Raw genomic sequence first — 115,343 nt, 5'->3', positions numbered from 1 at the left:
ACAAGGATGATTAGGAGTTTGAGATTTTCAAGTATTGTACTATGATAAATTTAAATTATTTGACTTTGGAAGGGTATGGTACAGTGACCTTACTCTTACAGAATTATCTAAGGAGTGGTAAAATGGCACGTGTTTTATTTATTAATGGCGGATCAGAAGGACATATCAATCCAACTATTGGAGTTGTGCAAGAGCTTATTTCGCGTGGAGAAGAGGTAGTGTACTTTACAATAGAAGCTTTTCGAGAACGTATCGAGAAGACGGGAGCTACTGTACGAACAATTGACGGTGAAAAATTTATAAAAGCTTTTCTCTCAGGTGGAAGAAATTATTTACTCGAAAGAATCAACGGTCTTTTACGTACGGTAGATATCGTCATACCTAGCGTTCTTGAACAGATCAAAGGAGAGCATTTTGATTACATCATCCATGATTCCATGTTTGGTTGTGGACGTTTACTTGCCCAAATCCTTAAGCTTCCCGCAATCAATTCTTGTACTTCTTTTGCGCAGACAAAAGCATCATTCGATAAAATGCTGGAACAGCTTTCTAAAGAAATACCTACAGAAATAGTTAAACCTATATACGATGAATTTCAAAGACTGACGGTAATGGTGAAGGAAAAATATGATGTCGAGATCCATTGTTCTTACGAAGTTTTTTGTAATCCTGCACCACTTACAATCGTTTATACAACAAGGGAGTTTCAACCTATTGAAGAAGCATTCGACCAAACTTACAAATTTGTAGGTCCATCCATCTCTTCACGGTTAAAACAGGATAACTTTGACCTTGATGCTATCAAAGGAAAAAGTCCCATTTACATTTCTCTCGGGACAGTTTTTAACCGTTCTGTTGATTTTTATAAGCTTTGTTTAGAAGCATTTGGAAATAGCAATCACACGGTTGTCATGTCGACCGGTCAACAAACCCCACTAATTGATTTAGGAGAGATCCCCCAAAACTTCATTGTAAAAAAATATGTTCCACAAACGGAAGTGCTAAAATTCACTAAATTATTTATCACACATGGTGGAATGAATAGTACCAATGAGGGTCTCTACTACGGGGTTCCGCTAATTGTAATCCCACAAAGCGCGGATCAGCCCATTATTGCAGGGCAAGTTGCCAATATCGGAGCCGGTATTAAATTACAAATGCAAAGCTTGACTGCAAATCAACTACGTGAGGCCGCAGATCATGTGTTAAACGACCCATCTTTCCATAAAACTGTTTCAAATATAAGGGAATCCTTTCAAAAGTCTGGTGGATATCACCAAGCTGTTGATGAGATTTTAGAATTTAAAAGTCAATACCATATCTAAAAATAAAATATCGGTGGCATTTCCTTAGTGGCAATTCTTTTTTTTATTGTAAATGAAGGAATGAATCAAATTGTATTTTTGAAAGATGGAAAAGTGGTCTGCTATTTATAAATAATGGATATGGTATATTTTATGAATCTGAGAATTATAAAGATGCTGGCTATATGCTTAATATTAAGGGTGATTTAAAATTTCGAGTAGATAGAAACGACAGTGTCGTATATTTGAGAAAATAGGCAAGGATTTAAATGAGGGTTGCTGTGGCAGCCTTTTTTTGTGGAGCTAAAGGGGCAATTTAGCTGAAGAGTAGTGACATATAGAGGTATTGTCCTATTTACATAGAATATTTTAAGAGAATAGCATGTGAATAAATGGAGGACATATATGGATATTTGTTTTATTGGTGGCGGAAATCACACGGATAATGAATTAGGTGAAGTGTTCCTGGAACTTTCAAAAATGATTAAACGTGATGCTAAGCTTTTAATAATTCCTTTTGCAACCGACAATTCCAGGTATGAAAGTTGGATGGCAAGTATCAAACAAGCCTTTTCAATCATGGAGAATGTAAGTATTGAATTATTAAACGAAGACCTTTCAGACAAAGAAATGAAAAAGTCTATAAAAGAACATGATATTCTTTACTTTATTGGTGGAAAGCCAGAAAGGTTAATCCATGTTATAGAAGAAAAAGGACTTGTCCCAATTATCAAAGACTTTCAAGGTTTAATCATTGGATATAGTGCGGGTTCATTAGCTTTCTGTAATGATTGCATAATAACAAAAGATAAAGACTATCCAGAAACTGTAGTGATCAAGGGCTTAGGATTAGTTGGGTTTAGCGTTGAGGTCCATTACGATGATAATATAGATGGAGAATTAATTCCCCTATCAAATGAACGAAAGATATATGCAATACCAAATGGAAGTGCGATTTTCTCCAAGAACGGGGAACTATTTAAAGTTGCAAATGATATCTATTCTTTTCAAAATATGAAAAAGGAAATAGTGAATTCCAAAGTCATAAAGAACTAGCAGACGCTTTATCCCAATAAGCTGCGGCAGCATTTTTCTAATGCAGGAGCAAGGGCGCCAGGCGCTAAAGGATAGAGAAGAGGAGACTGCAATGAAAATAAATTTAATGATTTTCATTACATCAATAAAAGAACAAGAAAATGGTATATCAATGATGAAAACATTTGAATCTGATATTCGTCCTGTTAAAGGGGATATAATGGATGATCCAGGATTCGATTCAGGATTTCATAATGGATATGAAGTTGTAAAGGTTTCGATTAATTATGCCTCAAATGAATGTTTTGTTTCGCTGCACCCGCTTGCGATTGAGATTGAGGAAATCAGGATGGAAACCTATATAGAGAAACTGGAAGCAAACGGTTGGCGTGCTGTCTCAAAAGAAGAATTGAAAAGTATGTAAAAATGAATTAAGGAGTATGTAAATGGAAAAATACTCAACAACCACTTTAAAGATGACAAGAAATTTTGATGTAGTGCCTGCAATGGTTTTTGATGCATGGTTGAACCCTGAGATGATGAGAAAATGGTTTTTTACATTGGAAGGGACAAATAAGGTGGCACAAAATGATCCTCAAGTGGGAGGTATTTGGGAAATTATTGATCATCGCGATGGAAAAGATTATCGGGCGATAGGGGAGTATCTTGAAATGGACCCTCCCAATAAAATAGTGTTCACTTTTAAAATGCCGCAATTCAGTGAATCAGTAGATACAATTACAGTTGAGCTGAAAGAACTTCAAAAGGGCTGTGAAATGACATTTTCACAAAAAATCATTGTTCCTCATGAAGAAAATTGGACAGAATCCGATATCGAAAAAGCTCTTGGAGAGTATCACGATGGATCTGAACATGGCTGGAATTTAATGTTTATGGGACTGAAGGAATTAGTTGAAACTGGACAAGTTAGCTATAAAGGCTAATAGTCGTTAGCCGCAGTTTATAGACAAAAGGGAGTTCGGAATGGGCTCATAAAGAAGACTTGGTTATACTACATGATTTTTTTACTGTTTTATATAAGATGAAACCCTGAATAGATTGAAGAAATTTGCGACACTCCTGCCGAATAACTGGCTAGTCAAGACCCCACAGACGCCTGAGTCGAGGAGGCTTGGCAGACAGTCGGCGGAAAGGGAGCTGATTTTTGAAATCAACTGCAAAGTTTTTCAAAACTGTAGTCAAACTTAATTATTACCGAGTTTGTCTACAGTCTGAGGTTAATAGTCGTTAGCCAATGATAAGCTCTCCAAATTAACTGGAGGGCTTTTTCGGTATTTATATATATTGACAATTCTCTTTGGATTGGTAATATTTACTTTATTATTACATATGTGATTTTTAATATAAGGCGGTTAAATTATGGATGGGAAAGTCATTTACGACGAGTTTAATAAACTGATAGAAAGTGGGCAATATCGCAAATTGGTCATTTTATTATGACTAACTTTATGTACATATTTTGTTTATTAGTATGGGGACTTAATTTTATTGCTGTTAAGATTCAAGGTACACCTGTGAGTTTAGAATTATCTTTAACATATCGTTTAGGTTTGACGGCAATCCTATTTTTCATTTTATTGTGCATTCTTAGACCTACAGGAAAACCCAAGAAAAAGGATGTTCCATTTATTATTGTGTTTGGAATTTTTAATTTTGCTTTAAGCTATTTATGCCTTTATTACGCCACTATCTTAAGTTCAGCGGCAATGGTTACTTTAATATTTTCATTGAAAGTCATCTTAACACCCATTGCCCTTCGTGTTTTTTTGAAAGAACCATTACATTCACGTATCTTAATTGGTGGGATAATTGGTGTGCTGGCTGTTTGTATTGTTATTTATCCGAGTTTAAATAATATTCATGGATTCAATGATATAAAGGGTATCATGATGGCTGTTCTTGGTACCATCCTTACTGCATTGGGCGATGCAAGTTCAGCTAGAAATGCCAGGAAGAAAGTGAACCCAATCTATGCTAATGTACTTGGATTTACAGCAGGAGGAATTCTTTTAGCGGCAATTGTGTTCATTCAAGGACAAGCAGTCACTTTACCGACATCTATTACATATTTATCTGCTTTGTTCTATTTAACTATATTCGCTTCCTTTGGAGCTTGGCTATTCTACCTCAAGCTTGTAGAAAAAATAGGTGGGGCGAAAAGTGGATACATGGTCGCCCTTTTTCCGGCAATTGGAGGTATAGCTTCAGTGATGATTGGCGAATCAGATCCATCCATTTTCTTGGGAGTTGGCTGTCTTTTCAGTTGTTTAGGTGCCGCTATTGCATTAGGTTTTGGCATGAATATTGGTAAAAGTAATTTGAAAGAAGAAATTTAATTCGATTTACAGAGAGGGATGGGACAATGGAAAGTAAATGGCCAAATGATATGAAAGTAGCGCAAATGCGGGTTGCACGTCCTACTAATCAACTAAAAAAGGTTGTAAAATTCTATTGTGAAGGATTAGGTTTGAAAAAAATCGGTTCTTTTGAAGGGCACGAGGGATATGACGGTATCATGATCGGGCTTCCTGATTCCAGCTATCATCTGGAGTTTACCCAACATAAGGATGGCAGTCCTTGTCCTGCCCCAACAAAAGATAATCTGCTTGTCTTTTATATTCCTGAACGTAAAACCATTGAAGAAATCACGAATAGGTTGAAAGGTATGGGCTATGAACCGGTTACTCCGGAAAATCCATATTGGGAAAAGTCAGGTGTTACTATTGAAGATCCGGATGGTTGGAGAATTGTATTGATGAATACTCCCGGCATTGGAAATTAAATTTCGAAATGAAAACGACCGAAAAGCATCATGCTTTTCGGTCGTTTCGGGTTTATGAGGACATCGTGATCCCGCCATTGATGTGAATGCACTGTCCTGTAATATAAGCACCTTCATCAGATGCTAGCAGCACGTAGGCACCTGCATGATCTGCCGGCTGCCCAGGGCGGCCAAGTGGTGCTTCGGTACCGAATTCGGCAACGGATTGTTCGTCGAACGTCGCCGGGATGAGTGGAGTCCAAATCGGTCCTGGTGCAACCATATTGACCCGGATACCTTTTTTAGCCACATTCTGTGCAAGGCTGCGTGTGAATCCGACGATTGCTCCTTTTGTCGCTGTATAATCCATTAAAGTTGCATGTCCTCTGTAAGGATTGATCGATGTTGTGTTGATGACCGAGTTGCCTTGTTTCATATGAGGAACCGCGTGCTTGCTCATGTAAAATACTGAATAAATATTGGTGCGGAACGTTTTGTCCCATTGCTCGTCCGTGATATCCTCAATGTTTTCCGTCGGGAGTTGCACCGCAGCATTATTGACGAGGATGTCCAGCTTTCCGAACTCGTCCAGCGTCTTTGTAATCAATTCCTTACAATTCGCCTCCACGGAAACGTCACTTGGAAGTAGGAGGCAGCGAACGCCTTCCGCTTCAATCAGCTGCTTTGTTTCTTCGGCATCACCGTGCTCATCTAAATAATTCACAACTACATGGGCGCCTTCCTTTGCATAAGCAATGGCAACCGCACGTCCGATGCCGCTATCTCCGCCTGTAATCAAGGCAACGCGGTCCTTAAGCTTACCGCTTCCTATGTAATCCTTTGGCTGAATCGGAAGTGGATTCATCTCTGATTCAATGCCAGGCTGTCTGTCCTGTGTTTGTCCTGGCTGTCCATTTTTTTGCTGTTCATATATATTCAAAGAAATCTCCTCCTCTTAAACTATTGATCTAGTCATACTTTAGCCGTTAAAAAGTACGGTTAAACATCGTCATTCCCACCGATTCCATCTGAAAACGATTACAAAAATATAGTGAAGAAGGTCTTACGGTATTCAAAGTTGAATTACATTTAAATAAAACTTTCAGGGGTGTTAATGTGAATTCGATAGAAACAATACAAGAATTAACAAATAAAGAACAATGGTTAGAAGCCTTTCCAATCATGAATCAGTTGCGTACTGACTTAACTCAAAAGACATATTTGGAGTTACTTGAAGAAATGAGGAAGGACGGGTATTGTCTGTATGCATTATATAAGGATAACCGGATTGTATCTCTTGCAGGTTTAAGCTGGAGAGTGAACTTTTATAATAAACGTCACGTGTTTATTTATGACCTGGTAACAGATTCTGAACATCGCTCATTTGGATATGGAGAGAAGTTATTGAGTTATATACATAACTGGGCAAAAGAAAACGGAGCTGCATATGTGGCATTGGAATCTGGGATCCAGCGAAACGAAGCCCACCGTTTCTATGAAGAGAAATTAGATTATGATAAATGGTGCTACTCATTTAGAAAAACGCTGTGAGTAGGAATAGCGACGTAAAAGAGCTGAGTATTCAGTTTTTTTTGGTGCCATTAATGGAGTAAATGTAAGACACACTGTCCACTATGTGTATTTGTTTATAAATAAACATTTTTAGTAAGAAGAGATCAATTTAAGATAAATTCACGAGTAAAAGCGTGAATTTCACGAGTAAATTGCTAAAACTCACGAGTAAATCGGCTAAATTCACGAGTAAATCACTAAAACTCACGAGTAAACGCCGATTCGCAAGTAAAAGTTCGAAATTCACGAGTAAATCACCGAAACTCACGAGAATAAGCCCCAATTCACGTATAAAAGCCCCAAACTCACAGCAAATGCTCCAAAACCCACGAAATTCAACAACTTATAGAAATTGGCACGTTTATTGCAAGTATAATATCGAATCCAATTCCTTTGAAAAAATATATTGAACTACTCATCTTACTAACGAGAATATCCTTCTGCTGCAGAGTTTGAACAAAAGTCCTTATTTTGATGTTGAATGCCTAAAAAATTTGATGATACGAAAGTGGAGGGAAACGATGATTGCAGGAGTAAAAGTCGGGGATATTATTTTTCAATTATTTTCCATTGGAGTGCCGGTATTTTTTTAAATAATTCTATTGGTATTTTGGCGTTCAGCCAAAATTAAAAAAGAACAATTTAACCGCATTGAGGAAAAGTTCAGCTCGATTCAAAAAAGGGAGTACTAATTGATGGGCTAGTGTGTAGATTCGAGGGATGGGTTCGCCCCAATGAAAGATGGCGAAGGTTCCAAGGGACACAATGAATAATTTTCTACGTAAAAGCCAGCCAGATATTTAATTAAGCTTCAGGTTGCTGCGGCAGCCTTTTTTCATATGGAACATCGTACATACTAAAAATTACGTCAGGATGAAAAGTGAGGAGTTCGATGAAGTGTGGAAATGCTAGTTTGTTTTTTTGTTTTTATAACGGGAGTCGTATTTCTATATTTTGGTTTGTTTCAATACAATTGGCTGTATAAAGGTGTAAAGGAGATTGAAGAAGACAATAATTTTCCTTTCATAAGCAGTTATTGGTTCTGGCGGATTTTGTTTATCGTAATCAGTTTATTCATCATTTTTGCGACTGTAAATTCATTCTTTCGCTGAAAAACCCAAATTTTTGTAATGATTTATTTAGCCTTGGACATACTTAATTAAGATATCAATAAGTAACATTTAATTAAGGAGGAAACCCAATGGCTAACGAAAATATACAAATGAAAATGGAACATATTTGGCAGGATACATGTGGATCATGGGAAAATTGTACGGAAACCACAATTCAGTCATTCTTGGCAAAATCCGAAGAAAGCAATATAGATCCGCAATATTGCATGAGCTGGGTGGAACAGCATAAAGCCCAAATACCTGAGTGGGATGCCGTTTCAAAAGTGTCGCTCGACTGGGTTAATCAACATACATCAACGGGTTCACCTTCAATCAAGGAAGATTATTAAAAGTTATACTTTTGCTGCTTATGAATGGTTCGAACTCCACTATGTTTAGGGGGTGAAGAGAGTTGTCAAATAATGAGGAACAAAACGGTAAATCAAATCGTCGGGATCCAGATTACAAAGTTAATGCTTGGGATGAAATGAATGGTGAAGATAAATTTGTACAATCAGCCATCCAAGAGGAATTCAATAATCCAATCATCGAAGAAACTATCTTGAAGTTCAATAAAATAGCGAATGAAGAAGATAAGGAAACTTGATTTTTGGACGCGCCCTATAGGGCGTTTTTTTTTTTTGAAAAGGTAGAAGGAGCCGCTAATAACTTAATATGCAAAAGCTTTACCTTTAAATTTATAAAAAACAATAATATACAAATAAAGGGAAAAGGCATCTTGGTATCGTATAAAGCATAGTATAAATCGTTTTTATTAATAAGTTAGCAATATCAATATTGGGAGTGAGAATCATGGAAGCAGCGGTAGAGCGGATTTTTTCTAATGAATTGGTGAAATTGGCTGGAGATTTTTTTCAAGTGAATACGGGGAATCCGGTTAAACTTGGAGATGCAGAGAACTACGTATTTGAGGTTTACAGGGATGGAACGCCATACATCTTAAGAATGACACATCAATCACATCGTACAAAAGTTCAAGTGCTTGCTGAGTTAAAGTGGATTGAGCATTTACAGAATAATGGTAGTGAAATTCCTAAAGTTCTCTTTTCGAAAGATAATAACTTAGTTGAAATTGTAAAGGGCTCGGATGGTACGGAATTTTATTGTTGCCTGTTTGAAAAAGCTCCTGGTGTAAGAATGAAAGTCACCGATGAAAATTTCAACGAACCTTTATTTTTTGAATGGGGAAGAACCATTGGCCAAATGCATAAACAAACTAAAAGTTATAAGCCAGAAGCGGAATATAAAAGGCTGGATTGGCATGAAGAAGAATTATTGAATGTCCAGCTCTATCAATCCGGTGTACCGGAGCAAGTGATGCGCCAACAAGAATTAATCACGAAGAAGTTAAATGCCCTTCCAGTTCATCAAGATAATTTTGGATTGATTCATTCTGATATACATAACGGCAATTTCCATTTTCATGAGGGGAAGATTCATGTTTTTGACTTTGATGATTGTTCTTATCATTGGTTTGCCAGCGATTTAGCGATACCTCTGTACTATCTGATGTGGAGCTTGGAACGTGAAGGAATAAAAGGGCTCGATGAATATGCTGCCAAGTTCATGAGGGAATTCATAAAAGGCTATGAGACGGAAAATATCCTTGCACCTGTAGAATATGAAACGATTCCTCTATTCTTAAAGTTAAGGGATCTCACATTATATAATTTTTTCCATAAAAAGTACGATTTGAAGAATGCGGATAGTCCATTATACAAAACCGTTCAAAAAATCGAACATAGAATCATCGAAGGCCGAACTATTGTTCACTTCAATCCGAATGTGGTTCATTGAGGGGGATTGGAATGTCAGATATAAAAAATAATAGGCTTGTATATAGAATTCGGACTGGTGAATTGGAAGATGCGGAAGCCGTTTTGGATGTACAGAATTCCGTCATTTCCGAAGGAGAGTATTTTATTACGGTATCAGAGGAGTTCAATAAAACACCAGAACAACAAAGAGATTGGATACGAAGGTTATTGGAAAATGAACGGGAAACCATCATCGTGGCCGAAATTAATGGTGAAGTGGTTGGATGGATAGTATTTCAAGCGGAAAATAGGAAGAGAATGTCTCACAAGGGCTCATTTGGGGTGATGATTAGAAAAAATTTCAGAGGGATGGGAATTGGAAAAGAGCTTATTGAAGCGTTATTGGATTGGGCAGAAGCTAATCCGTTGATTGAAAAGGTGAGTTTGGGAGTTTTTTCTACAAATCATCGGGCAATATCACTGTATAAAAGGATGGGGTTTATTGAAGAGGGCCGTAAAATAAAGGAATTCAAGATGAGTGAAAATGAATACGTTGATGATATTATCATGTACAAAATGGTTTGAACAGAACGAAAGAGCATGAATGGATTCAATACATGCTCTTTCGGTTTGGTTATGTATCTATTTTTATAGTAAAACGATATTTATGTCATGCATTATTTAATTACTCTTACCTTCACTTGCTTTCTTCCCCACGTTAAAGCATCCGCTTCTTTTGCGATGAAGACATCGATTCTGTTTCCTTTGATCGCACCGCCCGTGTCTGCAGCGATGGCTTGTCCATAGCCTTCGACTTCAACGATGGAGCCTAGCGGAATTACGTTCGGATCGACTGCAATCAGTTTGGCATCATCATATTTTTCTAGATCGACACCCATTCTTGTAGTGCCTGAACATCCCTCACAGCTCGCTGTATAAGCCGTACTTGTTACCGTCAGTTCTTTAACGGCTGAGCTTGCTGAACTGGCTCTTTCTTCTAATTTACTGAAGGTTCGTGCACCGGCTATACCGTCAGCGGATAATCCCTTTTGCTTTTGAAAGTTCATGACTGCTTGTTTTGTACCTGTTCCATAAATGCCATCGACGGTTGATGAGTAAACATCCCAGGCTTTCAATAGCCTTTGCAGTTCAGCTACAGGTCTTCCCATATCCCCGCTTTTCAGTACCTGTATTTTCTGATTCGTTTGTGTTCCTGATATTCCATCGACTTTCAGCCCTGATTTTTCCTGAAACTTCTTTACGGATTCCTTTGTAATCGGTCCGTAGTAACCTGTTGCTTCATGATAGGGAAAAACCCCTTTTGTCAGTAATAATTCTTGTAATTGTTTAACATCACTATTACTCATTCCAAATGAAAGTGTGCGATCCAAAGCAGCGGCTTCGCCTTTAGTTGGCATGCAAACTCCTAGAATGAATACAGAAGCCGTTAGGATCGTTAATAATATTTTCTTCATGTTTATCCTCCTCGTTGTTTCCTGCATTAAACCATTCGTTAAACTATCACCCTTTTAGGCGCAGTTAAGGAAAAACACCGCGAAGGCACTAAGTAATTGTTAAAACATGTAACATAAAGAAAAGAAATGAGGCGGAGATCGGGTTACCATATCCTTATTAATTAACGAATTTTGGAAAAAAATAGCTTCATATGGAAACGGACCGGAACCGTTTGGTTGAACAAGGGTATTCATTCATGTACGTTTAAGTTAATAGAAATAGCTATGAAGCATATGCTGCTCAGCCATGTGTTTTTAAGGGATAAATTAGAAGGAAAAAATCATTTTGATTAAAGCAGTTATTTTCGACTTTGATGGTTTAATTCTAGACACGGAAACGGCTTGGTATGAGGCTTATAAGGAAACGATGGCTTTTTATGAATCTTATTTGCCCCTCGAACATTTTGTTAAATGTATCGGAACCGATAATACTGAACTTAATCAGTACTTTAAAGATCAGCTGGGGGAAAGGTGTAATATTGAAGAATTGAATCCAGAGCAAAAAGCCTCCATGAAATAAAAATGAAAACATCACAGGCACGTGAAGGTGTAAAGGATTATTTAGAAGAAGCAAAAAGAAATGGTTATAAAATCGCCCTCGCTTCAAGCTCGACAAAAGAGTGGGTCACTCATCATTTGGGGGAACTCGGACTGTTACACTATTTTGAAGTTATTATCACAGGGGATGAAGTTGAAAAAGTAAAACCAGCGCCTGATTTGTATTTAAAGGCAATTGAAGTTCTGGCCATTCAGCCGACAGAAGCCGTAGCATTTGAAGATTCGTTAAATGGGCTTCAAGCGGCCCTGACTGCTGGTTTAAAATGTGTGATCGTTCCTAATCCCGTGACGGAAGCTTTAGCTTTTGAAAATCATCATTTACGCCTCCGTTCCATGGTGGATAAGAGCTTGTCTGACGTCATAAAACATATTGAGCAATAAGCGTTCGAAGGAAAGTATAGTATGATAAAGGAATGAAACCGCGCCGAAGATGGCAGAGTCTTCGGTTTTTCTGGTTTTAATGAAACTTATATTTTGGTGGGGAAGGTGAGTTTATGGGATTGCATATCAATGACGAAGGAGTCCGGCTGCGGGAGGTCAATGAGAGTGATCTTCCTATCTTTTTCGAGCAGCAATTGGATCCTGCCGCAAACTATATGGCTGCTTTCACATCTAAAGATCCAACAGACAAGGCGGCTTTTTTGACACACTGGAAGAACATCTTATCGAATCGGGATATTCAAAAAATGACCATAATCCACAACGGATGTGTTGCGGGCAGCATTCTCAAGTTTGAACAGTTTGGTAACCCGGAAGTGAGTTATTGGATCGGGAAGCAATATTGGGGGAAAGGAATCGCTACAGGTGCACTTCTCCATTTTTTGCCGAAAATAAAAGTCCGCCCTCTTTATGCCCGCGCAGCCAAGGATAATCTTGGTTCCATCAGGGTGCTGGAGAAATGCGGATTTGAAAGATTCGATGAAGACAAAGGATATTCCCATGCAAGAGGCAAAGAGGTTGAAGAATTCATTTTGAAACTTGAAAGTTAAGATAATAATAACAATATCGTTTAGCCTATGAGGAAACGGGTGACATACAATGGGATATAAGATTTTTTCCATCATTTTTATTTTATGCGGTCTTTTTGTAATGTGGTTCGCCATTTTTGGCAAAAAGAAAGAGATCAAAGAGATCGGTATACCAACGAATTTCATCGATGTAATTTTAATGATGATATATAAGCTTTTACCTTCCATTATTAGAAAAATCCTTCTTTTTGCATTGGGTCTGGCCATTTCTATCGGATTTACCTATATATTGTTTAAGTTGTGAAAAATTTTCCTTATTAGATAAAATAATCCTGAAACTTTATTCTTGCGGAATCGTATTAAATGGTAACGATATATAGGAGTTGTTGCTATTTCGAAGGAAAAAAGTGATGGCAGAGTTTATGATAATGGGAATTATGGGGGCGGGAAGTTGACGCCGACGGAAGACTTAATGTTATTTCACAATAAGTTCACGGACGGGAAACCATAAAATTCAAATCTATTGATTGCAGCTGATTCAAGGGGTGTTTATATCCAAATAGAAGAATATCAGTATAGTTATAATATGCATAATATGGTAATGTTGAATTTGTGTTATTTTGGAAAATATTGAAAAAGGAAGGTATTATATGTCTGAATCGGTTCTTAAGGTTCAATCCTTAACTAAAAAAATTGGAAAAGTAACCATCGTAGACAATGTTAGCTTTGAAATAAAAAGCAATGAAATATTTGGTTTGCTTGGTCCGAATGGAGCTGGTAAGACCACGATCATCCGTATGATCACAGGTCTCATCAATCGTACGGGCGGTAATGTCATGATCAATGACAGTGATCTCGATAATGATTTCGAAGGTGCGATGAATCAATTGGGGGCCATTGTTGAAAACCCGGAGTTTTATAAGTACATGACAGGCAGAAAGAATATCCTGCATTATGCCCGAATGTCATCCAATGACATATCCAATGAGAGAATAGAAGAGGTCATTAAGCTTGTCAAACTGGATCATGCCATCGATAAGAAGGTTAAAACATATTCATTAGGAATGCGTCAGCGCCTTGGCGTGGCACAGGCCATTTTACATAAACCGTCGTTATTGATTTTTGATGAACCGACGAATGGATTGGATCCGCAAGGGATTCGCGAGTTTCGTGATTATTTGAAAGTACTGGCAAGTGAAGGCGTCGGGATATTGATTTCATCACATTTACTATCGGAAATGCAATTGATGTGTGATAGTTTTGCGGTTATCGAAAAGGGAAAACTGATACATACGAAAGAACATATTGTTGATGAAAAAACCGAAACGATCAATGAAGTTTCATTCACTGTCAGTGATGGGAAGCTAGCTAAAAAAATCCTTCAAGAACAGTTTGCGGATATTACGATTCTCAAATATGATGCGAAGACAATCTCCGTATCGGCCACTCGAGAACAAACGGCCGATATAAACAGGAGCCTCAATGGAAATCAACTGGATGTATATGAAATTGGCATTACGAGAAAGTCACTAGAAGATAAATTCTTTGAAATCACTGAGCAGGAAATGAGGGAGTCTGTATGATGTCCTTAGTAAAAAATGAATGGATGAAAATCTTTTCAAAAGTATCAACTTATATATTCATCGCTTTTCTTTTATTGGCAGCATTAGGGGCTGCAGTCATCGATTATAAACTAAGTCCCGAAGAAACGAGTAAAGATTGGAAGCAAGAATTAAAGGCAGATATACAAGAACAGCAAAAGGCTTTGGAAGCTAAGGAAATCAGTGAAGATGAAAAAGCCGTGATCATGGAAGAGATTAATCACAACAAGCAACTGTTGGCTGATAATATAAACCCTGACTTAAACACGAATTGGACCTATATGGCGGAATGGACTACATCATTAACGTCATTTGTCACTTTATTCGTTGTCATTGTTTGCAGCTCGCTCGTTTCCTCGGAGTTTTCGGATGGTACCATTAAACAACTGTTGATCAGGCCTTATAAACGTTGGAAGATCCTACTTTCCAAATATATTACTTCCCTGTTATTTGCAGCGTTACTACTTGCGAGCCTTCTTATATTCAGTTATCTAATCGGAATCATATTCTTTGGTAATGGCTCGTATTCAGACAAAATTCTAGATCCTGCATCTTTCGGTGAATTCAGTCCGGTAGTTGTCGGCGACTATTTCGTAGACATGATCGTTTACTGGATACCAGGATTCCTAGTCATCACGACCATCGCTTTCATGTTAAGCACATTATTTAAAAACCAAGCACTTGCAGTAGGTATATCCATTTTCATCCTATTTGCCTCTTCGACATTAAATATGGTCATTCAATCATTCATCGGTAAATACGAGTGGTTAAAATTCGTCTTATTCCCCCATCTTGATTTAAGGGGCTATATTTCAGGAACCATAGAAATGTTCGATGGAGCTACACTTGGATTTTCAATGGGTGTACTCGGCATCTATTATCTTATCTTTTTAGCGCTAACTTTCTTCTTCTTCCAGAAAAAAGATATCACTAATTAAATAGAGCGAAAAACCGAAATCAGTGGCTGATTTCGGTTTTTCTTATGCAACAGGAAAGTTGCTACTTTGAATCTGGCATAAAGTGAAACCTTTATCCAAATTTATCCGTATAAGATAATATGAGGATATTCAGTAGGGTATAGGGGTGGAAAATGAATAAAAATAAGGTCCTATTAATTGGACTTATAGGATTTTCTTTATTTCTAATGGGCATGATGATATCACACTGGACAGTTGCTGGCGTAGTGATCGGGATAGGCGGAGGGTTCGTAATGGGGATCAATTCCTACCTGTTTGCTAGTCAGTAGCTCCATGTACATATGTACAATACACTATTTAATTGCGGACTTCGTGGAAATAATCTGATAGAGATGGAGCAGATTTAAAGATGGGGAAAATGCATTATAAACGAAAGTTAGTCATTGTATTTATAATTATTGGAACAGCATTAGGGCTCTATGTGTACTCGGCATTCTCTGAAAAATTGACAAAATCAACAGATTTGTCTGATGAATCTATCGGGGGATTTAAAGTGTTGGATAACATTTCGAGTCCAGAATTTATTAGGGAATATGGAGAACCCATCGATCAGGATAATAATAATGCTTATGATTATTATTATTGGAAGGGCGGGTTAAAAACGGCCTCTATCAATACAGACGAGGATAAAGGGAAAATCATGCGGTTGATCATTTCAAGTACGGACGACGCCCAATTTGAAAACTCCCTTCAAACAAGCAAAGGTATTAAATTAGGAAGTAAGAAAGCGGACGTTCTTTCGAAGTACGGAGATCATTATTATAAAAGTTATGAACAGGGAGCCGATATTATCGGATACATTGACCATAAACGAAATATTACTTTAGAATTCTGGTGTGTTCCAGGTGGAAGGGTCGCAGAAATACGATTGGATGATGCAGATGTCATTTAATGTTTTTTTACCAGTGTCCCAGATTCAGGGTTTTGGCTGTTTAAGTGAATAAGAAAGCGATGCGATAAAGAATATCTTCATTAAAGATTTCAGCTATCATTACATCAATTATCGAATCATATTTGTTGGGGTATATGCATTATTTGCTATTTTTAAGCTTGATGATACCCCCGTTCCTATAAGTGATGCTCTGCATATGATTTTACTCTATTATTTTGCAATAAGTGTGTATAATGCTTTGCCTACTAAAAAGGCTAAGGGGAAATAGAAAAGTAATTTCCATTTTTTTATAAGCTCTGAAACCATTTATTACTTTATCCGTAAATCTAAGTTTGTACGGTGCTGAGGATCACCGGTATTTATCGGCATTTATTTTTATTGATTGGGAGATGAAGAGTGAATATTGCAATATTGTTATTACAAATTCTTATAGTGTCTCCAGCAAGAACTTACTATAAAAGCAATGATGATGGTGTGCAATCTATTAAAAATGAGTATTTCCCATCAAATGCTATATAATGGTTTGAAGGATTAGTAGTTAATGTCGGGGGGTAAAAAAATATCAATGTGGATTCCTTTGGGAATCTTCCCTATAATAATAGTATAAATGTCATAGTCTGCTTCATGGGTGGAAGCTTCTTGTATTACCCCTTACAGAAAGGGGGTGATTACATGAGCGTATATGAAGCTTTATCTTTGTGCATAGCATTTTCGATGTTAATTCTTGTTATAACAGATAAAAGCGACAAAAAATAACCACCCCATGCCAGCAAGCAGAAAGGGTGGTTATTTGCTTTGTAACACCTGAGTAAGCTTTCCCCCTTGAAGGGAATGCTATGATGTTTTGGGCAGGGTGTTAGAGCACCTTGCCTTTTTTTTATTTTATTCTTTTCTTGCCTTTATTATACTATATTATTTTCTGAAATTCATGTGTTTCGCGTTATTCACCCTTAACTATCTCCACTGATTTTTGCATTTTCGCCAGTTTATCAAATTCATTTAAACGTTCTCTAAGTTGCCTACCTTAAGGGGATAATATCAACAAATCTTTTTCACAGCCCGATTGTGAGCGTCAAATTTGCACAACTTGGGAGAGGTAATCTCATTAGAGGCTAGTTATTGGATGAGGTGTATGTATTTTTCATTGTAGGCTGAAACTTTTTTCCATTTTATCCGTATATTTTAACATCTGGAAAGGGGGAGGTTTCTCATGGACGGTTTTGGCGGAAGCGGGGATTGGGTATTCACAGGTGCTCCAGGCTTTATCGGAATTATGTTTGTTATCATTTTTATAGTCATCATCGTTCAATTATTCAGCGGGCTTAGTCAATGGAAGAAAAACGAGGAATCCCCTCTCTTGGAGGGTGAAAAGTAAACGGACAAAAGTCACGGGAAATGTTCACACAAACGATCAAAATGTCTCCTCGCAAAGTACCTCTACGACCTATTTTAGTATATTTGAATTTGAGAGTGGAGATCGGTTCGAATTCCGTCTTTCAGGCAGGGAGTTTGGTATTCTTGCAGAAGGGGATAGCGGCACTTTAACCTTCCAAGGAACAAGGTATATTGGTTTTGCCAGGAAGGATCATGGAGTCTCATAATCGAGGAGCCCTGTAAATAAATTAAATTTGGGAGATGAAGGATCATGAGCGAAAAGGGTTGTATGAAGTGCGGAAGCAATGATGCTGCTAAGAAGGATGTAGCCATGACAGGAACAGGCTTGTCAAAAATGTTCGATGTCCAGAATAATCAATTTACGGTTGTGTATTGCAAGCAGTGCGGTTATTCGGAGTTTTATAATAGGCAATCATCTTCAGGCAGTAATCTGCTGGATCTATTCTTGGGATGATCATTGGCACGACAAGAATCCCCTTTTTCATGAAAAGGGGATTCTTGTTTTTTCTTCATCATGTCAGCTCATTACCCGATGAAATGGCCTTGAACGACTTTTGTAAATTCCTTGGCGACGGGTGAAAGGTGTTTAGATGATTTCATGACCAATCCTATCTCCCGGGAAAGTTCCGGGTTCAAGGGCAGGCTTTTGATGCGTTCGGGTTTTTCCGGTAAAGCCAGGTCGGGCATAATCGTGATGCCTAATTTTCCTGCTACCATTGAGAGCACGGTTTGATTGTCTTTTATGTCGTATGAAATGTTTGGTTTTATTTTGGCTTCCAGGAATCTATCTTCTATGAGTGTTTCGCAGCCAGATCGCAGCATGATGAATGGTTGATCAACGAAATCTTCTAGGTTCAATACGGTTTTCCCTGAAAGTGGATGGCCTTCGTATACGACAGCTGATAAAGGATCATTTAGCAGAGGTATGAATTCCACATTCTTCACTGGTTTTGCTGCAAAGCCGATGTCCACTGTTCCTTCTTCGATCCATGTTAAGATTTCCTCATATCCACCTTCATGAATCAGCAAATCGATATTAGGGTATTTTTCTTTAAAGATAGAGAATAGCTTTGGTATGAATCTGGCAGTGAAGCTTGGAAAACTGCCGATCGTTATTTTACCGATTTCCATTCCATTAACAGCTGCAATCTTTTGTTCGATATGTGCAAGGTTGGCAGCGATGGCCCGCATATGTGGAATAACTTGTTCTCCCGCAGTCGTGAGTGTTACACCTTTTCGGTCACGCTTCAATAAAGTCACACCAAGTTCCGTTTCAAGTGCTGTAATGTTATGGCTCACGCCTGATTGAGTCAGTCCGATCCGGTCTCCCGCTTTCGTAAAACTTCCGTGTTCAACAACATGTAAAAAGACTTCCAGTTGAAAAAAATTCAAATGCCCCACACCCTTCTTCTAACTAATGAATTATACATGAGAAACTCTAATCTAAGTAATGAAAAACATTCATTTTACTTATCGATTGGTCGAGAATACAATAAAATTACAAAAATAAAATACGAATGGGTGATGGAAAATGATGAAACGGAAATACGAGCAAATTTTTTCACCGTACACGCTTTCTAATGGAACGGTTCTTAAAAACAGGATTGTAGTTGCGCCAATGACCACTTATTCAGCTCAAGAGGATGGCTTGGTTTCTGACGAGGAATTAGCCTACTATAATAGAAGGGCAGATGGACCTGCCATGTTCATTACTGCCGCTGCCGCCATTTCCCCTGTTGCGACAAGCTTTCCCCGGCAAATGAAAGTATATGATGAACAAAGCATCGCTGGACTCACAGAGCTTGCAAAAACCATTAAATCCAAAGGTGCAAAAGCCATTCTCCAGCTTCATCATGGCGGAAGCGAGAGCCTTCCAAGCTGTACAGACGGAGAACAAATGGTTAGTCCGAGTGGGATCATTGCAAGCGTTTATAAAGGAATGGGCGAAGAGTACATTCCAAGGTCAATGAGCCACACTGAGATTCTATCCACTATTCAAGACTTTGGAAGAGCCACCCGCCATGCCATTCGTTCAGGATTCGACGGTGTGGAAATCCATGGAGCGAATGGATATCTCCTTCAGCAGTTTTTCTCACCCCACTCTAACAGACGGAGAGATCATTGGGGAGGGAGTTTGGAGAATAGAATGCATTTTCCACTTGCCGTCATCGCGGAAGTGAAGCGGATCCGTGATCTATACGCAGACAAGGAATTCGTTATTGGGTATCGCTTCTCCCCCGAAGAACCGGAAGAAGGCGGATTGAAAATGGATGATACATCTGCATGGGTAGATAAATTGGCAACTCAGGGGCTTTCCTATTTACATCTTTCTGTTAAAAAACCCGTCTGGTCCATGCCTAGAAGCGGATTGAACAGGGGATTGACAAGGACCGAAATTTTCCGCGATATCATCGCTGGCAGGACCAGTTTCATATCACTTGGATCGATTCATACTCCAGAGGAAGCAAATGCTGTGCTTGAGAAAAATATACCGCTTTTTGCATTAGGAAGGGAATTACTGATGGAACCGGACTGGGCCGCCAAAATAAAGGAAGACAGGGAAGATGAGATCCTGACAGCCTTGCCGCGCGATAGCAGGTGTAAATTAAGTATTCCGGATCAAATGTGGGCGAATATCATTACTCGTGACGGCATGCCCGAGAAATGATAGTGTGAATGTAAAAAATGGAAATTTAATGAGGGGAAATTAAATGAATAAAATAGCACTTCTTCAACTGTCTCTAGCCATGACAATCTTCGGTTCTGTCGGTTTTTTTTCGGAACTATCAGGACTTCCTGCATTGGAATTGGTTTTTGTTCGCTGTATTTGTGCTGCCGTGTTCTTATGTGCAGCCTGGATGATTACCGGACATTTCAAGAACGAAATATGGAATGGTAGAGAGGTAATGCTCATCATCTTCTGCGCAGTGGCCAACTTGTTAAACTGGATATTCCTCTTTAAATCTTTTGAGCTGATATCGGTGACAATCGCCATTTCGCTTTATCATTTAGCGCCGATCATTGTACTCATTATAGGGAGCTTCATCTTTAGGGAGAAAATGAATTTATTCTCCATCTTGGCCATTTCCCTTTGCTTCATTGGCACATTACTCATTATGGGAACAGATGGATTTCGATCATCGTCTCCTGAATGGGAAGGGATCATGTATGGAATCATTGCTGCCTTTTTCTATGCGGCAACCATGCTTTTAGGAAAGAGCATTACAAAGACCAGTGTATATGCGACCACATTTCTGCAAATGTTCATTGGATTTCTATTACTGATTCCTTTTGTCGATTATTCCGTATATACAACTTTAAAATCTTCCGAATGGTTTTATACGGTGCTTACCGGCATCATCCATACAGGCGTCGTGTATTTGCTGTTTTTTAATAGTATTCGCCATTTGCCTACAAATGTAGTATCTTTCATGATTTTTGTCGATCCGGCAGTTGCCATCCTTTTGGATATTCTGCTTTCAGGATTTCAACCGGACGGTATTCAAATTCTGGGTATTTCCTTGATATTTATTGGGGTGGTCTATTCTCTTAAAACGACTAGACCGACTGAAAATGATGTCATGCAGAAAAGGCCGCACACAATGTGAGGCCTTTTCCCTTTATGCATTTACCTATTGATTAAAATGATAGACATCCCAAATGTCAGGGGTTTCTGATCCAATGTACCAAGCAGCTGCACCGCCTAGATGATTTTGTATAACCAGGTCAATACGGAGCTTCATCGATTTTTTATCTTCTATCCAAATTTGATGCTTCTTCCCTTTGGAAGTATACACCACGTAATTTTGTTGAGTCTTTTTATCCCATACCTTTTTAAGTTTTTGAGTTGAAATGATTTTGTTGACCTCAGCCATGGTACGGTCATGACTTTTCACTTTTTTTGTCGACAAATCGGTTACCCATTCTCTCGTATAAAATGGTACAGCCAATATGATCTTATGAGCAGGTACTTCTTTCATTAAAAGCTTGGTTCCTTCTTTGATCCAAGGTAACGAGGAAACGGACCCGGCTACTGGGCTCCCTCCCCAATGCTCGTCATAACCCATTATGATTATATAGTCCGCTATTTTGCCAAGTGCTTTCCTATCTAGGCTTTTTGACCAATAAGGGTCGTCATTTTCTCGGGTGACATCCACAGACACTTTAATTCCATGAGGTTTTAGTGCCTTTTTTAGTTCGCCTATGAAAAGTACAAAGTCCTTCTTATTTTTTGGGTCGATGTTTTCGAAATCTACATTTATTCCATCACTTTTCGTTTTAACAAGTGAATCGCGTAAAGCTGAAACTAATTTCTGGCGTTTTTTTGTACTGCCTAGTACAGAACCAGTTAAAACAGGGTCAAATTTATTCCCGATAAGCTGCCAAACTTGTTTTCCTTGTTTATGGGCAGCTTGGATGTATTTTGTATCTACAGAAACGGAAACGTAATTACCGGTATCCGTCAGAGTATAAGAACGGGGAGATACTACATTCAAATTGGGGTGTTTAATTTGCTGCGTATAGTTTTCTTTCGATCCATTATGCTTCCAGCCCATGACGATACGGTTTTGTGCCTTTTTTTGAAGCTGGGATTTCTTTATCCAGCCCTTTTTTCCGCCAAGCAATTGAACCTGGTAGTAATAATCCGGAACCTTCAATTTTTGGCCAACTTTAAGGGTAACGGTATGTAAGTTATTTAATTTCGTCAAATCACTTGTGGTTACCTTGTATTTAGTAGAAATCTTCCACAATGTATCTCCTGATACAACCTTATGGATCTTATACTTTTGGGGAATCTTCAGTTTTTGGCCGAGAGTTATTTCGGAAGAAGTTAATTTATTTTCTTTTTGTAGCGCACTTACTGTAACACCATATTGATTTGCTATTTTCCATAATGTGTTTCCAGTCTTTACTTTATGAATAATAGGCCCCGCGGAATCCCCAACGGAAGAAGAAATGATGGGATACGCATCGCCCTTTTTTAAGGTCTTTAATAGAGTAGAACCTAATTTAGGAGAACTAAAAACTTTTGTATTGTCCACTTTAACAGAACCTATGTATTGGGTTTTACTTGATGAATGACCACTGGTTGGAAAGAGACATATACAAAGAAGGCTTAACATAATAAAACATCCAAAGAATTTTTTCACAATTGTTTTATTCCCCTTTGTAAAATTTAACTTTACTAGTTTACTATGGAGAATAGCTTTAAAATAGAGGTACATTGTGGAAAGGCCCTATATAGAAGAAAATAGGGATCTAAAAAGGATTTACGATTCGGCTGTTGTAGCAACAACCACACTAAGGTAGGTCGAATTATATCGCTGAAGGACTAAACCCCATGTCGTGAATCATGGAACGTATCACCGTGGCAATATCACAGCCATGTTACGCCAAATGGGTTATGCTTCTACTACGACGGATTATGGTCTTTATTTGTTTTTAAAAGGAGAGTAACTGGATTTCAATTGCTTACTGCTGGAACTGTTAGCCTGACATTGAAAAATTGACAGTCCTGTTCTTAAAGTGAGGCTACCTGTCATTTTGAAGATAATGAAATCCTATACATGTGAACAGGTTAACCGGTTTTTACTGGTTGACCTTTTTTACGTTTGCAGCTGAAAATGACTTGTACATGACATTTGTCATCTTCTAGTCATGACACCTGGTACTAATAATTTCAGGTTGATTTCTTTATACTATGTAATAACGACAAATAAAAGGAAGTGCAATTAAATAATGACCTTGCAAAATACGAAAAACTTGAGAAAACAAATTGCTCCTTTTGAACAATCAACGACAAAGCAAAGTATATGGCAGATCATCAATACCTTGGGGCCATTTATTATTTTATGGTACCTGGCATATATAAGTCTTTCCGTTTCTTATTGGTTAACTTTAATTCCAGCCGTGATTGCTGCTGGCTTCTTGACAAGAATATTCATTATTTTCCATGATTGTACGCATCATTCATTTTTCAAAAGCCGCCGTGCGAATAGAGCAGTCGGTACGATCATGGGTGTTTTGACTTTATTCCCGTTTGATCAGTGGGGGCATGAGCATTCTGTGCATCACGCAACAAGCGGTAATTTGGATAAGCGGGGTACAGGAGATATTTGGACCCTTACGGTAGATGAATATTTGGCTGCACCGCTTAAAATTCGTTTTGCCTATCGTTTTTATCGCAATCCATTGGTTATGTTTGGTTTAGGTCCAATTTATGTATTCCTTCTTAAAAATAGATTTAACCGTAAAGGTGCTAGAAAGAAGGAGAAAATGAATACGTATTTGACGAATGCATTAATCGTCGTATTAGCAACATTGCTTTGCCTGGCAGTAGGCTGGCAGTCGTTCCTTCTGGTACAAGGTTCCATTTTCATGATTTCTGGTTCAGTGGGCATTTGGCTGTTTTACGTCCAGCACACATTTGAGGACTCTTATTTTGAAGAAAATGAGGAGTGGGAATATGTATTAGCAGCAGTGGAGGGAAGTTCTTTTTATAAGCTTCCAAAACTGATGCAGTTCCTTACTGGTAATATCGGTTACCATCATGTTCACCATTTAAGTCCAAGGGTACCTAACTATAAATTGGAAATGGCGCACAATAATACGCAGCCTTTAGAGAACGTTCCAACGATTACTCTTGCGACAAGCTTGCGCTCACTCCGTTTCCGTTTATGGGATGAGGAATCCAAGAATTTTGTTGGTTTTAAAGACATAAAATATTTAACGAAAAAAAGCGTTTCCGCTCAAGTGAAATCTGAACTGTAACGTTCATGTATCATTTCAGACTCCCTTATTAATCCTTGGATTTTGGGGAGTCTTTGTTTCATATAAGGAACTCGATAAAGGAGAGAACTTAAAATGATTCGAATTGTCATTGCAGAGAATCAGCAAATGCTGTTAGAGGCAATAAGTTCTCTACTCAATCTTGAAGAAGATATAGAAATTGTCGGGCAAGCCGGTAATGGAGAAGAAGCGGTGGCCCTTGTACACCAATTACAGCCTGATGTGTGTATCATGGATATGGAGATGCCTGTAATGAGCGGACTTGAGGCAGCAGAAGCATTAAGGTCAATTGAATGTAAAGTGGTCATTTTAACGACATTCCGAAGGACTGGTTATTTTCAACTCGCAATAAAGGCTAATGTAAGTGGTTATTTATTGAAGGATAGCCCGGGTGAAGAGTTATCTTGCTCGATTCGCAGCATAATGGATGGCAAGCGAATATATTCCCCAGAACTTATAGATGAGTCTTCCAGCAATAATGGCCGGGAAATGGGAGTGTTAGGTTTGTTAGCCGATGGTCAATCAAAAATTGAGCCGTCTAATCAGCAAAGCGGCACAATTGGGACAGTAAGGAAATATTTTTCCACCATCAAGGATAAAATGAAGTTACCGGCAGGTTAGGATTTGTTTCTTAAATTCTGTTGACACGTTTTTTTAAATTGTGTACGATGGATTAAATTATAATATTGAAAATTCTGTGATGAAGAGAGTAGTTCATTTTGAAATGGAAAGCGAGTTAGGGATGGTGGGAGCCTAATGCAGGACGGATGAATGAAGCGCACTTTGGAGAAATTTCTTGAACCGTTTAGTAGGGAATATCGGGGAGTCACCTCGTTAACAATGGAAAGTGGTCACAATTTGTGGCAACTAGAGTGGTACCACGGGAATTCATGCTCTCGTCTCTTATTTAGAGGCGGGGGCTTTTTTGTTTAGGAGGGAAAATGACGATGAATAAACCAATTGCAGAATTGATTTCAACTGCTTTGAACAATGAAATGCCAGCTAGTGAAATAGAAAAATTAATGGAAAAGCCAAAATTAATGGAATTAGGTGATGTCGCCTTTCCATGCTTTACTCTTGCGAAAAAATTCAAAAAGTCGCCTCAGGTGATTGCGTCTGAAATAGCCCAACAATTAAATAGTAAGTTGATCCAAGAAGTGAACGTTGTGGGTGGTTATCTGAATATCTTCGTCAATCAACAGCTGGTGACGGAAAACGTGCTGCAAACGGTATTAAGTGAAAAGGATCAGTATGGTTCGATGCAGCCTGTACAGGAAAATGTCGTGATTGATTATTCCTCCCCGAATATTGCCAAACCTTTTTCCATGGGGCACTTACGCTCAACGGTCATAGGGAATGCACTGGCTAACATCGCCGAAAAAAAGGGCTACAATGCCGTGCGTATTAATCATTTAGGAGATTGGGGCACGCAATTCGGCAAGTTGATTGTCGCGTATAAGCTATGGGGCGACAAAGAGGCAATCGAAGCTTCGCCGATTCAGGAATTATTGAAGATCTATGTGAAGTTCCATGATAGAGCCGAAAGTGATGAATCGTTGAATGAACAAGCACGCGCAAGCTTCAAGTCGCTTGAAGATGGGGACGAGGAAGCACTGGCATTGTGGAAATGGTTCAGGGATGCGTCTCTAAAAGAGTTTGAGACGATTTATGATTTATTGGGCATCCGTTTTGATTCCTATGCCGGCGAAGCGTTTTACAATGACAAAATGGATGCGGTTGTCGGGGAACTAAAAGAAAAAGGCTTACTTACCCTATCCGAAGGTGCCTATGTCGTGCAATTGGAAGATATGCCGCCTTGTTTGATTACGAAAACGGATGGTGCGACACTTTATGCCACGCGTGATTTAGCTGCCGCCATGTATCGTAAAAAACAGTATGAGGCGAAGAAAACATTTTATGTTGTCGGAAACGAACAATCCCTGCACTTTAAACAACTCTTTAACGTCATTGAAAAAATGGGGTATGAATGGTCAAAAGATTTGCAGCACGTAGCATTTGGCATGATGTTAAAAGACGGTAAGAAAATGTCGACACGTAAAGGGAAAGTCGTGCTCCTTGCGGATGTATTGGCAGAGGCGATCGAAACAGCGAAGCGCAATATTGAAGAAAAAAATCAAGCGCTTGAACAGAAAGAACTGGTTGCAAGACAGGTCGGTGTCGGAGCGGTAATTTTTAATGATTTAAAAAATAACCGCATGAACGATATTGATTTTTCATTAGAACAAATGATGAATTTTGAGGGAGAAACGGGTCCATATGTACAGTACACATATGCGCGAATTTCCTCATTGCTTGAAAAAGGTGAATTTAACGAGCAGGCCATCCATTTTGACGCTTTAGGTGAATATGCGTGGCCAGTCATCCAGCTGCTGGAGCAATATCCGAGCATTGTCCAAAAATCGTTTGAACAAGCCGACCCATCACAAATCGCGAAATTCAGCTTGCATTTATCGCGTGCATTCAATAAGTATTATGCACATACAAAAATCCTCGTTGAAGATGAATGGAAACTAATGAAACTCTCATTCGCTTTTTCCGTAGCGATTGTATTGAAGGATGCGCTAAGTTTATTGGGAATTTCCGCGCCGAAAAAAATGTAATGCATGTCTATAAAAGGAGCCATTTTGATCTTTTCAAAATGGCTCCATAATTTATCAGATAAATCCTGGCATGAACGTAAGCTCTTTTATTTAAGACGAAAAGTATCTGTCTTGGGCTGTCCTTTTTTCTCCCAAGTAATATGCAACTTGTACACATGCTCTTTTTTTTGGAGGATCTCCCAAATAAAAATCCGTTGATAATGGATTTAATTTTGTAACAGAGCCATCTTCACTTTTTCCTTCTGTAAATCCCTTATGTTCCACTAATGTTTTTCCATTATCAGTAAATCTTACTTCTTTTATCTCGACCTTGCCACCAGACTTTTGTTGAACATGTCCAACCCATCCGCCAACTGTTTCATCAGAGTTTTTTTTATAATTTGCTTTCCACATACCATTATCAGATGTGCCCCCAATTGCAATACTGGAATAATACAAATAACCTCCGATAGCACCACCCATACATATAACTACAACAAGTAACCATTTTGAATATTTATTTTTCATCAAAAAAAGCCTTCCCCTCTCTACAACTGTTTATATTATACAGATTAGTTAACATATTTTAAAAAAAGCAACGGGCTGTCAGCTTGGCATTGAAGTTGGCGTCGATCCATGCGGCTACGCATAGTCAGCGGAATAAAAGGAATTTGAATAAAATGCATTGACATTCATTGGTAATGTGTTACTATTTATAAAAATGGAACCGGTTCCAAAATTCGCGAATGGATGAATGTAATGGTTAAACAAGAAAACGCAAAAGTTACAATTTACGATGTTGCTAGAGAAGCAGGTGTTTCAAAAACCTCTGTTTCCCGGTATTTAGGGGGGAGATATGATGAACTCTCTGACAAAACCCGTAAGAAAATCGAGCTGGCGATCAACAAAATGGAGTACCGCCCAAACACGATGGCAAGAGGGCTCAAAAGCAATAAGAGTTATTTGATTGGAATCATCGTGGCGGACATCAACAATCCATATACGACGGCCATCCTTCGGGGGGCTGAGGATATATGCAGCCAGAATGGATATAATCTGATGATTTGCAATTCGGATAATAACCCCGAGAAGGAAAGAGGCTATTTTGATATGCTTTTATCCCATCGCATCGACGGGCTTATCATTCATACGACTGGCGGTAATCACGACATGCTAAAACAGATGCAAGAGCAAAAGACCCCGATCATCCTTTTGGATCGGAAGGTGCCAGATCTTGAAATCGATACGGTAGGATTGGATAATTTTCAGGCTACTTCACAAGCGGTCAATTTTTTGGTTGGCCAAAATTATGAACGAATTGCATTTTTCAGCGAACCTGCAAGCAAGGTCAGTACCAGGCATGAGCGGCGGCTATCCTTTCAGCAAACGTTGATGAGCCACAGTCATCCGAGTTCAGGTGATGTTTATGAGGTCAATGTCGATGATTTAAAAGATGTCGATTCCAAGCTCCAGCATTTTTTAGATGACTCAAAAGACGTATCAAGAGCTATATTGACGGCAAATAGTGTCGTGCTATTAAAATTAATTTTACTTTTACAAGAAAAGAAACTGTCGGTCCCGGAAGATTTAGCAATGATGGGATTTGATAATCCGGATTGGAGCACCATCGTTTATTCGGGCATTACAACGATTGAACAGCCAACATACCAAATCGGGGTCGCTGCTATGGAAATGATCCTGCGCCGCATTGATGGACAGGCTTCTCCAGCGCAGACAATGGCGTATCAAGCGAAATTGAATATAAGGGAAACGACTCCATTTATACAAAAATCATAAGTCTTCTAAACTTGAAGACTTTATTAACTCACAAAATGGTACCGATACCATTTTAGGGTCAGGAGGATTAATATGAAAGTCTTTGTATGCATGAATTCAATACCGACCGAAAGGCTTCAAGCGCTCGGACATCTTGAAATCATAAAACTCGTAGCAGCCGCTGGAGCTGATGGAATCGAAATCAGAAAAGAATTGTTGACGCTGGATGATTCTCTGGAAGAATTGGGTGCCTTATGCAGGGAGCTTAACTTGGACATTTATTATTCCGCTCCTGATTTCCTGATCGGATCAAACCATCATATGAATGAAATAGGTTTTAAACGCTTGGCAAGGGAAGCGAATGAACTGGGAGCGGAATTGCTGAAGATGCCTCTAGGAAACTACGACTTTTTTGAAACTGATATGTTTCGAATAAATGAGGCCTTGGTGGAAAATCTGCAAAACCGTGAATTAAAAATCACCATCGAGAACGATCAGACGCTTGGCGGTGGAAATGTAAACCGGATCGCTCATTTCCTGAGTTGCTCCGAAAAGTTCGATATCCCGATTAGATTGACATTTGATACGGGCAATTGGCTGTATACAGAAGAAGTTCCAATGGAAGCTGCGAAAGATTTAGCGGGATTTGTAGACTATATTCATTTGAAGCAAGTGAAGCGCGAGAAAGAGGGTTGGGTGACTGAGCCGGTATCGATGCCGCTGCTGCCTGAGGTAATGGAGTTATTGGAAAAGTTTAATGGCGCTTGTCCGGTAGCGATTGAATTCCCGGTAACATTGGAAAATGTAGCGACTTATATTTCACTTATGAAAATGGAACAGGAGGTCAGCCATGAACGAGCTTAAAGTACTGACGATGGGAGAGGCAATGGCGATGTTCATTGCTGAGGATTCGGGTAGCCTCGATGATTGCATGCGTTATAAGCGTTATGTGGCAGGGGCCGAAACCAATGTAGCAATTGGCCTGTCAAGGTTAGGGATTAAAACTGCATGGATGAGCAAGGTGGGGGATGATTCGTTCGGGCGCATGATTATGAAAACGCTCACAAATGAGGGGGTGGATGTCTCCAATGTTTTGATTGATCTACTCAATCCAACTGGGTTCCAGTTAAAATCCAAAGTCGAACAAGGAGATCCGGTCGTTGAATACTTTAGGAAGAATTCAAGCGCCAGTAAGATTTCCCTGGAGGACTTTCCCCTGGAGAGACTCCCTTCAACTCAGCACCTGCATTTAACGGGGATACCTCCTGCCATTTCCAGCAGTTTCAGAGAGCTGTCATGGCAAGTTCTGAATCATCTGAAACAAAAGGGTGTAACCGTTTCATTCGATCCAAATCTGCGTCCATCACTCTGGCCGAATGAAAGGGAGATGATCAGCATCGTCAATATGTTTGCGGAAGAGGCGGATTGGCTGCTTCTCGGAATACAGGAAGGTGAAATTCTTACAGGATACAGCAACAAGGAGGATATCGCCAGTTACTACCTCGAACTCGGTGTTAAGCTTGTGGTGATTAAACTCGGGGAAGAAGGAGCCTACTTTGCAACCCAAAATGAAAGGAAGGAGGTACCGGGTTTTACCGTAACGGAAGTCGTGGATACCGTAGGGGCAGGAGATGGGTTTGCTGTCGGGGTAATTAGCGCTTTACTGGAAGGGGCATCGAATGAAGAAGCAGTTTTACGCGGAAATGCGATAGGGGCCAAGGCCGTGATGTCTTCCGGAGATCACGAAGGCCTCCCTAATATGGAAGAGCTAGAACACTTTATGAAAAAAGGAGTGCTTCAATCATGTCTCAATTACAAGTAGCTTCGAGAAAAAGGTGGATGAGATTGATCCCCTTAGTGTTCATCACATACAGTCTCGCCTATCTCGACCGTGCCAACTATGGGTTTGGCGTAGCGGGAGGAATGGGGGAAGACCTTAATATCACAGCCGGGGTATCCTCCTTTCTGGCCGCGCTGTTTTTCCTTGGTTATTTCTTCTTTCAAGTTCCAGGTGCACATTACGCAGAAAAGAAAAGTGCCAAAATCCTGATTTTTTGGAGCTTGATTCTCTGGGGAGGACTGGCCACATTGACGGGGATGGCGACAAGTGTGGCATGGCTCTATCCGATTCGCTTCTTGCTTGGTGTTGTTGAAAGCGCTGTTATGCCCGCGATGCTCGTTTTCCTAAGCCACTGGTTTCTAAAAGAAGAACGCTCCCGGGCCAACACCTTTTTGATTCTGGGGAATCCAGTTACTGTATTGTGGATGTCGATCCTTTCCGGCTACCTATTGAAGGCATTCGACTGGAGATGGCTGTTCATCATTGAAGGACTTCCGGCTGTCCTGTGGGCGTTTATCTGGTATAAGCTCGTCAATGACCGTCCCAAAGATGCCAAGTGGCTTACAGATCAGGAAAAGCAAGATATGGAAGCGACCCTCCAGAAAGAACAGGCTGCATTAAAACCTGTGAGAAATTATAGGGAAGCTTTTAAGTCAAAGCAGGTCATCGTGCTCAGTATCCAATACTTCATGTGGAGCATCGGGGTTTATGGGTTCGTCATGTGGCTGCCGTCCATTATTAAACAAGCGTCGAGCATGGATATAGTGGTAACGGGCTGGCTTTCATCCGGACCTTATTTGTTAGCGGTCATTTCGATGCTGGCACTATCCTATTTTTCGGATAAAACATTAAATCGAAAAACGTTCGTTTGGACATCGCTGCTTGTGGGGGCAATCGCATTCTTCGGGTCTTTCATGCTCGGCACATCGAATTTCTGGCTTTCATATGCCCTGTTGGTTATTGCAGGTGGTGCGATGTATGCACCGTATGGACCGTTCTTTGCCATCATTCCTGAAATCCTCCCAAGGAATGTGGCTGGCGGAGCAATGGCCCTGATTAATAGTATGGGGGCGCTTGGCTCATTTGTAGGTGCCTATTTCGTCGGATATTTAAACGGATTGACCGGCGGGCCCGGAGCATCCTATATTTTCATGGCGGGATCTTTATTGATTTCAGCGTTACTCACATTGATGGTTAAAAAGCCTGCGGTTACGTCAGTCAAGCAAATGGAGGTTGTTTCGTCATGAAAATTCAGCTGGCGTTGGATCGCATGAATATGGAGGACGCCATTGAAATGGCACGAAGCGTGGAAGCCTCGATTGATTGGATTGAGGTGGGGACTTCCCTGATTAAAGAGTTCGGAGTGAATAGCATCAAAGAAATGAAAAATCACTTTCCGGATAAAAAAATCGTTGCCGACATGAAGACGATGGACAATGCGGCTTATGAAATGGATCTTTGCTTTCAAAGCGGGGCTGATGTAGCTACAGTAATGGGGGCTGCATCGGATGTAACCATCCAAAAATGCCTGGAAAAAGCGTGTGAATACAAGGGGCAGATCATGATTGATTTATTGAATGTATCCGATACCCGGCTTGAGCAATTACGGATTTACAGTCAGGCGATATTCTGTGAGCATGTAAGCAAGGACAGCCAGGAGAATTTAGGTCATGCCATGATCAATATGAGAAATCATGCTGGGTCCATGAGAGCAGCAGCAGGAGGGATCACTCTTTCGTCCTTGCCTGTAATGATCAGGAAGGGGCTAGATGTCATCATCATTGGCTCGGCGATTACAAAAGCAAAGTATCCAGCAGAAGCTGCCCGTCTATTTAAGGAAACGGTGAATGGGAAGAAAGGTGTGAAGGAAGTATGAAGAAGGAAATTGGGGTTATTTTAGAAGAAATGAACGGTGTATTTCACAAAATGGACGGAGGGGTAACGGATGCGCTCCTAAAAAATTTACGGTCTGACACCAGGATCTTCATCGTGGGTGAAGGCAGATCGGGCTTCATGGCCAAAGCCTTTGCGATGAGATTGATGCACCTTGGCTTAAACGTCTATGCAGTCGGGGAAACGATTACTCCTTCTATTTCGAAAGGCGATCTGATCATAGCCATTAGCGGGAGCGGCTCGACCAAAAGTGTGATATCAGTTGCGGCAAAAGGCAGGGAAGTGGGATGCAAGGTGTTTTCGATCACGACGAATGACCAATCGGAATTAGCGAATGTCTCTCATGAGGTCTTGGTGATACCGGCTGCAACGAAAAATCGCTTGGAACATGAAACGAAAAGCGTCCAGCCGTTAAGTTCTTTGTTTGATCAATGTGTACATGTTTTATGTGATGCAGTATGCTTGGACTATTCATTAACCGAGTCCATAAGCCACGAGCTTACTTATTCCAAACATAGTAATGTAGAGTGAGATATGGCGGGACCCCTTCAGCGGGTGCCCGCCTTTTTTGATATGAAAAATGCCCCTTACTCCCAAACGGGAATAAAGGGCATGTACCGTGAACATGTCACGGCTATCATGAATTAATAAGCCAAGCTGAATAGGGCTTTGATGTGTGATAGATAGCGAACATTACTTGCTTCTTTCATCAATGTAGCCGGCAGGCCTTTAAGGGACGTGTTATTGGCCCCAACCGTTGCCACCGCATCCTTACGGCCAAGGCTCGCAAGTGTACCTGAGTTTACAGGTGAAAATGCTTCAAGTTTCTTGCCTTCAAAGGCTGCAAATAGGTTGTAACCAACAAGCTCACCCATTTGCCAAGCATTTTGAGCAGTAGGAGCGTATGGACGGCCGCCTTCTGGAGGGAAAGCAACGGCACTGTCCCCGACAACGAATACGTCTTTATGGGATTTGGATTGCAAATACTCATTAACGGTTGCTTTGCCGCGATCCACTTCAAGGCCTGATTCGCCTACGATAGGAAGAGCCGCGACTCCGCCTGTCCAAACAAGCGTATTGGCCGTTATCGTTTGTCCATCTTTCAATTCGATTTGATTGCCTTTAACACCCGTTACAGGCAGACCTGTCAAGAATTCAACGCCGCGTGCTTCCAAGCTTGTCATCGCACGTTCGATTAAGTGGTCAGGCAGGACCGGAAGGATTTTTGGACCAGCTTCCACAAGCTTGATTTTCAAGTCCTTGAAGTCCACTCCGAACTTTTTGGCGATTTTAGGGAAATGATCCACGATTTCACCGATTAGCTCGACGCCCGTCAATCCGCCGCCGCCAATCACGATGGTTGCGTCCGCTTCATTATTTGTTTGTGCATATTCGCGAATGCGATCTTCGATATGTTTGTAAATCTTGTTAGCATCATTTACGGATTTCAAGACCATGCTGTTTTCCTCAAGTCCCGGAATGCCGAAGAATCCTGTTTGGCTTCCCAAAGCAACAACCAGGGCATCATAAGATAAAGTGGAACCATTGGCAAGTTTCACTTCTTTGTTATCGACTGAGAAAGACTCCACTTTGGAAATGACAAGGTCGATATCTTTTCCTTTGAAAAGCTTTTCCAACGGAATGGAAACGGCTTGTTCAGAAATGGATCCGCCTGCAAGACGGTGCAATTCGGTGATGATTTGGTGCGTTGGAAATTGGTTCACCACTGTAACCTGCACTTCATCTCTTTTGTAATATTCACGTACGGATAAGGCAGATAGCAATCCAGCGTAACCTGCACCTAAGATGACGATTTGTTTTGACATAGTTAATCCCCCGTCCTTACTGATTAAAAGTTTATCAAATTATTTTTGGTTTTTACGTTCTGAAGAGACTTCAAGAAAAGCTTGGGCGAAACGGAAAAGCTTTTGTGCTTGCGGATCTTTCATCATTCTTAACAGACCAAAAAGACCGATCACATCAGTATTCGCTTCTGCACGATCCTTAGCTTCGATGGCATTAGCCGCAAGACCTTTCACTGAGCCCACTACTGGTGTAGCGATCTCCGAAATGGCGCTGACCGTATCATTTTTCAAAACATCATCAGTCGCAACCGATTGAGCGAAATCATAAGACTTTGTTAAAATATTCACTAACTCAGTCAGTTTTGGTAACTGCTCAACTAAAGTGTTCAATGATTCCTGAACCTCAGGCTTTAATAATTGGTCCAGTACATCTAATTGTTTTTGGCGGGCATTAAGTTGTTCAGTTTGTGATTGGGTAATCGTTTCTGACATATCCAATTCTCCTTTGCAATAAGCATTTTGTTGATGTAAATAGAAAAACTTGTAAAATATTACACAATGTGTGACAAGAAAAAATACTAACAAAAATGTAATAAATGCTATCCTATAGTATATCCCTTTAGTGGCTTGAAAACAGCTGATTTTTTAAAAAAGATTCATAAAATAATCTTTTCCTGCTTATTTGAAGTACAGATTCTAACGGGGTATCCCAGTATTTACCTAAAATGGACTTTAAGAGGGTGTCTAACATCGTTTCCTGTCATACATATTTCCATCTTGATTTGCCATCCTAAATGATGGAGGTGAAAAAATGTGACTGATTCAGAATCTAAACTTACACAAGAGAATAATGATAAGAAGCTTCATAAACTAGTTGGCAGTATGGAATATACCAAAGCACAACTATCGGAAGGTATGAATGGAATTTCTGAAGTTTACCTCAAAAACAGTGAGGAAGGCACATCGGAAACACCTGATAAATAATATTATTGTGTAAGCATAGCGAAACAGTTATGCTTACTTATTTTTGTAATAAATCCCACTCTTAATTCTCAAACTATAGTTATTTAAATATTCCAAAAATACCATTGACTTTATCATGAATTGACGTAAGATAAAGTATATAGCCATGGTGTAAACAGGTAGTTTTTTCTAGAAATTCTACTTTGCCATCGCCTAAAATGGACTCGGTTACTTAAAGATGAATCTATAAATAACTGTCGAATCTAATAGACTTCGCCGCCCAGCGAAGCTAAACCTAGATCAAAAACCAGTTATATCAATTATTTCTTATTGATATGACTGGTTTTTTTTATTTCATCATTCATCTTGTTCCGTTTTTGGCCTAAGAAAATCCAGCGGCTGGCTGATACTCTTTCACACAGTTCTATTAATCGGTGCAATGGGCGCAAGGCAATGTCAAAAGGTATAAAGTATTTTAAATCTTGTAGCAGGGGTGGGAGTTATATGATAGGTACGAAGCAAACTAGGCTCGCAATTGATGTAGGCGGAACTTTTACGGATGTGTTCGTTTTTGATGAAAGTACGAAGGAAATTTCAATTACGAAAACGTCGTCGACTCCTTTGAATCCAGAGGTCGGTATTTTGGATGGAATTGCGAAAGCGGAAATAGATTGTGAAAATATTAAAGTTTTTTCCCATGGTACAACAGTGGGCACCAATGCCTTGATTGAAAGGAAATTGCCAAAGACAGCATTGATTACATCCGCTGGATTTCGGGATGTATCGGAAATCCGCCGAGGAACCAAGCTTGAGTTATGGGATACATATGATGATGTAGCAAAACCGTATATCCAAAGAAGAGACCGTTTTGAAGTGGAAGAACGCATTGACTTTGCAGGGAATGTCTTGACGGAAATCATTGAAGAGGAAGTACGGTCACTGGCAAGGAAATTAAAAAGACGCGGTACCGAATCGATTGCGGTTTGCTTCATGAACTCATATGTAAATGGAAGCAATGAGGCGAAAGTGAAACGAATCATCCAGGAGGAACTCCCGGATGTTTATATATGCATTTCAAGTGAAGTCCTTCCTGAGATTTTTGAGCATGAGCGCATGAGTACGACGATTGTCAATGCGGTTTTAGGACCGACTGTCAGCAACTATATTAAAACCCTTGAAGGTGAAATGACTAAACGGGGATATGAAGATGACATATTAGTGCTTCACTCCGGCGGAGGGGTAATGACATCCCAAACCGTTCCCCGTTATGCAGCAAGACTTGCAAGCTCCGGCATCGCTGCAGGTGCGATTGCCAGTAAACATATCGCCCAGCTTTGCGGCTTTAATAATGCCATTGGGCTGGATATGGGGGGAACGAGTACCGATATTTCCTTGATGCATGAAGGTGATTTACGAATTACGAAAGATTGGTATATCGAGTATGGATATCCGATAGGCTTCCCAAGTATTGAAATATTGACGATAGGAGCAGGAGGCGGAAGCTTAGCTTGGGTGGATGAAGGCGGTTCTTTACGCAATGGCCCTCAAAGCGCAGGGGCGGTTCCTGGACCTGCTTGCTATAGCAGGGGTGGAGTGGAACCGACCAATTCCGATGCCAATATTGTCTTGGGACGACTTGGCACCAAACTATTGGATGGACAAATGGAACTGGATAAACAAAAAGCGATTGAAGTCGTGGATAAGATCGCCAAGAAATTTGATTATACGATTGAAGAAGCGGCGAACGCCATCACACGGGTGGCCAATGCCAATATGTGTGATGCCCTAAGGCTGATTTCAGTCAGACGGGGATACGACCCGCGCGACTTTGCACTTGTGGCTTTCGGCGGGGCTGGGCCCTTGCATGGAGCGTACTTAGCCAAGGAAATGGAAATCCCGACCGTCATCATCCCGCCGCATCCGGGTGTAGCCGCCGCTATGGGATGCCTGTTGGTCGATGTTCGTCATGATATATCCAAAACCTATGTCAAGAACGTCAAGGATGTATCGTTAAAGGATTTAGAGAGGGAATTCATCGGAATGGAAAAAGAGGCCGCGGAGTTATTGCAAGAAGAAGGGGTCGCTAAAGAAGCTTCCACATTGATGAGATATATTGACATGAGGTATATGGGACAGTGGCGTTCATTGGCGATAGAAGTCGATTGCCCGATTTCTTCATTGGAAGAGACCCTTGACCGTTTCCATCAAGAGCATGATCGCGAATTTTCTTTCTCCGATAAAGAACAGACCGTGGAAATTTATGGACTGCTCGTTACGGCTATCGGAACTGTGCCAAAACCTGAATTCCCGACTTATGAACCTGGAGGCACTCTTGCCGATGCCTTGAAGGAAACGCGTGATGTCTATTTTGAAGAAGAGGGATATGTAAATACGAACGTCTATAACCGGGAACTCATTCCGGCCTTTTCTGAAATCACGGGCCCTGCCATAGTGGATCAGCTTGATACAACGACTGTCATACCACCAAATTTCACGGCAAAAGTTGATAAATACAGAAACTTGATTCTTTCCCAAAATAAATAAAAAGAGGTGGATTTCATTGTCGAATAAACAGTTAGTTGACCAATCTGGAGTTGGAACAGGTTTAGATCCGGTGACATTTGAAGTGATAAAAAATGGCTTCGTTAACCTTGTAGATCAGATGGCGGTACAAATCCTTCGGACATGCTATTCCTTCGTCATTTATAATCGGGATTTCAGCTGTGCTCTTTGTGATGCAGAAGGAAATACAGTCATGCAAGGGACGCAGGATATTTCGGTCCATGTAGGAACATTGCATCTAACGGCAAAGGCGGTTATAGAGGACTTCAAGGGTGATATCCATCCTGGGGACGTATTCTTAGTCAATGACCCGTATCGAGGCGGCACTCATTTCAATGACACACGGGTCCTCTTGCCTATCTTCCATGAGAACAAGCTCATTGCGTTCATGCAGACGAATGGCCACTGGGCCGACATGGGGGGATCGACACCTGGCTCCTTTGATATCAATGCCAAGGAACATTTCGGCGAGGGGGTAAGGATTCCGCCGCTTAGGATTTATAGTAAAGGAACATTTTTAAAAGATGTGGTCAATGTGCTCGCTTTGAACATGCGCGTCCCTGAAGAACGTGTCGGCGATTTGCGTGCTCAAGTGGAAGCGGCCAAGGTAGGCGAGCGCCAGTTGTTTGCCATCATCGAGAAGTATGGAATCGATACGACTTTGTCCGCCTTTGCGGAAGTGCAGAATTATGTGGAACGCTTGGCAAGGGCCAAGGTTGCGGCTTTACCGAATGGAACCTGGGAGACCGTTGATTATATTGATATGGACCCGGAAGCCGGAGACGGACTGATTCCGATCCGGGTTAAGATGACCATCACGGATGACGAGATCCTTTATGATCTTTCTGGATCGCATTCTTATATCGGCTGCTTTTTGAATGCTGGTTTCGGGGCATCTTTATCAGCGGCATACTCAGGAACCAAGACATTCTTTCCTGAAATACCCCTGAACTCCGGCTTTTACAGAGTGGTGAAGATCGAACTGCCGGAAAACTCCGTCGTCAATGCCCCAGCACCGATTGCCGTAACTGGTTTTTGTTCAGGAGCCTATGAAAAAATCATGAGTGCGTGCTTCGAACTCTGGTCCAACATCATGCCGGAAAGAGCGATTGCATGCTCATTTAACCTAGAGTATTTACTTATCGGCGGTTGGGATCAACGCCAGGAGCAGGATAAATACTTCATGTGGTACGACTGGATGGCAGGCGGCCATGGAGGCCGCTATGATCGGGACGGTGTGAACGCCACTTCGCCGACATTCGGTTTGGGACTCAGCGTACAGCCTTGCGAAGGGCAAGAAAGATTGTCGCCTGTCGTGACGATGAAGCATGAAATCATTACCGACTCTGCCGGGCCGGGTAAATACCGCGGTGGGTGCGGTGTAGAAAAGGGCGGTACACTCACCAATGTCAAAAACACCGTCATGTCCTATTGCTGTGACCGTTCCCGTTCAATAACATGGGGGATTTTTGGAGGGCTTCCTTCTTCCCCGCATGGAGCATGGCTGAATCCGGGCAAGGAAGACGAACGATATTTAGGTGCGATTTTCTCAAATGTAAAAGTACAGCAAGGGGATTCCTTTGTGCGCCCATCCGCTGGGGGCGGGGGACTGGGAGATCCGCTTGAAAGAAGTCCCGAAGCTGTTTTGGAAGATGTTATCGATGAGTATGTTTCAATTGAGCGAGCTAAAAAAGATTATGGAGTCGTGATCAAGGAAATCGATAAAGATCTCGATTTATTCGAAATAGATCTGGAAGCAACGGAACAAGCTAGGTCTTATATCAGAAACAACCGCAAACAATGGCTTGAGGAAAACATACAAAGCGTGGAAGATAAATTCGCAAAGGGCGAGCTGGATAGTCTCGATGTCATTCGCCAGTATGGTGTCATCATCGATTATGCAACGAATAAAGTCCTGCCAGAATCAACAAAACAGTTCCGTGAATCCATGAAAACCCGTTCATTGGCTTATTGGAAGTAACGTGAAAAGGTTCCGAAATCATTCGGAACCCAGACTGCAGACGAACTCGAAGAAAAACGAGTTTGCCTGCAGTTTTTTCCTTTAAAAAAGGTTCAGTTAATTTCATAAATCCGCTCCCTTTCCGTCGACTGCCTGCGGAAATCAACATCCAAATAGTATAGGTTCCGAAGACATTCTTAATGGAAACCCATCAATTCCTTCACATGTTTACAATTATCTTTTGAAGTTAGCATTTCCAAGAGCGTAAAGGCAACATCGAATGCTGTGGAAGGGTTGTAGGATGTAATGATATTGTCCGTGACGACAATCGGTTCATTCACCACAATCGCACCAAAATCTTTTAGCTGCCCCTGTCTCTTACTGGTTGGATGGTTGTATGTAGTGGCCTTTCTTCCATTCAATATCCCGCTTTTTCCTAGTGGTAGAGAACCTACACAAATGGTTGCTATGATTTTGTTCTTATTATGAAAATACTCGATCACATCAAGAAACCTCTGATCATAGGCATCCTCATAGAAACCGGCTTCTTCAAAACCTCCTGGAATGGCCAAAGCATCGAAGTCATCAAGGTTCACTTGATCGAGGGTCAGTTCTGGCTGCACGATGAAATTCCATGTGCATTTCAATTGTTCGTGAAGTCCCACCGTAACCAGGTCTGTGGTGCCATCACCCTCTAATTTATTCCAGCCCAATACATCTGTAAACACACTTGCTTCAACCGCTTCGAATCCATTGGATAGTAGCATCAATACTTTTTTCATAGCAGAAACCCCCTTATATATATTGTTTTTATTATATAAAAAGCAAATTCCCTAATACATACGATTAATTACGTAATCATTCCTTTTATATTTATTTTATAATGTATTTGAAAGAAATCAGTTAATAATAAAAGGTAGGGGTGATTGAATTGGATCGAACGGATAAAAAAATACTTTCCTTACTGGAGAATAATGGTCGCATGTCCATGAAAGAACTGGCACATGAAGTTTCCTTAACGGCTCCAGCAACGAAAGAACGTGTGAATAAATTAGAGGAAAGCGGAGTGATAAAAGGTTATAAAACGGAAATATCCCTTGAAAAACTTGATAGAAGCATAACGGCATTCATATTATTCGAAACGGATCGATGCAAAGACTTTTATCAATTCAGCTTGAACCATCCGGAAGTTCTGGAATGCCACCGGTTAGCCGGTCAATACAGCTATCTTATTAAAATAAGTACATTTTCAATGGAAACGCTGGAAGATTTCGTAGATGAAGCCATTAAATATGGGAAATCGTCCACCCATCTGATATTCTCTTCCGCATCGAAAAATGTTTTTTCAGGAGATGAGATCTAACCGGCTTTAACCAATTTACTTGCCAACTTTTTAATATATGACCAAATAGCAGGAAAAAACTCCACCAATATAGAAAGTAAATAGTAACAAAAATCACAGTTGGATGTTCAAAAAGGGAGTGGAGATGAGTGAGTTTTGTTTATGAGGAAGATAAAATAATGGAATTCCTTTTGCAGAATAAAAGTGAGTTTGAAGAATATCTTTTATCAGCAGCGGTCAATGTCAGGGATAAAATCGAAGAAATTTTACTGATTGGAAATGTCGACCTTTTGAATAATGCACATAAGCTCATTCGATATATAGTGGAACAGAATGAAACGGATATGATTGCCTTTGCCGAAAAAGAGGGAGTTACGTGGGCAACCCACTCCTTGACGCTTTCATTCAAGCTGGAATGGATTCAAGCCCTTCGCAGAACGCTTTGGACCTTTCTTTATAAGTTTGAACAAGATAAGAAAGCGTTTATTGAGGATTCCAGAGTCTTTTTTGAATTAGAGAAAAAAGTGAATGAAAGTGTTGATGTTTTTCTTAAATCCTTTTTCGTCAGTTACTCCGATTATAAAGACAAATTGATTCTCGCTCAGCAAAACTTGGTGGAAAACCTATCCGTCCCTATCATTCCCGTCACTTCCACCACCTGTGTCCTTCCGTTAATCGGAACAATCGATTATTCACGAATACAGATAATCGAAGAAAAAGTATTGATGGAGATAGGTAAACTGCGGATACAGACCTTGATCTTGGATTTGTCCGGTATCATCGAAATGGAAGTTGAAATGATCAATGATTTGATGAAAATCCTCGATGGAACGGCAATGATGGGGTGTAAAGCTGTGGTGACTGGATTACGCCCAGAGGTTGTTACGAAAATGATCCGTTCAGGGATTCAGCTCGATAATAAAGCAGAAACTAAGGGTACACTGCAGCAGGCTTTGAGGGACTATCTTGTAGTCACCTAAATCGTGAAGTGGGAGTCGCCATGTTTTGGTGACTTTTTTTTGTAGGTAATTTGGAATATTAAGGTAATTCATTTGCTGTTTTATCATATTCGAATAAGTAAATAGAATGGGAACAGATGCTCCGAAAAGAACGGAATCTAAGTTCCAGCCCGATTTCGGAAATCCGCACCCTTTCCGACGACTGCCGACAAGCCTCATCAAAGCAAGCATCAAGAGGGTCTCGTCTAGCCAGTTATCGGCAGGAGTGTCGCAAATTTCTTCAATGCAACCTTCTAAAGAAGGTTGGTATCACTTCAGCAAGGAATAGACATATGTATCATGTGGGATACCGTTTTGGTAAATATAACTCCTTAATATTCCTTCCTGGATGAAGTCTAGCTTAAGCAAGAGCTCACTTGATGGCTGGTTTTCCAGAAAAACGACCGCGCCGATGCGGGTTAAATCAAGGTCGTTGAAACCGTAAGCGATAATTTCTTTAAGAGCTTCTGACACAAATCCTTTGCGCCAATGTGCAGGATGAATTTCATAACCGATTTCCGCTCGTCTGTATTTGGGACTGTGGGCATGAAAACCGATGGTGCCGATCAATTCTTGTGTATCTTTTCTTTCAATTCCCCACCGAATCGCTCTTTTTTCACGATGGTTTTTTGCAAAAGTTGCTACAATATCCTTCGCCTGTTCGACATTTTCCAATGAATCCTGGCCATAAAAGCGAGTGACTTCATCTTTTGATAAACATTGAAAAAGAGCTTCCGCATCACTTTCATGAATTTCCCTTAATCGTAACCTTTCCGTGTTCAATACAGGAAACTAGTATTCCCTCCTCATATATCAGTTTTATATCTATTCGGTCTCCACGAAGATTTTTCCTTTATTTTGAAGTGCCTATTTTGCCGGTATTTTCGAGAGTAATCGGACAAGCTAACATTAGCAGGCATTAAACATTTATTGAATTTAAGGGGAGATAGATCATGGGAAAAAAACATCGCAACCGTACCGGTTCACCGAAAAAGAATAACCATATTCCGAAAGCGGACATCATTGCAGAACATGAAGCACACGGTAAGGAATTTTCTGCGAATAAACGAAAAAACGGCCCTGGTTCCAATACAGATTGAGAAACTTAATGACCGCTCTAGCCTTTAAGGGCAGGGCGGTCATTTGTGTTTCTTGCCATCAAACGGTTCATCCTATATCTTTAAGAATGAAGAACCATTGAAGGGAGTTAGGATGATGAAAGCACTTGTCTTTGATGATTTCGGCGGGCCGGAAGTTCTGTCTGTAAGGGAAATTGCAGAACCTGAACATTCAAAATCAGCCGTGATCGTTCGAATGAAAGCGATCGGCTTGAATTTTGCTGATGTATATAGAAGGAAAGGGAATTATCATTTGGTGGGTGATCCCCCATTCATTTTAGGTTATGAAGGAGCCGGTGTCGTCGAATATGTCGGGGAAGATGTTCATCATGTGAAAGCAGGTGACCGTGTCGGGTTCGCTGATGTTCCTCATGCCAATGCGGAGCTGGTTTCAGTTCCAGCTGATAAACTGTTACCGCTGCCTGAGGGCATTTCCTTTGAAACGGCCGCTTCCGTTTTACTTCAAGGATTGACTGCCCAATATTTAACTCATGACAGCCATCCGGTTAAAGAAGGGGAAACCATTCTGGTCCATGCCGCTGCAGGGGGAGTCGGTCAATTACTGACACAGATGATCAGGATGAAGGGCGGTCAGGTCATTGGCTTGACCTCATCGAATGATAAAGCGGCTGTTGCCAAGCAAATGGGTGCGGATCATGTTTTCCTTTACGGATCGGACTGGGTGGATTCCATTAAGGATGTAACCGGCGGTAAAGGCGTTGATGTTGTTTATGAATCAGTGGGCCAAACCTTGATGGATAGTTTCAGTGCGACCAAGACTGGAGGAACTGTCGTATTTTTTGGGATGGCAGGCGGTGATCCAGAAAAAATCGACCCGAGAATGTTAATGGATACATCCAAGGCATTAATTGGTGGTGACCTTTGGAACGTCCTGACTACCCATGAAGAACGGACAAGAAGAACGGCAGAGCTATTCCAATGGATTCTGTCAGGGGAAATCCTCATCAAAGAACCGGCTCTTTTTTCGTTGGGAAATGGGGCGGATGCGCATAGACTTCTTGAAAGCCGGAAGAGTTCGGGGAAAATATTATTAATACCATAACAGGTTATGGGGCTTTCCAGTTCTAAATGGAGGCCCATTTCTTTTTGTGGCCTGCCGAGATTCAATACCTTATTCATACTGATGATCAGAACCTTTTTAAGTTCCTTTATATAGACCTATTCTAAGACCCTTAGAATAACTCCAGATAAATGTCCTTGCCCTTACAGGGGTTATGGCCTGCTGTCAAAACAACTTGATGACCAAGTTGGCTTATCCACAAGATCCATATGCAACACACGAATTCAGAGGAGAAATCCACAATGGGCCACTCACCAAACAACAATCGTCATTCTTCAATTCACAGGCTTTCGTTACAAGCAAAAAAAGAGAACGGATCCGTTCTCTTGGAAAACTTATGAATAGCCATATTAGGGAATGAAGAGACAAACAATTTTTTTAATGATCCTTGTGGTGCGGTGAATTTATTGACGATCTGCCTTAAGTACTTTTCTGTCGTTCCGACTCCTCGGGCCATCATATGAAGCGGGCTCTGGATAACCCCGTCCCAATCACTGTGGAGTAAGGCATACAAACACGTATCGAATTCAGTGGAAGATACATTCCTTAATAGGTATTGGTAAGTTTCTTCATAAATCATAAGGCTTCGTCCCCTTTGGCATCCATCCTTTTCTAGAGTCTATATAAACATTAAATCGATAAAAGTAGCATCGTTGGTGTAAATTGTATTGGAAGTTTTTTGACGTTATTTCGATATATTTAAAAAATAGTAAATTAGTTGTACAAAAGTGATAAAATGGGTAAATGGGAACATACATGACAAGGAGAGATTTTTAAAACAATGATACTTTCACTACTCGGTTTCATCTTAAAAGGAATTTTAATGAAAATTCCATTTGCCATATTGGGACTATCCTTGATTCCGCAGAGATGGACAAACGCAATCACCAAAAAGGATATACCTTTTTTCATTGAACAAGTTCTGAGACTTTTAGTTTCTGCTGCCGTATTGTTTTTCGTTATCGATATCATGCTGCTGGATCTTACTGCCGCTGCATTCTTTTCGTGTTTTGCCATTATTCTAGGGCTCATTCTCATCATCGATTCAAGAATGTATATGTACAGTGCCAGTGAATCTTCAAGTACCCGACGGAATCGGAGGGGAAATGAAGCGGCAAAGCAGCCAAAAACACCTTGGAACGTACATTTCAACAGTTTGATAGGTTTCGTTTTGATTGCAGCATGGGTCATCATGCTGTTTTACCCGCTCACTTTTGCCGCAGAACTGCATGGATTGGCGAAGGTCGATAAGAAAAAAGAGCTGGAAGAAGTTCAAGATATAAAAACCATGCCGCTCGTTACAGTGAAAATGGCTGACGCAAAAGGCGATGCAGCGATTAATAAAATAGAAAATGCATCATATTTCACTGAAGGCGAATACCGTCTAACCAATATAAATGATGAATTGGCTTATACATCACCCATTGAAATGGATGGGTTTTTGAAAGCCGGGAAAGCGGAATACACGCCAGGTTATAATCTGATTTCCGCCGTATCGACGGATAAAGGGGCAAGTACTGTCAAAGGGAAGATGCTGTATGCTCCCTCACAGTACCTCGATCATGATTTGGAAAGGACGATCCGCAAGGCATATCCAAATAAAATCATCCATGATTCATATTTGGAACCGAATGAAGATGGAAAGCCTTTCTTCGTAGCTTCAGTCGGACATTATTTGAAATACCGCAGTGGTCCCGTAGTGGAAGGGGTGGTATTGGTGAATCCGGAAACGGGGGACACGAAATACTATCCAAAAGGAAAAGAACCTGAATGGGTAGATCGGACATTCACATTGGAAACAGCCCTGGAATATTGGACCTACTGGGGAAAATATGTTCACGGGTGGAAAAACCAGTCCCTGATTGGGCCGAAGAAAGATGTCCTGATTCCTAATGAGGATAATATGCAAGTTACGTTTAACGAAAAAGGCGAATTGATTTATGTAGTGGACTTTACCCGGGCTAAATCAAAAGGCAACTCCAAGACCCTTGTAGGTTATGGTGTTTTCAATGCCAAAACCGGTGAAATGACGTACTATAAAGGCGTCACGTCCGTTCTGACTGGAAAGGAAGCAAAATCCAACGCCAATGCGAGTGAGTTTTTGTCTAAATATCCAGGCTGGAAAGCCACTAATGGAATTTTCTATACGATTTACGGTGCTCCCACTTATGTCATTCCAGTTACAAAGGGCAGCAAGTTCCAAGGTGTGGCGATCGTTTACGCCAATAGCGATAATCCCCAAGTGGTCTTTGGGAAAACGAAAGACGAAGCTTTCCGTAATTATAAAAAGCTGATTGCCTCTTTAGGGAAAGTCAGCGGTGTGACGCCTCAAAAAGGTTTTGAGATGAAAGAAATAAAAGGGAAGGTATTAAGGATCAATGATGCCAACCTTTCAAATGGATACGTCTTCCATTTAATCCTCGAAGGCAATGCCAAGAGGTTCTCGGTGGACCCTGGTGTCAATGCGCTATCTGATATTTTGTTGACGAATGTAGGAGACCGGGTTGTGCTGAAGGTGATGGATATGGAAGAAGACATCGTTCCAGTCGATGAATTCATTAATCTGGATTTGCCAAAGAAATGATAATGGACCGTGGACATATAAACTGGCCATCTCCAATATAAGCATGAAAAAAAGCATTGTTATCCGCAATGCTTTTTTCATGTCTTCGAATGATTGTCATTATAAGTCCGATAGATTGAATGAATGGATGGATTCCATATAATATCCCTTTTGAATGACTGCTTTTATTGCGAAGTGCCCATTTATCCGTTTCCGCACCCGGTACAGAAGTGAAGCGATTTCTTCTGCCGTCACAATTTGCTCTGGATCACCGACTCTCTCTGGCCATACTTGCTGGACAATTTCTTCCTTTGAAATAAGGTTGTCCAAATTTTCATAAAGCAGCTTAAAGCAATTGAATTCCTTTGTCGGCATTTTAATGGGTGCTTCTTCATTGATGATCACGGTCTGAAGGTGCTCATTGATAGCGACGGTTTGCTGGAACTCGGGGTTCACCGGCGTGAAATCCATTGTTAAATCGTTGTCGATGGAGATCATGAATTCAATCAATCCATTGACTAAAGTAATCGAATCCCCAGGTTCAATGTGACAGGGATTGCCCGGTACGAGCGGCATCTGGTTCACAGAGGTACCGTGTTTGCTTGCCAAATCCTCAATGAGAAGCTGCCCTTCCTCCATATAAATCCGGCAATGTTCCCTGGAAACAAAGTCATTGTAAAGCCTGAAATCAGCTTTGGAGTGCTGGCTTGCTCGGCCGATCAGCAGGCTTTTCCCTTCAAATACATAGGCGAATTCCTCGGTTTGGCCTTTGTGCATGGTCCTCAATACAACCTTGAAAGTTTTATAAATCATTCACTTCATACCCCTTAAAAAATCTGAAAATTTAAATTATTTTCATGAATTTATCATTTTGGCTACATGGCTGTTTAGTGGGTTCAATTTTATAATTATAAATTATCAGTCGCTTACTTACTAACGAAAAATGAAAAAATACAAATTAGGCACACAGCCATTATAACAAAGAGGAACGATGGATGAAGAAGAAACTCTATTTTTGCTGATATTCGCTTTGACTGTGGGAGGAGAATTTTTATGGCGTTTCCTCAAAGCCGACCAGGCAGCACCGGAAGAAGTATGCGATGAAAATGTACCTTACGCTTGAACGCAATGGAAAAGGAGTTGACCAAAGGTGAGTATGTGGAGAGATAGGATAAATGCCTTCAGCATCCTGCTGATGATCATTAGCATGATGGTATATATTATTTTTCCCCAGCCCTTTACCCTCATTCTGTACTGTATATTTGGCATTGCCTTTATCAGCCTGACTTTACTGAATTAAGCATATCCTTGATTGGAAGAGGGATGTGGGAGACAAAGCGGGAAGGAAGAAGACAGAAAAAGGTGGGGGAGGCATGCTGAAAACATGAATCCTCCACACGATTAGAAAGTTTCAGTTCACCTGTTTGTGAAAATCATAGATGATATAAAAAGTCTGCCGAATCAATGGCAGGCTTTTTTTGCACAAGCTAATTTAAAACGTCCCTTTTCCTTGGTGGAAATGATACTAAAGACATATATTTATGTTTTATTTATTGAATAATTATGACATGAATGATTTAAAATACCCATTTAAAATATAAAATATGGTAACATTAATAAATAAAGGAAGGGGGTGGAGTTATGAAGGGGTTTGTTAAAATAATGAGATATTCTATACTTGCGGTTGTTATTTTCTTATCAAGTAATTTTGTTTCAGGGAATATTAACCAGGTTTCAGCAGTGACAAAATCTACAAGTAAGTACCAACAATACTATTCTTGGGTTGGAGTGAAGATTTTTAAAACCGGAGTCTTAGGCTGGTATGATTCCAATGGAAAAAAAGTTACTAAACATAATAAAGTATCTCAACAGAATAGTACAGGTGTGGCATGGTCTTTTAGTAATACTCAGTCATATTGGACTTCTACACTTAATACTACACAAGCTAAAGCTTATTCTCAGGCAAAGTTTGTTCTAGGAATATCATCTAGTAGTTTCTCAATTGGGCTTCAAAGTACGACAAAAGGGATAACTGCTACGGGAAAACCATAATGGCTATTTAATTTCTATGGACAATTTATGCTAGATTAAGAGTATTTAATTTTAATCTACATAAGTTGTCCTATTTATTCTAAAAAAGAGGATGCTTATGAAGACAATAGAAGTGAATAATTTAAGTAAGGAATATAAAAATACTAGCGCTTTAAATGGTATAAACTTAGAAATAAACAAAGGAAAAGTTGTCGGATTATTAGGCAAAAATGGGGCGGGTAAAACAACGCTAAATAAACTAATTACAGGACTAATTTTTCCTTCAGCTGGATCAATCAAAGTTTTAGGAGAAGTCCCAAAAGGGGGGCAAAAGAAAGTTGGCTTTTTATCAGAGAATATTGCTCTTTATCCCAAATTAAGTGCTAGAGAAAACTTGGAAATCTCCATATTACAAGAAGGTAATTCCCCTAAAAGTGGTCAAATTTCAAAAATATTAAAAATAGTTTCAATTCAAGATACTAGAAAAAAGGTCAATGATTTTTCTTTGGGAATGAAGAGAAGATTACAAGTAGCTATGATTGTACTAGCTAACGATAGAGAGCTTCTTATTCTAGATGAACCAACAAATGGATTAGATTTAGATGGAGTTTTATGGCTGAAAAATATGATCCTAGAATTAAAGAATCAAGGGAAAACCATATTACTTTCTAGTCATTCTATTCTTCAAATGGAGGATGTTTTAACTGACTACATTATCCTTAACAAGGGTTTACTTGCTGATAGTGGTGAAATGACTTCTCTTACTGAAGGGATACTTAATATTGAAATAAGAATTGAAGAAATTGAAAAAGCAAAAACTGCACTCGTAAAAAAAGGATATTTGTATAACCAACATGGTAATATTTTGGTGATTCCGTTGAAGGTAGATTATATGCATTACTTAAGAGTATTGAATGAAGAAGACATATACCCTATCTCTTATAATTTAAAAAAGAAATCACTTGTTGACAGATTCCATCTGTATGCTGGTGGTAATAATGATGAATAGTAAGAAAGTAAAAGGTGAAATTTTAAAATTAAAAAGATCAACCGAACTCATCTCTATAATCTGCTTATTTTTTGTTTTTTTCTTACTTATGTTTTTCCAGAAAGCATTTAATAGTGAATCGGGATATTACACACCAGGGTTGTTGTCTATGCAATATATGAGTTCGTTTAATTTATTACTGTTATCATTGGTAGGTTTTATTCCAGGATCAGTCTTAGGTGCTTATATTTCAGGAATTGATTATAAGCACAATACAAATGTTTATGTGATTATAAATATGGGCAGAATTCAATCGATAGTTATCAAAATAAAAACATTATTATTAGGGATAATGTGCTTAGTTATATTTATGATTTGCCTTGGAGTGTTGGAGGGTTTTTTTGTAGATAATCAACAGCCTTTTTATATTGAGTGGAAAATGCTTTTTCCACAATTTTTTTGCTGTTATATTATTCTTTTATGTTCATCTATGATTGGGTTTTTAGGGGCTACATTTACTAAAAGAGTATATGGTGGAATTTTATTTGCAATAGTTTTTCCTATATTGCTCGAACGATTTTCCCTCTATATACCGATGCTAAAATATTTTACTTTGAATGAATATTATGCGTCCTTAATAGGTCATTCATTTAAAAATATGGCAGGTGATCCGCAAATCCAATTTAGCAATTTAACGTCAATTTCTTATGGAAGTAGTGTGTTTATAATTACGGCAATTATTTTATCTATTTTGATTATTAATATAATAATTGTTGTAAAAAGAGACTTCAAGGCATAGGGGATATTAATTATGAAAAAAATTATATTGGTAATAGGTGCAATTTTTCTGCTTGGTCTAATCTTGATAAATATTTTGTCAGTAGATACAGAAACAATGGCTACGGACGGAATTGAAATTAATACAACATATTTAAAAGATTCTGAAGATTTAGTAGCTGATATGAGTATCTCTGGCAACCTTCGAAAAGAGAAAACGCTTGATATAAAAACTCTTTTAAAAGAAGATAATACTATTTCAATAAAGAACGTTCAATCTGGTAGTGAAATAGAATGTATAGTAATTAATTCAAATGGAAAAAAGGTGTTCACCGAAATAATAAAAGGAGATGCAATTCGTTCATTTAAATCAATTTCTGGAGTAGGAAATATCAAATTAGTTTTAAATGGTGGGAAACATGATGCAATGATTATTTTTAATGGGGATGAGATTAATAATGAATAACTGGTTAAAAGCAGAATCTATAAAGATAAAGAATAATATTCTGCTATGGATTAGTCTAGGTCTAACCTTTTTATTTATGATTTATATAGTTTTTGATCCATTTCCATATGTTGAATTAAAGATTCCTAGTTATCTAAGTTCAGTTTTCTTATTATCGCTAACGGTTTTCGGTACACTATCATTTATTATTTTAGGTGCTTTTCTTAGTTATGAGGAGTATTCATGGAATACTTTACATTTACTTATCGGTTCTTATAGTAGAATTAAGTCATTTTACTATAAATCATTATATATTTTACTAGTTAGTTTTTTTCTAACTGTTTTGACTACTTTTCTTAGTTTAGTATTGCATATTTATATAGGGGCGCCTGGACAAATATTTAGTATTCAAGTGTTTACACAAATTTTCGTAGTTAGTCTAATTTGTTTTTTTTGGGGAGAACTAGCGTTTGTTCTTTCTCTTATAACTAAAAATGTTATGTATAGTGTATTGATAGTGTTCTTTATCAGTTTTTTTGAACCCGCAATCTATAGTCACATTAATGAGGAATTACTTAAATATTTAATTGTTTATAATCAGAAAGGTATTTTAGCTCTAACTTTCTCTAATTTAATTGAAGGGAGTTATATAATTGTTCCTGATTTAAATTACCCTTCGTTAATATGGAGTATCTCCTTTCAATTAGGTTTAATTGGTGCTATTCTTTTTATTGGGTACCAGTATATAAAGAATTGTTCAATCACTAGTTAATTTGTATTAGGATTTAATGTCCTTATTTACTTGGCCTGTTGGCTCTATTAACCGGATAACTCCATTTTCGAATGAGATATCCCTTTTTTAGGTAGAGTGTATTTTAAATATAAATCCAGGTGTGAAATTTTCATACTATCAACTGGAATTTCAAAAAGAACCTATAAATGAAATGATAAAAAATTGCTGCGCATTTTAAAGGAAATCATAGTTTTCTCCGTCTTCTTAATTTCTGAATGCTCACACTAAACCGTACCAATGCAAAAGCGGAACAATGATCATCAACAAAGATATTCTAAGTAAAAGAAGCAGGAACCCATTAAGGGTACCTGCTTTCTTTCATTCTAAGGACCGCAATCGTTTTATGAAATCCTGGGGCGTCATGGATTTAACACGACTTTAAAAGAGCCATTTTTATGCAAAAAAGGTATAATTAATTGTTAGAAGCAGACATTAAAAAATGGACTGCAACTTAGTTTTATCGCGTGTTTTAACTGAATCTTGAGCGAAATAGCTTTTATAAAAAGTCAAAATAAGAAAAGGAGAAACCATGACTAATGAAACAGGATGGAATTTAGACAATAGCTATGCACGTCTACCGGAAAAGTTTTTCACGAGCACGAAACCGACTCCTGTACGTTCACCGGAGTTGATCATTCTCAATGAGAGTTTGGCGGATTCTCTTGGTTTGGATGTGAAGTCGCTGCAAAGCGAGGATGGTGTGGCGGTGTTTGCCGGAAACGAGATCCCGGAAGGTGCTTCGCCTCTTGCCCAAGCATATGCGGGGCATCAATTCGGTCATTTTAACATGTTAGGGGACGGCCGGGCGATATTGCTTGGCGAGCAGGTGTTGCCAGAAGGCGGGAGGGTCGATATCCAGCTGAAGGGTCCAGGAAGAACGCCATATTCCCGCGGGGGCGATGGCCGGGCTGCACTTGGACCGATGCTGCGCGAATACATCATCAGCGAGGCGATGCACGGGCTCGGCATTCCTACCACCCGAAGTCTGGCAGTGGTGACGACCGGTGAAACGGTAATCCGTGAAACTGGGCTGCCTGGTGCCATCATGACCCGTGTGGCTTCGAGTCATCTTCGTGTCGGAACTTTTCAATTCGCTGCAAAATGGGGCACGATCGAGGAGCTCCGGACACTTGCCGACTATGCAATTGAGCGTCATTTTCCAGACATTGAAGCAGATGAAAGCCGTTACCTTTCGCTGCTGCAGGAAGTGGTCAAGCGTCAGGCTGAGCTCATTGCCCAATGGCAGCTGGTCGGCTTCATTCATGGAGTGATGAACACCGACAACATGACGATCAGCGGGGAAACCATCGATTATGGCCCTTGCGCCTTCATGGATGCCTATGACCCTGCAACCGTATTCAGTTCAATTGATAGGCAAGGCCGCTATGCCTATGGTAACCAGCCGGTAATTGGGGGGTGGAATCTTGCGCGATTCGCTGAATCCCTATTGCCGCTGTTGCATGATGACGAGGATCAGGCCGTTACACTGGCCCAAGATAAGATTTCCGTTTTTAATGATCTGTATCACTCCAATTGGTTAACGGGAATGAGGGCGAAACTGGGGATATTCAACGAAGAGACTCAGGATGAAGCCCTTATTAATGGCATCCTCAGTATGATGAAGAAGCATGGTGCCGACTATACCAATACATTCCGGGCTCTGACCTTTGATAAAAAGGAGGATACGGTCCTTTTCGGGACACCGGAATTCGCCCAGTGGCAGGAGCTTTGGCAGGCTAGGCTAGGGAGGCAGAAGGAATCGAAAGAGTCTTCGAATCAGTTGATGCAGAACAGCAATCCTGCAGTGATTCCACGGAACCACCGGGTGGAAGAGGCGTTGGAGGCAGCAGTGGAACAAGAGGACTACAGCGTGATGGAACGGCTGTTGGATGTTCTTGCAAATCCTTATGCACACTGCGAAAAACAAGCAGAATACGCCGCACTGCCTGAGTCAACAAAACCTTACCGGACTTTTTGCGGTACCTGATCATAAAACATGCATGGAGATAATGTAAGAGCTCCCGCGATTGAAGTCGATTCTTCGTCAACTTCAATTGCGGGAGCCCTTTTTGTGTTCATCAGTAAAAAAGTTTTGTTTGAAGAATGTCCAAGGCACGGTCAATCTCCGCTAAATCTTCCTTTGATGCATGTTGCAGCCGGCTTAGGAAACGGGATTCCACGATTGCAAAAGCCTCGTTCATCATCATTTCCCCTTCTTTGGAGAGGCGGATGTATTGTTTCCGTCTATCTTCCGAATCACTTATTTTTTCAATTAAATTCTTTTCGCTTAATTTTTTCAGTTCACGGCTCGTGTTAGGCATGGAGATATGATGACAGTCACTGATTTCACTTGGTGTGACAGGCTGACTGACGGTTATATATTCAAGAATTTTATATTGTACCGGCGTGATGGAATCGGATTTGGCGTTTTGGGTCAATTCATGTGTCACTTGATGTACGGAAGTTGTAAATGTGACCATTTTTTCAAAAAGAGCTTTTTTGTCCATAACTTTCACCTCTTACTGAGAAGATATCAAAAATATTATCAAAATACAATTATCATTTGACAATAAAAAAGATGGTGTTATATGATTGTTATCAAATGATAAGTAAATAGGGGGGTACGTCATGAACATGCTGGTCATCTACACATATCCAAATCATAAAAGCCTAAGCCATGCTTTTTTAGAAAAAGTCGTCAAGGGAAGTAAGGAGAACCCGAACATAAAGGGGCTGCAGGTCTTGGATTTATATGAAGAGGGCTTCAATCCGCTCTTGGAGTTCAATGAGCATAAACGAAGGCGTGATATGCATCGTGATCCTCAGCTTGAAAAATATAGAAATCAAATTACTTGGGCCGACAAAATTGTCTTTGTCTATCCGATCTGGTGGGGGAGGCCACCGGCCATGCTGATGGGATACATCGATCAATTATTTTCTGCGAATTTTGCCTACAGGGATAAAAAGGGCTTGTTCCCGGAAGGACTTCTGAAAGGAAAGTCGGTCGTATGTGTGTCCACGATGAAGGGACCTGCAAAGTATCCGCTTCTCTGGTTGAATGATGCGCATAAAATATTGATGAAAAGAGCACTATTCAATTTTGTCGGGATCAAGAAAGTGAAGTTTTTCGAATTCGGTAATATGGAAAGCCCAAAGGGGAAACAAACGAAAAAGCTAGAAAAGGTTTATCGGTATTTCAGGAAGGTGGCTAGCTAAGTTTTTACGGGATTAAAGAAGAACCCCATTCATGCATAATGAATGGGGTTGGCCGTATTCATGGTTTTGTTTTCACGATCCTCCATTTGTTTTTGATGAGGGTAAGGATCGTACAAATCACCAGGATCGTCAATGAAGCCAATCCGCTGAACCATATGCTTTGGAATTCGCTTACATGAGGCTGGATGATGTATGAAGCCACAATCGCCAGGACCGCGCTTATCGGTATGTAATCAGCGACTTTTCCTTTACTGAATACGATAACCAGGATCGGAGCCAGCAATGCCGAGTATATATTGCCTGAATAAAATAAGAGCTCCAATAGGTTTGGAGAATAGAAGAGTGTAGCAACGAAAACCAATCCTCCAATACAGATCGAAAGCAGGCAGGCCATCCTTATTTTTTGCTGGTCGCTTTTTTTTGTTTGTAATGGTTCAAGTATATTGGCTACGATCAGGCTTACCAATGAATGCAGGCAGGCACCGAATGTTGAAGTGATTGCACTGAACGCGCAGAGCACAAAAAGGATGAAAAAGAATGGTGTCGTTATTTTATTTGCCAATCCAGCCAGAATCGAGTGTATATCAGTGAAGCCGCCCGTAAAGATTACCATGATGAACAGGGATGAAAAGGAGAGCGGGAATATGATCCATATGAGGCCTGATAAAGAGAATGTCAATCGAACCTTTTTCATCTCTATCATGAATAATCGCTGCCACGAAGTCAGGTCAAAGAAAAACTGGCCGAACCCGACAAGGAGTCCTGCAAAAAGAAAACTCCAAAGATCATACTTATTGATGACGAGCATGTATGGATGGTATAAACGAATCCCATCATAAACGGGCTGAATCCCTTCCTTGACGAAAAAGTATAAAGGAATCAAGATAACTGCGGCAAACATGGAAATGACCTGAAAAGCTGCGAATCCATGAATGAGCTTTAACCCGCCGAATCCAGCATAAAGGACACAGAAAGCGAAAAAAAAGAACAGCCCGACATAGAGCGGGGTATCGAAAAGAAACTGACATAGGGTGGACGCGGCCATTCCCTGAATGAATAGAATGTGTAGATTGGTTATGACCAGAATCACGATCAATATCCAATAGCCTAGCGGATTTAGCCTTGCTTTCAAATAGTCCCCCATGGTCAAGCCCACGGGGAAATCCTGCCGGACCCTCTTCCCGATGAAGCTGAACATGAACAGGGCGATCGCTCCCATCAGGGCGTATCCGATCCCTCCGAAAACTCCATACTTCACCATCGATTCGGGGGAGGATAATATTGTGGTGCCTGTCACCCAGCGTGCCAAGAGGGAGATGATCCCTAAGCCCATCCCGATTTGAATGGGGCCTTGTACGTATTCTTGAAATGTACGTGATCGCAATCTTCATTTTCCTTTCTCGCGGAACTCCTTGGGCGTGATTCCCTCTATCTTCCGGAATAAAGTGCTGAAATAATGCTGGCTATTGAAACCCGATTTTTCAGCGACGTCTGATATGCTCCAGCTGGTGTTATTGGTTAAGGTCCTTTTTGCGGCCTTTATTCTATAGTGCATTAAATATTCCGAAAACGAAGTGCCGACTTCTTCATGGAATTTCCTGCTTAAATAAGTCGGATTGGTATGCACTTCACGGGCGATGTCAGAAAGGGAGAGTTTTTCGGCATAGTTTTCATGAATGAATGAAAGTGAATGGTGAATTAGGGTTGAATAGTTATGGGAAGATTCCCTTTTATCATACTTGGCCAGGACTTTATGCAAATCACTTTCTATTACAGGTTTCGTTAAATAATCAACGACGCCTATCCTGATGGATTGCTGGGCATAATCGAAACTTTGATGCGCGGTCACCATGATGATTTCGACATCTTTGTTCAGCACCCTTAAGTCTTCACCAAATTCAAGACCCGATCGCCCCGGCAGGTTAATATCCAGGAAAGCGAGGTTGATTTTATGATTTTGATTGAGGGTCAGTGCCTGACAGGCATCAGCAGCTTTGTGAAATTTCCAAAAAGGGTATATGGACTGAATCATATATTCCATTTGTTCAAGGACCAATGGCTCGTCATCAACTAATAATACATTCATTTCTCCGCCTCCTCCATTTTCCTATCAAAAACCAGTGGCCATGATACCTCTACCTTTGTTCCCGATTCATTGGAAGCTATATTCAATTGTGCACGGTCATTGAAATACAAATATAAACGTTTTTGGATATTATCAAGGCCATGGCCGCCTTCGTCCGTAACGGAAGATTCATTTCCCAACAATCCATTGTCCGCCACTTCCAGATACACCATCTGCGATTCCAGATAGAACCGGATATGCAGCAGGGCTTCACCGACTTTTTTTTCCAACCCGTGTTTAAATGAATTCTCCACCAGTGTCTGGAGAATGAAGGGGGGGACCAGTGCGGTTGATAACGGTTCCAGGCACTCCATATCAATCTTGAGCCGATCACCGAAGCGAAGGGTCTGGATGTCGAGATAATGCTGGGTATACTGGATTTCCTGGGAAAGGGGGATCAATGGTTCCGTTGCTTTATACTTGAATTTCAGGAATTGCGAAAAAGCCTCTAAGGCCCGGATCAATTCTGCCGTCCTGTTCAGGCGGGCCAAGCCCAGAATGACATTCAGTGTATTAAACAAAAAGTGCGGCTGGATCTGCTGGTTCAATTTATTATATTGTGCTTCTTGCAGTGCTTGCTCCAGGCGGATCTCTTTGTTTTTATTTTCAAGAAGGTCGAACCTTTTCTCGAATATGAATAGAAATAAAAGAGCGATAGCTCCCATGATGGGAGCTAAAATGAAGAGCATGATAATTAAGGTGAATCCCTCGTAACTTAGCATGGAGAACCTCTGCTGGTTATATTTTTAAATAACTTGAATTATTCTGTTTATTAGTATCATACTAAAGACCCCTCCGGAAATCTACAGCTTATGACACAATGTGACAAGCCACTTGATGATTTTGTGCAGATCGTTTCAGTTCGGGTAGCTGTGTTTTGCAGATATCCTGTACAAAAGGGCACCGTGTATGGAAGCGGCAGCCATTTGGAGGGTCGATGGGTGAGGGTACATCACCCGTCAATAGGATCCGTTCTCTTTCATGCACAGGATTCGGTACTGGGATGGCCGATAGCAATGCCCTTGTATATGGATGCTGGGGCTGTTCGAAAATGGACTTTTTATCGGCTATCTCGACTATCTTTCCGAGATACATGACCATCACCCGATCCGAGATATGTCTGACCACACCTAAATCATGTGATATGAAAAGAAAGGTAAGGTCGAACTGGCGCTGTAAGGATTTTAATAAATTCAGCACTTGCGCTTGAATGGAGACATCCAGTGCAGAAACAGCTTCGTCACATATGATCAATTTTGGGTCCACTGCAAGAGCCCGCGCAATGCCGATCCGCTGTCTCTGGCCGCCGCTGAATTCATGCGGGTATCTTTCCATGGATTCAGGTCTCAGCCCGACATGTCCCAATAATTCTTCGATCCTGCTCTTTCGTTTTTCTTTAGGGACTACATTTTGTATCGCTAAAGCTTCTCCGAGAATTTGGCCGATAGTCTGTCTCGGGTTAAGGGAGGCAAATGGATCTTGAAAAATAACTTGCAGATCCTTCCTGGTACGCCTCATTTCTTTTTTTCCTAAACTCAGTAAATCCTTATCCTGAAAGTGAATGCTCCCGCTTGTCGGATCATCCAATCTAAGGATTGCCCTGCCGGTAGTCGATTTTCCGCAGCCGGATTCGCCGACTATGCTTAAGGTTTCACCCTGTTTGATATCGAATGTAATGTCATCAACGGCTTTTACATGATTGATGGTTCTTCCGAAAAATCCGCCCTTGATCGGAAAATATTGTTTCAATTGATCCACTTTAAGCAGAACTTTTTTCTCTGCAGCTGGTACACCCTTCATTAAACCCCTACCTTCTCTTGAGCGTCATATTCCTTCTCCCATTGGGGGGTGAACATCCAGCAGCTGACCTCGGTGCTTGGGCCGATAGCCTGGAGATCCGGTACGGCTTGTTCACAAATGCTCTTCGCATGTGCACAGCGGGGAGCGAAGCTGCATCCCTTGGGCATGTTGTAAGGACTTGGAACGGTCCCTGGAATTGTAGTCAGTTCTTCCTGGTCCATGTCAAGACGCGGAAGGGAGTTTAATAAACCGATGGTGTAAGGATGTTTTGGGTTTGTGAATATTTCCTTGGCCAAAGTGTATTCAACGATTTTCCCTGCGTACATGACAGCAACCCGATCACAGGTTTCATATACGACTCCCAAATCATGAGTAATCAAAATGACAGCCGTACCGAAATCCTTTTGCAGCGTCTTGATCAGTTCGAGGATTTGGGCTTGGATCGTCACATCCAGTGCTGTTGTAGGTTCATCCGCTATTAAAACCTCAGGGTGGCAGGCAAGTGCCATGGCAATCATGACCCTTTGCCTCATTCCGCCGCTTAGCTCATGCGGCTCCTGTTTTGCCCTTTTTTCAGGTGAGGGGATCCCGACGAGCCGTAGCATGTCGACCGCTTTATTCCATGCTTCCTTTTTTCCCAGCTTTTGATGGAGCCTGATCGCTTCTGCAATTTGCTCGCCCGCTGGATATACGGGATTCAATGATGTCATCGGCTCCTGAAATATCATCGAAATTTCATTACCGCGTATGGACCGCATCTGTTTTTCAGACTTCGTAAGCAGATCCTCCCCTTTAAAAAGGATGCTGCCACCGGCAATCTTACCGGGTGGCGATGGAATGAGCCTTAACAATGATAGTGATGTTATGCTTTTCCCGCTTCCCGACTCCCCGACGATTCCAAGCGTTTCCCCTTTATTGAGGGAGAAACTGATTCCATTGACTGCTTTACTCGTTCCTTCATCAGTGAAAAAGTAGGTCTGCAGATTTTTTACCTCCAGTATTTTATCATCATCCTGTTTCATCATCATACCTCCTTAGTTCAAGTCTATTCTTTTGTTAAAGTATCGATAGAGGACATCCACTGCTAAATTCATGAATACGAAGATAACGGAAGCGATGAGGACCCCGCCTTGGACCATCGGCAAATCCCTCGTTCTGATTGCATCGACTATCAATCTCCCCAGTCCATTGATGGCAAAAACGGACTCTGTCAATACTGTGCCGCCAAGGAGTGCACCGAACTGGAGGCCAACGACTGTAATGACGGGGATAAGCGCATTTTTCAGGCCGTGTTTATAAATGATGATATATTCTTTTAATCCCTTGGCTCTTGCGGTCCGGATGTAGTCCTGGCGAACGACTTCAAGCATGCTCGACCTGGTCATCCTGGCAACGATGGCCGCTCCGCCGGCCCCAAGGGTTATGGCTGGGAGAACCATGTGGCTGAAAGTTCCCCAACCTGAAACCGGAAACAAATGAAGGTTCACGGAAAAGAAGTAGATAAGCATGAGGCCCAGCCAAAAACTAGGTAACGAGATTCCCAATAAAGCAACGATCATGATGGAAATGTCAGCTGCCGAGTATTGCTTGGTAGCCGAGATGATTCCTGCGATCATTCCAAGCACAACGGTTATGAAAATGCTGGCAAGTGCCAGTTCAAGGGTGATGGGCAAGCGGACCATGATTTCGTCCAAAACAGGGCGGCTGCTGCGTAGTGATTCTCCAAAGTCACCTTGAACAGCATGAAGGATATAGTCGACGTACTGATAGAGGATTGGACGATCCAAGCCAAGCTCATGCCGCAGCGATTCAATCGTTTCTTTAGTCGCTCCTTCACCTGCAAGCAGTGTTGCCGGATCTCCTGGGACCATTTGCATGATGAGGAATACAACAAGACTTACTCCCAGTAAAACCGGTATGGTTTGAAGTACCCGTCGGATAATGAATACGAACATTTTCTCTCCTCCTTATTTTTTCATTCTTGGATCCAGGGCATCTCTAAGTCCATCCCCGAAGATGTTGAAACCAAGTACCAGTGTTGATATCGCTATCCCCGGAAACAAAGCGATGTGCGGGGCGCTGAACAAATAATCCCGGCCGCTGCTCAGCATCGCTCCCCATTCTGGTGAGGGCGGCTGAGCTCCCAGCCCCAGAAATGATAATCCGGCTGCCGACAGAATGGCCGTTGCTAGACGTAATGTGGCTTGAACGATGACGGGTGATAGAATATTCGGAAAAATATGCTTGCAGATGATCGTGAAGTCAGTTGCTCCCAATGCACGAATGGCATCGATATATTCCAGCTTCCTGACTGACAATGTGGAACCTCGTACAATCCGGGCAAACATCGGTATGGAAAAGACGCCGACCGCTACCATTACATTGATTAAACTTGGACCAAGGGCACTAATGATGGCAAGAGCAAGCAGTATTCCCGGGAAAGCCAGCAGAACATCGACAATCCTCATAATGACGGTATCGATCCATCTTCCGTAATAACCAGCTGTTAACCCGAGGAGTATGCCAATGAACGCCCCGAAGAATACAGAGACAAATCCAACCGTTAATGAAAGCCGTGTTCCATATAATAATCTGCTTAAAATATCCCTTCCCTTATCATCTGTACCCATCCAATGTTCGGCTGACGGAGGCTGGAGTTTGTTGACTAAATCAATTTCATAGGGATCCTGCGGTGAGATCAAAGGTGCAAAGATAGCCAATAAAATATAAAAAAGTACGATGTACCCGCCTACCAATGCCAATTTATTTCGCTTGAATTTTTTATAAAAGGCTTTCCAGTGTCTTAGTTTCGGAGATTTTCTTTCTTTTACATTCAATTCGGTATTATTGATGACGACCTCTGGCTTCATTGGATTTCCTCCTTTTCTTTCATTCAATTTATTCAAAAAAGGTATTGAAGTAAATATGATGCGGAAAAGCAGTAAAGATAATTAAAAAATGAGTAAAGATTCTGAAAATATAAAATTCGGTTTTTTTTTATAATTTACAGTAAGCCCGATGTACTCATAGCTGAAAGTTACTTGGAGAAACAAAGGCAGGTTGAAAAGGGAGGAAATAGAATGAGAAAAGGTATGATTGGGTTGCTTTTTGCTTCTTTATTAGGCATCTCATCCGTTTTATCAGGTTGTGCAACAGAAGAATCCGGCAGTAAGGAAACAGTAGAAAAAGCGAAGGAAGGAGGAACGCTGATCGTCGCGCGATTATCTGATGCGACCACCCTTGACCCTCATTTCATAACAGACATTCCATCTGCAAACGTCGTTTATGAAAAGGTTTATCAAACATTGGTCGTTCCTGACAAAAACATGAACCCTAAACCGCTGCTCGCAAAAGAGTGGAAACAACTGGATGATGTCACTTGGGAGTTTAAATTGCAGGAGGGAGTCAAATTCCATGATGGAGCTCCATTCAATGCCGAAGCGGTGAAAACCAATTTCGACAGGGTACTGGATCCGGCAACAGCTTCTCCGCAGGCTGGTAAATTGGAAATGATCAAAGAAATTAAAGTCGTTGACGAAACGACTGTACAATTCAAACTGAAATATCCTTATGCTCCGCTGTTATCGATTTTAGTGAGTAATGAAGGAAGCATCATCAGCCCTAAAGCGATTAAGGAAAATAGTGACAAACTGGCTCAAAACCCCGTTGGGACAGGGCCATTCGTTTTTAAATCGTGGAAGCCTGGTGAAGAAATCGCACTTTCGAAAAACAAGGACTATTGGGGGGATAAGCCTAAGATTGATGGGGTGGTATTCAAGGTTGTCCCTGAAGATGCCACGAGGATTGCAATGATAGAAACGGGTGAAGCACATGTGACCGATCAAGTGCCAGTGACGGAGATTGATAGGATCGAAGCGTCAGGCACGATGGATTTATATCGCACGGAGGGACTTGCCGTTGAATACTTAAGCTTCAATGTTAAGAAAAAACCCTTTGATGATGTACGGGTCCGTAAGGCGGTCGCTCATGCCATCGAGGTCGATTCCATTATCAAAGGGGTTTATAACGACGTCGGTACGAGGGCAAATTCAACAATGAGCCCGAAGGTGTTTGGTTATGATCCGGATATAAAAGGCTACGACTATGATATTAATGAATCGAAGAAGCTCTTGACTGAAGCGGGGGTCAAGGATGGTTTGGAGTTTACACTGACGACGAGTGATCGTAAGGAAAGGATCAATATGGCCGAGGTGATTCAATCCCAGTTAAAAGGAATTGGAATTAAGGTCAAGCTTCAAGTTCTTGAGTATGGGGCTTACATTGACGCGACAGCCAAGGGCGAGCACCAGGTAGCGATAGGCGGCTGGGGCAATGCTACGGGGGATGGAGATTATAATCAATTCAATCTTTTCAATAGCAAATCTCAGGGTGCTGCGGGAAATAGTTCATTCTATAGCAATCCAGAAGTTGATAAATTGATTGAAAGTGCACGTAAAGAATCGGATGGAGATAAACGTAAGGAACTATATTCAAAGGCTCAGGCAATTGAAAGGGAAGAAGTTCCATATGTTCCTATCCGTAACTATGAACACTTGGCCGTATATGGCGGAACGGTTAAAGGACTTTGGCTGAATCCGGCAAATTATTTAATGCTTGATGACGTGACCGTGAAGTAGGAATTCATCACAAAAGTAAGGCAGCATAAGGAAGTTATGCTGCCTTCTCAATTAGGAGGGGAAAATATGATAGATTTACTGCTAATCCATGGGACCGTGATAACCATGGATCAAAACAGGAGTATTCTGCAAGATGGCGCCATCGCCATACATCAAGGAAGGATTTTAGCCGTAGATTCAACGGAAAAACTGAAATTGAAGTATGAGGCAGTTAAAGTCATCGATTGCAGCCATCAGTGCATATTGCCTGGATTGATAGATGTTCATGGTCATGGGGGACATTCCATGTTCAAAACGATTGCAATGGAGAATATTGATTTTTGGATGCCGATCATGACGAATGCGTATAAGCATTTTGTTACGGATGACTTTTGGTATTACGAAGGAAAGCTATCCTCGCTTGAGAGATTAAAGGCGGGCGTGACAACTGGGGTTAGCGTGTTAGGATCCATGCCGCGGTCCGATGAACCGATTTTCGCCATCAATCATGCAAAAGCCTACGCCGAAGTGGGAATCAGGGATGTGGTATGCACGGGTCCTTGCAACCCTCCATGGCCCCATTCATTCAGCCGGTGGGTTGACGGAAAGAGAGTGGTAAAGGAAGTTTCCTATGAAGAAGTGTTACAGGGGGCGGAAGCTGTAATCGAGGCTCTGAACCATGCGAATGAAGACCGCACGAGAGCCTTCATTACACCATTTGTCATCGTTACATCAGTGGATCCCTCGAATCCCACCTCTCCGGACAGGCTTTATGGGCTGACTGATCATGACCTTTATCAAGCGAAGAAAATAAGGGAGATTGCCAGAAAATATAACACACGCATTCACTCAGATGCCTTTGGCGGGATGATTCATTTAGCGATACAGGATAAGGAAAACGCCCTATTGGGTCCAGATGTCCATTTACAGCATTGTCGGGGCATTTCCTTCGATGAGGCAAGAATACTGGCAGAAACAGGTACCAACGTCAGTGCATCACCTGGATTTGGCCAGGTTCATGCCCGTACCCCGATAACCGAATTATTGGAGATGGGGACAACTGTGGCAATCTCCACGGATGGGACTTCCCCTTCCACAAGCTTTGATATGTTTCAGGCAATGAGGAAAACACAGTTTGTTCACCAGGCAGCGCTTAGGGACTACTATTATTTACCTCCAGGCAAGCTACTGGAAATGATCACGATAGATGCTGCGAAATGCATTGGCTGGGATGATGAAATAGGCTCCCTTGAGATCGGGAAAAAAGCGGATGTCATTACGGTCAATCTGCATCAGCCTCATCTGACCCCTGAATTCATGCATGTTCACAGGCTTGTATTTCAAGCAGTGGCGAATGATGTGGAGCATGTCATCGTGGATGGGAAATTGATTATGGAAGGAAGGAAAGTACGGACGGTCCATGAAAGTACAGTGCTTGATGAAGCGAATGAGGAGGCCTTTTCAACGATAAAACGTGCGGGGCTCGAAAAGTATATGCAGCCGACGAAATATTTCTGGGGCCATGCCAGGGCCTATGTAGATGAAAAGCGATATGACGAACGCGAAGATGCTGCCGTGATGGTGAAAGGGGAATAAGATGAAAACCAAGCTTAAAGGAAGATATGTAATTGGGTATGATGGATGCGATCATGTCATTTTGGAAAACGCAGAGATCGTTTATGAAAAAGACACGATTCTGTATGTCGGAAAAAATTATCCAGAAGAAGTGGACGAGGTAATGGATGCCGGTAATGCCATTATCAGTCCCGGGTTCATAGATTTAAATGCATTAGGGGACATTGACCATGATATTTTACATTTTGAAGCCGGTGCCGACAGACAGAAGAACCTTCTCTGGTCAGAGAAATATATAAAAAGCGGACATCCTGAATTAATGACTGAGGAAGAAGAAGCCTTTAAATCACTATATGCTTATTCACAGCTCATTCTTCATGGCGTGACGACGGCGATGCCCATTACTTCCGTTTTTTATAAAAGCTGGGCTGAAACCTATGATGAATTGGCAGCTGCTGCGGAACATGCCGCTGGATTGGGGTTAAGGATTTACCTTGGCCCGAGTTTCCAATCAGGAATGAGAGTCGTCCAGCCTGACGGGAAAATTAAACTGCATTGGGATGAAAAAGCTGGTGAAGCGGGGTTACGAAAAGCGGTCGAGTTTGTAGAAAAACTCGATGGAGCCTATGAAGGCATGATCAGAGGGATGCTTGCTCCAGAACGTATAGAGTCTCAAACTGCAGATCAATTAAAACAGATTAAATATTACAGCGAAAAATTGGATGTACCGATAAAGCTTCATGCTGCACAAGGAAGTTTTGAATTCAACACCATCTGGGAAGCCCATCATGTTACACCGATCAGATATTTGTACGACCTTGGCTTTCTCGGTCCAAGAACAGGGATCCCGCATGCCCACTTTGTTTCAGGATATAGTAAAGCGAAATATGGACAGGGCGATGACTTGAAGCTGCTTGCTGAAACGAATACAACGGTGATTCATTGCCCTCTGATCATCGGGAGGCATGGGGAGGCGTTGGAATCTTTCGCTAAATATAAACGGGCTGGGATCAATATAGCCCTTGGAACGGACACATTCCCTCCGGATATGTTCCAGAACGTCAGGACAGGCAGCATGCTCTCACGGCTGGCGGAAGGAGAAACGGAAGGCTCTGTCTTTGCCGATTTCTTTCGGTCAGCCACACTTGATGCGGCCGCTTTTCTTGGCAGGAACGATCTGGGACGCATCGCAGCGGGGGCCAAGGCGGATATCATCGCGATTGACTTGGACGGTTTCCATATGGGGGTAATCGATGATCCCATTCGAACCATGTTCGTAAGCGGCTCTGGGAGGGACGTTAAATTATCGGTCATAAATGGAAAGGTGGTCATGAAGGATCAAATAATCCCCAATCTTGATTTAACAGAAATCAAATATAAGGGGCAGCAATATTTTAAAAAGATGAGAAAAGGATATATGGAAAGGGATTATCAGGAGCTTCCCGAGAAAGAGTTGTTTAAGCCATCATTCAAGGTCGTGGAATCGATAAGCGATACAGAAGCATAAAAACCAAACAAGTAAAGAAAATGAAAAACATAGTAAAGATATTCGAAATGAATAGTCAGAATATTTCCTATAATTAGATAAGTATTCAAAAAATGAAAATGGGAGGTCGAAGTCCATGGGGTTAAAACGTGGGACAGGAAAGTTTTTTCTAGTCATGATCATGGCCATCATCATTACGGGCTGTTCATCTAACAATGACGTAAGCACAACAGAAAGTGATCCGAACAGAGCATCAAACGAAGGGGGCACATTGGTTATTGCCCGCTTATCAGACGCTGAGAATTTGGATCAGCAGTTCATGTCCACGATTAACGCCGCTAGCGTCACTCACCATAAAATCTATGAAGGCCTTGTACAACGAGATGAGAATAGTGAGATACAGCCAATGCTAGCAGAAAAATGGAAGCAAATAAATGATACGACCTGGGAATTCAAGCTTAGGGAAGATGTAAAATTTCATGATGGCACACCATTTAATGCAGATGCAGTAAAAAAGACATTTGATCGACTATTAGATCCGAAGGTCGCTTCTCCCAGAGCGGTAGTATTCGATATGGTAAAAGAGGTGAAACCGGTTGATGAATTTACGGTGCAATTCATTCTGAAGGAACCATTTTCCCCTCTCCTTTCCATATTGGCGAATCACGAAGGCGGAATCATCAGTCCGAAAACGATCGAAAAGTATGGCAAAAAGATTATCCAGGAACCGAATGGAACCGGTCCTTTCGTTTTTGATTCATGGTCCCCAGGCCAGGAGATCATATTGACGAAAAACGACAGCTATTGGGGAGACGAGCCAAAAGTGGACAAGGTCCTCTTCAAGGTCGTCCCCGAAGACTCAACGAGGATATCCATGATAGAAACCGGTGAAGCGCATATCGCAGAGCCTCTACCTGTAGCTGTCATGGACCAGGTGGAATCTTCACCGGCAATGGATGTTTACCGCAGTGAAGGGTATGGAACCGAATATTTAGGGTTCAATGTCAATAATGAACTGTTCAATGATGTAAAGGTACGTAAAGCCATTGCCCATGCCATTGAAATGGACTCGATTATCAAGGGGGTCTTTAATAATGTGGGAGTAAAGGCGAACTCCTTGATGGGCTCTAAAGTATTCGGCTACAACGAAGATCTCGAAGCCTATGATTACAACCTGAAGGAAGCAAAGAAACTGATGGCCGAAGCTGGATATTCTGAGGGACTGGATGCAACCATCCTGACAATGGACAGTAAAGAAAGAGTTAACTTGGCCGAGGTCCTCCAATCCCAACTGAAAGGTATCGGCATTAATTTGAAGGTACAGGTGATGGAGTACGGTTCGTTCGTGGAACAAGTGAATAAAGGGCAATCGGAAATGTTCATCATCAGTTGGAGAAACGCGACCGGCGATGCTGATTATAATCAATATAATCTATTTCATACGGATTCACAGGGAGCGGCCGGCAATACATTCTTTTACAGCAATCAAAAGGTGGATCGTTTAATAGATGCCGCCAGGAAGGAAAAAGAAGAAGAGAAGCGCAAAGAACTATACGCAGAGGCACAGGAAATCGAGATGGGCGACACCCCGTATATTCCTGTAAGGGTCATAGAAAATGTTGCTGCAGTTGCCAAAGAAGTAAAAGGATTCTCAATCAGCCCTTCAGGCTATCTGGAGATAAATGACGTAACGATAAAGTGATGCGCAGATAAGAACAAAGGGTTCATCCATTAGGGTGAGCCTTTCAGTTTGTAGACGAAAGGGGTTCGGAAAACGTATCTTTCATCAAATGATGATCCCGAACCAATTGACCCAAAGCAACATTTTCAATTCCTCAGATATGGTTACTATCTAAATGTTCTAACAAAGTTGATTGGAACAAGGATTGGAGTCCGAAAAGTTAGGTGAAGGTCGAAAAAAATTCGTGAACGGTCGAATATAGTGCCTCAACGGTCGAATAAAGTGCTGGGTAGGTCGAATGCTGTGCGTGAACGGCCGAATAAAGTGTGGTTTAGGTCGATAAACTGCGTCAACGGCCCAAGACAGTGCAGCGTTTCGAATAAAGTGCTCCGGTCTTTATGGTTTTTTACTGTAATCCTCATTGGATTGAAGAGATTTGCGACACTCCTGCCGAATTACTGGCTGGCCGAGACACCAAAGGCGCTTGCGCCAATGAGGCTTGGCAGACAGTCGGCGGAAAGGGATTTTAAAGCAAAGTTGATTGGAACGGAAGGTGAGAGACTCCTGCGGGAAAAGCGCGTCCAAGGGAGACCCCACAGGCGCAAACGCCGAGGAGGCTCCCGGACCGCCCGCGGAAAGCGAGTGCCTGGAGTGGAAATCAACGTCTACAAAGAAAGGGAGCGGATCTCTGAAATCAGTTGAACTTTTTAAATAAAAAACTGCAGGCAAACTGAGTTTTCATAGAGTTGTCTACAGTCTTAAAGGGTTTATCCTTTTTAGGGTGGGCCTTTTCTTTGGCACAATAAGTAAAAATAACATAAAAACGAGTAAAAATTCTGAAATTATTTGTTGATTTTTAAAACTATAATGAAAGTGATGCATGTTTAATCTGGAATGGAAGGGTGAGTTTAATGTCTCAATCGTATTGGTTAACGAATGTCCGCTTGGAAAATGGTTTTACTTATAATGAAAATGAAACGATCACCGGCACTGAAACCGGTCATTACCACATCAAGATTGAAAATGGAAAAATATCCTCCATTTTATTGGCGGAGGAATCGATAACTGATCAGGATCCGCAGCATGATGTTCACGGCCTCCTGATGGTCCCCTCGTTTAAGGAAATGCATATCCACATTGATAAAACCTATTATGGCGGTCCGTGGAAGGCTTGCATGCCTGCCATTAATGGCGTGAAAACCCGGATAGAGGAAGAGCAGGTCTTACTGCCCGAATTATTGCCTACCGCTAAAGTAAGAGCAGAAAAAATGCTGGATTTATTATTGGACTTCGGTTCTACCCATATACGCACACATTGCAACGTTGACCCCGTTATAGGACTGAAAAACTTAGAAGCCACCATTCAGGCACTGGAAGGATATAGTGACAAATTGACATATGAAATCGTCGCATTCCCACAGCACGGACTATTACGCAGCGATTCCGTTGGGTTAATAAGGGAAGCCATGAAGAATGGGGCGAATCTGGTAGGAGGCGTGGATCCCGCCACCATTGATGAGAACATAGAGCGGTCACTTGAAACGATCATGGATATCGCGGTTGAATCCAATTCCGATATCGATGTCCATTTACATGATCCGGATCAGCTTGGACTCTTCACCATGCAGCGACTTGCTTCCATGACGGAAGACGCAGGCTGGCAAGGAAGGGTTACGGTTAGCCACGCCAGCGGTTTGGCAGATCTTTCAGTCTCAGAGGCAACGGGCATCGCCGAAAGGTTTTCGGAAACAGGAATATCGATTACATCAACAGTGCCCATCTTCAGAACGATCCCCATCCCCCTGCTTCATGAAAAAGGGGTGAAAGTGGAATTGGGTAATGACAGCATCACTGATCATTGGACACCCTTTGGCATCGGGGACAATCTGGAAAAGGCAGGTCGCCTTGCAGAGAGGTTTCGCATGATTGATGAACGTTCCTTAGCGAAAAGCCTGCAATTCATAACAGGAGGGAAGACCCCATTAAACCAAGACGGGGTCAAGACATGGCCTAATGTCGGGGATGAGGCGAATATCGTTTTGCTTGAAGCCAGCTGTTCAGCGGAAGCGGTGGCTAGAAGGGCAAAGCGTGCCGCTGTCATCTTCAGGGGCAATGTTGTTAGCGGATCTATTTCATCTTTTGAGACGACAGGTGTTTAATCTTCTATAAAGAGAGTGATTTGATGAATGAAGCATACTGGCTTACAAACGTTACGCTTGATAGTGGATTTGTTTTTGAGAATGAACGAATTGATCGGACGAAGACAGCTACATACAACATGTATATAAAAAATGGGATCATAAAGGATTTGCAATTGGCTTCAAGTATGCCTTTGAAAACGGATGGTCCTGTTCACGACGCGAGAAAGCTGCTTGCACTTCCTCCTTTTAAAGAGATGCATAACCATCTTGACAAGACTTATTTAGGACTGCCATGGAAATCATGCACTCCGGTTCCGAATTTAATCGAACGCTTAAAGTTAGAAGCAAAAGAGCTTGCTGAACTGGCTGAAACTGGACGGCTCCGGGCTGAACGGATGCTTCAATTATTGTTAAGCGGCGGGGCAACGCATGTAAGGACGCATGTTAACATCGATCCATACATCGGTATGAGGAACTTGGAAGAGATTCAAAGTGCTCTATATCGTTACAAAGGGAAAATGACATATGAGATCGTGGCTTTCCCGCAGCATGGACTGCTAAGAACGAATTCAAAAGGGTTGATGAGACAAGCGATGAAAGAAGGGGCGTCCTTGGTGGGCGGCCTGGATCCTGGCGGAGTGGATAATAATATAGAAGCTTCCCTATATGAAATGGTCGATTTGGCCGTTGAATTTGATGCAGATATTGATATTCATATACATGATCCCGGTCATCTTGGTTTATATACGATCAAGAAACTGGCTTCTTTGATCGATGAAGCAGGGTGGAAAAACAGAGCGGCCATCAGTCATGCTTTTGCACTTGGTGATGTTTCAATCGGAGAATCAAATGAAATGGCCAGTGAATTATCAAACCTGGGGATAGCGATCATGTCTACAGTTCCTATCAACCGGGTCATTCCCCCGATAGATTCACTGCATGAAAAAGGTGTCCATGTTGTTCTCGGATGCGATGGCTTTTATGACTCCTGGTCCCCATTCGGTACAGGAGATATGCTGGAAAAGGCAGGCCGATTGGCCGAGAGGTACAACTGGAAGGACGAGTATGCATTGTCTCAATCGCTCCAATTCATTACGGGCGGGGTCAAGACATTGGATCATGAAGGAAATCGTTTATGGCCGAAAGTCGGAAATGACGCAAGTATGGTTTTTGTGGATGCATCATGTGCTGCCGAGGCAGTTGCCAGGAGATCGACGCGGGCTGCAGTTATGGTCGATGGAAATCTGGTTTACGGCGGACTCGATCACGAATCTGCCTTGAATTCGAATTGAAGGACTATTTCAAGAAGGGATGAAGATCATGAATACAATCTATTGGTTAAAGAATGTTCGTTTGGAATGTGGCTACCAAAAAGAGAATGGTAGAGTTACAGGAACGATGACCGGGCTATTTCATCTGTTGATCGAGGATGGAAGGATCACGAAGATAGTCAAAGATGGGGAAGCCATACTTGATGATTTACCAGTGGAAGATGCAAAAGGATTGCTGGCGTTACCATCCTTCATTGAAAAGCATGTTCATCTTGATAAGACACTGATGGGGGATGTTTGGAGAGCGTGCACTCCTTCTTCAAGTGTCATTGAACGCTTTGAAAATGAGAAGAGGGTTCTGCCTTCCATTGCAACGAGCACATGTAAACGTGCAGAATCTTTACTGGAAATCCTTTTAGCTTCTGGCTCTGCACATATACGGACTCATGTTGATATCTATCCGGAAGTGGGATTGCAAAACTTAGAGCAAGTACAACAGGCGCTTGCTGGCTATTCTAATAGACTCAGTTCAGAAATAGTAGCATTTGCGCAGCACGGATTGTTGCGGTCCGGTTCTGTCAAGCTTGTCAGGGAGGCATTGCGAAACGGAGCAGGAATCGTCGGGGCAGTGGATCCAGCCACAGTCGATAACAATATTGAAGCATCGCTGGTACAATTGATGGATTTAGCAGTGGAAGCGAACGCTGATGTGGACTTGCATTTACATGATCCCGGCCACCTGGGCACGTTCACCATGAAGCGTTTGGCAGCTCTGACCAAGCAAGCGGGCTGGGAAGGCAGGGTAGCATTAAGCCATGCGTTCGGCATCGGGGACGTATCCAGGGAAGAAGCCTATGAACTGGCTGACATTCTTAAGGATGCGGGGATTTCCATCGTCACCAGTGTCCCTATTAACAGGCAGATGCCCCCTGTTGATTTATTACATGAAAGAGGGGTTGAAGTATCAGTAGGAAATGATAATATCTTTGATGTATGGTCACCTCTTGGGAATGGTGACATCTTGGAGAGAGCAGGAAGGCTCGCAGAACGTTTTAAATGGATTGATGAAGTCTCACTTTCCCGAACACTCGGGTATATAACTGGCGGAAAAACCCCATTGGATGAAAAGGGTAACCAGGTATGGCCGAAAGTTGGGGATGCCGCAAGTCTGGTGTTAATTGACGCAAGCTGTTCTGCAGAGGCAGTTGCCAGGCGTTCTGAACGTAAAGCGGTCATTTACAAGGGGAACTTAGTTTCCGGTTCACTATATAAACAAAAGCAGTCCATTGAACGGTAGGACTAAACCAAAAAGGATTTCTGGATATTTCCGGATTTCCTTTTTCGTTTTGGGTATTGGACGGCTTCCGTGTACTTTTACTTACTTATGTTATATGCTGTGGAAGTGATTTTTTTTGGTTATATTGGTTAGCCCTCCCATGTCATTATCGTTATTACCGCGATATATTTTTTTAAAATGGCTCGCTTCTGCTTGTCCATTTGCCTTGCAACCTTAGTCAAGCCAACAAATTAGCAGGGAGCTGCAGTCTTTGTTACTATTAATGGTAACGTTATCATTTCGCATGTGTCTGCAAAGGTCATATGACATAAATCATGTGTCCAGCAATGGCAGCGGACCATCCGGGGACCGCGTTTATTAGCATGGTGCTAGCCTATCGCGTTTTTCAAGGGTAGGACAGCACCATGAGTTTGAAAAGTATCATGTTCAAAGGAGATGGAATCTATGAAAAGTTGGAGATCTTCTGTGACTCTATTTTCTTCTTTTCAATGGTTGTTTTTTATTTTTGCAAATACAGTAGTAGTGCCCATATCGATTGGCGCTGCTTTTGATCTTCCTCCCAATGTTACGGAAATGACCATGAGAAGCTCGCTCATTTTCACCGGGATCGCTTGCGTGTTTCAGGGGTGGAAAGGGCATAAGTATCCGCTTATGGAAGGTCACTCCGGTCTATTGTGGGGAGTGATGTTGAATTTAGGGTTATCTGCACCATCCATAGGGCTCGGGTATGCTGAGATAGGAGGGGGAATTGCTACCGGCCTCATTGCCGCTGGTGTCGTGACCCTCATTATTTCTGCCTTCAACCTGATTTCTTATGTCCAGAAGATTTTCACTCCCATGGTCATGACGGTTTATTTATTCCTTCTGACGTTCCAGCTCATTTTTGTCTTTTTTAAGGGGATGCTGGGGATTACGGAGAATGGGGAAATTAACATCCCGGTCAGTTTCCTATCAGTGGCGATTGTACTTCTAGTAAGTATATTAAAAATAAAAGGACCAAGGACCATAAGCAATTTCTCCATATTGATCGGGATTATAGTAGGATGGATTTTTTACGAGCTGCTATTTCCGGAGGCCGGGGGAGAAATGGGATCGACGGGTGCCGCTTTTTCATTTTTCCCATTGGGTGCTCCAAACCTTGAATTCGGGATAATAGCGATTTCCTTTTTTGCAGGATTACTGAATTTGTGCAACACGTTCGCTTCGATTCAGGCCGCATCGGAATTAATCGGTGATGAAGCTGAACACAAGCAGTATCGAAATTCTTTATTCATGACTGGCGGTTTTACCATTTTCGCCCCGTTGCTTGGCCTTGTTCCGTATACACCTTTTACTTCATCCATCGGATTTTTGCAGAGCACTCAAATCTATGAGCGGAGGCCCTTCTTACTTGGAGGCATGTTATTGACCATAATTGGGCTCATTCCTCCTTTTATCTCTTTCCTGGCCATGATGCCGATAACAGTCGGGAATGCAGTATTGTTCGTTGCTTACCTTCAGCTGTTCGGTACGGCTTTCAACAGCGTCAAGGGTCAGCATTTCACTTCAGACACGATATTCAGGCTTGCCGTACCAGTATTGATTGGAGTGAGTTTGATGAACATCCTGCCTAATGCATTCTCGAACGTTCCTACGCTTTTACAGCCCTTTTTGACGAATGGGCTCATAATGGGAGTATTGATATCGATCGTGCTGGAAAAATCGGTGAACTGGAATCGTTATGAACAACTGCAGAACTAATGTGAATCCGAAGGTAATGGCCATACATAAAGGATCTTCCCATCGAAATAAGGAAAACAAAAATGCCAAGTGACTTGGTAAGGACTTAATTTAATAGGCGATCATGAAAACCGGAAGGGTGTTATCCTTCTGGTTTTCTGTTTTTCATTTGTTATTTAATGTGAAAATAGGCTTTTTAATCAGTGGCAATACCCACTCCCCTGACATAATTTGTTGGAGGGAATACTTGACGTGGTGTTAAATTCCCTGACCATTTCGTTCAGGTTTCCTGTTCTAAGCATTACCTTAAAAAAATAAACGGAGGTTATATAAAATGTATGAATTTCAAAATCAATTGCAAAATCTGAATGTAGATGATTTCCAGGTAACTCAGCCAGTTCCTTGGGATCAAAACCAGTACAATCTGGATGATTCGTCCCGACAATTCATTGGTGTGGGTGGCTGCTTCGGCTGTTTTGGCTGTTTCTTGTGCTTTGGTTGCTTTGGTTGTGGCGGTCGCTGCGGTCGTTGTGGTCGCTGTGGTGGATGCGGACGCTGCGGAGGTTGCGGCGGTCGTTGCGGTCGTTGCGCCGGTTAAGTATCCAGGTTTTCTAAAGGAAGTCCCTGCATGTGCAGGGACTTTTCTTTATAGCATGAGACATAAGGGACAAATTGTCGTACATAGGATTAAAGTGAAGTGCTGTGCTAATAGCAGTACTTAGAATGCATCGGGTTAGGAGGAGCGGAATGGTGAATTTGACCCCTTATATGCGTTTGAAAGTGAAAAGGGATACGTTTTTTCTTCCGGAACCGAACAGAGGTGTGTATTTCAGGAATAACATAAGTTCGTTCCGTATGGAGGGCGGCTCGATCGTCCAGTGGATTGAAAAGCTATTACCGATGTTCAACGGGAACCATACATTAAGCGAGTTGACGGATGGATTGCCTGGCCCATACCGGAACAGGGTGATGGAAATTGCCGAGGTTTTGTACGGTAATGGGTTTGTTCGGGATGTAAGTCAGGACAGTCCCCATCAATTAAGGAAACAAGTTCTTGAAAGGTATGCTTCGCAAATCGAGTTCCTGGAAAGTTGCGGCGATTCCGGGGCTTACCGCTTTGAAGCTTATCGAAAGAAAAAGGCGTTGGCTATAGGCTCTGGCCCATTGTTCCTTTCATTGGTGTCCTCACTGATTGAATCTGGATTGCCCACATTCCATATCTTCATTACGGACACCGTACCGACCAATAGAAAAAGATTGAATGAAATCGTGGCTCATGCGCGTAAGACGGACGACGAGGTTGCGATAGAGGAGGTCGTGCTTGAAAAGGGAACAGAGATTGAATGGCGGGAGATCGTGCGGCCCTTTGACTCGATATTATATGTGTCACAGGAGGGTGATATAGAGGAATTAAGAGAACTTCATTCGGTTTGCAGGCAAGGGGAAAAGACCCTGTTTCCTGCAATGATCATCAATCAAGTAGGCATGGCTGGTCCGCTTGTCCATCCAGATTCAAAGGGATGTTGGGAGTCAGCGTGGCATCGTTTACATCAAGCTGAGCTGGAGAAGAATCAGGCATCATCTTCTTTTTCCGCTACAGCCGGAGCGATGTTAGCCAATATAATGGTATTCGAATGGTTTAAAGACGCTACAGGAGTTACGGCAGCAGAACAAGCCAATCAATTTTATCTGTTGGATATGGATACATTGGAGGGAAAATGGCATCCGTTCATTCCCCACCCGGGGGTGACGGGAAAAGGGACTGCTGCATGGATTGAAGATTTTGAACGGCGGCTTGAACAGAATTCGGACCCGGTTGAGCCGGGGAAGGTATTTATGTATTTCAGCCGGTTGACATCCTCGGAATCCGGAATTTTTCATCGTTGGGATGAGGGGGATTTAAAACAGCTGCCGCTTGCTCAATGCCGCGTTCAGGTTGTTGATCCGCTGTCGTCCGGTCCGGCCGAACTCCTGCCCGAAATTATCCGTTCAGATCTGACGCATGAGGAAGCGAGGAGGGAAACCGGTCTTGCAGGAGTTGAAGCATATGTATCCCGAACGCTCAGCCAGCTCGTTGCGACTCTTCCTCCGCTTCAGGGAGCAGACGAAATAAAGGAATCGATCGGTGTCGGAGCAGGGGAAACATTTGCTGAATGTGTTTGCAGGGGACTGCAAAGCAGTTTGGATACAGAGTTTTTAAATAAGCGGGTCAACCAGGAGAAACTTTTGACGGTGCAATTGGCTCAAGTGGAAGATGAGCGCTGCAGGTATTATCTACAAGCGTTGACCCGGCTGCAGGGAGATCCGATCATCGCCTTAGGTGAGGAAATGTCAGGTTTCCCGGTAGTTTGGGCAGGAACGAGCGATGGCTGGTCCGGCGCTGTCGGTTTGAATGTAACGATCGCATTACGGAACGCATTGCAAAAGGCCGTCATGAAAGTCCAAAACCAGACCGTTTGCTTAACAGCTCCAGGTTTAGTGGCATCGCCTGTTCTTGAGGAAGAAAAGGTGGATCTTGTGATTCCTTCATGCGGGGTGAAAGGGAGTCCCGAACTGGTACAGTCCGCCATTCAAGTCTTGAAGAAAAACAGTAAGCGAATCCACGTTTTCGAAATGGATCTGGAACCTTTCTTGAAGGAAGAAATTGCAGGTGTGTTTGGGGTGTTTTTGCGAGAGGAGGAATCAGGGTGAAAACTGACGTATTGGTTGTCGGGGAAGGAGTGTTGGCCGACCATGTTCATGGGGACCTGTCCGGCCAATATTTGGTGAATCGCCAAACCGATTTCGAGGGAGGAATCCCGCAAACGACGGCCATGGTCCTTCTGATGCAAGATGCTTGGAATCCCGCTGTCCATGTAAAGGCCGAAGAGGTGATAGGGCAAGCGGGCATTCCATGGCTGCGGGGATTCGTATCATTTGGAGAGGGAGTGATAGGTCCGCTGGTGCGCCCGGGTGTTCCTGGCTGCTCACAGTGTGCGGACCAAAGGTATCTCATGGCCGGGCGTGATCGAAAAGAAATGTGGGGAATCCGCCAACAGCTGCAGGAAAATGGGGGGATAGAGCGTGATGCGTCGGCATCCCGCACAGGGCTTTTACAGATGGCCCACTTGATTTGTGCAGAGGTAAGGAAGGTGATGAAAGGAGAACGCGCCCGGTCGGAAGGGCATGTATCATTAATCAGCCTGAAGACGCTGAATGGTTCGTGGCACTCTTTTTTACCTGATCCATTGTGTCAGGTTTGCTCAACATTACCTGATGACTCGAAGGAGCGTGCAAGGATTTCGTTGCAGCCAAGTCCAAAAATCAGTCCCGAAAGTTACCGTACCCGTTCGATGGAGGAGCTGAATGAAGTTCTGGCCAAGGATTACTTGGACCACCGAACAGGATTCTTGAATAATAAAATGATAGACCTTGTACCGCCATTTGCCGATGTAAGTGTTAATTTGCCTTTGTTCATAGGAGATGAGGGGTCGGCAGGCCGGACTCTCTCATATGAGGTCAGTGAGATGACTGCCATATTGGAGGGATTGGAAAGGTATTGCGGAATGGAGCCCCGCGGCAAACGGACAGTCATTCATGACAGCTACAACAACCTGAAAGATTTTGCGCTCGATCCCATCAGGATAGGGGTACATTCGAAGGAAAATTATGCACAGCGGGATTTCCCGTTTCAACCGTTTAATCCTGACCGCTCGATAGATTGGGTGTGGGGCCACTCATTTTTACAAGAGCGGCCGATCTTGGTCCCGGAATTGCTTTCCTATTACAGCTTGGGCTGCGGTCATGGATTTGTCTATGAAACTTCCAATGGCTGTGCTCTAGGGGGAAGTTTGGAGGAGGCCATTTTCTACGGCATCATGGAAGTGGTCGAACGTGATTCGTTCCTGCTGACCTGGTATGCGCAGCTGCCTCTCACACGCCTTGATCCTTATTCAGCAAATGACAAAGAACTGGAGCTGATGATTGACAGGGCGAGGGCGGCAGCGGGATATGATATCCATTTGTTTAATTCGACGATGGAACATGGTATACCGAGCGTATGGGCGCTGGCAAAAAACAGGAAACAAAAAGGATTGAATATCATATGTGCGGCAGGGGCCCATCTGGACCCGGTCCGGGCGGTGAAAAGCGCGGTCTTCGAGCTGGCTGGCATGATGCTGACCCTTGACGATAAATTGGAAGAGAACCAGGATGAGGTTGAGAAAATGCTGCATGATTCCTCACTGGTACGGAAAATGGATGATCATGGCATGCTGTACGGTTTACCGCAAGCCGAAGAGCGACTGCAGTTTCTGCTGGATGATGACCGCCCGATGCGGACTTTCGCTGAAGAATTCGGGGAAAAGGTCAATCATCCGGACTTGACGGAAGATTTGCAGGAAATCCTTCAGGAGTTTCGCCGCTTGAAACTCGAGGTGATTGTGGTGGATCAAACGACACCGGAAATTGCACGAAATGGACTACATTGCGTGAAAGTGCTGATCCCGGGGATGCTGCCGATGACATTCGGCCATCATCTTACCCGCATAACTGGGCTTGAGAGAATACTGAGGGTTCCGATGGAACTTGGATATGAAAAACGGCCGCTTGAATTCGAACAGCTCAATCCGCATCCGCATCCATTTCCATAAGCGGTGACTTAGGAGGTTGGAGGATGAGTCTAGAGGCATTTTTGCACAATTTGCATTTTGATATCGAAAAGGCAAGTCCGCCGGATTGGGAGGTGGATTGGGATGATGCACCACTAACGTATAAGCTTTACCGTGACTTGCCTGTTTTTCCACTCTCACTGGAGGTGCCGCTGACGCTCGAGGGGGGCAGCGGGCCTTCACAGCAGGACCTCGAAGGAATCGGTCATTTTCTCTGGTATGCATATGGCCTGACCCAAGTCAGTCAGGTACCGAGATCCTCGGAATCTGAGGACCTCATGCAGTCATTCCGGCGTTTTCCGCCATCAGGGGGAGCTTTGTATCCAAGCGAATTGTACGTATACTTGAAGATGGAGGGATTACCTGCTGGCGTATACCATTATGATGCGGCACATCACCGGTTGGTTTTGCTGCGGGAAGGGAATTTTGATTCATATGTAACAAAGGCTCTTGGTGAAACCATTGATATGTCCGCATCCTTTGGCACGGTTTTTGTATCGACGATGTTTTGGAAAAACTTCTACAAATATAATAACTTTTCATACCGTCTGCAAGGTCTGGATGCAGGCGTGCTACTTGGACAGTTGCTCGAAGTGGCGAAACGGTTTGGAATCGCCGCCGGGGTGTGCTTCCAATTCCTTGATCGGGCCATCAATCATCTGCTCGGGCTTTCGGAAGAGGAAGAGAGCACGTATGCGGCGATCCCCTTATCGGCAGAACCTTCTTGTAGATTTAGGGAAGAAAAGAGTATGGACGACCGACCTGTCACTTCGACGGAATTATTGCTGGAATTGAAGGATATTCAGCCTGAACACTATGTTCGGTCGCAAAGGATCAGAGAATTTCCGATGCTAACTAAAATGAATGAAGCATCCATGATCGAATCCACCCAATCGTTCCGGCGGATCAATCCAAAGAATGGGGCGGTATCCGAAGGGAAAATTGTAGCCCTTCCTATCGTGAAGCGGTTGTCCTATGACTTGGCATCAGTTTGCCGGAAACGATATTCACCTGAAATGGATTTCGTACTCGGGAAAGTCAGTCAATGGCAACTGGCGGCTCTCCTGCAGGAGGCAACCGCTTCGTTCTCCTATCGAAATGACTTGGATGGAATAAAAGAGAACAGAGAAAATCGCGTTTCCTTATATGCTTGTTTGTATAATGTGGAAGACATTCAAGACGGTGCATACCATTATGACAGCAGGACACATTCATTACGACAGATACAATCAGGAGATCTTCGGCTCCAATTGCAATACGGAATGTCCCTCGATATCATGAATTTTCAGCAAGTGCCGATCTGCATACATGTAGTTGGTGAGCGGGATCATTCCAAAAAGCAACTTGGATATAGAGGATACCGCATCCAGCAAATGGAGGCGGGGATGCTCGTTCAGAAATTACTGCTGGCGTCGTCAGCCCTTGGAATGAACGGACACCCGCTGCTCGGCTTTGATGTGAATATGTGTGATGAGCTTTACAAAATAGGCGGTCCGCAACGGAAAACGAGCCTGATCCAAATCCCGATCGGACACTATCAAGATCGCCCTTGGCTGAAGGGGAGCCTGCATAGTTGAAAAAGATAAAAATAGCCTCCATTTCATTTAAGAAATGGAGGCTTTCGTTTTTATTTTGTAGTACAGCCTCTATCCTAAGAGTGCAATAAATACAGCTTAAGATTATACTGAATAAAAGATTTTACTACTTATGGGAATGAATAAGTATATAAAGTTAATAATTTAGTACGCTTGTAACTAAACATTTTAAAGGATGTAGCTTATGGAATGGAAAACTGACAGAAAATCCAAGAAGCCTTTATATAAACAAATAGCAGCTTACATCGAGAGTGGCATTGCTGATGGAACATTTTTATTGGATAAGCCGCTACCGTCTGAACGCTTCTTGGCAAGTGAGCTGGGAGTTAACAGAAGCACAGTTGTTGCGGCATATGATGAATTGGAAGCAAATGGGCTGGTTGAACGAAAAAAAGGAAGCGGAACGATGATCAGCAAGGATATCTGGGGAATTACCCAAAAACGTATACCCAGTTGGAATAGATATATCGAAGCGGGTTCTTTTTTGCCCAATATGCCAGTAACCCAAAGAATACGTAAAGAGACGGAAGGGCATAACCTTATTAACTTAGCTAGTGGGGAGCTTTCAGAAGACTTATTTCCAGTCCAATCCTTACGTGAAATCATTTCTAATAGGTCCTTTATTGGTAGCTTAGGTTATGATCACCCTCAAGGCAATGCGGTTTTAAGGGAAACGATAACCAATCATGTTAAACAGTATAGGAGAATTGACACGCATCCATCTTCTATACTCATAACTTCTGGTGCACAGCAAGCCATCCATCTGGTGGTCCAATGCTTGTTAAAGACAGGAGATGCCGTCGTATTGGAAGATCCTTCATATAGTTACAACCTTCCCATCTTTCAATCCGCTGGCCTAAGAATTTTTCCTTTACCAGTTGATAAAGATGGCATCAACCCAGAGGATTTACTGGAACTCCATAAAAAACATCGGATCAGGATGATTTTTTTGAACCCTGTATTTCAAAATCCTACTGGAACTGTCCTTCATATCAACCGTCGTAAAAGGATTCTTGAACTTTCATCCGAATATGGAATACCGGTCATAGAAGACGATCCTTATAGTTTAACTTCCTTTGCGGGTGAAGAAATTTCCACTCTTAAATCGATGGACAACAACGGAAATGTTTTATATATAAGCTCTTTGTCAAAAATTGTTGCTTCCGGTTTAAGAATTGGGTGGATTATAGGACCGAAACCAGTTATAGAGAGACTATCTGATGCTAAGCAGCAGGTTGACTTCGGTCATGGCTCCTTCACTCAATGGATAGCAAACGATTTTTTGGATTCAGAGTATTTTCCTGCCCATCTTGCCTGCTTAAGGGGGAAACTGGAAAAAAGAAGGGATGCAATGGTTTCGAGCCTTCAACAATTCCTGCAAAAAAAAGTTGATTATTATTCGCCAAATGGTGGAATTCATTTGTGGTGTAAACTGAAAGTGCCATTGAACGAATTAAAGCTACTGGAGGAATCCATCAAAAGAGGAGTCATATATGTTCCGGGTTCAACACTAGGTACAGATGAGGGATACGTACGCTTTACTTTTGCAAGGGAAAATGAGGATTCCATTCACGAGGGCATCAAAAGGTTTGCAGAGGCTTTAAAAAGTTTATAATCATATGATTTGATATTTACGAGAGAGAGTCATGATATTCCAGACTGTAGACAAACTTGATGAAAATTTGTGCAATTTAGATGTTGATTTCCACTCCAGGCACTCGCTTTCCGCGGGCGGTCCGGGAGCCTCCTCGGCTTACGCCTGCGGGGTCTTCCGTAGACGCGCTTTTCCCGCAGGAGTCTCGCACACCCGTTCCAATCACTATTTATAAGCTTTAGATAGTGACGAAATCATGATTCTTTTTCTGTCTTTTTTGTGGAAGCAATTTAGGTCTGAGTTCCTGCAATAAGTGGTATTTTAGCCATTTCTTCAGTGGAGCTTTGCACTTTTCTATATATATTAACGAAAGAATTCAACAAGTGGATGGTGGAAATTTCACTTGATTGGATGGTCCTAAAATTGGTTGTTCTTTTATTATAGAGAAGTAGGCTTTTTCTAATATATTTACTCAATAAACATGAAGCGCGATCTACGATGGGAATCGGAATAATTTGAAATGGTTCAAGGAAATAGATAATAATATTTGGAGGCGTTGAATCATGACGATAAGTGTAATATTAGTAGTAGCCATTAGTTTAGTTGCTCTGGTTGGCACCCTTTCATTAACGGGGAAGAGTGATAGTGATTATTCTGCAGCAACGAGAGGGAATTTGTTGAACCTTAGTTATATATATATTGGTCTTGCGCTAGTATTAACTGTGGGTATCATCTACTTCGTAATAAAATCAGCCTAAGATACGAGTGATTTACAAGATACTCTATTTGTGAAAAAATGTGAATTTGTTCACAAATGTGACGAAAATATGAACGAAAAAAATCTGATAGATACCTTAAAAAAAATGAAACGTTAATAGAACGGTCACTTCAAAGAAAAACTGACCGCCTCTTAAAATAATAATGTAGCGGAGATGATCAAATATGACATTGCCTGTATTGATTTTGACAATTATCTTAAGTTTGCTTAAATTATTAGTTACCTGTCTTCCAACCGATGCAGTGAATTGGATTTTGAGTAAATTTAAAATACATTCAGAAATTAGTGACTCGAATGCAATCGTAACCTTTGATGGAAAACGTTTGGAAGGTGAAAACAAAATTCAAGTGATTAATTATTTTAACGAAGCTAAGTTTTTGAAAAAAAATCATATATTTCCCGGGAACGAGCAATTGTTTTTACATCCAGAGAACAGCGGGACTCCAATAATAATTGATGTTAAAAGAGGAAAAAACGATGTTAGATTATTTGTGTACATTTACAACGACCACGTGGATGTAGTCAAACAGTACAAGAAGAAAGTAGTTGCGTATAGTCTTCTTTCCGAGAGCCTCCAAGAACGTTCCATGCCAGTAATAAGGAATTTAGCTTAATAGGAACATAAAAAATTAAAGTGAACTGCACTCCAATTGTTAGTAAACATCTAACCAATTGGAGATGCAGTTTTTTTATGAAGAATAACGAAAAGGACTATCGCTCAGGTTCAGCTAAACAAGCAAACTGATAACTTTCAGTGCCAAAAGTCAGTCGGTCTCGGTTAATACCTTTAAAGTCTTTTCCCTGATGCTTATCCGGTTTTTATAATCTTTAGCTACCAACTCTGTATATAATAAATCAAAAAGCAATAGGAGCGGAAGCAATGGAGAAATGTTTTGTCCCATATGCATGCTGTTTTTGCTTGTGACCAATAGTGTTAGATCGCCAAGCTGGGAGAGCTCGGAATTCTTATCTCCAGTAAAGACCAAGATGCATGCGCCTTGCTTCTTTGCGATTTTAACTGCAGAAATCACTTCTTTCGTCGTTCCGGAAATGGAAATGCCGATGACGACACTATTCTCGTTACTTAAAGCTGCATCCATCATGGACTGATGGGGGTCTGTAATGGCTTCGACAGTTAAGCCGATACGAAAGAACTTGGACTTGAACTCCTGGGCCGCTATACCGGAACTCCCTATTCCATATACATGAATCTTATTTGCCTTTGTAAGGAAAGAGACAGCTTTTTGGATATTGTCATATGTCGTTATATGAAAGGTATTATCAATGATACCTAAGTGATCTTGATACAGTTTAGCGAAATAATCCACCTGCTTGATGTTCTTCATGTTTTTCGGCGTATTTCGGAGATCGACAAACCTTTTTAACTCATGCCTGAACTCATTAAACCCAGAAAAGGCTAATTTCTGGCAGAAGCGCGTAATGGTTGCAGGTGAAATATGGAGCTTTTTAGCTATTTGACTGATCGTTAACTGACTTACTTCTTCAGGGCGCTGCAGAATATAATGGGCCAATTCTTCCTCTGTTTTGGTGAACTTGTCCATGCTGCATTCTATGCCATATATGAGGTTTTCTGCTAGGTATTCCATTTGATCACCCATTTCGGATTTCTTATCTGTATTTATAGTTTAATGTATCCAGTAGGGACGTCAATAACCGGAGGAACGGAAACAGGAATATGAAAAAGAAAAGACCCAAACTGTTGCCAGTCTGGGTCTTTTCATTACCATGTGCCATTTTCTATTCTTGGATAGCGTCCACGAATCTTTTGGTGATTTGTTGCGGCCTGGTAATGGCACCGCCCACCACTACTGCATGGACGTTCATATCCAAAACAGAGCGGGCGATTTCTGGTGTGATGACATTTCCTTCCGCGATCACTTTCGCTTTGTTCACTGCTTTTACAATCTCTTTGAGCAAAGCATAGTCATCCTGATATATTTTCTCGCCGAGAGTTTCGTTCGTATAGCCGTATAAAGTGGGCGCTACAATATCGAATCCTAAATCGTCAGCGTATATGGCTTCCTCAATGGTGGATACATCCGCCATCAGTAAAACATCCGGATATTTTGCTCTTATTTCACCATAAAACTGCTTTAGCGTTTTGCCGTCCGGCCTTACCCGGGCTGTAGCATCCGTCGCAATGATTTCGGCTTTGGTTTCCATCAATGCATCAATTTCGGCCATGGTGGGAGTGATATAGACATCGTTTTGTCCATACACCTGTTTAATGATCCCTATGACTGGAAGGTCCACATTTTTCTTGATTTCCATTATGTCAGCTACAGAGTTTGCGCGAATGCACTTCGCACCGCCTTCTTTGGCAGCAATGGCCATGCGTCCCATAATAAAAGAGCTGTGCAGCGGCTCATTCTCCAATGCTTGACATGATACAATTAAGCCTTTGTGAATTTTATCCAGCACCTGTTGCATGTTTAACACGTCCTTATCGTTGTCTATATTCTCAATGACCCAAGTATTCTTCCACTTCATTTTTGATGATCGTCACTTGGGGACCGTAAACTATTTGAATGCCGTTCCCTTTTTTCACGACACCTTTTGAACCGGTTTGTTTAATGACGTCTTCTTTCACCAATGATTCGTCCTTTACCGTGACACGGAGACGGGTTGCACAGCAATCGACGATCTCGATATTTTCCTGTCCGCCCAATCCGTTAACGATGGTCTGGGTTCTCTCTGATGCCGTTACTTGTGTAACAGCGGCCTGTTCATCATCTTCACGGCCAACCACTTTCAAATTCTTCTTCCTGATCAAAAATTTAAACGTGAAGTAGTATAGGAAAAACCACGGAATGCCGACGAAAAGTACATAAACCCAGTTTGTTTTACTGATACCTTGGAGTATCCCGAATAAAGTAAAATCAATAAATCCTCCAGAGAAGGTTTGACCGATCGTTATATTGAATATATCTGCCATCATGAAGGCAAGTCCGTCAAACAAGGCATGAAAAACATAAAGGATCGGTGCGACAAATAAGAAACTGAATTCAAGCGGTTCGGTGATGCCTGTTAAGAAAGAAGTCAAGGCAGCTGAAAGCAGCAAACCGGCCACGACTTTCTTATTTTTAGGTTTAGCGCAATGGTAAATGGCCAATGCCGCGCCAGGCAGACCAAACATCATCGTGATGAACCGTCCCGACATGAACCGGGAAACACCCTCATAATATTTGACGGTAGTTGGGTCGGCCAATTGCGCAAAGAAGATATTCTGGGTCCCGCTGACAATCTGCCCTTTAATCTCCATCGTTCCGCCTAAAGCTGTTTGCCAGAAGGGAAGGTAGAAAATATGGTGCAGCCCTAACGGCCCGAGCATCCGTAATATGAATCCGTAAAAGAAAGTCCCGATCGTACCTGTGCTCGTTACCAGCGCACCTAATTGGTTTATGAAAAGTTGGAAATAAGGCCATACGATAAAAAGCACGGCTCCAACCAAGATGGACGCGAAGGAAACGATGATGGGAATGAAACGTGAACCCCCGAAAAATCCTAACACTTGCGGAAGCTGAATTTTATTATATTTATTGTGCAAAAGTGCGGCAACGATACCTACTACGATACCGCCAAACACACCGGTCTCCAGTGTCTGGATCCCGACAGCCATTCCTTGTCCGGCACCTGCCAAATTCTCTTTGGCAAGTTCCCCGTTTATTTGAAGCAGTGCATTTATTGAACTGTTCATGACAAAATAGCCGATCATGGCTGCCAATGCAGCGGTCCCTTTATCCGACCGTGCCAATCCTACTGCAACACCTACGGCAAAAATAACCGGCAAGTTGCCGAATACGATGCTTCCTGCAGAACTCATGATCGTGAAAATGGCATGCAACCAAGCAAAGTCTAAAAATGGATAGGCTTCAACTGTATTTGGATTGGAAAGAGCACCGCCAATTCCCAGCAATAAACCGGCCGCTGGCAAAACGGCAATCGGGAGCATAAAAGATTTACCGAACTGCTGCGCTTTCTCAAAAGCTTTCTTCATAATGATTCCTCCCTCATTTAACGAGCTTTTGATACTCTTTATTTTTTATTGCTCTATACTAGCTATATTAAATCCATATGATAGCGTTTTCAATGCGGTGCAAGGTTATATCAACTGTTTTCAATCTTGTGCTTATTTCTCTGAAAAAGTTTTCATTAATAGAAGGTGCTGGATTGGATAAAAAGTTATATGAATATATTGAAATCTTTATTGCTTATTTTTATAATTCGTGTATTGGTGAGTAAATGTGCAATTTAATAAAAAAAAACATTTTTTTTGTGCGAAATCCGAATATTATCTTGTGCATTTAAGAAAAAGTATATATAATTACCTCAAACGATAGTTTGGCAGGTGATAGTCATCTTAGCGATAAACTCTAACGAAACGAAGAAATTGCTTTCTCATATGTATAATGAGGTATCGAAGGAATTGTTCGGCTTTGGTACGACGCTGCTGAAGGTTACTGTTGAGCAGAATGTGATTACATTTCAAGCCAAACATCGACGTGCCCCGCGCTCTGAAGCTTTAGAAGGGGAAGTTCCCAGCCTGAAGCAGGAGGTTGACTTTCATATGTCCCTGCTTTATAAAAAGAAACTGAAACAAAAGCTGGAAACGCAAACGAATTGGGATATTGAAGCTGTCCTGAGGGATTATGACTCAGCGACGCAGCTGGCATTCACCAATATTGTATTGAAGGAAAAAAATATATAACCATATAAATGGATTTCCCTTCGGATTTATCTGGAGGGAACGCCGCTAGAGAACCAAATGATAAGTTTTATCTTTGTTTACAAAGAAAAGACAATCTTGGGTAGAATTTCAATTCTATTTAAGATTGTCTTTTTTTACATTTATATCAGTAAAAAGGAAATTTTAAACAATATAAACTTGGAGGTTTGGATGATGAAAAAAATATTGATAATGTTATCGCTTTTCACATTAGTTTTAGCTGCATGCTCTTCAAAGGACAATGGAAAGGAAAAACCAGCCAAATTAGTCGTTTCCACTTGGGGATTCGCCGATGATTTCTTCCGTCCTGAAGTCTATGAGCCATTTGAAAAGAAGCATAATGTAGAGATTGTTGTTGATTCAGGAAATAATGCAGATCGATTGAACAAAGTACGCCAAGCGAATAGCGATGTGGATGTTATTTATTTATCCGACTACTATGCACAGCAGGGCATCGATGAAGGGTTATTTGAGAAAGTTGACTACAGCAAAATTCCGAATATTGATAATATATACGACAAAGCAAAAGCACCAAATGGCGAGGACTTCGGACCAGCCTATACCATTGCACAATTTGGCATTGCCTATAATCCCGATGAATTGAGTAAACCGATCACCTCTTGGAAAGATCTTTGGAGCAAGGATTTGGCAGGGAAGATCACGATCCCATCCATCACTTCAACAACTGGACCGATGTTTTTGGATGCCGCTTCAAAAGTTAGCGGAAGTAAAGAGTTCAATGAAGATAAAGCTTTCGATCAAATGAAAAAGATCATGCCGAATGCTGTTAAGGAATATGGGCAAACATCAGAGTTCGTCAACATGTTCTCGCAAGGGGAAATCGCTGCAGGCCCGATCATGGAAATGTATTTTGGCGAATTACAGGAAGCCGTTCCTAATGCTAAGTTCATTTCTCCAGAAGAAGGCGGCTACGCAGTGATGAATACGGTGAATATTGTTAAAGCCAGCGATCAAAAAGAATTGGCCGGCGAATTCATGAATTACATCTTAAGCAAGGAAGTTCAGGAAAAATCAGCAAAAGCGAAAGTGGATTCTCCAGTCAATACGGAAGTCAAGCTCTCTAAAACGGAAGCGAAAGGCTTAACCTATGGAGATGAAGTCATTAACAGCCTGCGTGTATTGGACATGAAATTTGTTAATGAAAACTCGAAACAATGGATCGATCGTTGGAATCGTGAGCTTACACACTAAGGAAAGAAATGAGGTGTGCTTGATGAAGAAAAAAATGATTCTTGATGTGGATACTGGAATAGATGATGCGATCGGGATCATTCTTGCTGTTAAAAGCCGTCAATTCGACATATTGGCGGTAACAACAGTGAACGGGAATGTATCACTTGATACGGCCACATTGAATACATGCAAAATATTGGATTTATTGAGTGAACAGGACATTTCAGTCATAAAGGGGGCAGATAGCCCAATTATCAGGAGGCCCTTTTTCGAACACCGGATCCATGGCGAAGACGGGATTGGAGGAGCCTTGAAGGATGTGCCGGTCAAAAAGCAGCCTGATGATGGATTTGCTTCTGATTTCATCATCAATTCCATTTTGAATTTTCCAGGTGAAGTGACGCTTGTCATGACGGGACCTCTTACGAATTTGGCATTGGCGGTGAAAAAGTGTCCGCAAATTACCAAGCTCGTTAAAGAAGTCATTTTCATGGGCGGAGTTGTCAAAGGGGTTGGCAATGTCACGCCAACCTCTGAATATAACACGTATGTCGATCCTGAAGCAGCCAAAATCGTATTACAGGCGGGATTCGCATCCATCACGCAAGTTGGTCTTGATGTCACGAGAAAGGTTCTGTTGGGTGAAGAGCATATCCAATTGATTCAAAACCAGGAACTTGCTGACTATATAAGGCAAAGTACATCAGATTATCGGAAAAGGTATTTTGAACGTAATGGCATATGGGCATGTGCGATGCATGATCCATTAGCTGTAGCCATTGCTTTGCAAGAAGATCTTGTCACCAGAGAAGAATATTATGTGGATGTTGAAACAAAAAGCGAGCTTTGTGACGGACAGATGGTTTGCGACTTTCAAAATAGGCTGATGAAGCAGCCTAATGCGCTTGTTTGTCTGGAAGTCGATGCGAAAGCGTTTTTCGACCTGTTCATTCGCATAATCAATTCATAAATAATACGAACAGGGGGTTCCGAGGTGAAAAAACGCTATCTATACCTGCTGCTGTTACCAGGCGTTCTATTTTTAACGATTTTCATGATCATTCCGATCCTAATGACGATTGGCACGACATTTATAAATGAAAGCGGCGGTTTTTCCATACAAGGATATCTCGATTTTTTCCAAGATCGATACTTTATTGAAATACTGCTGACGACACTTAGGGTGAGTCTGTTCACGACAATCATTTGCATTCTATTAGGATTTCCAGCAGCTTATTATATTTCAAAACTGAAACAACGAAAAAAAGCCATCATGCTTTTGCTGACGATCTTCCCGCTATTAACAAGCCCTGTGGTTCGTTCATTCAGCTGGATGGTGATCATCGGTAAAAACGGTGTGGTGAATAAATTGCTTATGGGCATGGGCTTGATTGAAAAGCCGCTTGATATTTTGTACACGCCTACTGCCATCATCATCGGATTGGTCCATTTATTCCTGCCATTGATCATCGTGACGCTGGTGGGTGTGATGGAGAACATCGAGACGGACTTATTAAAAGCGGCGGAGAGCCTTGGAGCATCAAGATTGGCAGTATTCTCAAAAGTGATCATTCCGCTTTCGGTTCCAGGCTTGGTCATTGGCAGCATCCTTGTTTTTGTAGGGAGCTTCACGGCCTATACAACGCCTGCTTTATTAGGCGGGAAACAGCGGGTCATTTCGACATTTCTTTATCAAAACGCAATTACATTGAACGAGTGGCAAGTGGCATCGATTGTCGCTACGATAATGATTGCAGTGACAGTCCTGATCATATCGATCATGAATGGTTTGGCAAAAAAATTAAATCCAAAGGGGTAGAGGTGTATGCAGGAAAAAAATCGAGGATTGGCCCTGTTTACTCTCCTGGTGTTCATTTTTTTACTAGGGCCTTTGCTTATCATATCCGTTACGTCATTTGAAGGCGGAAATATTTTGAAGTTCCCGCCAGAAGAGTTTTCTTTAAGATGGTACGAAAATATTTTTAACGTGGAAATGTTTTTGGTTGCTTTTAAAACGTCCATCCTTGTTTCACTCGGAGGCAACCTTTTGGCACTGTTATTGGGAGTGCCGGCTGCCTATGCATTAAGCCGGTTTGATTTCAAAGGGAAAAGCGTGATTAATGCCTTTTTCGTTTCTCCAATATTAATACCGGGAATTGTGCTGGGCTTTGCGTTTTTACGTTATATTGTGGGGACTTATCAGCTGCCGATTTATGCGGCCCTGTTTGTGGGACATACTGTTATCATGCTTCCGTTCATCATCCGTGTGATTTCTTCAAGCTTATCAAACTTTGACTTTTCCATTGAAGAAGCGGCGGAGAGTCTCGGAGCCAGTAAATTGGGCACATTCTTTACAGTCGTCCTCCCGAACATAAAATCAGGAATTCTGGCGGCAGTCATGATCGCCTTCTTGGAATCCTTCAATAATGTCGACATTTCAGTTTATATGACAGGCCCTGGGGTAAGTACGTTTCCGATTCAGATGCTGACGTATGTGGAGAACTACTTCGACCCTACCATTTCGGCCATTTCCGTATTGCTCATGTTCTTAACGGCTTTCTTCATGTTTATAGTAGAACGGCTCATGGGATTGTCTTATTTCACAAAACGATAAAGGAGGTAATGATGGATGGCTTTATTCACTTTACAAGATATATCTGTAGCATATAACAAACAGAATATATTAAAAGATTTCAATCTCGAGATTGAAAAAGGGAAACTTTTATCCCTACTTGGCCCGAGCGGCTGTGGGAAAACGACGACCCTGCGTTTAATTGCCGGGTTTTTACAGGCGAACGAAGGGAAGTTTTTATTCAAGGAAAAGGACTATACGAAAGTGCCCGTCAACAAGCGGAACTTTGGCTTTGTGTTCCAAAACTATGCATTATTTCCGCATTTGTCGATATTCGATAATATTGCATTCGGTCTCCGTCTGAGAAAGAATGCTAAAAGTGAAATCGAAAAAAAAGTAATGAATGTGCTCGAGATCGTTAATTTGAAAGGTTTTGAAAAACGATATCCCCAAGAACTTTCCGGAGGGCAAAAGCAGCGGGTAGCGATTGCCAGGGCGCTGGTGATTGAACCGGACATCCTCTTATTTGACGAGCCATTGAGTAATCTTGATGCCAACTTAAGGGTGAATATGAGAGTCGAGATTCGCCGTATCCAACAAGAGCTGGGGATTACAACGGTATATGTTTCCCATGACCAGGAAGAATGCTTTTCGATATCCGACCAGGTGGCGATCATGAACAAAGGGATCATCGAACAGCTTAGTGACCCTGCGACCATTTACAAATATCCTGAAACCAAATTTGTCGCGGACTTCATCGGCTTCAAGAACTTCATTGACTTCGATAAGCGGACAGATCATGACGGTAAAATCGAACTGAACAAATCTGGATACTCATTTGTGCTGCAAAAGGATCCGCAGATGAGCAATTCAACGGGAAAAATAGGCGCCATCAGGCCGGACGATCTGTTGATCAGGGAAAAAGATAACACGGGAGCTGTTCAGGAAAATAGTTTATCTGGCCGAGTCAAGGTAAGTACGTATCTTGGAAGAAGCTATCAATATGTCGTTGAAACTCCAATAGGGGATTTCACTGTGAACAAGGAAATGGCGGAATCCTATCGGACGGGTCAGGAAATCATCCTTGAAATTCCGAGAAACCAGATGGTGCTTGTTGACTAGCTTAGGAGGGTAAGTTATGCGAATGGATATGCTTGTAAGGGATATCAACGTGTTTAACAGCTATTTTAAAAGATTCATTAAAGGGAATGCAGCCATCAAGGATGGAAAGTTCTATTATATTGGAGAACGTGAATTGGATGCCTTCGAGCCGGATCGAATTGTCGATGGACAGGGGAAGTATATGGTTCCAGGTCTGATCGATATCCATCTCCACATTGAAAGTACGATGGTGACGCCTGCGACTTTTTCCTACGGGTTAATCAAGAACGGCGTGACGACGATCGTACCGGAACCGCATGAAATGGCCAATGTTTTCGGGATTTCCGGTGTGAAGGAAATGATCAAAGCAAGTCAAGATTGCGTAGCGGATATGTTTTATGCCATCCCGAGTTCCGTTCCAGCCACATCGATGGAAACAACAGGTGGTTCGATCGAAATAGATGATATTGACGAATTGATGCAAACGGAGGACATTATATGTCTCGGCGAGATCATGAATTACTATGAGGTCATAACCGACCCGGATTGCAAAACGAATAAGATCTTGTCCCATATCCGTTCCCGTTATCCAGATTTGATCATAGAGGGGCACGTTCCAAAGCTGCTCGACTTGGACTTGCAAAAGATTATTAATGCCGGAGTGAATTCAGATCATACACACCAGACCGTGGAAGGGATGGATGCGAGGATCGCTGCCGGGATGTTCATTGAGATTCAAGAGAAATCAATGACTGAAGAAGTAATAGATTACTTGAAGGAAAATCAGGTGGATGAACATTTCTGCTTTGTCACCGATGATGTCATGACCGACTCTTTCCAAAACAGAGGACATCTGAACGTCCTTTTAAAGAAAGCCGTTCAAATGGGGATGACTCCGGAAAAAGCCATTTATGCATGCACCTATACACCTGCACAGCGGATGCGGATGTATGACCGCGGCGCCATTGCACCTGGAAAAACAGCAGATTTCCTGCTGTTATCGGATTTGGAAACATTTGAAATTGAACAAGTATACAAAAAAGGTGAACTAGTTTATGAATCTTCACGTCCATATGTCCAAGAAGTGAAGGGAAAACAATTTCCTGAGCATTTCTATCAAAGTGTGAAGCTTGCGGAACTTACCGAAAACGATTTTAACATCACGATCCCGGATAGGCTTGAAAGCAGCAAGTGCCGGATAATAAACGTGCAGAACGGTTCTACTTTCACATCTGAAACCCATGATCGTATCGAAGGGAAGAATGGTCAATTATGCTGGGAAGAAAGCCCTTATGGTTTAATCGCCACATTCGAACGATACGGGAAAAACGGTAATCGGGCACACGGATTGATCACCGGCGATGTATTGAAGCGTGGAGCGGTTGCCACCACCTATTCGCATGATAACCATAACCTTCTGGTGATTGGCCATAACAAGCAGGATATGATGATTGCCGCTAACGAAGTAATAAGGAAGCAAGGCGGTGTCTGCTGCGTACACGATGGCAAGGTCCTATCGATGATTCCTCTGCCGGTAGGAGGGATTCTTTCCGAAGAGCCGATGGACATCGTATCAAAGCAAGTTCAGCACCTGACAGATGCACTTAAATCGTTAGGCTACGAACATTATAATGTCATCATGTCATTAAGCACCTTATCGCTTCCTGTCAGCCCGGCTCTGAAAATAACCGACCATGGATTGATCAACGTGAACGAAGGGAAAACAGTCCCTCTCATAATGAGTGATGAAGCTTAAACCGAAAAGGGGATTATCCATTGGATAATCCCCTTTTCTTAATGACTTACCTGGCGTTTATTTTCATATAATTACCATTAAGGTAAATATATGATAAAATAGAGTAACAACTGAGGATAGAGTGGTAGGTCACGCTTTGCTTTTCCATCTAATGATAGATTGGAAAGGAGGTGACCGCTTGATTCATTTCTTATTGAACTTGATTACAGATATGGGTAAAGAGATATTTGTTGCTGTAGCAACCAGTCTTATCCTGTCTATGTTCGCCAAGAAACGGAAAAAGAACCACTCATCCTCCCAAGATGGCAATGGTTCTTCTTCTGACGATTAATTAAGTTAGTTGTGACCAACCACTCTTGCTAGTTGTCAGCCTCATGTTAGCGCATGAGGCTGTTTTTAGTTTATGTCAATATAAGGATAACATACCCCGATTTTAAAGTAAATATTCAGACAATGAAATGGGGAGTACTATGGGCTTGGCTGCATTTTTTTCTTGAATCTTTTAATAAAACTTTGGAAAATGACAAAAAATGAATTGACTCTTTCTTACTGATATGGTATGTTAATTCCAATCTAAGAAAAGGTGTGGTGTTTTATGTCGGGAGTAGGTATCAACTAATTTAGTTGAATAAGGTATTTAATCACTGATATGTCAGTGGATTACGTATGCCTTTTTTCACAGTGCAATTCTGCATTGTGAATACCTACCTTAAGACTGCTTCCTTTTCCATAAATCGTGTAACATGCAGGTGTTACGGCGAAAAGCATGGTGGGATTTGTCCTATCATGCTTTTTTGTGTACGCAGGTCTATTCGAGCTGCCCAATTTGTTATCGATTTTAGGTACTTATCCATGGATAAGGCCGATGCCCGCAGGAGCTTTCTACTCAAATGGCTTGTTCATTTGTAAAGGTAGGGGGGACCATTGCGGGCATTTTTTGGATTCTGGAATTTTAATCACTCACTCATTCAAGGAGGATCATTAGATGAATACAATGACTTATGAAAAATTACAATATATCCAACTCAAGGAAATGGTCAAAAACCATTGCGTAAGCGGTTTAGGAAAAGCGTTATTGGATCAGCTTAAGCCGAGCAGCACCTTGAAGGTCGTTAAAAATCGTTTGAACGAGACCACGGAGGCAAGGAACTTACTGAATGCGGAAAGCCATATTCCCTTAAAGGGCATTTCACATATTGGCCTCCATATCGACAAACTGGAAAAAGGAATGATTTTGGAGCCGTCAGAGTTAGTGGCGATAGCAGACTTCTTAAGAGGCTGCAGGAATATCAAGAAATTCATGACCGATAAAGAGTTCTTTGCACCGACACTGCATTCCTACGCCCGCTCCATGACTGAATTCAGGAGCATTGAAGAAGAAATCCAATTCACCATAAAGGGAAATGCTGTCGTTTCCGAAGCAAGCAAGGACCTGAAACGGATCAGGAACCAAATCATCAAGACAGAAGGTAAAATTGAGGAACGGCTGAATAAGTTCTTGAAGAGCGGAGCCAATAAAGAGTTCATTCAGGAATTTTTCATCAGTAAAAAGGATGATCGCTACACCATCCCGATCAAAGCCTCCTATAAAAATCAAGTGGCCGGAACGATCGTGGAAGTATCCGCAAAAGGGGCTACCGTGTTCATCGAACCTGCCTCTGTTACGAAATTGAATGTAGAATTGGCAAGCTTAAAAGCGGAAGAATCGATGGAAGAGTATCAACTTTTGGCCACATTATCCGGAACGGTTTTCGAACAGCTGAAACCGATTAAGATAAACATCGAGCTGATCAGTCAATATGACATGATCTTCGCAAAGGCTAAGTTCAGTAAAAGCATGGATGCCATCGAACCGAAAATCAATGATCACGGGTATATTAAATTAACGGGCTGTAAACATCCACTATTGCCGCAAGACAGCGTACCTTTGGATTTTGAAATCGGTAAGGACTATCGCAGCTTGATTATTACAGGCCCTAATGCCGGGGGTAAAACTGTCGTCCTGAAAACGATCGGCATCCTTACATTGGCTGTCATGTCAGGACTGCATGTTGCCGGGAAAGAGGGGACGGAGCTTGCCGTCTTTGACCAGGTATTCGTCGATATCGGTGATAATCAAAGCATGGAAAATGCACTAAGCACGTTTTCATCGCATATGAAAAACATCTCGGAAATCATGGGGGCAATAACCAATAACTCCTTGCTGCTGTTCGATGAAATCGGGAGCGGAACGGAACCGAATGAAGGAGCCGCATTAGCGATTAGCATCCTTGAGGAATTTTATCAAAGGGGGTGCATAACCGTTGCGACGACCCATTATGGTGAAATCAAGCGCTATTCGGAAATACACGGTGATTTCATGAATGCGGCCATGCAATTCAACAGTGAAACACTTGAGCCAAAATACAAGCTGTTGATTGGTCAATCCGGGGAAAGCAATGCCCTTTGGATAGCCAAAAAAATGAATGTCCGTGAAAAGGTTCTGCAAAAGGCAAAGCTCTATATCGAAAATAAAGACTACGACTTGGAGCGTGTCCAGGAAAGTAAAATCAAAAAAGCGAAGCCAGCGGCCGTTCCTAAAGAATCATCTTATGAATATGAAGTCGGCGACAAAGTGAAGGTAAGCGAACTGAATGGATACGCGATCGTTTATAAGAAAAAGGACTCCTTCAATAATGTCGTCGTACTTTTCGAAGATACCTTCAAGGAAGTTCATGCCAATAAGCTCGAGCTTGAAATAAAGGCCGTCGATTTATATCCTGAAGGCTATGATCTCGATTCTTTATTTGTCAGCTACAAAGAAAGGAAATTGAACCATGACTTAGAGCGGGGATCGAAAAAGGCGCTAAAGAATGTAGCAGCGGATATCCGGAAGAAGCTTGGTGAATAAACAGGGTTGGATTTTGAACGGAAAAACCAAATCCTGATGATTTTTGAAATTGTAATATAGCGGTTGTGAAAACCGTGTTCCACCCAAAAGTTAGACATTGGCAAGGTATGAGTTCTGTATGAACAGGGCTCATACTTTTTTGATTATTTTCTTGTGTGGATATACCCGTTCAAAAAGGAATACATAATATGAGCGTACTGTTGTTTAAAAAATGTAAGTTCAGATTATTACAAGAAAAAATTTTAGCAGTAGGGTCATTTTTAGGTGAGATGAAAAAGTTTGCGGTTTTTTGCAGCTTGAGTTACAATCAATTACAGATATTAAAAGTCTGTAATAGTTTTAATTATGAGGTGCATCAATGAAGTATTCAAAGGCAACCAATTATGCACTACATACAATGGTGCATTTAACGATGGAACCAAAAGGTCAGACGGTAAGCGTGGATCAGCTGGCGTGTATGCAGGATTTGTCTCCGACGTACTTATCGAAGATTTTGACGAAGCTTGTGAAGGCTGGATTAATTGAATCAGTGCCAGGTGCAAAAGGCGGCTACAGTATTTCACGCCGTGCGCAGGACATTTCGTTTCTGGATGTTATTGAAGCGGTGGAGGGTCAGTCGGTGCTTTTCAACTGTGCGTTTGACCATGAAGAAAGCGATTGTTTAATTGAGCGCGTGATGATCGAGGCGGAAGGCAACATGAAGAAAGAATTGGCTGGACGGACCATTCAGAGCATTGCGGAGCAGAGTAAGTAGACAAAAAAAGAAAAATAAATTTTTTTACACAAATTAAGGATATTAAGGGTCTCTAATAGATTTTATAAAGAAGGAGTGTTGCATGTGTTGGATTGTGTAATTATTGGCGGAGGACCTGCAGGACTGAATGCCGCATTGGTCATGGGGCGTGCTGGACGGAAAACAATTTTGTTTGATGAGGATAAACCCCGTAACCGGGTGACGCAGGAGTCGCACGGATTTATCACACAGGATGGCGTAAAGCCGTCAGAGTTCAAGAAGCGGGCAAGAACGGATGTCCAGAAATATCCGTCCGTCTCCATTAAGGAGGAGCGGGTGGAGATTATTGAAAAAGCCAGTGGTGTGTTCCGAATTCAAACGAAAGGCGGAACGGATTACATGGCGAAAAAAGTGCTTCTCGCAACAGGTCTTCGGGATGTTTTGCCGGAGATTCCAGGCATACAGTATGTATACGGCACGAGTGTTTTCAGCTGTCCTTTTTGTGATGGCTGGGAAATGCGCGGCAAAGCATTGGCGGTGATTGCAGAAAATGAACGGGCCATTCATATGGGAAAACTGCTGTCAAACTGGAGCGGTGATGTAATGGTGTTTACAAATGGCTATCAGGTGCTTGATGAGGAGAAGGATATCTTGGCTAGGCAGCACGTGACAGTCGTGGAAGAAAAGATTGAAGATCTTAAATCGAAAGGAGGGAAGCTGACATCGATCCGGCTGCAAAACGGACGGGAAATCAAAAGGGAGGCAGGGATTGTGGTGACAGACTTGGTGCAGTCCGCTCCTTTTGCGGAACAGCTCGGCTGCGAAATCACTCCTAACGGCGGGATTAAAGTGGATTCATTTGGACGAACAACGGTTGAAGGGGTATATGCATCCGGAGATACATCACTCAGCACGCCTTCTCAGCTAGTGATTGCGGCGGCGGAGGGCAATAAAGCGGCGGCTGGAGTCATCATGGATTTAGTTGAAGCTGCATTTCTTTTGGAGGCATAAAATCCTTTTTTAAAAGAAAGAGACCATTTGTAAAGGAGAATGAAGTATGACGGAAATCTGGGAATCAAGTTTTATAGAAAATCAAATGATGTGGGGACTTGAACCTTCAGACTCTGCAATCTTGACAAAGGATTTTTTCCTTGAAAAGAAAGTTAAGGATCTATTGATTCCTGGTATTGGATATGGCAGAAATGCCAAGATTTTTACGGACAACGGAATACATGTAACAGGTATCGAAATTTCAAAAACAGCGATTGAATTGGCAAGGCAAAATGAGCTTAATCTTAATATTTTTCATGGTTCAGTAACCGATATGCCTTTTGATAACAAACTTTATGATGGTATATTTTGTTATGCCCTTATTCACTTATTGAATAATCGTGAGAGAGATAAGTTTATTAAAGATTGCTATAATCAGTTAAAGCCAAATGGATATATGATTTTCACTACTATTTCAAAAGAGGCCCCAATGTTCGGTAAGGGCAAACAACTGGGTAAAGACTATTTCGAGATAATGGAAGGGATGAAAATGTTTTTTTATGATTCCGACTCGATTAAACAAGAATTTGGGAATTATGGACTGATAGAGTTTTCAGAAATTGTTGAGCCCCATAAGAATATGGAAAATAAACCTCCATTTAAATTTATAATGGTAAAATGTCAAAAGGACTAGAATGGCTTTATCCATAAAAAGGGCATGTTTTGATCAATCATTTTTTCAACACATGCTCTTTTCTATTTGTTCTCGGCCGCCGACAAAGTGAAGGCTGAGCTTGAATATAGGGCCGACGATTAAGCTTGGTGAATAGTACGATCATCAAAAATGCAAAAAAGGCTGCAGGCAAAAAGAGTTCTATCCAAATTTTTAAACATAGTTGAATGGAACGGAAGGTGCGAGACTCCTGCGGGAAGAGCGAGTCCAAGGGAGACCCCACAGGCGCAATTGCGCCGAGGGCGGACCGCCCGCGGAAAGCGAGTGCCTGAAGTGGAAATCAACGTCCAAATTTGTGCAAGCAAAAAAACTGTAGACAAACTCGATTTTCATCGAGTTTGACTACAGTCTGAAGCCTCACTAAATGAGAGGTTTTTTTGCGTTGTATTGCCAAAAGTCTATTTTATTGAATTCTTTTCCTTCTTTCATTATACAGATTAATCAATTCCGCATTTTGCTCATTCATCTTTTTCACATTCTTATTAATCGTTGCCAATTCCCAAAGTACAGCCAATCCAAAGATTAGCATAAGCGTTAATAAATCCATTGTTGCCCTCCTATTGATGTTGTGTACCTTTAATTAAATGTTTCATTTCACTTGGATTCATTTCCTTAACCCGGGAAGGCAAGTTCTTTCTTTGAAAATAATTGTTTTGAATCAAAGCATATATCACTAAAAAAGTTCCGAGTAATTCGTAGGATGATAGTGATCCTCCTTGGATAAAAACGATGGCCAACGTGGTGATTGGAACTAAATTGATAAATAGGATTCCGTTGATCGGCGTTAAAAGTTTAATGCCTAAATTCCAGCTTAAAAGGGCTATGGCACCAGGGAAAATAATCATGAAAATCATCTCGCCATAAATGGATTGCATAACCTCTGCCGTAGGGACGGACAGGCCCGTTGCCGTTGCGAGGAATGTTATGATGGCTGATACGGCTGTTCCTAAAATGCACGTTAAAGTCGAATAGCGAAGTGTTGACCATCCGTTAAATTGGTTGCCGCCCATCGTATAAATAACCCACCCTATAACCCCGATAAGAATGAAAAGAATAGGGATGATGCTATCTTTCAATAAAAATACGAATGATAAGTTGCCATTGGTAATGACAAGAATGGCCCCTATCAAGGCAAGGAACATGCTGGCGATGGTATACTTCATGGGTCTGGCATTTTTGAAAACCCACAGGATTAAAATTGAAATCATGGGCATTAATGATTCCATGATGGAAGCAACAATTACCCCGTTATGTCCCAGTAAGTCTTGACCTGCGAAAATGAGAAAGTTGTATACAGTGAACGCCATCGTCCCAAAAAACAATAATTTCTTTCCTTGCCCTTCCAGGCTAAAAGACTTCTTACCCTCTTTCATTAAAAGCAATATCCCTAAAATGACGCTAACAGCTAAATATCGCAAAAAAGCGAAATAAAAAGGATCAATATACATTAAGGCCCTTTCTGCAACTGGAAACATCGCTCCCCAAGAAATGCTGGCAGTCAAACATAAAAGTGCACCGATTAAAACTTGATTTTTTTTCATAAAAGCTTCCCCTCAAAAATAATGATTGATTTAATTCCTATACACACCTTATGATAAAGTCGTTATCATGTAAAATGACTTAAAATGAATATAATCATCATTATTAATGATAGTTGAAAAGGGGGGCACTTTTATGGAAATGCGGGATTTGCAAATATTCCAGTGCGTCGCTAAATATGGCAGCGTAAGTAAGGCGGCAGTTGAGTTGAATTACGTCCAATCCAATGTAACGGCGAGGATTAAGCATTTAGAGCAGGAGTTACGGACGCCTTTATTCAACAGGCATAAACGTGGCATGTCTCTAACTGCGGAGGCCAGAAAAATGCTGGAGTATGTAAACAAAATTTTGCTTGATGTGGAAGAACTCAAGCAAGTATTCCTGGATAGTGAAACACCTACAGGGATATTGAACATCGGTACAGTTGAAACGGTCAGCGATCTTCCTAAGATTCTAGCCTCCTATCATAAACAGTATCCAAATGTCGATTTATCCATAAAGGCGGGGTTAACGGAAGACTTAATTAAAGATGTCATTGAACACAGGCTGGATGGCGCTTTTGTTACAGGACCGATCAAACATCCGCTCATTCAGCCATACGATGTATGTACAGAAAAACTTGTATTAGTTACAAGAAATGAAACATTTAACCTTGAAGAAATCATAACAGAACCATTTTTAGTATTCAGTCAGGGGTGTGGCTATCGCTCTAAACTGGAACAATGGCTGAGGGAAGAAGAAGTGATGCCCAAAAGGATCATGGAGTTCAATGTATTGGAAACGATCTTAACCAGCGTAACACTCGGCCTTGGCATTACCCTCGTACCACAATCGGCGGTAAATCACCTAACAGCCAATGAAAAAGTCCACGTGCATCCAATTCCGGAAGAATACCGCAATATCTCGACAGTCTTCATTCACCGTAAAGATGCTTATATGACAAACTCCATGAAAAGCTTTCTGCACACGATTGAAGCTCATCATGAAGACCGATTCAAGCAAAATCCAGAAACAGCTCCTGAGCTGATATGAAGGATGGGGGAGCAGCAAATCGCTTTACATAGAATGATAGAGGATTGCTGAAACCGATTATTTTAGGCTGCGAAACTATTCATAAAAAGTAAAACATGGGGATACAGGGACAGCGATATAGCATAGTATGGTATTTATTATTGCTTCGGTTCCTTATGCTTGTCGTTTATTAATCATGTTACTTCTAGAAAGTATTTAGCATTAACCAAAGGTGGATCTAACGTTAACTTGGAAAAGCATTTGTGAATTATTTAGACAAAAAGCCGACGATTTCGTTGGCTTTTTGTCTGTAAGATCATTTCAATTATCATACATTCAAGTAACCTTCTTAAACTAAACTGGTAGTTTAGCTATAGAAAAATTGTATTACTTTTCATCAATTGGGAAAAAATATAAATAGTAACAAGAAGGAGGGAACAGAGATGGAAGTAAATATGAGTGTTGAAGAAGTCGTGAATCAAATTTCTGACTTAGTAGAAAAAGAAGGGAAGCTACCTCGAAAGAAAGAGGTAAAGAAGTCAGATCCGGAGTTAATGAAGAATGCATTGTATTATTTTCCTAATTGGGATACTGCAGTAGAACATAGCATTGGATCTTAACCAAAACATATATTTTTCAATTAGTACATATAAGGCAAGGGAAGTTATGAAGGCCGCCAATTGGCGGCCTTTTGAACGTGCGATTCTTTACATTATCATATAACCCCTATTCAAACTATTTATCGAATAGTTTAGTTAAATAAAGATATAGACGCATCAAAGTGAATCAATCTCATATTTTCTTTTCGGAACGAGTGGAGTATCGATCTTTTTTAGTCGATAAAGTCTGATATTTCAATGAAGCATAGTGTAACTTTTTTCCATATGGGACCGTATAATAATTTGTTAAAACACAAGAAAAGAGGGTTCCAATGAAAAAGATATTGTTGATTTTGGCAGCCATTTTTTTGGTAACAGGACTTAGTGCTTGTAAAGAAGTCCAGGAGGGAAATGAGGAATCTCCGCCAATTTCAGAAAAGCCAAATGATAATCCTAAGCAAACCGACGGGCTAGAAGATCCTCCAGGTGAATCGGTCGATGATCCGACAAAAGATCTGCCAAATACGAAAACGGATACGATCATATTAGAAGGTATGGAAGAACCATTCCAATTCACGCTTCATCATAGTCAGGCATTGGGATTCTCAACGTACATCGTGGATGACATGGTCGTTGAAGAGGCTAGTTCTGGTGAAGGAGATGCAATGATTGTTTTTGCAAATTTTGCAGGCAAGAGAAATGAGGATGCCAAAGTTCAGATATTTTCCAAAAGTGAGGGTGCGAATGCGACAATAGAAGAACAGGCGGAGTTTGCGAGGGAAGTTGTGATAAGCAACGGATTTGAGATAAAACAGGGATCTGATAATTCGCCTAACCGATTTGATTGGTCTGAGGTGGAATTTGACATTAGTCAGAATGGCAGTAATTATTCCATATTGGGTACAGTGTCGGTTTTTCAACATGGCGACCGCGTTTACTATGCGATCGTTCAATACTCGGAAGATTATGAAGAAGGCTTCATACCGCGGGTTGTAAAAATGTTTGATGATATCGTATGGTATGAAGCACCTTGATAAATAAGTATCCGAAAATGGGTACACCATTTTGACAGATGATGGTCATATATTTGTCTAAAAAGGGGGTATAAAAAGGAATCCTGTTGAACGGTAGGGAGCTAGTTTGTCTACAGTCTGAGAGCAGCTTCTTTTGCTGCTCTTTTTTGTATGATAGGATTGTCTGCTTTATTCAGATCAAGAAGGATAAATGATTGGGTTAGAGTAATTAGTGATAGGATTTCGAAAACGAATTTGATAGAAAATAGGTGAAGCAAGTGGAGTTGGATACATTATATAAGACATATCGACCTTTTGTTTTTTCCATCGCATACCGGATGCTCGGATCGGTTACCGATGCAGAAGATATCGTTCATGATTTATTCCTGCAGCTTAAGCTTGATACCGACGAAATTAAGGACATGAAAGCATATCTTGCGAAAATGACGGCAAACCGCTGTCTGAATTTTTTGAAATCAGCCCGTAAGAGAAGAGAGGTTTACACAGGTCCTTGGCTGCCAGAACCTCGGGTAAACGAAACAGATCAGCCTCTAGATAAGGTCGTAACGGATGAAACGGTTGCATATGCCTTCCTCGTTTTGCTGGAACAGCTTTCACCTGTTGAAAGAGCGGTTTTCGTGCTTAGGGAAGCATTCACTTACAGCTATGAAGATATCGCCGAGATGCTGGAAAAGAATGAAGTGAACTGCAGAAAGATCTACAGCCGGGCTAAGCGGAAATTACAGAATGATAGGCCCGTCTATCCGGAGGATACGAAACATGTCGATCTTTTGGCAAAAAAATTCATAAAAGCATCTGCGACAGGAAACTTTGAGGAGTTTTTGGATCTTCTTACAGAAGATGTTGTCCTTGTTACTGACGGCGGAGGAAAAGTGCTTTCTGCATTAAATCCAATTGTAACCAGACAGCGCGTATCCGCCTTTCTTAAAGGCGTTTCTGCTAAAGGAGGCTTCATAGGAGAACTTCTTCCGGTGATGGTCAATGGCCAGGAGGGAATTTTGCAAATGAAAGAAGGAAAGCCTATCAAAGTCATCTGCTTTGAATTAGATCCAAAACAAAAAAATATCCGCAAAATCTTCATTGTCACCAATCCCGATAAATTAAATCATATTCCTGTGATAGATTGAGGGGTCTTTTTTTTGGATGTCACAAATCAAACCTCTATTTTGTCTTATAAGTGGAACCTAAAAAGATTATGGAGGAGATAGACATGGAACAACGGATTAACTACATGAAGACAAATCGTGAAGTGGTCAAATTAATGATGGGTTTGGAGGAGTACAAGAAAACAACGGAAATCGATAGCACATTAATCGAATTGATTAAAATTCGCGCGTCTCAAATCAATGGCTGTGCGTACTGCTTGGATATGCATACAAAGGATGCTCGGGCAATGGGTGAAACGGAACAAAGGATTTACTGTTTGAGTGCTTGGCGTGAAACACCATTCTATTCTGATTCGGAAAGGGCAGCGCTGGAATTGACGGAAGCGGTCACGGCCATTTCTGCAAACGGTGTACCTGATGAACTGTATGAGAGGGTCCGCCTTCATTTTGATGAAAAACAATATATCGATCTCGTTACCATAATCATCACGATCAATGGCTGGAACCGATTGGCCATTTCAGCCCAAAACATACCAGGGCACTATAAGCCTGTAATGGAAAAATAATGTCGTTATCAAAACCCCTTGTATGGTTACAAGGGGTTTTAATTGTAAAAACGTGGCTTTTTAATTATTTTTCTTTTTTATAAAAGCGTTCACCCGTATCAGGATTATAATACACCCTTGTTTTTTCTCCTGTCACGGGGTCAATATTTATTTCATCTGTCGATTGAAATCCATCAGGAACTTTTACACCGTGATTGCGTTTAAACCGTTTATCATAGATAAAGTATCCAAGTAAAATGCATAAGATAACTATAATAATTTGTAATATATAGTACCCTATGATGAATTTCATTATATTTTCTCCACAATGACGGCGGTTCCATATGCAACAATTTCGCTCATATTCGTGCCGATTTCCCCAGAATCATATCTCATCATTATAATTGCGTTTGCACCCATTTCAGTGGCATTTTTTATCATACGGTCCATAGCTTCTTTTCTTGAATCTTCAAGCATCGCTGTATATTGCTTGATTTCTCCGCCTACCAGGGATTTTAACCCTGCCATGATATCGCCGCCAATCCCTCTGCTTCTTACAATTAGACCGAAGGCAGGCCCTTTTACCTCTACAATTTTGTATCCTTCAATTTTTTCTGTGGTAACTACCAACACATTAATCGCCTCCGACTTATTTACTTTATTATGAAATTTTCCTGAACTGAAAGCATAAACAAATGATCCAAGTTCGCATGAAGTTTAAACATTCCCTTTAGTTCCTTTTTTATCAAGCGCAATAATCATTCCTTTAAATTTTACCATAATATAAGCTTTATCCCCCTTAACAATAGATAACATATTTCGGGTCAGCATAAAAAATCCCATTTCGCAGAAAAGAAATGGGATTAAATTTATTGGTGTTTTTACTGCTGATTTTTGATTGTTATATAAGTGTGTAGATTTATAATGCTCATGATGGCTACTTTGAATACACATATAAGCTCTTATATGGGCTAGCTCTATAATACTAGTGTTTTGTAGGATTACATCAAGTAGTAAATAGTAAAACTTATAGGTAAATAATGAAGGTCTCTCAAGAGTTTAGACTTAAAGGGCATTCATCATTTATTTTTCTTTTTTTGATTTGAGCGATTAAGATAAGTAATATACCTAAAATAAACAACGAAATAAATATATTGAAAGATTTTACATATCCTACTGGGAATAGTGCAGCACCAATTAATGATATAACCCCTAGCGTATAAAAAATTCTGACGCTAATAATCATAATTCCTCCTAAAAGTACTATAAATTGCGGTTTTCCATCTTCACTTCATGAAGAATTTCATGCAATTTATTTTCATAATGCAAGCTGATTAATTGTGATCTGGAGGCCACGTCTAATTCTTCAAACAATTTATTTATATGGTTACGAACTGTAGAAACACTAATATTCAGATTATCAGCTATTTCTTTATCTTTGAGACCTTGCGTTATATTCTGGATGATCCGCAAATCAACTTTATGTTGCGGTTCCCTGGTGAATAAAGATGACCTATCTGTTTTTATTATTTCTTCAATTAATAATTTCTCACGGTACACATGTAACTCGTAGGAGATTTGATTAGCAAGCATTTCAGAAATCATTTTGAAATTTTCACTATCATCCGTTGTGAATATACCTACATAGCCTTGTAATTCCTTATTTTTAATTTCATGGAACGGGGAAGATATGACACTAAAATCCTTTCCGGAAATTTGATTTTTAGTTTTTACAGTAGTATTTTGCAATGAACTTAAAATAAATGCATTATTTTCAACAGATTCTTCTATAACCAATTTACATAAATCCTTATTTTCATCATTACTTTTGGCGTATAAAACATTTAGCTCTTCATCAAAGATAAATATAGTAGTTTCAAAATTAAATTCGAAATTCTTAATACTATTTAATACTTTTTTACTGATATAAATGATTTGATTCCTCAATTCCATATTCATACCTCATACTCGTTCCTAAAATGAAATAACCTGTTTACTTTCCTCGTTTAACAATAAACTATTTTTGGGTGTGTGGGGTTCCAAAAATGACGACTGCTATTTCAGAAATGATACGGCACGTCGGGTTTGGATTTTATTCAATTGCTAACTTATTTACACAGAGTATTGATGAAATTCTAAAAATAATGCTTATACATCCATCTCCTAAACCTAAAACAAAATTCGACAAGGATTTCATGGCTGGTGTAAGATGTATGAAAAAGCCAGAAATGGGGTGAATGCTTTGGTTGATTTATTACCGTCGCTGTTTGAAAAAGTGGGGATCATCGTTATTGCTGCATTCCTGCTTTCTTATATGAAACCCTTTCGGCAAATGATAGGCCATGAACATGAGATGTCGAAGAAAATCATGTTTATCGCGCTTTTTGGAACATTCGGCATCATAAGTAACTATACAGGAATCGAAATCGGGAACCATGCCATGACAGAGGGTGATTGGCATGCTGAGATTGCTCCCGATAACGCGATTGCCAACACAAGAATTATGGGCGTGGCTATCGGCGGTTTGCTGGGGGGACCATTTGTTGGGTTTGGAGTAGGTTTGATTGCGGGGCTTCACCGTTATTTTCTCGGGGGCTTTACAGCGGTGGCATGTGCGATCGCTGCGATTTTGGCGGGAGTCTTATCGGGTCTTTTGGGAAAAAGGCGCCGAAAGCATGGGACGATCACCCCTTGGTTTGCGCTTCCCATTTGCATGGCATTGGAAGCGATCCAAATGGGCATCATCCTGGTGACTACCAAACCATTTGAAAGGGCGTGGGAGCTCGTACAAGTAATCGGACTTCCGATGATCATCATCAACGGGTTCGGGACTTTACTATTCATGCTCATCATTCAGTCGATCACGAGGGACGAAGCACGGACGCGGGCCGTACTAACGAATCTTGCGTTTTTGATTGCGGATCAGACATTGCCCTTTTTCAGGCAAGGTCTTAATCAAACTTCTTGCAAGAGAATAGCCGAAATCATCTTGGGGCTGACTGAAGCCGATGCCGTGGCCATTACCAATGAACATAGCGTACTTGCCCATGTTGGCGCTGCGTCAGATCACCATGTCCCTAAGGTGGGAATAGCGACAGGGTTAACGAAAAAAGCCCTTGAACAAGGGAAAATAATCGTGGCCAAAACAAAAAAGGACATTTATTGTTTTCATGATCAATGCCCATTGCAAGCGGCCGTAGTCCTGCCGTTGCAGGTCCAACAGAAAACGGTCGGGACTTTGAAGATGTATTTCAAGCATCCGGATAAATTAAGCCAAGTGGAACAAGAGTTAGCTGAAGGATTGGCCAAACTATTTTCCACTCAATTGGAACTCGCTAAAGCGGAAATGCAAACGAAATTATTAAAAGATGCTGAAATTAAGGCATTGCAGGCACAGGTCCATCCGCATTTTTTATTCAATGCAATCAATACGATATCCGTTTTATGCAGGACGGATGTCGAGAAGGCAAGAAATTTATTGCAGGAGCTCAGTGCTTTCTTTCGCTCTAATTTACAAGGAGCCCGACAAATACTGGTGCCGCTAGAAAAGGAATTAGAGCATGTCAACGCTTATTTATCACTGGAGCAGGCGCGTTTTCCAAATAAATATCATATCGACTATCGCATTGAGCCAAGGCTGAATGAAGTTCTCATCCCTCCATTCACATTGCAGCCACTTGTTGAGAATGCGGTACACCACGCATTCCCACATGTGAAAAGCAAAGGTCAAATCATCATTCACGCATACTTTAAAGACGATGCAATGCGCATTGTTGTGGAAGATAACGGAAAAGGGATTTCAAGCGGGAGAATAGTTGAATTGGGTAAGCATGCTGTAGAATCGACTAAGGGTACAGGAACGGCCCTTCATAATATCAGTGAACGGCTGGAAGGGATCTATAAAGGACAGGCCAGCCTCTCGATAGAAAGTGAAACGGGACACGGAACAAAAGTGAAAATATCAATACCACTCAACGAAAAAGGAGCATATGGCAACGATGATGAAAGCATTTATCGTAGAGGATGAACCACTGGCAAGAGATGAATTGAAATATCTATTGAAAAGAAGCAGGCAAGTTGAAGTCGTGGGTGAGGCTGAGGGGATAGAAGATGCCATGAGGGATATCTCCCGACTTAAACCTGAACTTGTCTTTTTGGACATTGAGCTTGCAGATGGCAATGGCTTGCATTTGGCTAAGCAATTGGCGGAACTTGACCCCGCACCATCGCTCATTTTTGCGACCGCTTATGATGAGTTTGCCCTCCAAGCTTTCGAGTTATATGCATTTGATTATCTATTAAAGCCATTTAATGAAAAAAGGATTCGGCAAACATTGGATAAGCTCATGAAGCAGCGTCAAATCGGGAAAGACGAATCCAGGACAGCAGCTCCCGCCAGCCGAACCGCTGTGGAACAGACAGGTAAATTGGCTGTAGTGATAGATGATCGGATCGTTTTGATCGACCGGGATCATATTTTGTTCATAGGACTCATGGAAGGAAAAACGATCATTAAAACCGAGGAAAATGAATATAAAATCGGTGACCCTCTCATCGTGCTTGAAAAGAAGCTCGATAAGCGCTCATTTATACGGGTGCATCGCGGTTTTATCGTGAATGTCATCCATATATCTGAAATACAGCCTTGGTTCAACTCAACTTATAATCTCATTATGAGTGACGGATCAAACATCCCGGTAAGCAGGACATATGTGAAGGAGCTAAAGCAGCTCATTGGTTTTTAAAAATTTTCATAATTCTGCATTTTAACTCCTTCATGATGCAATCCATCCCTCGATATCTGCATTATAACTTGAAAACCCATTGAATTCGCTTTCATTGTGATATCATTTTTTTACGATGTAAGTAATAGAGGGGGTTCAAATATGAATGCGGTTACAATTGTCATAGGCTCCATATGTATATTAATGATTGCCTACCGTTTATACGGGACATTCATAGCACTAAAAGTATTAAAACTCGATGATTCCAAGCCGACCCCGGCCCATAAATTAGAAGATGGAAAAGATTATGTTCCAACAAATAAATGGGTGGCATTCGGCCACCATTTTGCAGCCATTGCTGCGGCTGGTCCTTTGGTGGGTCCGATCCTTGCTGCACAATTCGGGTATTTGCCAAGTTTATTATGGCTTCTAATCGGGGCTGTAATCGGGGGAGCCGTCCATGATGCCGTCGTGCTTTTCGCGTCGATGCGTAAAGACGGCAAATCCCTTTCGGAAGTTGCGAAAGAAGAACTTGGACCTGTAGCAGGCTTCTGTACAGGACTCGCGATGCTTTTTATCATCACGATTACGATGGCAGGACTTTCAATGGTCGTTCTGCATGCTTTGGAAAATAATCCATGGGGGACGTTTGCTGTCGGGATCACCATTCCGATCGCCATGGGTGTAGGGCTTTACCATAAAAAAACCGGAAACCTGAAAGGGGCGACCATCGTCGGGTTCGGGCTCATCATGGCCGCAATTTTACTTGGGCCGAACATTCAAGGAACGGCACTTGGCGACTTATTGACACTTGAGGCGAGCACACTTGCCATCATTTTGCCGATCTATGCTTTCTTCGCTGCCGCCTTGCCTGTTTGGCTGCTGCTGGCACCTCGTGATTACCTGAGTACATTTATGAAAATCGGTGTATTTGCCGCATTGATTATCGGCGTTTTCGTAGTGAATCCAGAAATCCAGTTTCCTGCGTTTACCGAATTCATTAATGGCGGGGGCCCGATTGTAGCCGGTCCTGTTTGGCCATTCATTTCAATCACCATCGCCTGTGGCGCGATTTCAGGATTCCATGCATTTGTCGGATCAGGCACAACTCCAAAAATGTTAAACCGATGGAGTGATATCAAATCCGTTGGTTTCGGAGCGATGCTTGTGGAGTGTGTCGTTGCCATCATGGCATTGATTGCTGCGGTTTCACTGCAGCCAGGAGATTATTTTGCGATTAACTCCACGCCTGAAGTATTTCAAACATTAGGTATGGAAACCGTACACCTTGACGAACTCAGTGAAGAAATCGGCATTAATCTGGAGGGACGGACAGGCGGGGCAGTTACACTTGCTGTCGGCATGACCTATATTTTCACGGAAATACCCTTCTTTGACAAACTGGCTTCATTTTTCTTCCAATTCGTCATCATGTTCGAGGCGGTGTTCATATTGACTGCTATCGATTCAGGGACACGTGTTGCCCGTTACTTAATCCAGGACTTCTTCGGGGAGTTCTATAAACCATTAAAACGAGTCGACTGGCTGCCGGGGAACATCTTCGCCAGCGCGTTAGCCTGCTTTATCTGGGGATACCTGCTTTACTCTGGGGACATTGGTTCGATCTGGGCACTCTTTGGCGTATCCAACCAGCTCATGGCTTCGATTGGACTCATCATCGGTGCGACCGTCGTATTGAAAATCGCAGACAAACGCTGGTATATATGGACATGCCTCGTACCCCTTGCCTACTTATATGTAACGGTTAATGTAGCAGGGTACTGGATGGTGAAAAACGTATACCTGAACCCGGACTCTGCAGGATTCAGCATCTTGAACGGAATATTATCGATCACCATGTTAATCCTAGGCTTGATCATTCTGGTTGCCGCCTTGAAAAAATGGCGGGAGCTTTGGAAAATTCCTCAAGCAGAACTATTGAAAAAATCAGCATGAGCATAAAAAAATCCGGGCGGAAACTGCCTGGATTTTTGTTCGTGCGAATGTTAGCAAATGCCCTCAATTCCGAATTTCTTAAATTTAAGACACCAAAACCTGAAAAAGGAAAGTATCAATAACCCCAACTTTGTTAATGATAGCAAATGAGGAGGTGTGATAAGATGGCAAAAGATGTTCTATGTGAAGTGAATAATTGTAAATATTGGGATTCTGGAAACAAATGCAGTGCAGATGCTATTTATGTTGTCAGCCATAAAGGGAACCAAGCATCAAATAGCAAAGAAACGGATTGCAAAACATTTGATCCAGAAATTTAAACCATCGGGGGTAACCATCAACTGGTTACCCTTCTTTCATATTTATTATTGATAATAAAAATCATTTTCATTCAAGATTATAGAAATTCATATTATTTTTTCTTCATGAAATGGATATTTGGGCGATATATACGTGAGTTTGAGCGATAAAATCGCGAGTTTTATCGATATAATAAGAATTTGATTGATATATACGTGAATTTGAACGATATCCTCGAGAATTCGCACATTACTCGTGAGTTTGGCTGTTTTACTCGTGAGTTTGGCTGTTTTACTCGTGAATTTAGCTGTTTTACTCGTAAGTTCGCACATTACACGAGAGTTTGAGCGATAAACTTAAGTTTGATTGATATAAACGTGAGATTGAGCGATAAAATCGAAAGTTTGATCGATATAAACGTGAAAATGATCGATAAAATCGAAAGTTTGAACGATATCCTCGAGAATTCGCACATTACTCGTGAGTTTGGCTGTTTTACTCGTGAATTTAGCTGTTTTACTCGTAAGTTCGCACATTACTCGAGAGTTCGCACTTTACTCGTGAATTTGCTCGATTACTTTTGAAATGGTCAGCCCATCACCGATTGGAATTAGCATGGATTCCAATTGAGGGTGATTGGCCACCTTTTCATTGAATGCCTTCATAAATGCAGTGTAACGTTTAGGTTCAGCATCCGGATCTGCGACACTGCCCCTCGCAAGTACGTTATCCATGACGATTAAAGCACCCGGTTCCGCCAGTCTAATGCAATATTGCAGGTAATTTTCATAATTGTCCTTGTCAGCATCTATAAAGAAAAAATCAAATTTCCTGTTATCACGATTGAGTTGTTCAAGGCTTTGCAGAGCTGCTCCGGTCATATATGATACTTGATCGCCAAAGCCAGCTTTGGATAGATTGCGATAAGCTAACTTTGCGTATTCCTCCTTTAATTCAAGGGAGGTTAATTTTCCTTCGCTGCCGAATCCCCTAGCAAGGCAGATCCCGCTATAGCCCCCAAGAGCGCCAATTTCCAAAACATTTTTAGCTCCTGAAATGGATATAAGCATGGTAAGAAGTTTTCCAGATGAGGGAGATATAGATATGGACGGCATTCCGTTTTCTTGTATGGACGAAATGACTTCTTCCAAAAGGGCATCTCCGGTATAAAACACTGAGTCGATATAACTGTTAATTTGTTTCATTCGTTTCCATTCCTTTCTCATTGGAAGTTTCCTCTTTTTCACTTTTCTTATCGGCTGCTTCATTTTCTTGTATTTCAAATAATTGAATGAACTCGTTGATTAACATATCAATCGCTTTCAATTCACCGACTAAGATTTGATTGATGGATTGAAACTCTGGTTTATCTAACTGTTCCATAATGGTTGAACGTTTAAGATTCATCATTTCTAAAAAAGCAATTGCCCTTCCGCGGCGAAACGTTTTGGGGCCACGATGGTGTGAACCATGGTCTTTATGCCTACCACCGTGATGTCCATCTTTTTTGAATTTTTCATCTCTCATGTTATAACCTCTTTCTGTGTATACGTTTGTATACACTTTTTCTTTGTATTAAATGTATACATATGTATACAAAATGTCAACTAATAATCGAATAGAATAATCAAAATGCAGTTTATAAAAAGTTTGTCTAAATTGTGAAATCGTTATTTAGAGGGGCAAAAAAGTACTTACATTCAGGAAATTTTTTTTGTTATAGTTACAAATAGACCGGTTGGTATGGTGGGGGTGTGCTACGGAAATGGATACAAAATCGTTGATAATCGAAAATGCAACGATTCTTTTCCAACAAAAAGGATATAAAGGTGTTGGACTTAGCGAAATCTTAAAAGTATGCAATGTTACGAAAGGTTCGCTTTATCACCATTTTCCTAATGGAAAAGAGGAATTATTAATCGCTTGCCTTCATTCTTTGAATGAAGTAATTACGACGGACATCGTGGATATTTTTGAACGATATCCGACAACGTTAGAAGCGACAAATTCCATGATTGAAAAGCTAATCGTCAATTTAGAAAGGGAAGGGACGATTACGGGTTACACATTTAGCAGCATGGTAAGTGAAATGGCCACATTAAGTGATCCTGTACGAAAGGCTTGCGCCGATCTCTATACGAAAATTCAAGGGATTTATTTTAAAAAGCTAATGGAAGATGGATATTCAAAAGAGTTAGCTTCCAATATTGCATTGATGATGACAGCCTCCATCGAAGGGGCAATGATGCTTTGTTTGGCTGAAACATCGGCAAAGCCGCTAAAAGTAATTTCACAATTGTTACCCAATATATTGAAGGAGTTTTAACAAGTGGATAATAAAAATATTAAAACAGGACCGATAATGAAGTGAACCCAAAAAGTTAGACACTTTATTTACTTAGGCAGCCTTGAGGGCATGAACCCGGTAATCTACCGGGCTCATGCCTTTTAATTTTAC

The 115,343-nt window shown here is 41.4% G+C and carries 120 protein-coding genes, 2 pseudogenes and 1 other annotated feature; of the genes and pseudogenes, 91 read left to right on the top strand and 31 right to left on the bottom strand.

Annotation, left to right across the window (positions count from 1 at the left end; translation table 11 throughout):
- Window positions 1-122 precede the first annotated feature (122 nt).
- The 6 genes from V3595_RS23195 to V3595_RS23170 all read left to right on the top strand — a co-directional run bounded on the left by V3595_RS23195 (window position 123) and on the right by V3595_RS23170 (window position 5,142).
- Window positions 123-1,325, top strand: coding sequence for a macrolide family glycosyltransferase (locus V3595_RS23195; protein WP_485909941.1), 1,203 nt, complete (start codon window positions 123-125; stop codon window positions 1,323-1,325).
- 384 nt (window positions 1,326-1,709) lie between these two features.
- The gene (locus V3595_RS23190; protein ID WP_485909939.1) at window positions 1,710-2,360 is read left to right on the top strand and encodes a Type 1 glutamine amidotransferase-like domain-containing protein; all 651 of its coding nucleotides are present in this window, start codon (window positions 1,710-1,712) and stop codon (window positions 2,358-2,360) included.
- A gap of 91 nt (window positions 2,361-2,451) precedes the next feature.
- Window positions 2,452-2,763: a hypothetical protein gene (locus V3595_RS23185; protein WP_485909937.1), complete on the top strand. Its 312-nt coding sequence runs from the start codon at window positions 2,452-2,454 to the stop codon at window positions 2,761-2,763.
- Between the two features lie 22 nt (window positions 2,764-2,785).
- Entirely contained in the window at window positions 2,786-3,283 is a 498-nt protein-coding gene (locus V3595_RS23180) for an SRPBCC family protein (RefSeq protein ID WP_485909935.1), read from the top strand.
- A 513-nt stretch (window positions 3,284-3,796) separates the two neighbouring features.
- Complete coding sequence (locus V3595_RS23175) at window positions 3,797-4,696, top strand: DMT family transporter (protein ID WP_485909933.1); 900 nt, start codon at window positions 3,797-3,799, stop codon at window positions 4,694-4,696.
- Between the two features lie 26 nt (window positions 4,697-4,722).
- Window positions 4,723-5,142 carry a VOC family protein gene (locus V3595_RS23170; RefSeq protein WP_485909931.1) on the top strand — a complete coding sequence of 140 codons (420 nt, stop codon included), beginning with the start codon at window positions 4,723-4,725 and terminating at the stop codon, window positions 5,140-5,142.
- 52 nt (window positions 5,143-5,194) lie between these two features.
- On the opposite strand, the gene V3595_RS23165 is transcribed toward V3595_RS23170, so the two are convergent.
- Window positions 5,195-6,061, bottom strand: a complete 867-nt coding sequence (locus V3595_RS23165; protein ID WP_485909929.1) for an SDR family oxidoreductase — start codon at window positions 6,059-6,061, stop codon at window positions 5,195-5,197.
- Between the two features lie 176 nt (window positions 6,062-6,237).
- Here V3595_RS23165 and V3595_RS23160 point away from each other — a divergent pair, with 176 nt between their 5' ends.
- Window positions 6,238-6,672, top strand: a complete 435-nt coding sequence (locus tag V3595_RS23160; RefSeq protein ID WP_485909927.1) for a GNAT family N-acetyltransferase — start codon at window positions 6,238-6,240, stop codon at window positions 6,670-6,672.
- Between the two features lie 130 nt (window positions 6,673-6,802).
- Here V3595_RS23160 and V3595_RS23155 read toward each other — a convergent pair whose 3' ends face one another.
- Window positions 6,803-6,961, bottom strand: coding sequence for a hypothetical protein (locus V3595_RS23155; protein WP_485909925.1), 159 nt, complete (start codon window positions 6,959-6,961; stop codon window positions 6,803-6,805).
- 933 nt (window positions 6,962-7,894) lie between these two features.
- Between V3595_RS23155 and V3595_RS23150 the strand changes: the two genes are divergently transcribed.
- The 4 genes from V3595_RS23150 (at window position 7,895) to V3595_RS23135 (ending at window position 10,168) form a co-directional block, all read left to right on the top strand.
- The gene (locus V3595_RS23150) at window positions 7,895-8,155 is read left to right on the top strand and encodes a hypothetical protein (protein WP_485909923.1); all 261 of its coding nucleotides are present in this window, start codon (window positions 7,895-7,897) and stop codon (window positions 8,153-8,155) included.
- A 62-nt stretch (window positions 8,156-8,217) separates the two neighbouring features.
- On the top strand, window positions 8,218-8,412 hold the full coding sequence (locus V3595_RS23145) for a hypothetical protein (protein ID WP_485909921.1): 195 nt from the start codon (window positions 8,218-8,220) through the stop codon (window positions 8,410-8,412).
- Between the two features lie 206 nt (window positions 8,413-8,618).
- The gene (locus V3595_RS23140) at window positions 8,619-9,623 is read left to right on the top strand and encodes a phosphotransferase enzyme family protein (RefSeq protein WP_485909919.1); all 1,005 of its coding nucleotides are present in this window, start codon (window positions 8,619-8,621) and stop codon (window positions 9,621-9,623) included.
- Window positions 9,624-9,634: 11 nt separating this feature from the next.
- Window positions 9,635-10,168, top strand: coding sequence for a GNAT family N-acetyltransferase (locus V3595_RS23135; RefSeq protein ID WP_485909917.1), 534 nt, complete (start codon window positions 9,635-9,637; stop codon window positions 10,166-10,168).
- Between the two features lie 92 nt (window positions 10,169-10,260).
- On the opposite strand, the gene V3595_RS23130 is transcribed toward V3595_RS23135, so the two are convergent.
- Window positions 10,261-11,058, bottom strand: coding sequence for a peptidoglycan-binding protein (locus tag V3595_RS23130; RefSeq protein ID WP_133352599.1), 798 nt, complete (start codon window positions 11,056-11,058; stop codon window positions 10,261-10,263).
- Window positions 11,059-11,386: 328 nt separating this feature from the next.
- Here V3595_RS23130 and V3595_RS23125 point away from each other — a divergent pair.
- The 11 genes and pseudogenes from V3595_RS23125 (at window position 11,387) to V3595_RS23075 (ending at window position 17,942) form a co-directional block, all read left to right on the top strand.
- A pseudogene (locus V3595_RS23125) lies at window positions 11,387-12,036 on the top strand (HAD family hydrolase).
- Between the two features lie 113 nt (window positions 12,037-12,149).
- The gene (locus tag V3595_RS23120) at window positions 12,150-12,644 is read left to right on the top strand and encodes a GNAT family N-acetyltransferase (RefSeq protein ID WP_485909914.1); all 495 of its coding nucleotides are present in this window, start codon (window positions 12,150-12,152) and stop codon (window positions 12,642-12,644) included.
- 49 nt (window positions 12,645-12,693) lie between these two features.
- Complete coding sequence (locus tag V3595_RS23115) at window positions 12,694-12,927, top strand: hypothetical protein (RefSeq protein WP_413015766.1); 234 nt, start codon at window positions 12,694-12,696, stop codon at window positions 12,925-12,927.
- A gap of 346 nt (window positions 12,928-13,273) precedes the next feature.
- Window positions 13,274-14,206, top strand: coding sequence for an ABC transporter ATP-binding protein (locus tag V3595_RS23110; protein ID WP_485909912.1), 933 nt, complete (start codon window positions 13,274-13,276; stop codon window positions 14,204-14,206).
- Window positions 14,206-15,162, top strand: coding sequence for an ABC transporter permease (locus tag V3595_RS23105; protein ID WP_485909910.1), 957 nt, complete (start codon window positions 14,206-14,208; stop codon window positions 15,160-15,162). Before V3595_RS23110 ends, V3595_RS23105 begins: the two co-directional genes overlap by 1 nt.
- A gap of 152 nt (window positions 15,163-15,314) precedes the next feature.
- Entirely contained in the window at window positions 15,315-15,470 is a 156-nt protein-coding gene (locus V3595_RS23100; protein ID WP_485909908.1) for a hypothetical protein, read from the top strand.
- Between the two features lie 80 nt (window positions 15,471-15,550).
- Entirely contained in the window at window positions 15,551-16,093 is a 543-nt protein-coding gene (locus V3595_RS23095; RefSeq protein WP_485909906.1) for a hypothetical protein, read from the top strand.
- Between the two features lie 624 nt (window positions 16,094-16,717).
- On the top strand, window positions 16,718-16,849 hold the full coding sequence (locus V3595_RS23090; RefSeq protein WP_485909955.1) for a putative holin-like toxin: 132 nt from the start codon (window positions 16,718-16,720) through the stop codon (window positions 16,847-16,849).
- Window positions 16,850-17,303: 454 nt separating this feature from the next.
- The gene (locus V3595_RS23085; protein WP_485909904.1) at window positions 17,304-17,468 is read left to right on the top strand and encodes a hypothetical protein; all 165 of its coding nucleotides are present in this window, start codon (window positions 17,304-17,306) and stop codon (window positions 17,466-17,468) included.
- The gene (locus V3595_RS23080) at window positions 17,458-17,694 is read left to right on the top strand and encodes a DUF2500 domain-containing protein (protein WP_485909902.1); all 237 of its coding nucleotides are present in this window, start codon (window positions 17,458-17,460) and stop codon (window positions 17,692-17,694) included. Before V3595_RS23085 ends, V3595_RS23080 begins: the two co-directional genes overlap by 11 nt.
- Window positions 17,695-17,738: 44 nt before the next feature.
- Entirely contained in the window at window positions 17,739-17,942 is a 204-nt protein-coding gene (locus V3595_RS23075) for a zinc ribbon domain-containing protein (protein WP_054399555.1), read from the top strand.
- A gap of 71 nt (window positions 17,943-18,013) precedes the next feature.
- Here V3595_RS23075 and V3595_RS23070 read toward each other — a convergent pair whose 3' ends face one another.
- Window positions 18,014-18,880, bottom strand: a complete 867-nt coding sequence (locus V3595_RS23070) for a LysR family transcriptional regulator (protein ID WP_485909899.1) — start codon at window positions 18,878-18,880, stop codon at window positions 18,014-18,016.
- A gap of 142 nt (window positions 18,881-19,022) precedes the next feature.
- On the opposite strand from V3595_RS23070, the gene V3595_RS23065 reads away from it, so the two are divergent.
- On the top strand, window positions 19,023-20,156 hold the full coding sequence (locus tag V3595_RS23065) for an NADH-dependent flavin oxidoreductase (protein ID WP_485909897.1): 1,134 nt from the start codon (window positions 19,023-19,025) through the stop codon (window positions 20,154-20,156).
- Window positions 20,157-20,199: 43 nt separating this feature from the next.
- Entirely contained in the window at window positions 20,200-21,096 is an 897-nt protein-coding gene (locus V3595_RS23060) for a DMT family transporter (RefSeq protein WP_485909895.1), read from the top strand.
- A 24-nt stretch (window positions 21,097-21,120) separates the two neighbouring features.
- On the opposite strand, the gene V3595_RS23055 is transcribed toward V3595_RS23060, so the two are convergent.
- Window positions 21,121-22,530: a LysM peptidoglycan-binding domain-containing protein gene (locus tag V3595_RS23055; protein ID WP_485909893.1), complete on the bottom strand. Its 1,410-nt coding sequence runs from the start codon at window positions 22,528-22,530 to the stop codon at window positions 21,121-21,123.
- A gap of 295 nt (window positions 22,531-22,825) precedes the next feature.
- Between V3595_RS23055 and V3595_RS23050 the strand changes: the two are divergent.
- From V3595_RS23050 to argS, 4 genes and pseudogenes are all read left to right on the top strand, one after another.
- A pseudogene (locus V3595_RS23050) lies at window positions 22,826-22,945 on the top strand (DinB family protein); the annotation flags it as partial.
- A 282-nt stretch (window positions 22,946-23,227) separates the two neighbouring features.
- Complete coding sequence (gene desA, locus V3595_RS23045; RefSeq protein ID WP_137020434.1) at window positions 23,228-24,259, top strand: Delta(5) desaturase DesA; 1,032 nt, start codon at window positions 23,228-23,230, stop codon at window positions 24,257-24,259.
- Between the two features lie 93 nt (window positions 24,260-24,352).
- Window positions 24,353-24,898 carry a response regulator gene (locus tag V3595_RS23040; protein ID WP_485909891.1) on the top strand — a complete coding sequence of 182 codons (546 nt, stop codon included), beginning with the start codon at window positions 24,353-24,355 and terminating at the stop codon, window positions 24,896-24,898.
- Between the two features lie 67 nt (window positions 24,899-24,965).
- Window positions 24,966-25,184, top strand: a binding site (T-box leader).
- Between the two features lie 34 nt (window positions 25,185-25,218).
- Window positions 25,219-26,898 carry an arginine--tRNA ligase gene (gene argS, locus V3595_RS23035; protein WP_485909889.1) on the top strand — a complete coding sequence of 560 codons (1,680 nt, stop codon included), beginning with the start codon at window positions 25,219-25,221 and terminating at the stop codon, window positions 26,896-26,898.
- A 90-nt stretch (window positions 26,899-26,988) separates the two neighbouring features.
- On the opposite strand, the gene V3595_RS23030 is transcribed toward argS, so the two are convergent.
- Window positions 26,989-27,405 (bottom strand): hypothetical protein, encoded by a 417-nt coding sequence (locus V3595_RS23030; RefSeq protein WP_485909887.1) that lies wholly within the window; start codon window positions 27,403-27,405, stop codon window positions 26,989-26,991.
- 231 nt (window positions 27,406-27,636) lie between these two features.
- On the opposite strand from V3595_RS23030, the gene V3595_RS23025 reads away from it, so the two are divergent.
- From V3595_RS23025 to hxlB, 6 genes are all read left to right on the top strand, one after another.
- Window positions 27,637-28,674: a LacI family DNA-binding transcriptional regulator gene (locus V3595_RS23025; protein WP_485909885.1), complete on the top strand. Its 1,038-nt coding sequence runs from the start codon at window positions 27,637-27,639 to the stop codon at window positions 28,672-28,674.
- A gap of 72 nt (window positions 28,675-28,746) precedes the next feature.
- Entirely contained in the window at window positions 28,747-29,517 is a 771-nt protein-coding gene (locus tag V3595_RS23020; RefSeq protein WP_485909883.1) for a sugar phosphate isomerase/epimerase family protein, read from the top strand.
- Window positions 29,504-30,475: a sugar kinase gene (locus tag V3595_RS23015; protein WP_485909881.1), complete on the top strand. Its 972-nt coding sequence runs from the start codon at window positions 29,504-29,506 to the stop codon at window positions 30,473-30,475. Before V3595_RS23020 ends, V3595_RS23015 begins: the two co-directional genes overlap by 14 nt.
- Window positions 30,457-31,740 (top strand): MFS transporter, encoded by a 1,284-nt coding sequence (locus V3595_RS23010; protein ID WP_485909879.1) that lies wholly within the window; start codon window positions 30,457-30,459, stop codon window positions 31,738-31,740. Before V3595_RS23015 ends, V3595_RS23010 begins: the two co-directional genes overlap by 19 nt.
- Window positions 31,737-32,369 carry a 3-hexulose-6-phosphate synthase gene (gene hxlA, locus V3595_RS23005; RefSeq protein WP_485909877.1) on the top strand — a complete coding sequence of 211 codons (633 nt, stop codon included), beginning with the start codon at window positions 31,737-31,739 and terminating at the stop codon, window positions 32,367-32,369. Before V3595_RS23010 ends, hxlA begins: the two co-directional genes overlap by 4 nt.
- On the top strand, window positions 32,366-32,917 hold the full coding sequence (hxlB, locus tag V3595_RS23000; RefSeq protein WP_485909875.1) for a 6-phospho-3-hexuloisomerase: 552 nt from the start codon (window positions 32,366-32,368) through the stop codon (window positions 32,915-32,917). The genes hxlA and hxlB overlap by 4 nt, the downstream gene beginning before the upstream one ends.
- A 113-nt stretch (window positions 32,918-33,030) precedes the next feature.
- Here the strand turns inward: hxlB and V3595_RS22995 are convergent, their stop codons facing one another.
- Both V3595_RS22995 and V3595_RS22990 read right to left on the bottom strand, forming a co-directional pair.
- A complete protein-coding gene (locus V3595_RS22995) occupies window positions 33,031-34,212 on the bottom strand; it encodes an NAD(P)/FAD-dependent oxidoreductase (RefSeq protein WP_253510542.1) in 1,182 nt (393 codons plus the stop codon).
- 39 nt (window positions 34,213-34,251) lie between these two features.
- Window positions 34,252-34,683, bottom strand: coding sequence for a helical membrane plugin domain-containing protein (locus tag V3595_RS22990; RefSeq protein WP_101224421.1), 432 nt, complete (start codon window positions 34,681-34,683; stop codon window positions 34,252-34,254).
- A 321-nt stretch (window positions 34,684-35,004) separates the two neighbouring features.
- On the opposite strand from V3595_RS22990, the gene V3595_RS22985 reads away from it, so the two are divergent.
- The 3 genes from V3595_RS22985 (at window position 35,005) to V3595_RS22975 (ending at window position 39,697) form a co-directional block, all read left to right on the top strand.
- Window positions 35,005-35,175: a hypothetical protein gene (locus V3595_RS22985; protein WP_485909873.1), complete on the top strand. Its 171-nt coding sequence runs from the start codon at window positions 35,005-35,007 to the stop codon at window positions 35,173-35,175.
- 483 nt (window positions 35,176-35,658) lie between these two features.
- The gene (locus tag V3595_RS22980) at window positions 35,659-37,698 is read left to right on the top strand and encodes a hydantoinase/oxoprolinase family protein (RefSeq protein WP_485909871.1); all 2,040 of its coding nucleotides are present in this window, start codon (window positions 35,659-35,661) and stop codon (window positions 37,696-37,698) included.
- Window positions 37,699-37,714: 16 nt separating this feature from the next.
- Window positions 37,715-39,697 (top strand): hydantoinase B/oxoprolinase family protein, encoded by a 1,983-nt coding sequence (locus tag V3595_RS22975; RefSeq protein WP_485909869.1) that lies wholly within the window; start codon window positions 37,715-37,717, stop codon window positions 39,695-39,697.
- A 176-nt stretch (window positions 39,698-39,873) separates the two neighbouring features.
- On the opposite strand, the gene V3595_RS22970 is transcribed toward V3595_RS22975, so the two are convergent.
- Window positions 39,874-40,458 carry a DJ-1/PfpI family protein gene (locus tag V3595_RS22970; RefSeq protein ID WP_485909867.1) on the bottom strand — a complete coding sequence of 195 codons (585 nt, stop codon included), beginning with the start codon at window positions 40,456-40,458 and terminating at the stop codon, window positions 39,874-39,876.
- 149 nt (window positions 40,459-40,607) lie between these two features.
- On the opposite strand from V3595_RS22970, the gene V3595_RS22965 reads away from it, so the two are divergent.
- Both V3595_RS22965 and V3595_RS22960 read left to right on the top strand, forming a co-directional pair.
- Entirely contained in the window at window positions 40,608-41,039 is a 432-nt protein-coding gene (locus V3595_RS22965; RefSeq protein ID WP_101224419.1) for an Lrp/AsnC family transcriptional regulator, read from the top strand.
- Between the two features lie 128 nt (window positions 41,040-41,167).
- Window positions 41,168-41,998, top strand: a complete 831-nt coding sequence (locus tag V3595_RS22960) for an STAS domain-containing protein (RefSeq protein WP_485909864.1) — start codon at window positions 41,168-41,170, stop codon at window positions 41,996-41,998.
- A gap of 288 nt (window positions 41,999-42,286) precedes the next feature.
- Here the strand turns inward: V3595_RS22960 and V3595_RS22955 are convergent, their stop codons facing one another.
- Window positions 42,287-42,799 (bottom strand): GNAT family N-acetyltransferase, encoded by a 513-nt coding sequence (locus V3595_RS22955; RefSeq protein ID WP_485909863.1) that lies wholly within the window; start codon window positions 42,797-42,799, stop codon window positions 42,287-42,289.
- 170 nt (window positions 42,800-42,969) lie between these two features.
- Here V3595_RS22955 and V3595_RS22950 point away from each other — a divergent pair, with 170 nt between their 5' ends.
- Complete coding sequence (locus V3595_RS22950; RefSeq protein ID WP_230161118.1) at window positions 42,970-43,116, top strand: hypothetical protein; 147 nt, start codon at window positions 42,970-42,972, stop codon at window positions 43,114-43,116.
- Window positions 43,117-43,231: 115 nt separating this feature from the next.
- On the top strand, window positions 43,232-44,197 hold the full coding sequence (locus V3595_RS22945) for a quinone oxidoreductase family protein (protein WP_485909861.1): 966 nt from the start codon (window positions 43,232-43,234) through the stop codon (window positions 44,195-44,197).
- Window positions 44,198-44,495: 298 nt separating this feature from the next.
- Here the strand turns inward: V3595_RS22945 and V3595_RS22940 are convergent, their stop codons facing one another.
- Entirely contained in the window at window positions 44,496-44,795 is a 300-nt protein-coding gene (locus V3595_RS22940) for a hypothetical protein (protein ID WP_485909859.1), read from the bottom strand.
- A gap of 201 nt (window positions 44,796-44,996) precedes the next feature.
- Between V3595_RS22940 and V3595_RS22935 the strand changes: the two genes are divergently transcribed.
- Window positions 44,997-46,799, top strand: coding sequence for a hypothetical protein (locus V3595_RS22935; protein ID WP_485909857.1), 1,803 nt, complete (start codon window positions 44,997-44,999; stop codon window positions 46,797-46,799).
- 99 nt (window positions 46,800-46,898) lie between these two features.
- Here the strand turns inward: V3595_RS22935 and V3595_RS22930 are convergent, their stop codons facing one another.
- Window positions 46,899-47,591, bottom strand: a complete 693-nt coding sequence (locus V3595_RS22930) for an FHA domain-containing protein (RefSeq protein ID WP_485909855.1) — start codon at window positions 47,589-47,591, stop codon at window positions 46,899-46,901.
- Between the two features lie 178 nt (window positions 47,592-47,769).
- Between V3595_RS22930 and V3595_RS22925 the strand changes: the two genes are divergently transcribed.
- The 7 genes from V3595_RS22925 (at window position 47,770) to V3595_RS22895 (ending at window position 53,799) form a co-directional block, all read left to right on the top strand.
- Window positions 47,770-47,901, top strand: coding sequence for a hypothetical protein (locus tag V3595_RS22925; RefSeq protein ID WP_257790325.1), 132 nt, complete (start codon window positions 47,770-47,772; stop codon window positions 47,899-47,901).
- A gap of 518 nt (window positions 47,902-48,419) precedes the next feature.
- Window positions 48,420-48,830 (top strand): hypothetical protein, encoded by a 411-nt coding sequence (locus tag V3595_RS22920; RefSeq protein WP_485909852.1) that lies wholly within the window; start codon window positions 48,420-48,422, stop codon window positions 48,828-48,830.
- 97 nt (window positions 48,831-48,927) lie between these two features.
- Window positions 48,928-49,818 (top strand): ABC transporter ATP-binding protein, encoded by an 891-nt coding sequence (locus V3595_RS22915; RefSeq protein ID WP_485909850.1) that lies wholly within the window; start codon window positions 48,928-48,930, stop codon window positions 49,816-49,818.
- A complete protein-coding gene (locus V3595_RS22910; protein ID WP_485909848.1) occupies window positions 49,811-50,596 on the top strand; it encodes a hypothetical protein in 786 nt (261 codons plus the stop codon). Before V3595_RS22915 ends, V3595_RS22910 begins: the two co-directional genes overlap by 8 nt.
- Window positions 50,597-50,608: 12 nt before the next feature.
- Entirely contained in the window at window positions 50,609-51,040 is a 432-nt protein-coding gene (locus V3595_RS22905; protein WP_485909846.1) for a hypothetical protein, read from the top strand.
- Complete coding sequence (locus V3595_RS22900; RefSeq protein WP_485909845.1) at window positions 51,033-51,791, top strand: ABC transporter permease; 759 nt, start codon at window positions 51,033-51,035, stop codon at window positions 51,789-51,791. The genes V3595_RS22905 and V3595_RS22900 overlap by 8 nt, the downstream gene beginning before the upstream one ends.
- 550 nt (window positions 51,792-52,341) lie before the next feature.
- Entirely contained in the window at window positions 52,342-53,799 is a 1,458-nt protein-coding gene (locus V3595_RS22895; RefSeq protein WP_485909843.1) for a protein adenylyltransferase SelO, read from the top strand.
- A gap of 91 nt (window positions 53,800-53,890) precedes the next feature.
- Here V3595_RS22895 and V3595_RS22890 read toward each other — a convergent pair whose 3' ends face one another.
- Window positions 53,891-54,319, bottom strand: coding sequence for a MarR family winged helix-turn-helix transcriptional regulator (locus V3595_RS22890; RefSeq protein ID WP_340877555.1), 429 nt, complete (start codon window positions 54,317-54,319; stop codon window positions 53,891-53,893).
- A 121-nt stretch (window positions 54,320-54,440) separates the two neighbouring features.
- On the opposite strand from V3595_RS22890, the gene V3595_RS22885 reads away from it, so the two are divergent.
- Complete coding sequence (locus tag V3595_RS22885) at window positions 54,441-55,028, top strand: NAD(P)H-dependent oxidoreductase (protein ID WP_485909841.1); 588 nt, start codon at window positions 54,441-54,443, stop codon at window positions 55,026-55,028.
- Window positions 55,029-55,086: 58 nt separating this feature from the next.
- Here V3595_RS22885 and V3595_RS22880 read toward each other — a convergent pair whose 3' ends face one another.
- From V3595_RS22880 to nikC, 7 genes are all read right to left on the bottom strand, one after another.
- Complete coding sequence (locus tag V3595_RS22880) at window positions 55,087-56,412, bottom strand: transporter (protein WP_340877553.1); 1,326 nt, start codon at window positions 56,410-56,412, stop codon at window positions 55,087-55,089.
- Between the two features lie 3 nt (window positions 56,413-56,415).
- On the bottom strand, window positions 56,416-57,114 hold the full coding sequence (locus V3595_RS22875; RefSeq protein ID WP_485909838.1) for a response regulator transcription factor: 699 nt from the start codon (window positions 57,112-57,114) through the stop codon (window positions 56,416-56,418).
- A complete protein-coding gene (locus tag V3595_RS22870) occupies window positions 57,111-57,875 on the bottom strand; it encodes a sensor histidine kinase (protein ID WP_485909836.1) in 765 nt (254 codons plus the stop codon). Before V3595_RS22870 ends, V3595_RS22875 begins: the two co-directional genes overlap by 4 nt.
- Before the next feature lie 88 nt (window positions 57,876-57,963).
- Window positions 57,964-58,953 carry an ABC transporter ATP-binding protein gene (locus V3595_RS22865; RefSeq protein ID WP_485909834.1) on the bottom strand — a complete coding sequence of 330 codons (990 nt, stop codon included), beginning with the start codon at window positions 58,951-58,953 and terminating at the stop codon, window positions 57,964-57,966.
- Window positions 58,953-59,975: an ABC transporter ATP-binding protein gene (locus tag V3595_RS22860; RefSeq protein WP_485909832.1), complete on the bottom strand. Its 1,023-nt coding sequence runs from the start codon at window positions 59,973-59,975 to the stop codon at window positions 58,953-58,955. The genes V3595_RS22865 and V3595_RS22860 overlap by 1 nt, the downstream gene beginning before the upstream one ends.
- Window positions 59,976-59,987: 12 nt before the next feature.
- Complete coding sequence (nikB, locus tag V3595_RS22855) at window positions 59,988-60,908, bottom strand: nickel ABC transporter permease (RefSeq protein WP_387549037.1); 921 nt, start codon at window positions 60,906-60,908, stop codon at window positions 59,988-59,990.
- 12 nt (window positions 60,909-60,920) lie between these two features.
- Window positions 60,921-61,823, bottom strand: coding sequence for a nickel transporter permease (nikC, locus tag V3595_RS22850; protein WP_485909829.1), 903 nt, complete (start codon window positions 61,821-61,823; stop codon window positions 60,921-60,923).
- A 210-nt stretch (window positions 61,824-62,033) separates the two neighbouring features.
- Here nikC and V3595_RS22845 point away from each other — a divergent pair, with 210 nt between their 5' ends.
- From V3595_RS22845 to V3595_RS22770, 16 genes are all read left to right on the top strand, one after another.
- Window positions 62,034-63,590, top strand: coding sequence for a glutathione ABC transporter substrate-binding protein (locus V3595_RS22845; RefSeq protein WP_485909827.1), 1,557 nt, complete (start codon window positions 62,034-62,036; stop codon window positions 63,588-63,590).
- A gap of 66 nt (window positions 63,591-63,656) precedes the next feature.
- Window positions 63,657-65,165: an amidohydrolase family protein gene (locus V3595_RS22840; protein ID WP_485909825.1), complete on the top strand. Its 1,509-nt coding sequence runs from the start codon at window positions 63,657-63,659 to the stop codon at window positions 65,163-65,165.
- A 1-nt stretch (window position 65,166) separates the two neighbouring features.
- The gene (locus V3595_RS22835; protein ID WP_485909823.1) at window positions 65,167-66,651 is read left to right on the top strand and encodes a chlorohydrolase family protein; all 1,485 of its coding nucleotides are present in this window, start codon (window positions 65,167-65,169) and stop codon (window positions 66,649-66,651) included.
- Window positions 66,652-66,766: 115 nt separating this feature from the next.
- Window positions 66,767-68,332: a glutathione ABC transporter substrate-binding protein gene (locus V3595_RS22830; RefSeq protein ID WP_485909821.1), complete on the top strand. Its 1,566-nt coding sequence runs from the start codon at window positions 66,767-66,769 to the stop codon at window positions 68,330-68,332.
- 377 nt (window positions 68,333-68,709) lie between these two features.
- Window positions 68,710-68,841, top strand: a complete 132-nt coding sequence (locus V3595_RS22825) for a hypothetical protein (protein WP_485909819.1) — start codon at window positions 68,710-68,712, stop codon at window positions 68,839-68,841.
- 381 nt (window positions 68,842-69,222) lie between these two features.
- Window positions 69,223-70,470, top strand: a complete 1,248-nt coding sequence (locus V3595_RS22820; protein WP_485909817.1) for an amidohydrolase family protein — start codon at window positions 69,223-69,225, stop codon at window positions 70,468-70,470.
- A 23-nt stretch (window positions 70,471-70,493) separates the two neighbouring features.
- Complete coding sequence (locus V3595_RS22815; RefSeq protein ID WP_485909815.1) at window positions 70,494-71,744, top strand: amidohydrolase family protein; 1,251 nt, start codon at window positions 70,494-70,496, stop codon at window positions 71,742-71,744.
- Between the two features lie 28 nt (window positions 71,745-71,772).
- Window positions 71,773-73,020, top strand: a complete 1,248-nt coding sequence (locus tag V3595_RS22810) for an amidohydrolase (protein WP_485909813.1) — start codon at window positions 71,773-71,775, stop codon at window positions 73,018-73,020.
- Between the two features lie 444 nt (window positions 73,021-73,464).
- Complete coding sequence (locus V3595_RS22805) at window positions 73,465-74,760, top strand: uracil/xanthine transporter (protein ID WP_485909811.1); 1,296 nt, start codon at window positions 73,465-73,467, stop codon at window positions 74,758-74,760.
- Window positions 74,761-75,073: 313 nt separating this feature from the next.
- Window positions 75,074-75,337 (top strand): heterocycloanthracin/sonorensin family bacteriocin, encoded by a 264-nt coding sequence (locus V3595_RS22800; RefSeq protein WP_402940734.1) that lies wholly within the window; start codon window positions 75,074-75,076, stop codon window positions 75,335-75,337.
- 149 nt (window positions 75,338-75,486) lie between these two features.
- A complete protein-coding gene (locus V3595_RS22795) occupies window positions 75,487-77,430 on the top strand; it encodes a putative thiazole-containing bacteriocin maturation protein (RefSeq protein WP_485909809.1) in 1,944 nt (647 codons plus the stop codon).
- Entirely contained in the window at window positions 77,427-79,370 is a 1,944-nt protein-coding gene (locus V3595_RS22790) for a TOMM precursor leader peptide-binding protein (protein ID WP_485909807.1), read from the top strand. The genes V3595_RS22795 and V3595_RS22790 overlap by 4 nt, the downstream gene beginning before the upstream one ends.
- 23 nt (window positions 79,371-79,393) lie before the next feature.
- Entirely contained in the window at window positions 79,394-80,965 is a 1,572-nt protein-coding gene (locus V3595_RS22785) for a SagB family peptide dehydrogenase (RefSeq protein ID WP_485909805.1), read from the top strand.
- Window positions 80,966-81,167: 202 nt separating this feature from the next.
- A complete protein-coding gene (gene pdxR / locus V3595_RS22780; RefSeq protein ID WP_485909803.1) occupies window positions 81,168-82,598 on the top strand; it encodes a MocR-like pyridoxine biosynthesis transcription factor PdxR in 1,431 nt (476 codons plus the stop codon).
- Between the two features lie 542 nt (window positions 82,599-83,140).
- Window positions 83,141-83,335: a hypothetical protein gene (locus V3595_RS22775; RefSeq protein ID WP_350301479.1), complete on the top strand. Its 195-nt coding sequence runs from the start codon at window positions 83,141-83,143 to the stop codon at window positions 83,333-83,335.
- Between the two features lie 184 nt (window positions 83,336-83,519).
- Complete coding sequence (locus V3595_RS22770; RefSeq protein WP_485909801.1) at window positions 83,520-83,969, top strand: YfmQ family protein; 450 nt, start codon at window positions 83,520-83,522, stop codon at window positions 83,967-83,969.
- Window positions 83,970-84,119: 150 nt separating this feature from the next.
- Here V3595_RS22770 and V3595_RS22765 read toward each other — a convergent pair whose 3' ends face one another.
- From V3595_RS22765 to V3595_RS22755, 3 genes are all read right to left on the bottom strand, one after another.
- Entirely contained in the window at window positions 84,120-84,962 is an 843-nt protein-coding gene (locus V3595_RS22765; protein ID WP_053537367.1) for a MurR/RpiR family transcriptional regulator, read from the bottom strand.
- A 151-nt stretch (window positions 84,963-85,113) separates the two neighbouring features.
- Window positions 85,114-85,806, bottom strand: a complete 693-nt coding sequence (locus tag V3595_RS22760; RefSeq protein ID WP_485909799.1) for an N-acetylmannosamine-6-phosphate 2-epimerase — start codon at window positions 85,804-85,806, stop codon at window positions 85,114-85,116.
- Window positions 85,807-85,837: 31 nt separating this feature from the next.
- Window positions 85,838-87,373 carry a maltose/glucose-specific PTS transporter subunit IIC gene (locus V3595_RS22755; RefSeq protein WP_485909797.1) on the bottom strand — a complete coding sequence of 512 codons (1,536 nt, stop codon included), beginning with the start codon at window positions 87,371-87,373 and terminating at the stop codon, window positions 85,838-85,840.
- 405 nt (window positions 87,374-87,778) lie between these two features.
- Between V3595_RS22755 and V3595_RS22750 the strand changes: the two genes are divergently transcribed.
- The 12 genes from V3595_RS22750 to V3595_RS22695 all read left to right on the top strand — a co-directional run bounded on the left by V3595_RS22750 (window position 87,779) and on the right by V3595_RS22695 (window position 100,032).
- Entirely contained in the window at window positions 87,779-88,084 is a 306-nt protein-coding gene (locus tag V3595_RS22750) for a DUF2294 domain-containing protein (RefSeq protein WP_207118020.1), read from the top strand.
- Between the two features lie 192 nt (window positions 88,085-88,276).
- Window positions 88,277-89,314, top strand: a complete 1,038-nt coding sequence (locus V3595_RS22745; RefSeq protein WP_485909794.1) for an ABC transporter substrate-binding protein — start codon at window positions 88,277-88,279, stop codon at window positions 89,312-89,314.
- 22 nt (window positions 89,315-89,336) lie between these two features.
- Window positions 89,337-90,266 (top strand): nucleoside hydrolase, encoded by a 930-nt coding sequence (locus V3595_RS22740; RefSeq protein WP_485909792.1) that lies wholly within the window; start codon window positions 89,337-89,339, stop codon window positions 90,264-90,266.
- A gap of 24 nt (window positions 90,267-90,290) precedes the next feature.
- Window positions 90,291-91,115, top strand: coding sequence for an ABC transporter permease (locus tag V3595_RS22735; protein WP_485909790.1), 825 nt, complete (start codon window positions 90,291-90,293; stop codon window positions 91,113-91,115).
- A gap of 6 nt (window positions 91,116-91,121) precedes the next feature.
- Window positions 91,122-91,910, top strand: a complete 789-nt coding sequence (locus V3595_RS22730; RefSeq protein ID WP_485909788.1) for an ABC transporter permease — start codon at window positions 91,122-91,124, stop codon at window positions 91,908-91,910.
- Between the two features lie 15 nt (window positions 91,911-91,925).
- Window positions 91,926-92,990 (top strand): ABC transporter ATP-binding protein, encoded by a 1,065-nt coding sequence (locus V3595_RS22725; protein ID WP_485909786.1) that lies wholly within the window; start codon window positions 91,926-91,928, stop codon window positions 92,988-92,990.
- Between the two features lie 16 nt (window positions 92,991-93,006).
- Window positions 93,007-94,725, top strand: a complete 1,719-nt coding sequence (locus tag V3595_RS22720; RefSeq protein WP_485909784.1) for an adenine deaminase — start codon at window positions 93,007-93,009, stop codon at window positions 94,723-94,725.
- Window positions 94,726-94,876: 151 nt separating this feature from the next.
- Entirely contained in the window at window positions 94,877-95,056 is a 180-nt protein-coding gene (locus V3595_RS22715; protein WP_133350511.1) for a hypothetical protein, read from the top strand.
- 654 nt (window positions 95,057-95,710) lie between these two features.
- Window positions 95,711-97,615: an endonuclease MutS2 gene (locus V3595_RS22710; protein WP_485909781.1), complete on the top strand. Its 1,905-nt coding sequence runs from the start codon at window positions 95,711-95,713 to the stop codon at window positions 97,613-97,615.
- Window positions 97,616-97,973: 358 nt separating this feature from the next.
- Window positions 97,974-98,369 carry an Rrf2 family transcriptional regulator gene (locus tag V3595_RS22705; protein ID WP_485909779.1) on the top strand — a complete coding sequence of 132 codons (396 nt, stop codon included), beginning with the start codon at window positions 97,974-97,976 and terminating at the stop codon, window positions 98,367-98,369.
- Window positions 98,370-98,453: 84 nt separating this feature from the next.
- On the top strand, window positions 98,454-99,359 hold the full coding sequence (locus V3595_RS22700) for an NAD(P)/FAD-dependent oxidoreductase (protein ID WP_485909777.1): 906 nt from the start codon (window positions 98,454-98,456) through the stop codon (window positions 99,357-99,359).
- A gap of 46 nt (window positions 99,360-99,405) precedes the next feature.
- Complete coding sequence (locus V3595_RS22695; protein ID WP_485909775.1) at window positions 99,406-100,032, top strand: class I SAM-dependent methyltransferase; 627 nt, start codon at window positions 99,406-99,408, stop codon at window positions 100,030-100,032.
- A 442-nt stretch (window positions 100,033-100,474) separates the two neighbouring features.
- Here V3595_RS22695 and V3595_RS22690 read toward each other — a convergent pair whose 3' ends face one another.
- Both V3595_RS22690 and V3595_RS22685 read right to left on the bottom strand, forming a co-directional pair.
- A complete protein-coding gene (locus tag V3595_RS22690; RefSeq protein ID WP_133350491.1) occupies window positions 100,475-100,618 on the bottom strand; it encodes a YrzO family protein in 144 nt (47 codons plus the stop codon).
- Window positions 100,619-100,628: 10 nt separating this feature from the next.
- Window positions 100,629-101,612 (bottom strand): DMT family transporter, encoded by a 984-nt coding sequence (locus V3595_RS22685; RefSeq protein WP_485909773.1) that lies wholly within the window; start codon window positions 101,610-101,612, stop codon window positions 100,629-100,631.
- Window positions 101,613-101,745: 133 nt separating this feature from the next.
- On the opposite strand from V3595_RS22685, the gene V3595_RS22680 reads away from it, so the two are divergent.
- The 5 genes from V3595_RS22680 (at window position 101,746) to V3595_RS22660 (ending at window position 105,926) form a co-directional block, all read left to right on the top strand.
- On the top strand, window positions 101,746-102,642 hold the full coding sequence (locus V3595_RS22680; protein ID WP_063594747.1) for a LysR family transcriptional regulator: 897 nt from the start codon (window positions 101,746-101,748) through the stop codon (window positions 102,640-102,642).
- Between the two features lie 422 nt (window positions 102,643-103,064).
- Entirely contained in the window at window positions 103,065-103,241 is a 177-nt protein-coding gene (locus V3595_RS22675) for a hypothetical protein (RefSeq protein ID WP_164468801.1), read from the top strand.
- A 311-nt stretch (window positions 103,242-103,552) separates the two neighbouring features.
- A complete protein-coding gene (locus V3595_RS22670) occupies window positions 103,553-104,254 on the top strand; it encodes an LptM family lipoprotein (protein WP_485909770.1) in 702 nt (233 codons plus the stop codon).
- A gap of 257 nt (window positions 104,255-104,511) precedes the next feature.
- Entirely contained in the window at window positions 104,512-105,381 is an 870-nt protein-coding gene (locus V3595_RS22665) for an RNA polymerase sigma-70 factor (protein ID WP_485909953.1), read from the top strand.
- Window positions 105,382-105,464: 83 nt separating this feature from the next.
- Window positions 105,465-105,926 carry a carboxymuconolactone decarboxylase family protein gene (locus V3595_RS22660; protein WP_063235135.1) on the top strand — a complete coding sequence of 154 codons (462 nt, stop codon included), beginning with the start codon at window positions 105,465-105,467 and terminating at the stop codon, window positions 105,924-105,926.
- 64 nt (window positions 105,927-105,990) lie between these two features.
- On the opposite strand, the gene V3595_RS22655 is transcribed toward V3595_RS22660, so the two are convergent.
- The 4 genes from V3595_RS22655 to V3595_RS22640 form a co-directional block, all read right to left on the bottom strand.
- The gene (locus tag V3595_RS22655) at window positions 105,991-106,218 is read right to left on the bottom strand and encodes a hypothetical protein (protein ID WP_034304201.1); all 228 of its coding nucleotides are present in this window, start codon (window positions 106,216-106,218) and stop codon (window positions 105,991-105,993) included.
- Complete coding sequence (locus tag V3595_RS22650) at window positions 106,218-106,538, bottom strand: YbjQ family protein (protein WP_095391560.1); 321 nt, start codon at window positions 106,536-106,538, stop codon at window positions 106,218-106,220. The genes V3595_RS22655 and V3595_RS22650 overlap by 1 nt, the downstream gene beginning before the upstream one ends.
- A 418-nt stretch (window positions 106,539-106,956) precedes the next feature.
- A complete protein-coding gene (locus tag V3595_RS22645) occupies window positions 106,957-107,151 on the bottom strand; it encodes a hypothetical protein (protein WP_485909767.1) in 195 nt (64 codons plus the stop codon).
- A 17-nt stretch (window positions 107,152-107,168) separates the two neighbouring features.
- On the bottom strand, window positions 107,169-107,858 hold the full coding sequence (locus V3595_RS22640; protein WP_485909765.1) for a response regulator transcription factor: 690 nt from the start codon (window positions 107,856-107,858) through the stop codon (window positions 107,169-107,171).
- 92 nt (window positions 107,859-107,950) lie between these two features.
- Between V3595_RS22640 and V3595_RS22635 the strand changes: the two genes are divergently transcribed.
- From V3595_RS22635 to V3595_RS22605, 7 genes are all read left to right on the top strand, one after another.
- Window positions 107,951-108,142 (top strand): hypothetical protein, encoded by a 192-nt coding sequence (locus V3595_RS22635; RefSeq protein ID WP_485909763.1) that lies wholly within the window; start codon window positions 107,951-107,953, stop codon window positions 108,140-108,142.
- A gap of 5 nt (window positions 108,143-108,147) precedes the next feature.
- Complete coding sequence (locus V3595_RS22630; RefSeq protein WP_485909761.1) at window positions 108,148-109,932, top strand: LytS/YhcK type 5TM receptor domain-containing protein; 1,785 nt, start codon at window positions 108,148-108,150, stop codon at window positions 109,930-109,932.
- Entirely contained in the window at window positions 109,904-110,650 is a 747-nt protein-coding gene (locus V3595_RS22625; protein WP_485909759.1) for a LytR/AlgR family response regulator transcription factor, read from the top strand. Before V3595_RS22630 ends, V3595_RS22625 begins: the two co-directional genes overlap by 29 nt.
- A gap of 141 nt (window positions 110,651-110,791) precedes the next feature.
- Window positions 110,792-112,585, top strand: coding sequence for a carbon starvation protein CstA (cstA, locus tag V3595_RS22620; protein WP_369315296.1), 1,794 nt, complete (start codon window positions 110,792-110,794; stop codon window positions 112,583-112,585).
- 164 nt (window positions 112,586-112,749) lie between these two features.
- Window positions 112,750-112,905 carry a DUF1540 domain-containing protein gene (locus V3595_RS22615; protein ID WP_065310844.1) on the top strand — a complete coding sequence of 52 codons (156 nt, stop codon included), beginning with the start codon at window positions 112,750-112,752 and terminating at the stop codon, window positions 112,903-112,905.
- Between the two features lie 180 nt (window positions 112,906-113,085).
- A complete protein-coding gene (locus tag V3595_RS22610) occupies window positions 113,086-113,232 on the top strand; it encodes a hypothetical protein (protein WP_485909756.1) in 147 nt (48 codons plus the stop codon).
- Window positions 113,233-113,268: 36 nt separating this feature from the next.
- Window positions 113,269-113,469 (top strand): hypothetical protein, encoded by a 201-nt coding sequence (locus V3595_RS22605; protein ID WP_485909754.1) that lies wholly within the window; start codon window positions 113,269-113,271, stop codon window positions 113,467-113,469.
- On the opposite strand, the gene V3595_RS22600 is transcribed toward V3595_RS22605, so the two are convergent.
- Both V3595_RS22600 and V3595_RS22595 read right to left on the bottom strand, forming a co-directional pair.
- Window positions 113,440-114,090, bottom strand: coding sequence for an O-methyltransferase (locus tag V3595_RS22600; protein ID WP_485909951.1), 651 nt, complete (start codon window positions 114,088-114,090; stop codon window positions 113,440-113,442). The genes V3595_RS22605 and V3595_RS22600 overlap by 30 nt on opposite strands.
- Window positions 114,077-114,412, bottom strand: a complete 336-nt coding sequence (locus tag V3595_RS22595; RefSeq protein ID WP_485909752.1) for a hypothetical protein — start codon at window positions 114,410-114,412, stop codon at window positions 114,077-114,079. The genes V3595_RS22600 and V3595_RS22595 overlap by 14 nt, the downstream gene beginning before the upstream one ends.
- 238 nt (window positions 114,413-114,650) lie before the next feature.
- Here V3595_RS22595 and V3595_RS22590 point away from each other — a divergent pair, with 238 nt between their 5' ends.
- On the top strand, window positions 114,651-115,211 hold the full coding sequence (locus tag V3595_RS22590; RefSeq protein ID WP_485909750.1) for a TetR/AcrR family transcriptional regulator: 561 nt from the start codon (window positions 114,651-114,653) through the stop codon (window positions 115,209-115,211).
- Window positions 115,212-115,343: the final 132 nt, after the last annotated feature.

Origin of the sequence: Bacillus sp. CFBP9009 (assembly GCF_036541465.1) — a bacterium.
Taxonomy (GTDB): Bacteria; Bacillota; Bacilli; order Bacillales; family DSM-1321; genus Peribacillus.
Note: the sequence above shows the minus strand (reverse complement) of the source record. Positions and strands in the feature narration are given on the sequence as shown.

Coding starts and splice junctions, on each gene's coding strand:
- V3595_RS22755 (WP_485909797.1), bottom strand. CDS start 87,373: ATGAAGAAAGCTTTTGAGAAAGCGCAGCAGTTCGGTAAATCTTTTATG.
- V3595_RS22680 (WP_063594747.1), top strand. CDS start 101,746: ATGGAAATGCGGGATTTGCAAATATTCCAGTGCGTCGCTAAATATGGC.
- V3595_RS22875 (WP_485909838.1), bottom strand. CDS start 57,114: ATGAATGTATTATTAGTTGATGACGAGCCATTGGTCCTTGAACAAATG.
- V3595_RS22730 (WP_485909788.1), top strand. CDS start 91,122: ATGCAGGAAAAAAATCGAGGATTGGCCCTGTTTACTCTCCTGGTGTTC.
- V3595_RS22690 (WP_133350491.1), bottom strand. CDS start 100,618: ATGGATTTATTAACGCTTATGCTAATCTTTGGATTGGCTGTACTTTGG.
- V3595_RS22645 (WP_485909767.1), bottom strand. CDS start 107,151: ATGATTATTAGCGTCAGAATTTTTTATACGCTAGGGGTTATATCATTA.
- hxlA (WP_485909877.1), top strand. CDS start 31,737: ATGAAAATTCAGCTGGCGTTGGATCGCATGAATATGGAGGACGCCATT.
- V3595_RS23030 (WP_485909887.1), bottom strand. CDS start 27,405: ATGAAAAATAAATATTCAAAATGGTTACTTGTTGTAGTTATATGTATG.
- hxlB (WP_485909875.1), top strand. CDS start 32,366: ATGAAGAAGGAAATTGGGGTTATTTTAGAAGAAATGAACGGTGTATTT.
- V3595_RS23100 (WP_485909908.1), top strand. CDS start 15,315: ATGAATAAAAATAAGGTCCTATTAATTGGACTTATAGGATTTTCTTTA.
- V3595_RS22595 (WP_485909752.1), bottom strand. CDS start 114,412: ATGAGAGATGAAAAATTCAAAAAAGATGGACATCACGGTGGTAGGCAT.
- V3595_RS22950 (WP_230161118.1), top strand. CDS start 42,970: ATGGGAAAAAAACATCGCAACCGTACCGGTTCACCGAAAAAGAATAAC.
- V3595_RS22770 (WP_485909801.1), top strand. CDS start 83,520: ATGACATTGCCTGTATTGATTTTGACAATTATCTTAAGTTTGCTTAAA.
- V3595_RS22785 (WP_485909805.1), top strand. CDS start 79,394: ATGAGTCTAGAGGCATTTTTGCACAATTTGCATTTTGATATCGAAAAG.
- V3595_RS22805 (WP_485909811.1), top strand. CDS start 73,465: ATGAAAAGTTGGAGATCTTCTGTGACTCTATTTTCTTCTTTTCAATGG.
- V3595_RS23150 (WP_485909923.1), top strand. CDS start 7,895: ATGGCTAACGAAAATATACAAATGAAAATGGAACATATTTGGCAGGAT.
- V3595_RS23025 (WP_485909885.1), top strand. CDS start 27,637: ATGGTTAAACAAGAAAACGCAAAAGTTACAATTTACGATGTTGCTAGA.
- V3595_RS22715 (WP_133350511.1), top strand. CDS start 94,877: ATGATAGATTGGAAAGGAGGTGACCGCTTGATTCATTTCTTATTGAAC.
- V3595_RS22625 (WP_485909759.1), top strand. CDS start 109,904: ATGATGAAAGCATTTATCGTAGAGGATGAACCACTGGCAAGAGATGAA.
- V3595_RS23120 (WP_485909914.1), top strand. CDS start 12,150: ATGGGATTGCATATCAATGACGAAGGAGTCCGGCTGCGGGAGGTCAAT.
- V3595_RS22720 (WP_485909784.1), top strand. CDS start 93,007: ATGCGAATGGATATGCTTGTAAGGGATATCAACGTGTTTAACAGCTAT.
- V3595_RS22970 (WP_485909867.1), bottom strand. CDS start 40,458: ATGAAAAAAGTATTGATGCTACTATCCAATGGATTCGAAGCGGTTGAA.
- V3595_RS22910 (WP_485909848.1), top strand. CDS start 49,811: ATGAATAGTAAGAAAGTAAAAGGTGAAATTTTAAAATTAAAAAGATCA.
- V3595_RS22760 (WP_485909799.1), bottom strand. CDS start 85,806: ATGCAACAGGTGCTGGATAAAATTCACAAAGGCTTAATTGTATCATGT.
- V3595_RS22635 (WP_485909763.1), top strand. CDS start 107,951: ATGACGACTGCTATTTCAGAAATGATACGGCACGTCGGGTTTGGATTT.
- V3595_RS23105 (WP_485909910.1), top strand. CDS start 14,206: ATGTCCTTAGTAAAAAATGAATGGATGAAAATCTTTTCAAAAGTATCA.
- V3595_RS22885 (WP_485909841.1), top strand. CDS start 54,441: ATGAACATGCTGGTCATCTACACATATCCAAATCATAAAAGCCTAAGC.
- V3595_RS23175 (WP_485909933.1), top strand. CDS start 3,797: ATGACTAACTTTATGTACATATTTTGTTTATTAGTATGGGGACTTAAT.
- V3595_RS23110 (WP_485909912.1), top strand. CDS start 13,274: ATGTCTGAATCGGTTCTTAAGGTTCAATCCTTAACTAAAAAAATTGGA.
- V3595_RS23060 (WP_485909895.1), top strand. CDS start 20,200: ATGAATAAAATAGCACTTCTTCAACTGTCTCTAGCCATGACAATCTTC.
- V3595_RS22820 (WP_485909817.1), top strand. CDS start 69,223: ATGTCTCAATCGTATTGGTTAACGAATGTCCGCTTGGAAAATGGTTTT.
- desA (WP_137020434.1), top strand. CDS start 23,228: ATGACCTTGCAAAATACGAAAAACTTGAGAAAACAAATTGCTCCTTTT.
- V3595_RS22695 (WP_485909775.1), top strand. CDS start 99,406: ATGACGGAAATCTGGGAATCAAGTTTTATAGAAAATCAAATGATGTGG.
- V3595_RS22895 (WP_485909843.1), top strand. CDS start 52,342: ATGACTAATGAAACAGGATGGAATTTAGACAATAGCTATGCACGTCTA.
- V3595_RS22990 (WP_101224421.1), bottom strand. CDS start 34,683: ATGTCAGAAACGATTACCCAATCACAAACTGAACAACTTAATGCCCGC.
- V3595_RS22945 (WP_485909861.1), top strand. CDS start 43,232: ATGAAAGCACTTGTCTTTGATGATTTCGGCGGGCCGGAAGTTCTGTCT.
- V3595_RS23075 (WP_054399555.1), top strand. CDS start 17,739: ATGAGCGAAAAGGGTTGTATGAAGTGCGGAAGCAATGATGCTGCTAAG.
- argS (WP_485909889.1), top strand. CDS start 25,219: ATGACGATGAATAAACCAATTGCAGAATTGATTTCAACTGCTTTGAAC.
- V3595_RS22705 (WP_485909779.1), top strand. CDS start 97,974: ATGAAGTATTCAAAGGCAACCAATTATGCACTACATACAATGGTGCAT.
- V3595_RS23135 (WP_485909917.1), top strand. CDS start 9,635: ATGTCAGATATAAAAAATAATAGGCTTGTATATAGAATTCGGACTGGT.
- nikB (WP_387549037.1), bottom strand. CDS start 60,908: ATGTTCGTATTCATTATCCGACGGGTACTTCAAACCATACCGGTTTTA.
- V3595_RS22870 (WP_485909836.1), bottom strand. CDS start 57,875: ATGCTAAGTTACGAGGGATTCACCTTAATTATCATGCTCTTCATTTTA.
- V3595_RS23085 (WP_485909904.1), top strand. CDS start 17,304: ATGGACGGTTTTGGCGGAAGCGGGGATTGGGTATTCACAGGTGCTCCA.
- V3595_RS23020 (WP_485909883.1), top strand. CDS start 28,747: ATGAAAGTCTTTGTATGCATGAATTCAATACCGACCGAAAGGCTTCAA.
- V3595_RS23140 (WP_485909919.1), top strand. CDS start 8,619: ATGGAAGCAGCGGTAGAGCGGATTTTTTCTAATGAATTGGTGAAATTG.
- V3595_RS23095 (WP_485909906.1), top strand. CDS start 15,551: ATGGGGAAAATGCATTATAAACGAAAGTTAGTCATTGTATTTATAATT.
- V3595_RS22775 (WP_350301479.1), top strand. CDS start 83,141: ATGACGATAAGTGTAATATTAGTAGTAGCCATTAGTTTAGTTGCTCTG.
- V3595_RS22830 (WP_485909821.1), top strand. CDS start 66,767: ATGGGGTTAAAACGTGGGACAGGAAAGTTTTTTCTAGTCATGATCATG.
- V3595_RS23180 (WP_485909935.1), top strand. CDS start 2,786: ATGGAAAAATACTCAACAACCACTTTAAAGATGACAAGAAATTTTGAT.
- V3595_RS22640 (WP_485909765.1), bottom strand. CDS start 107,858: ATGGAATTGAGGAATCAAATCATTTATATCAGTAAAAAAGTATTAAAT.
- V3595_RS22905 (WP_485909846.1), top strand. CDS start 50,609: ATGAAAAAAATTATATTGGTAATAGGTGCAATTTTTCTGCTTGGTCTA.
- V3595_RS22940 (WP_485909859.1), bottom strand. CDS start 44,795: ATGATTTATGAAGAAACTTACCAATACCTATTAAGGAATGTATCTTCC.
- V3595_RS22845 (WP_485909827.1), top strand. CDS start 62,034: ATGAGAAAAGGTATGATTGGGTTGCTTTTTGCTTCTTTATTAGGCATC.
- V3595_RS23065 (WP_485909897.1), top strand. CDS start 19,023: ATGAAACGGAAATACGAGCAAATTTTTTCACCGTACACGCTTTCTAAT.
- V3595_RS22795 (WP_485909809.1), top strand. CDS start 75,487: ATGGTGAATTTGACCCCTTATATGCGTTTGAAAGTGAAAAGGGATACG.
- V3595_RS22675 (WP_164468801.1), top strand. CDS start 103,065: ATGGAAGTAAATATGAGTGTTGAAGAAGTCGTGAATCAAATTTCTGAC.
- V3595_RS22980 (WP_485909871.1), top strand. CDS start 35,659: ATGATAGGTACGAAGCAAACTAGGCTCGCAATTGATGTAGGCGGAACT.
- V3595_RS22810 (WP_485909813.1), top strand. CDS start 71,773: ATGAATACAATCTATTGGTTAAAGAATGTTCGTTTGGAATGTGGCTAC.
- V3595_RS23190 (WP_485909939.1), top strand. CDS start 1,710: ATGGATATTTGTTTTATTGGTGGCGGAAATCACACGGATAATGAATTA.
- pdxR (WP_485909803.1), top strand. CDS start 81,168: ATGGAATGGAAAACTGACAGAAAATCCAAGAAGCCTTTATATAAACAA.
- V3595_RS22710 (WP_485909781.1), top strand. CDS start 95,711: ATGAATACAATGACTTATGAAAAATTACAATATATCCAACTCAAGGAA.
- V3595_RS23185 (WP_485909937.1), top strand. CDS start 2,452: ATGAAAATAAATTTAATGATTTTCATTACATCAATAAAAGAACAAGAA.
- V3595_RS23015 (WP_485909881.1), top strand. CDS start 29,504: ATGAACGAGCTTAAAGTACTGACGATGGGAGAGGCAATGGCGATGTTC.
- V3595_RS22920 (WP_485909852.1), top strand. CDS start 48,420: ATGAAGGGGTTTGTTAAAATAATGAGATATTCTATACTTGCGGTTGTT.
- V3595_RS22765 (WP_053537367.1), bottom strand. CDS start 84,962: ATGGAATACCTAGCAGAAAACCTCATATATGGCATAGAATGCAGCATG.
- V3595_RS23115 (WP_413015766.1), top strand. CDS start 12,694: ATGGGATATAAGATTTTTTCCATCATTTTTATTTTATGCGGTCTTTTT.
- V3595_RS22930 (WP_485909855.1), bottom strand. CDS start 47,591: ATGATTTATAAAACTTTCAAGGTTGTATTGAGGACCATGCACAAAGGC.
- V3595_RS22890 (WP_340877555.1), bottom strand. CDS start 54,319: ATGGACAAAAAAGCTCTTTTTGAAAAAATGGTCACATTTACAACTTCC.
- V3595_RS23040 (WP_485909891.1), top strand. CDS start 24,353: ATGATTCGAATTGTCATTGCAGAGAATCAGCAAATGCTGTTAGAGGCA.
- V3595_RS22825 (WP_485909819.1), top strand. CDS start 68,710: ATGGTTTTTTACTGTAATCCTCATTGGATTGAAGAGATTTGCGACACT.
- V3595_RS22915 (WP_485909850.1), top strand. CDS start 48,928: ATGAAGACAATAGAAGTGAATAATTTAAGTAAGGAATATAAAAATACT.
- V3595_RS22900 (WP_485909845.1), top strand. CDS start 51,033: ATGAATAACTGGTTAAAAGCAGAATCTATAAAGATAAAGAATAATATT.
- V3595_RS22750 (WP_207118020.1), top strand. CDS start 87,779: ATGTATAATGAGGTATCGAAGGAATTGTTCGGCTTTGGTACGACGCTG.
- V3595_RS23090 (WP_485909955.1), top strand. CDS start 16,718: ATGGGTGGAAGCTTCTTGTATTACCCCTTACAGAAAGGGGGTGATTAC.
- V3595_RS22745 (WP_485909794.1), top strand. CDS start 88,277: ATGAAAAAAATATTGATAATGTTATCGCTTTTCACATTAGTTTTAGCT.
- V3595_RS22835 (WP_485909823.1), top strand. CDS start 65,167: ATGAAAACCAAGCTTAAAGGAAGATATGTAATTGGGTATGATGGATGC.
- V3595_RS22800 (WP_402940734.1), top strand. CDS start 75,074: ATGTATGAATTTCAAAATCAATTGCAAAATCTGAATGTAGATGATTTC.
- V3595_RS22725 (WP_485909786.1), top strand. CDS start 91,926: ATGGCTTTATTCACTTTACAAGATATATCTGTAGCATATAACAAACAG.
- V3595_RS22740 (WP_485909792.1), top strand. CDS start 89,337: ATGAAGAAAAAAATGATTCTTGATGTGGATACTGGAATAGATGATGCG.
- V3595_RS23010 (WP_485909879.1), top strand. CDS start 30,457: ATGTCTCAATTACAAGTAGCTTCGAGAAAAAGGTGGATGAGATTGATC.
- V3595_RS22925 (WP_257790325.1), top strand. CDS start 47,770: ATGGATGAAGAAGAAACTCTATTTTTGCTGATATTCGCTTTGACTGTG.
- V3595_RS22615 (WP_065310844.1), top strand. CDS start 112,750: ATGGCAAAAGATGTTCTATGTGAAGTGAATAATTGTAAATATTGGGAT.
- cstA (WP_369315296.1), top strand. CDS start 110,792: ATGAATGCGGTTACAATTGTCATAGGCTCCATATGTATATTAATGATT.
- V3595_RS22660 (WP_063235135.1), top strand. CDS start 105,465: ATGGAACAACGGATTAACTACATGAAGACAAATCGTGAAGTGGTCAAA.
- nikC (WP_485909829.1), bottom strand. CDS start 61,823: ATGAAGCCAGAGGTCGTCATCAATAATACCGAATTGAATGTAAAAGAA.
- V3595_RS22995 (WP_253510542.1), bottom strand. CDS start 34,212: ATGTCAAAACAAATCGTCATCTTAGGTGCAGGTTACGCTGGATTGCTA.
- V3595_RS22815 (WP_485909815.1), top strand. CDS start 70,494: ATGAATGAAGCATACTGGCTTACAAACGTTACGCTTGATAGTGGATTT.
- V3595_RS22590 (WP_485909750.1), top strand. CDS start 114,651: ATGGATACAAAATCGTTGATAATCGAAAATGCAACGATTCTTTTCCAA.
- V3595_RS22840 (WP_485909825.1), top strand. CDS start 63,657: ATGATAGATTTACTGCTAATCCATGGGACCGTGATAACCATGGATCAA.
- V3595_RS22600 (WP_485909951.1), bottom strand. CDS start 114,090: ATGAAACAAATTAACAGTTATATCGACTCAGTGTTTTATACCGGAGAT.
- V3595_RS22685 (WP_485909773.1), bottom strand. CDS start 101,612: ATGAAAAAAAATCAAGTTTTAATCGGTGCACTTTTATGTTTGACTGCC.
- V3595_RS23170 (WP_485909931.1), top strand. CDS start 4,723: ATGGAAAGTAAATGGCCAAATGATATGAAAGTAGCGCAAATGCGGGTT.
- V3595_RS23195 (WP_485909941.1), top strand. CDS start 123: ATGGCACGTGTTTTATTTATTAATGGCGGATCAGAAGGACATATCAAT.
- V3595_RS23130 (WP_133352599.1), bottom strand. CDS start 11,058: ATGAAGAAAATATTATTAACGATCCTAACGGCTTCTGTATTCATTCTA.
- V3595_RS22865 (WP_485909834.1), bottom strand. CDS start 58,953: ATGAAGGGTGTACCAGCTGCAGAGAAAAAAGTTCTGCTTAAAGTGGAT.
- V3595_RS22860 (WP_485909832.1), bottom strand. CDS start 59,975: ATGAAACAGGATGATGATAAAATACTGGAGGTAAAAAATCTGCAGACC.
- V3595_RS22935 (WP_485909857.1), top strand. CDS start 44,997: ATGATACTTTCACTACTCGGTTTCATCTTAAAAGGAATTTTAATGAAA.
- V3595_RS22670 (WP_485909770.1), top strand. CDS start 103,553: ATGAAAAAGATATTGTTGATTTTGGCAGCCATTTTTTTGGTAACAGGA.
- V3595_RS22655 (WP_034304201.1), bottom strand. CDS start 106,218: ATGAAATTCATCATAGGGTACTATATATTACAAATTATTATAGTTATC.